This is a genomic window from Haloarcula amylolytica, from assembly GCF_049705545.1.
GTDB lineage: Archaea > Halobacteriota > Halobacteria > Halobacteriales > Haloarculaceae > Haloarcula > Haloarcula amylolytica_B.
The window spans coordinates 109425-220359 of sequence record NZ_JBNAMU010000001.1 but is presented as its reverse complement, the minus strand read 5'-3'; the positions used below and the strand labels follow the sequence as shown (position 1 = coordinate 220359).

Genomic DNA, 110935 nt, shown 5'->3' with positions numbered 1-110935 from the left:
GGTGAAGGGAAAGCTCGCCCGGTCGACGCCGGAACTCATCGTCGAGAAGCTCGCCGACGACGGTGCCGACGATGCCGATGGGTTCTACGGCGACTTACTCGGGAAGTTCGAGTAGCCGAGACGCCGCGTACCTGTCACTCTGGACGAAGCTGTGGCAAATGGTTAAGTGCGCCGCGAAGCTCGGTGAAAGTGATGAGCGACGACCCCGAGGACCGGATGCTCGGCTGGGACGAGTCCGTCTTTCGGGACGAACACGTCTTCGAAATCGACTGGCTCCCGGAGACGTTCAAACACCGGGACACCCAGATGGAGACGCTGAAGTACGCGCTCCGGCCGGCCGTCCGCGGGTCGCGCCCGCTCAACGTCATCGCCCGCGGACCGCCCGGAACGGGGAAGACGACGGCTGTCCAGATCCTGTTCGACGAACTGACCGCCCAGACGGACGTGAAAACCGTGCGGGTGAACTGCCAGATGGACTCGACGCGCTATGCCGTCTTCTCGCGCCTGTTCGCCGAGATATTCGACTACGAGCCGCCGTCCTCGGGCATCTCCTTCAAGAAGCTGTTCTCACAGATCACCGACAAACTGGTCGAGGAAGACGAGGTGCTCGTCGTCGCCCTCGACGACGTGAACTACCTGTTCTACGAGAGCGAGGCCAGCGACACACTGTACTCGCTGTTGCGCGCCCACGAGGCCCACTCCGGCGCGAAAATCGGCGTTATCTGTGTCTCCTCGGACCTCGAACTGGACGTCATCGACGCCCTCGATACCCGCGTCCAGTCCGTGTTCCGCCCGGAGGAGGTGTATTTCAACCCCTACGGACAGGCCGAAATCGCGGACATCCTGGGCGAGCGCGCCGAGCGAGGGTTCAACGAGGGTGTCGTCGGGCCCACGGTGCTCGACCGCGTCGCCGAACTGACCGAGGAACAGGGCGGTGACCTCCGGGTCGGTATCGACCTTCTGCGCCGGGCCGGCATGAACGCCGAGATGCGCGCCTCCCGCTCCGTCGAAACCGAGGACGTCGAGGAAGCCTACGACAAGTCCAAATACGTCCACCTCTCCCGCCGGTTGCGGGAACTGTCGGACTCGGAAACCGCGCTCGTGGAGGTCATCGCCGCCCACGACGGCCAGCAGGCCGGCGACATCTACGACGCCTTCTCCGAGCAGACGGACCTGGGCTACACGCGATACTCCGAGATCATCAATAAGCTCGACCAGCTCGACATCATCGATGCCGACTACACAAATGTCGAGGGCCGGGGCCGCTCGCGGGAGCTGACACTCAACTACGACGCCGACGCGGTGCTGGAACGGCTGTAGTACAACGTACTAAACCGTATCCTGCCGAACCACTGTAACGGAGCAGGCTTACTCCAGCTTCTCGAAGGTCGTCTCGGCCCACTGGACGGCGTAGTCGGCCCCGTACTCGAGATAGGCGTCGGTGTCGAGCGCGGCAAACGGTGCGGGCAGATCGAGTCCGTGCTTGACACCGCTACAGGCCAGTTCGGCGGCCGCAGCGAATTCCGTCTGCCCCTGTGCGATCTCGCTGGGGAGGTCTTCGAGGCGGGGCTGGAGGCGCTCGCCGGCATCCTCCCATGCCGCGTACAGCTCGGGGTAGTCGTCGGCCCAGTCGGCGAACTCTGACCGGGTCTGAAGGCCCAGATATGCCGTGTATACCGCCGCTGCGAGCTGGTACCGGGCGTTCGCATCGAGGTGGTCCTCGGTGGCGGTCGCGAACTCCGGGTAGTGCTCTCGGAAGAAGCCCAGAAAATGCTCAGGCTCGTCGAGGCTGACCTCGACCAGCGCCTCGGCGATGAGAAACGAGACGAAGTCGTCCGGTGAAGTCTCCAGCCGCGGCTTGACGAACACGCAGGGGGGGTCCGTCTGGTGAGTCCAGGCGACGCCGCCGTCGCCCGGCATCCCGATAGTGAGGGTACCGCCGATATACTCCTGTAGTACTTCCGGGGCTGTGGTCGGCAGCCACGCGCCGTCGTAGGAAATCTGATCGAGACTGTCAGTCACCAACAGGAGTTCCTCGGCGACTGCGGGGTCCAGCGTTTCGAAGTCACGGTCGCAGTTCAGTACGAGCGTCTCCGGGGCGTAGGCCTCACGTACTGCCGGCAGATCGCCGGTCAGTGAACGCTCGGTGAACATCTACGCCGAGAACAGGACGAGGTTGATGACGATGCCGATGGATAGCAGTGCTGACACGCCGATTGTTCCGAGGACGATTTTCGTGGCCTTGCTCATGCCAATGGGTATCTCGGGCCGGACATTAAAACTTGAGAAACGATTTTCCGGGTCTCCAACGTCCATCGGGTATGCGCCGTGAACGCACTTTGACGGGCACCGACTGGGAACAGCAGGTCGGCTACTCGCGGGCGATACGCGCTGGTGACACCGTCCGCGTCGCCGGCACCATCGCCACCGACGACGACGGCGAGGTCGTCGCGCCGGGTGATCCGTACGAACAGACGAAACACGCTTTCGGTATCGTCGCGGACGCGCTCGCTTCTCTCGACGCCGCTATCGAGGACGTGGTCCAGACCCGGATGTACGTCACCGACATCGACGACCAGGAGCGGGTCGGCGAGGCCCACAGCGAGTTCTTCGCCGACGTGCGTCCCGTGGCGACGATGGTCGAAGTGAGCGGGCTGGCGACGCCGGAGGCCGTCGTCGAGGTGGAAGCCGTCGCGCAGGTCGAGTGAAGCGGCCGGCAGCGGGCCGGTGTGGACGATAGCGCCCGGCGTCAGTCGTCAGTCGCACCGACGCCCGCCCGTCTGGCAACGTCGCGCCACCCGCCGGACCAGAACCGTCCCGCGTTGACCGCGGCCTTCAGATAGAAGTCACCGACAAGCGCGGCGAAGATGGCCGGGAGGCCGAGCCCGAGCCCCGGCGAGACGGCGACGCCGACGAGTGGGACCGTCACGACGAACGACGAGGGGAGCGCGAGGGCGGCCACCGGGAGCCGGTAGCAGTAGCCGCCCAGAACAGTCCCGTACAGCGGCCAGCGGGTGTCGCCGGCACCCCGCAGGCTGCCCCGCATCGTTCGGGAGATGGAGAAGCCGGCGACGAGCAGGCCGAACACGCGAACGAACGCCGCCGCCAGGTCGGGGTAGGCCGTCCCGAACAAGGCGACGATGGGGCGGGCGAACACGACCAAGAGGACCGCTGCGACGAGCTGGACGGCGAGTGCCACCCGGAGCGTCTGCCAGCCGTAGGCGGTCGCTTCCCGTTCGTCTCCCGCTCCCAGCGACTGCCCGACCAGCGTCGACGCGGCGGTGGCGTACCCCCACGCCGGCATCAGCGCGAGCAGCATGACCCGGCGGCCGATGGCGTAGGCCGCGAGCGTCGGCGTCCCCAGCACGCCCAGGATGAACAGGAACGGGAAGCGGGCGAACGTCTGGAGCAGCCGCATCCCGGTCAGCGGCAGGGCGACGCGGACGATTTCGCGCATGAGGTCGGCACTGAACTGTGTCCCGCCGGGCCGGAGCGTGACGACGTAGCGCCCGGACAGCAACAGTCCGAGGAAAATCACCGCCGCGAGCGTGTTCGCGATGGCCGTCCCCCACGCCGCACCGGCGATACCGAGTTCGGGGAACGGGCCCACCCCGAAGATGAGGACGGCGTTGAGCGCGACGTTCGTCGGCAGCGTGAGCAGGCGGACGTACATCGGCGTCTTCGTGTCGGCGCTGCCGGCCAGCGCGCGGGCGGCGACCATGCTCCAGAACCGCGGGGCCAGCGACAGCATCACGATAGCCAGATACGTCGCGCCGAACCGGATGGTCGCCGGATCGTCGGTGAGAACCCCCACCAGAAGATCCGGATAGCGCCAGCAGAGCGCCGACAGCGGGATGGAGATGAGCAACGCGATCCACAGCGACTGCTTGACAGCGAGGTTCGCGCGCTCGGGCTGGTCGGCTCCCTGCAGCCGTGAGACGACGCTTATCGTCCCGGAGGAGACCGCCAGCGAGAGCCCGAACCCGACGAAGTAGTACTGGAAGCCGAGTTCGAGGCCGGCAATAGCCGCGTCACCGAGCGCCAGGCCGACCATCAGGAAGTCGGCGAGGCGCAGCAGGATCCGGAGCCCGCCGGTGACCATCACCGGCGCGGCGAGATCCGTCGCGGCAGTCGCCTTCTCTCGGTCGACGAGCCCTGCACTGGCCAGCAATGCGGGGAACGCAGTCAGAAGACGGCGGAGGGGACCACCAGTCGACATCGCCCTGACTTGAGGGGCCCAACCCCCTGTTGGTTTCGGGACGAGGCCGTAGATTTTTCTCCCGTAGCGCCGACAGCCCAGCACATGCCTCCCGTCGAAATCGGCGAGACGCTCACCGAGACGCGGACGTTCCGGCCCGAAGACGTGGATCAGTTCGCCGCCCTCTCCGGCGACGACCAGGCCCGGCACACCGAGCCTGACGGGGACGGTCGGCGGATGGTCCAGGGCTTGCTCACCGCGTCACTGCTGACCAGCATCGGCGGCGACCTGGAAGTGCTCGCCTCGCGGATGGAACTACAGTTCCAGCGCCCGGTGTACACCGGTGAGACGCTGGTCTGTGAACTGACCGTGGCGAGCGTCGATCCCCGTGCCGACGGCGGCGTCGCTCTCGTGGGCGACGTGACTGTCCGGCGCGTCAGTCGCGGCAACGAAACCGAGCAGGCCGACACAGCAGCCGCGAACTCGGCAGGTGGTGCTACCGCCGGAACCGTGGTGCTTGAAGCAACCGTCGAAGGAATAATCAGGGAATGAGCTGTTCGCCGTCCTCGTCGTAAATCGTGATGGCGTCGACCGGGCAGGACCGGGCGGCGAACTTCGCGTCCAGTTCGGCGTCATCCGGGACCTCCCGCACAAACACGTCCGACTCGGTTTCCTCGCTGTCCGCCAGCACCGCTTTGCCGGCGTCCTCGTCGCGCTCGAAGGCGTCCCACTCCGCGACACACTGGAACATCCCGATACAGGTGTCGTAGTCGTACTCGACTCGCATACCTCGTGTTGGCCGTTCGCGGGCAAAGGCGTTCCCCTCGGCGCTCGATGCGCCAGCGAGTCGATGCGGTTGTAGTGCGACAGTTTAAATCGGGACAGGACCCAAGCGGGGTGTAATGGACGTTGCGGACCTGCCGGGCGTGCCCGAGTGGCTCCCGGACCACCTGCGCGACGACGGCATCGAGGAGCTGTATCCGCCCCAGGCCGAGGCTGTCGAGGCCGGCGTCACCGAGGGGGAGAACCTGGTCGCGTCGATTCCGACGGCGAGCGGGAAGACGCTCATCGCCGAGCTAGCGATGCTCTCCTCGGTCGCTCGCGGCGGGAAGGCGCTGTATATCGTTCCGTTGCGGGCGCTGGCAAGCGAAAAACAGGCCGACTTCGAGGAGTTCGAGCAGTACGGCCTCGACATCGGCGTTTCGACGGGCAACTACGAGTCGGAAGGTGGATGGCTCGCGGACAAGGACATCGTCGTCGCCACCAGCGAGAAGGTGGATTCGCTGGTCCGCAACGACGCCCCCTGGATCGAGGACCTCACCTGCGTCGTCACCGACGAGGTCCACCTCGTCGACGACGGCGAGCGGGGCCCGACCCTGGAGGTGACGCTGGCGAAGCTCCGGCGGCTCAACCCCGACCTGCAGACCGTCGCGCTGTCGGCGACCATCGGCAACGCCGAGGCGCTGGCGACGTGGCTCGACGCGGGGCTCGTCGACTCGGACTGGCGGCCCATCGACCTCCAGAAGGGTGTCCACTACGGGCAGGCACTCCATCTCGAAGACGGGAGCCAGCAGCGGCTCTCGGTACAGAACAACGAGAAGCAGACGGCGGCAATCGTCCGCGATACGCTGGAAGACGACGGGTCGACGCTGGTGTTCGTCAACTCCCGGCGCAACGCCGAGGCGGCGGCGGGCCGACTGGCGAACACCGTCCGGCCCCACCTTACCGCGGAGGAGCGGGACCAGTTGGCCGACATCGCCGAGGAGATCCGCGACGTGAGCGACACGGAGACGAGCGACGACCTCGCGGACGCCGTCGCGGACGGGGCGGCGTTCCACCACGCCGGCCTCTCGCGCGGCCACCGCGAACTCGTCGAGGACGCCTTCCGGGACCGGCTGGTGAAGGTCGTCTGTGCGACGCCGACGCTCGCGGCCGGCGTCAACACGCCCTCGCGGCGTGTCGTCGTCCGCGACTGGCGGCGCTACGACGGGTCGGCCGGCGGAATGGCCCCGCTCTCGGTGCTCGAAGTGCATCAGATGATGGGGCGGGCAGGCCGCCCGGGACTCGACCCCTACGGCGAGGCGGTCCTCATCGCGTCCAGCCACGACGAAGTGGACGAGCTGTTCGAGCGCTACGTCTGGGCGGACCCGGAGCCGGTCCGGTCGAAACTCGCGGCCGAACCGGCGCTGCGGACCCACATCCTCGCGACCGTCGCCTCCGGCTTCGCCCGCTCGCGGTCGGGCCTGCTCGAGTTCCTCGAACAGACGCTGTACGCCAGCCAGACCGACGACAGCGGCCAGCTCGAACGGGTGGTCGACGACGTGCTCACCTACCTGCAGCGCAACGACTTTCTGGAAATCGAAGCCGGGGAGCTCGATGCCACCTCGCTTGGCCACACCGTCTCGCGGCTCTACCTGGACCCGATGAGCGCCGCCGAGATCGTCGACGGCCTCCGGGACTGGGAGCGGGGCGCCAGCGACAGCACGTCGGCGAGTGGGTCGCCGGCCGACGCGCCCGCGGAACCACCGGCAGACAGCGGCTTCACCACCGCCAGCGAACTGGCCGAGGATGCCGATGGGAGCGACGACGCCGACGCGGACCCGGACGACATCTCCGCGCTGGGCCTGTACCACCTCGTCTCGCGCACGCCGGACATGTACCAGCTGTACCTCCGCTCGGGCGACCGCGAAGAGTACGAGATGGAACTGTTCGAACGGGAGGACGAGCTGCTCGGCCCTACGCCGTCGGAGTTCGAGGAGGGACGCTTCGAGGACTGGCTCTCGGCGCTGAAGACCGCCCGGCTGCTCGAAGACTGGGCCACCGAGGTCGACGAGGCGACCATCACGGAGCGGTACGGCGTCGGCCCGGGCGACATCCGCGGGAAGGTCGAAACCGCCCAGTGGCTGCTCGGGGCCGCCGAATCGCTGGCCAGCGAGGTCGACCTGGACGCCGCACGCGCCATCAGCGAGGCCCGCATCCGCGTCGAACACGGCGTCCGGGAGGAGCTGGTCGACCTGGCCGGCGTCCGCGGCGTCGGCCGCAAGCGCGCCCGGCGGCTGTTCCAGGCCGGCATCACCGACCGCGCACAACTCCGGGACGCGGACAAAGCCGTCGTGCTGGCGGCGCTCCGGGGCCGCCGGAAGACGGCCGAGAACATCCTCGAAAACGCCGGCCACCGGGACCCGTCGATGGAGGGCGTCGAGCCCGCACCCGACGTCTCTGTCGACCTCGACGACGGCTCAGACGGGGGCACGAACGCCGAATCGACAGCCACCGACGACCAGTCCAGTCTGGGTGATTTCTGATGCGGGTCGTCGAAGGCACTGCTGACATCGACGACGTGGGCGCGTTCGTGGAGACGCTCGGTGCAATCGGCGACCGCCACGGTGTCACGGTACAGGCGTTCGACGCCCGCTACGTCGTGGACCGGGCCCACCTCGAACTGGCCGTCGAACTTGCGACGCGGGCCCACGACCGGGGCGAAGGCATCGCCGAGGACTTCGGCGTGGAGATCCTGCTGTACGCGGCCGGTCGCCGCCAGATCAACCGCGCGCTGACGATGGGCGTCAGCAAGGGGACCTGTCCCGTCGTCGTGGCCGTCGTCGACCCCGACTCTGGAGATACCCACGAAGGAAATGGGGGCGATGACGCTATCACGGCAGCTGTGGACGAGGTCCGTGACCACCTCACGCCCCGGTCGACGCTTGGCGCGTACGACGAAGACCGCGTCCGGTCGTTCTTCGACGTGACGGACACCGAGCTCGCAGCGACGGCGGGCGGGCTTCCCGACGCCGTCCGAGAGCGCGTCGCGCTGTTGCCGGTCGAGAAGTAGCGACAGTATTTTTGACAACGACCGTGTTATATTCACACATGGATCCACAGCGGACGGCACGGCAGCGGGCCAGCGAGCGCGCCCGCCGGGTCGAGGCGACGGTCGACCGCACCACCGGTGGGGCCGCGTACCCGGTCCGCGTGGAGGAACTGGCAGACGAGTACGGCAGCGCCGACCCGCCCTCCGAGGAACTCTCGGCCGCGCTCGCGGGCAGTACCGACGGCGAGTTCGACTCGCCGACGGAGGTCCGGGCGGCCATCCAGCAGGTGACACCACAGGGGGGCAGCCGTACCGAGGCGACGTTCGACGAGCGCGAGCAGTCGTGACCGACCTGGAGACGCCGCTGCGGATCGGTGGCGTCGAGGTCCCGAATCGGCTGTACCGCGCACCGGTACTGGAGTGTGCCGGCAACGGCGAGGCCGCCGTCGACACGCTCGTCGACGAACTCGAACCGACAGCAGCATCCGGTGTCGGCCTCCTCTTCCAGGGAGCGAGCATCGTCACCGACCGCGGCGGCTGCGCCGCGCCGAACATGACGCGGGTCCACGACCCGGCCTTCGTCGAACGTCTGGAACGACTCACCGGGGCTATCCACGACCACGGCGGTCGTATCTTTCTGCAACTGGCCCACGGCGGCCTCCGGAGCATGGCGACGTGGCACGCCGAGTACCGCCGACAGCACCCGGACCAGCGCCAGCTCGCCGTCAGCCGCCCGCCCTGGCAGCTCCGGGCGCTCGACCGGGCCGGGCTGATTTCGCTGCAACCGGACGTGCTCTCGACGAGTGAGGTGTGGGACCTCGCCGAGCAGTTCGGCCGCTGTGCCGGCTACGCCGCAGACGCGGGCTACGACGGCATCCACCTCTCGGCGGCGAACATGGGCCTGATTCAGCAGTTCCTCTCGCCGTTCTACAACCGCCGCGACGACGAGTTCGGCGACGGCATTCGGTTCCTCGAAGCGATTCACGATGCCGTCCGTGAGCACGCCGGCGACCTGCCGCTGGTCACGAAGGTCCCGGCCGAGACCGCCGCGCCCGGGTTCGTTCGAAGGTATCTCTCCCGGGCGGACGGCGTGGGTATCGCCGAACGGGCGGCGGACATCGGCTACGACGGGCTCGTCCCGGTCGAGGTGTCGCCGTTCTGGGACATGAGCATCGTCCGCGGCGCGTTCCCCGACCGGGCCTGGGACGCGAGCGATCTGCAAGACGACTACGCGGCTGTCTTCGGCGGCCGGCTGCGAGCGCGCGCCGTCCGGCTGCTCAATCGACTGCAGGCCCGCCGCTTCGGCCACGATCCGGGCTGGAACGCCGACTTCTGTCGGGCAATCCGCGAGCGCGTGGACGTGCCAGTACTGCTGGAGGGCGGGCTGCGAACGCGCGACGACTGTGACCGGTTTCTCGGAGCGACTGGAGACGCCCCTGCCGCTGACGCCGTCGGGATGGCTCGCCCCTTCTACGCGGAGCCGCGGCTCGGCGCTCGCCTGCTCGAGGGCGCGGACGCGCTGTGTGAGAGCTGTAACAACTGCACCGTTCCGCAGGTCACCGGCGAACCGGGACGGTGCCGGACGCCGGCTATCGTCCGGGAACAGGCACGGCTCCAGCGCGACGGCGCGTACGACGACTCCGAGTGAGCTGTCTCGGGTATTCCCGCCGTCCTAACTGAGCGGATACAAAGCCTCATACGCGTTCGGTCCCGAGCGGACGCCGATGACTACAGGGATTACGTCCGAACGCGTCGAACTGTCCGTCGACGGCGAGGACGTTGACATCCACTACCGGACAGGCGGCGAGGGGCCGCCTTTGGTGTTTCTCCATGGCATCGGGCTGGACGCCGCGACCGTCTCGTGGCGGCACGCGCTCCCCGCGCTCGCGCCGGAGCGGACGGTGTACGCACTCGACCTGCCGGGCCACGGCGACAGCGACAAGCCCGACCGCGCGTACACGACCGACTACTACCTGGAGACCCTCGCCGAGTTCATCGACGCGCTCGGTATCGAGGAACCCGCGCTGGCTGGGCTTTCAATGGGCGGCGCAATCGCGCTCGGCCACACGCTCGACGGCGGTCCGGTCGAACGGCTGGTATTAGTCGACAGCTACGGACTGGGAGCCGACGCCTACTGGCGAACGGCGGCCAGTAGCGTCTTGCAGACGCCGATACTCGGCAATATGCTGTGGCAGGGCGTCGGTTCGTCCCAGCCGGCGATCCGGAACAGTCTCCGAAGCATGGGTCCCGGCGAGCCACCCCAGCAACTGGTCGAGGATGTCGACAGCGCCGTCGACCGGCAGACGGTCCGGGCGATGCGGCGCTGGCAGCGCAGCGAGTTCCAGTGGTGTGGCTTCCGGACCGACTACTCCGACCGGTTAGAGGAGATAGACGTGCCAACGATGTTGATTCACGGGGACGTCGACCCGCTGCTCCCCCGTCGGTGGTCCGAGCAGGCGGCTGGTACAGTCACTGATAGCACGCTGAAAATCTTCGACGGCTGCGGGCACTGTCCGCCGCGGGAACACCCCGACCGCTTCAACCGAGCCGTTCGAGCGTTCTGCTGAGTTATTCCGGCAGGTCGTCGATGAGGACGACCGCTTCGCCGTCGATGACGACTTCGTCGTCTGCGAGGACGCGCGTGGTCAGACGGTACTGTTCGTCGCCGAGGTCCTCGACGATCTCACATTCGGCGGTGAGACGGTCACCGATGCGGACCGGATTGTGGAACTCCAGGTCCTGTGAGAGGTAGATCGTCAGTCCCGGCAGGCGTGCGAGTGCCGCGCTGATGAGGCTGCCGACGAGCGTCCCGTGGGCGATGCGGCCCCGGAAGCGCGTCTGCTCCGCGAACTCGTCGTCCAGGTGGAGCGGGTTCGTGTCACCGCTCGCGGCGGCGAACTGACGAACGTCGTTCTCCGAGATCGTCTTCGTGAAATCGACGTGGTCGCCGACGCCGAGGCGACCCGGGTGGTCTTCGGAGATCGAGACGTGCCATTCCGGGAGGTCTTCGTCCGGTTCGATACGGTCTGCGGGCGTTACGCCGTTCTCGTCCTCTTGCTGAACGCCAAACGCGGCGAACGCTGCCCGGTTAGCTGCGACGACGCTGTTGAACATATGCGACGATGTCTCAGTCCATGTGTTTAACAGCGGGTTTCGGGGCGATTCAGAACTCATCTGTTCTGGTAGTTTATTGGTCGGAGTATTAAACCTTGGTGTTGGTTTCGCCTCAGCTGTCGGTAAACGCCGTCTAACGGGCGTCAGACGCGTATTTGGGGTTGCGGTTACCGGTGCTGCAGGGCGCAGCACTCCCCTCGACGCCGCTTAACCTCTAATACCATCCTCTACCATTCAATGGTAATCAATGGTTTTCAGCGGAAGTTTTATATTGTTGAGGAGTGTACATGTAGTTGACCGATGGCCGACGAGGATGATGGCCTGATGTGGCCTCCGATGTTCAAGGGGATGCAACAGGCGAGCGAGAACGCGATGGAACAGCAACAGCAGCTGATGAAACAGATGTTCGCCAACGGTGGCATGCCGAGTTTCGATATGAATCAGCTCGGTGCCATGAGCCAGATGGCGACGTTCAAGACCCGCGTGCAAAGCGGGGGTCGGATCAGCATCCCCGATGCGGAGCGAGAGGCGCTGGGCATCGACGAAGGTGATATCGTTCAAACCGTCGTCCTCCCGGTCACTAACAACAACAGCGAGTAATCCAACAATGGTAGACTACACAACCCCCGTCACGACAGCGTTCGAGATGCAGCGCGCCACGATTGAGCAGAGCCAGAAGGCGCTCGAACAGAGCGTTTCCTTCCAGAAGAACGTCAACAGCGCGGTCATCGACAGCCTCGACACACAGGAGTCGGCCCAGCGCCGCGGTGTCGAGCTCCAGCAGACCGCGTTCCACAGCTATCTCGACGCGATGGCGTCGACGATGCCCGGCATGACCGAGACTGTCGAGCAGATCCGCGAGACCGTCGACGAGCAGTTCGACTTCCTGCTCGAGAACCACGCCGAAGTCTTCGACAACATGGAAACGGAGCTCGAAGAGGGCGTCGACACGTACGACGAGATGACCGACGAGTACGTCACGGCTGTTAACGAGCAAGTCGACATGCTCGTCGAGGCCCACGAGGAACTCGAAGCGCAGTCCGTCGAGGCTGCCGAACAGTTCGGCGAGCAGCTCGAAGAAGTGCAGGAGCAGGTCGAGGAGATTCAGGAGCAGGTCGAGGAAGTGCAGGCCGAAGCCGCCGACGCAGTTGACGTCGAAGCGTAACACCGACAGCCGGTTTTTTTGTGCGCCCGCCGCCGAGACACTATTATGAGTAACACAAACGACATCCAGGACGAATGGACGGAGATGGTTGAGGAGATGAACAACGCGGTCGCTGACTCGATGGAGCAGAACATGAAGGCTCAGGCGGCCTTCGTGGAGTCGTGGGCCGATGCCGTCGAGGATACGATTCCCGAGGAAGAGGACCTTGCCGAAGGGATGGACGGCTACAACCGCGCCTACGAGGAGTGGATCAACGCCGCCGAGCAGATGGTCGAACGCTCGACCGACGCCGCGCAGGGCGAGGATGTCGATCCCGCCGAGTTCCGTGATATCTGGCTGCAGTCCGCCAACGAGGCGTTCAAGCACGTCATGGGAACCTCGGCCTTCGCGGCCGCCAACGGGCAACTCGTCGAGTCGATGATGGAGATGCAACAGGAGGCCGACGAACTGAGCCAGGATACCCTGGAACAGCTCGGCTTCCCGACGCGCAACGACGTCGACGAGATCGGCGAGCGGCTCATCGAACTGGAACGCCGCCAGCACGCGGTCGAACAGAAGCTTGACCGCGTCCTCGAACACCTGGAAAAGTAAATCATGTCCAGCAACCCCTTCAATCCGTTCGAGGCCGCGCTCAACTGGCAGCGCAAGACGCTGGAGAACATGACCGACGCCGCCGAGACCAGTCAGATCGCCGACGAGCGACTGGAGCTGATGGAGTCCGTCGAAGTCGGTCAGACGCCCAGCAACGTCGTCTACGAGGAGAACAAGCGCGAACTCCTCCACTACGACGCCGAGGCTGCCGGTATCGAGGTGCCGGACGAGGAGAAGGAGGAGGTTCCGATACTCATCGTCTACGCGCTCATCAACCGGCCGTACATCCTCGACCTGCAGGAGGAGCGGTCAGTCGTCCGACGCCTGCTTGAGGCGGGCCACGACGTGTATCTCATCGACTGGAACGAGCCCTCGCGGCTCGACCAGCACCTGACGCTCGATGACTACGTCAACCGCTACATGGACAACTGCGTCGACGTGGTCCGCGAGCGCTCCGGCCAGGACGCCATCAACATCCTCGGCTACTGTATGGGCGGCACGATGTCGGTGATGTACACCGCGCTCCACAAGGAGAAAGTCAACACCCTGGGGCTGATGGCCGCTGGGCTGTGTTTCGACCACACCGGTGGCGTCCTCGAAGAGTGGGGCTCCGAGGAGTACTACTCTCCGCGGGACGTCGTCGATACGTTCGGCAACGTCCCCGCGGACATGCTCGACATCGGCTTCGCGCTGATGGACCCCGTCGAAAACTACGTCACGAAGTACATCCGGTTCGCGGAGAACATGGAGAACGAGGGCTTCGTCGAGAACTTCGGCCGCATGGAGCAGTGGCTCGGTGACGGCATCGACGTGGCCGGCGAGGCCTACGTCCAGTTCCTCGAAGACGTGTACCAGGACAACAAGCTCTACAAGAACGAACTGGAACTCGACGGCAAGCACGTCGACCTGGACAACATCGACATGCCTGTCCTCCAGCTCATGGGTGAGTACGACCACCTCATCCCGCCGGAGGCCTCCAAGCCGTTCAACGATGTCATCGCCAGCGACGACACGCGAACCATCGAGTTCTCGACGGGCCACATCGGTCTCTCCGTCTCGTCGTCGACCCACGCTGACCTCTGGCCCGAGGTCGCCGAGTGGTACTCCGAGCGCAGCAAGGGGAGCGAGGAAGTCGATATCGAGGTCGAGTCCCCCGAAGCGGCCGAAGACGACGCGGTAGACCAGTCGGAACTCACCGACATCGACGTTGACGCGACCGACGATGTCGATGCCGACGCTACCGAAGACGATGCGACCGACGAACCCGCTGACGTGGATAGCGTCTCCGGTATCGGCCCGACCTACGCCGAACGGCTGCACGACGCCGGAATTCACAGCGTCGCGGACCTGGCCGAGTACGACGCGGCCGACCTGGCCGACATCGCCGAAACCACCGAGTCCCGCGCGCAAGACTGGCTCGACCAACTGTAATCCGGCGGCGTTTTTCTGTTTCCCGTTGCACGACCAGCTATGCGCGTCTCGGTCATCGGCGGCTCGACAGTTACCGACGAACAGTACCAACAGGCACGCGAGGTCGGGAAACTACTCGGTGAGTAGGCCACGACGTCGTCTGTGGTGGTCTCACCGGCGTGATGGAGGCAGTCTGTGCCGGCGCGAGCGAGGCCGGCGGTCACACTATCGGTATCCTCCCCGGCGAGCGCCGGGCCGACGCGAACGACTACGTCCAGACAGCTATTGCGACGGGGCTGGGCAACGCCCGCAACGTCCTCGTCGTGATGAACGGTGCGGCCGTCATCGCCGTCGACGGCGGCACCGGAACGCTCTCGGAACTCGGCCACGCCCTCGACATAGACCGTCCGGTCGCCGGGCTCGGAACACACCGTCTCGCCGGCGGCGACGCCATCGAACACGTCGACACTCCCGCTGAAGCCGTCGAATACGTCGAGTCCGCCGTGCAGTAACTCTCTTTTCAGTCGAGTATCCGCTTCAGTCTCACCGCGATTGCGAGAAACGCGACGCCGAGCAGCCTGACCCGGCGATGGGCCCCCTTCTGCGGCGTGAACTCCACCGCTAGCACCCAGCGATAGCTCAGCCGCGCCATCGACAGTAACAGTCCCGGAACGAGCAGATGGAGCACGCCCGCCAGCGCCGTTCCGGTCCACAGCAGCCGCCGTTCGGTCCGTGTCAGGTCCATGCTGAATCATTGTCCTGCGGCGATTTGACCGTGGCGTCTGCTTGCGAAGTGCGTACTGCCCGAACCAGCGTCGTCACTGATCCAGACTGAAAATAAAAATATAGAACCGCAACGATTCTTCGCGAGGTCGACGGGCGAGGCAGGCATCCGCGGCCGAAGGCCGCAGTTCTCGGAATCGCCGCAAAGCGGCGATTCCGCCTTTTTCGCCAATGTGGCTTGCCTCGCGGGTCACTTCGTTCCCCGCTCGGCGTGCCGAGGTTTCTTCGAAACCTCGCTTACATCATGCCGCCCATACCGCCGCCCATGCCGCCCATGCCGCCGCCCATGCCGCCGGGCGCGCCGCCTGGGCCGCCGGGTCCGCCTTCGTCCTCGTCGTCGTCGCCCTGGCCACCCTTGAGGTCGCCAGCAGCGATGACGTCGTCGATGCGGAGGATCATGACGGCTGCTTCGGTTGCGCTTTCGACGGCCTGGGTCTTGACACGGAGGGGCTCGACGACGCCGTCCTCTTCCATGTCGACGACCTCACCGGTGTACGCGTCAAGCCCGGAGGTGACTGCGCCACCGTCGTGCTTGCTGCGGAGGTCGACCAGCGAGTCGATCGGGTCGAGACCGGCGTTCTCCGCGAGGGTGCGCGGAATGACGTCGATGGCGTCGGCGAAGGCTTCGACGGCGAGCTGCTCGCGACCACCGACGGAGTCGGCGTGGTCTCGGAGACCGAGGGCGAGCTGCGTTTCGGGGGCACCGCCGCCGGGCAGGACCTTACCGTCTTCCAGCGTGGCGGCGACGACGCCGAGCGAGTCCTCGATGGCGCGCTCGACTTCGTCGACGACGTGTTCGGTGCCGCCGCGGAGAATCATGGTAACAGCGCGGGCGTCCTCGACGTCCTCGACGAAGATGCGCTCGTCGCCAGCGATGTCCTTCTGGGCGACGGAGCCGGCGAAGCCGAGATCGTCGGCTTCGATGTCGTCGATGTTCGAGATGATGCGCGCGCCGGTCGAGCGCGAGAGGGCCTCGATGTCGGACTTCTTGGCGCGGCGCACGGCCAGGATGCCTTCCTGGGCGAGGTAGTGCTGGGCCATGTCGTCGATGCCCTTCTGGCAGAAGACGACGTCAGCGCCGGCTTCTTTGAGCTTGTCGACCATTTCCTTGAGCTGTTCCTCTTCCTGGTCGAGGAACTGCTGGAGTTGGTCGGGGTCGGTGACGTTAACTTCGGTGTCGAGTTCCGTTTCGGGAACTTCGATGGCCGTGTCCAGCAGGGCGACGTCGGCGTCCTCGACGGCGAACGGCATGTTGTCGTGGACGCGTTCCTTGTCGACGATGACGCCTTCGACGAGTTCGGACTCGTCGGTTGCGCCGCCGACGACGGTTTCGATCTGGATGTTGTCGGTGTCGACGCTACCGTCGTCGTCGACGACGGACTGTGCGGCGCGGACGACGAGTTCGGCGAGGATGTCCTTGGAGGACTCCGCGCCCTTGCCGGTCATCGCGGTCGCGGCGACCTTTTCGAGGGTCTCCGTGTCCTCGGGGTCGACGTCGATGGCGTTGTCTTCGAGAATCTCCTTGGCTTTCTCGGCGGCCTGGCGGTACCCCTGGGCCAGGATGCTGGCGTGGATGTCCTGGTCGAGGAGTTCCTCGGCCTTCGAGAGAAGTTCGCCGGCCATGACGACCGCCGTGGTCGTGCCGTCGCCCACTTCGTCTTCCTGGGTCTGGGCGACCTCGACGATCATGTTGGCGGCGGGGTGCTCGATGTCCATCTCATCGAGGATGGTGACGCCGTCGTTCGTGACGACGACCGAGCCCGAGTTGTCGACGAGCATCTTGTCCATGCCCTTCGGACCCAGTGTCGTCCGAACGGCCTCGGCGACGGCCGTCCCGGCCGTGATGTTCATCGACTGCGCGTCCTTTCCGGATGTCCGCTGGGACTCCTCGGAAAGTACAATCATGGGCTGGTTGCCCATCTGCTGTTGAGCCATAGTCAAACGATGATTGAATGTGATTCTATATAAAAGCTACGGTGGCCGCCAGTGTATCGCCCTATTGCACGCCACACTCGACGGTGTGATACCGTATAACGTGGGTGGTTTATATACCTGTTCAGGGCCGCTCAGCGGCCCATTCCGAACCGACGGTGGCGCAACTCCGGCGTAATCTGGATGCGAGAGATGTCCTGCCCGGTCCGGTACCAGACGAACGCCGCCCTGGTGAACAGTTCTCGACACTCGATACGGACATCGCGGGGGTTGCCCCCGGTCCGCTCGTGAATATCCTCAATCGCAGCCCGGGTGAACAGGTCCGGGGTCTGTCCCTCGTAGGGTTCGTCCCGGAAGTACGCCAGTGAGCGAGCCGCGTACTCAGCCACGTCGTCCGGCGAGAACGGGTCAATGCCCTCGTAGTAGCGAAGCCGTGAGTCTAGCGTCCCACGAATCTCTGCGACCCGGCGTTTCCCCTCCGGTGTCCCCGTGAGAAACAGCCGAACGCCAGCGTCGCCGGCCACCTGCAGTGGCGACAGCAGGTCCGCCTCCAGCACCTCGATCTCGTCGACGACCAGCAAGAGCGTCTTACCGTCGTCGCGCACGCGACGGACGATCTCGTGGACGGCGTCTTTCGCTTCCGCCGTCGCCCACGGAATCCCGTCGCGGACCTGCGAGTAGTTTCGCTGGTCGATGGAGTAGCCCGCGGCGTAGGCGGCGGTCAGCACCGTCTGGTACAGCTTCCGGGGCGTCGTCTCGCGTGGGTTGTCCAGATGCGTGATGACAAAGCCCTCGTGTTTCGAGAGGTCACGCAGGACGATTTCCCGGAAGGCTGTCTTTCCGGTGCCGTAGGGACTCACTAGCCCGATGTGCTGGTCCTGAAGGAGCCAGGAGGTAACCTGGTTCAGCATCTCGGTGTCGTGGCGGACGTACAGCGGTTCGGGCATGTGGTCTAGCCCGGCTTCTTCGGTGAACGGGAGGTCGGTCACTGTGTCGGCGGTCCCGCCCAGCGCCTCGCCGAAGGCCAGCAGCCGCTGTTCGACTTCCTGCAACTGGTCCAGTAACACGCCGGCGGTGGCGCTCTCGGAACGTTCTTCCTCCTCGGACCGGAGCGATTCGAGCCGGTCCATGACCTCAGAGACCGACTGCCCCGCGCCGCTGGTCTCCGGTTGCTCTGTGTCGTCCACCACGGCTATCTCTCTCAGTGTTGCTGGTCAGGCGCGTTATATGTTACGCCCCGAATTTCGGGGAAGATAACGCGACCTACCGTCAGTTCCGAACTGACTACAACGGGAGCGGGAACGGAACTGACCCGTAGGCGTACCCTTCCATGCTGCCGTCCGGGCGGGCGCGGAAGACGATGGTCGGCGAGTAGCCAACATCGGGCTGTTCGCCGAAGACCCGCCGCCAGTCGTCGTCCGGGAAGGAACTGCAGTCGACCACGAGGACGGCTCCCGGGTGGGCCGCTAGCTGGTCGCGGGTCTTGGCGTCACCGGATGCTTTGACCGCGGCGATACCGGTGTTGACCTGCCGTCGGGACGGCGGCCGTGGGCGGGTGACCTCGACGAGCGTGTCCTCGACCCGGAAGTCGACGGAGTGGCCCGAATCCAGTTCGACCTCGGGTCTGATGTCGTTGCCCGCGTCGACGAGCAACTTGGCGACGTTGAACTCGCCCATCGTCGCCCGCATCCGCGAGAGGTCAAAGCCCTCGCTGGTCCCGAGTTTGCTCGCCATCGTGTAGCGGTAGTCGTCGAGTTCGCCGGTCGCGAGGAAGTCGTCGTAAAACGCCAGCCCGTCCGCCCGGTCGGCGTCCGGGAAGCCGCCGGCGTGATCTCGGAAGAACGTGCGGGTCGACTCCCGACCGTCCTTCGAGAGAAACACGGGCAGGAAGAAGTGAGCCAGCGTTTCGTACTCGGTGAGCCACGGGTCCTCGACCTCTAACTGGGCGAACAGTTCGCGCTGGACCCATTCGCTGATCTCGTCGGGCACCTCGTCGAACGTGTACTTCTCCGTCCGCCACAGCGTCTCCGGGGTCTCCGTGTTCCCGACCCAGTACGCGCGCTGGCCGTTCCAGCAAAACAGCGCGAGGTCGCCGTTATCCATCTCCAGTCGGCGCGCGGCCCACCCTTCCGGCGGGGCGAACCACGGACCGCTCATCGTCGCACCGAAGGTGTTCTGCAGCGGTGTCAGCAGATCCGTCCGCACCCGCTTCTCGCTCCATCGCTCGTTCGACTGTCGCAGACGTAAGGGACCAGCCACGGGTGCGTGTAGACGGTCAGCGGTCTTGGGCGTTCCGCCCTGTCAAAACGCCCCTGTTCGGACCGCTCGCCCGCTCTGTCAACCGTGTGGTACGGTTTCGGGGACCACCGTTACATTGATAGTCACTAACAGCCAAGTTTCACCGTGGTAACCTATGTCGATGGGAGCGTACGACGACGACGAACACGAACGCCGTGAACGCAAGAACAGCGAGGTCGATCTGTCGGAAGACGACGACCGGAGCACGTACCACGGGAGTGTCGACTACGACGGTGACGAGTCGACAGAAGAGTTGCTCGATCAGTTCAAGCAGATCAACTCTGACTGACGGCGGCCGTTCTCGACCGGTAGCGCAACAGCCCGACAGAGACGGCCGTCACGGCTGTGACGGCTATCACGTGGCCGACCAGCGCCGCGAGCAGCACCGGCTGGTTGAGCACAAACGGAACGAGCACGAGCTGGAGGACGCCAAAGCCCCATATCTCCAGATCGGCCCGGATGAACACCCGCGCCGTCTCGGGGTCGAACCGGTAGCGTGCCGACCGCCAGAGCCCGGTGACGCTGGCCCACCAGCCCGTGCCGATGCGGTAGCTCACATCCCAGAGGATGAGCAGCGTTAGATACACGACCAGCACCGGCGGTTCCGACCCGAACAGTTGGTCCAGCAGCGGCATCGAACTGACCTGCGGGTCGAAGACGAACAGGTGGGTGAGCAACGCCACGTACGCGAGGACGGACAACACGACCTCGACGTTCGAGGCGAACAACAGCGCGCGATAGGTCGGCGGCACGTCGATGCGGCGGATGAGCGTGCTGATACGGAGCATCTCCGCGCTCCCGATGGTGGCGACGAGCACGACGACCGTCCCGGCGATCGCGGCGCTCCAGACCCCGTAGTACCACGACAGGGCGACGATGGCGACCTCGAAGATGAGGAGCTGAATCGCCATCGCTGCCCACGTCGGCAGCCGAATCCCTGGCAGCGCGCCGATGATGCTCTCGTACACCCACGTCTCACCGTATTCGGGACGGGCGCTGTCGCCGCTCATCTGCCCGCACCACCCGTGGCCGCGGCCGCCTCTGCCGCTTCGCGACTCCGCGGCTCGCTGAGGGCCAGCTTGACCGCGTCTGCGAACGGCGTCAGGTCGACCGTGAACTGTGCCTGAGCGGCATCGGTGTCCGCGACCACTGGCGTCTTCAGTCCGTGGATGAGCGGTCGGGCGACGCTCGATGGCACGTCGGTCATGAGCGCGACCCAGTACGCCGATAGCTCCGGCGTCAACACCGGTATCGGCACGATCTTGGGCTCGCCGGTACCCATGACCCGGCCCGTTCGCTTCAGAATCTCCGCGTAGGTCAGCACTTCTGGCCCGCCGATTTCGTACGTCTCACAGGCTGTTTCGGGTGTGTCGAGCACATCGACCAGGTACGCGATGACGTCGTCGATAGCGATGGGATGACAGTCCGTGCGCACCCAACGCGGCGTGACCAGCACCGGCAGCCGCGTCGTTAGCTCGCGTATCATCCGAAAGCTGGCCGAGCCCGCGCCGATGATGATGGCCGCCCGGAACGTCGTCAGGTCGTACGCTCCATCCCGAAGAATAAATTCGACCTCCCGACGCGACCGGAGGTGCGCCGACAGCGTCTCGTCGTCCTCGCCGAGGCCACCGAGGTAGACGACCCTGTCGACGCCGGCCTCGTCGGCCGCCCGACGGAAGTTCCGCGCCGCGCGCCGGTCCCGCTCGGCGTAGTCGTCGCCCGCGCGCATCGAATGGACGAGGTAGTACGCGACGTCGACTCCGGCGAGGGCGGCGTCGAAACTGCCCGCGTCGAGCAGGTCACCCGCCGCTACGTCGACGCCGTCGGGCGGGGCGTACTCGCTCGGGTCGCGAACGAGTACGCGGACGCTGTGGCCGGCCGCGAGGAGCGCCGGGACGAGATGACCCCCGACGAACCCCGTCGCACCGGTCACGAGCACATGCATACCCTTCCTGCAGGACGGGACGGGGTTAAAACCGTGGCCTGTTCGTGTCGCACGTCAGGACTGTCGAACGAGCGGCTCGTACCAGTCGCGGTTGTCGCGGTACCAGTCGATGAACTTCGCGACGCCCTCCCGGATGGTGTGGTCCGGGTCGTAGCCGAGCAATTCCTCGGCGCGGTCGGTCGCGGCGTGGGTGTGTTCGGCGTCGGCGTCGTGGCGTTCCTCGTAGACCAGGTCGAGGTCCGGGTCGATCTGGTCGCGGATTTCCGTCGCGAGCGTCTTGATCTCGATGTTGTCCGTCGACCCGATGTTCACCGCTTTGCCGTCGGCGGCGTCCTCGTGCAGCAGCGTCATGTTCGCGTCGATGACGTCCTCGATGTAGGTGAAATCGCGCGTCTGCGTGCCGTCGCCGTAGATGACCGGCGGCTCGCCGTTGTGACACCGGGAGACGAAATTCGAGATCGCCATGTTCGGGCGCATCCGCGGGCCGTAGACGGTGAAATAGCGCAGCGCAACGGCGGGGAGGTCGTACACCTCGCTGTAGGCGCAGGCGTAGCGCTCGGCGGCCAGTTTCGACGCGCCGTAGGGCGAGACGGGCGTCGTGGGGTGTTGCTCGTCGTAGGGCAGGTACTGCGGCACGCCGTAGACGGAGGAGGAGGAGGCCATCACGAACCGCTCGATGCCCTCGTCGCGGCAGGCGTCGAGGAGGTTCAGCGTCCCGTCGACGTTGACCTCGTCGTACTTGCGGGGGTTCTTGACGCTCGGGCGGACGCCGGCCTGGGCGGCCTGGTGGTAGACGTAGTCGGCGTCGGCGACGAGGTCCGTCACCAGCTCCGCATCACGCACGTCGCCCTCGATGAACTCGTAGCTCCCGTCGCTGTTCCGGGCGGCCGCCTGTCCCGCTTCGACGTTGTGTTCCTTGATGTCCAGATCGTAGAACGGGTCGCGGTTGTCCAGCACGACCACGTCGTGGCTGTCGGCGGCGAACCGCTCTGCCAGGTGACCGCCGATGAACCCAGCGCCCCCTGTGACCAGTATTTGCATTATTTGGACGGTACCCATCGGACGACAAAAGTATGTCGAGAGTTAACCACGCTGAACTATTCGAAGGGGCCAGCTACCTTGAAGTGTATACAGTGCATAAAACTGGATAGTGGCCTCAAGAGCCTGCGACGGGTGCGATACGAACGTTTCGATAGCCGGCGGTATCGCCAACATCTGGTCGCAGGAATCCAGACCGACCGAGGGCATCGTCCTCGAACTCGGCGACGACACGGAGCATTTCCTCTGTTATGACTGCATCGACCGGTTGCCCGACGACCGGGACGTGACTGCGGCGGACGTGGCCGCGCTGTCCGCACAGGCCGACGACTGATCGTCGTTTCTTGCCTGGGTTACTGAGAACCGGACGCTGTCGCTTTTCGAGTAGTCTGATAAAACAAAGTGTCAGATGTGGTCGCCCGAAGGCGACCGGAAATCTGCCTTAGTTGCGGACGACGTTCGTCGCGCGGGGGCCTTTGTCGGCCTGTTCGATGTCGAATTCGATCTCCTCGCCTTCTTCGAGGTCAGGGCCGCCAACGTCTTCCATGTGGAAGAAAACGTCATCGTCCGCGTCCTCAGTCGAGATGAAACCGTAACCGCCTGTGTCGTTGAAGAAATCAACCTTACCGTTTGCCATTGCAAATATACGTACAGGGGGTATATGTATAAGAGTTCCGAGAGTATCAGTACCACGACCGTGTGCCTGTGAACACGACCCACTCCCCGTCATCTCGGCTAGCCGCCGACGCTCATCCAACGACAAGAAAGGTTTAGGCCGCCTCGTCCGTTGCTTTCTCGCGTGTACCCCGCGCGGATTACCGACGAGTTCCCGGCCCCCTCCTACCGGGGCAACCAGAAGCAGGCCCTCGCTGACATCCGTGCGGCCTTTGAGAGCGGCAAGGACGTGGTCCTCGTTCGCGCGCCGACCGGGAGCGGGAAGTCCCTGCTCGCTCGGGCTATCGCCGGCTGTGCCCGGACCGCGGGTGAGGCCGCCCCGGAACAGGTCGTCGACGCCTACTACACGACACCGCAGGTCTCCCAGCTGGACGACGTGGCCGAGGACGCCCTGCTCGAGGACCTCTGTGTCATCCGCGGGAAGAACAACTACGACTGCATCCTCCCCGGCGAGACGGACACGCCGGTGAACCAGGCCCCGTGCGTGCGCGAACGGAAGTTCGACTGCCAGGTCAAACACCGCTGTCCGTACTTCTCGGACCGCGCCATCGCCTCGAACCGCCGCATCGCCGCGATGACGCTGGCATACTTCATGCAGACCGCCGGCAGCGACGTGTTCGGGAAACGCGACGTGGTCGTCATCGACGAGGCCCACGGCCTGGGTGAGTGGGCCGAGATGTACGCCACCATCGACCTCTCGCCCGAGACCATCCCGATGTGGAACGACATCGACGTGCCCGACATCGGCGGGCTGGACGAGGCCGTCACCTTCACTGAACGGGTCGAACACCTCGCCGAGCGCCGGGTGAAGGAACTGCGGAACAAGGCGGAACTCACCGGCGACGAGGTGGCCGAACGTGACTCGCTGAACACGCTCCGGCAGGACCTCGGGTGGTTCCGCGAGGACTACACGGACACCGAGAGCGCGACGACGTGGGTCGTCGACCAGGCCGACGGCGAAAATGCCCCGGTGACAATCAAGCCGATGAACCCCGAGCGCTACCTCAAACACACCGTCTGGGACCGTGGCAACCGCTTCGCCCTGCTGTCGGCGACCATCCTCAACAAGGAGGCGTTCTGCGCGAACGTCGGTCTCGACCCCGGGAACGTCGCGCTCGTCGAAGTGGGCCACACCTTCCCCGTCGAGAACCGGCCGCTGTACGACGTGGCCCAGGGGAAGATGACCTTCGAGCACCGCGACGACACGCTACCGGACATCGCCCGCACCATCGTGCGCATCATGGCTCACCACCCCGACGAGAAGGGGCTGGTCCACTGCCACTCCTATGCTATCCAGGAGCAACTGAAGGAACTCCTCGACGACTTCGGGGTCGGCGCACGCGTCCGCACCCACGACAAGGAGGGCCGGGACGGGGCGCTCGCGGCGTGGAAGCGCAGCGACAACCCCGACGTGTTCCTCTCGGTGAAGATGGAGGAAGCCCTCGACCTGGAGGGCGACCTCTGTCGGTGGCAGGTGCTGTGCAAGGCCCCCTATCCAAACACCCGCGATTCCCGCGTCGCCCGACGCCTCGAAGACGACCAGTGGGGCTGGTACTACCGGACGGCACTGCGGACGGTCATCCAGGCCTGTGGCCGCGTCGTCCGCGCTCCTGACGACTATGGCGCGACCTATCTCGCGGACTCGTCACTGCTGGACCTCTTCGAGCGGGCCGACCACGACATGCCCGACTGGTTCCGCGCCCAGGTCGACCGCCTCTCCCAACCCGACCTGCCGCGGTTCGCGCCGGACCGGGCGCTTTCGGCGCTCAGTTCGGGGACCAAACGCCGGCACGACCGCTCGCGCTCGCGGTCCGGGGACGGCAACCACCCGCTGTCAGACGTGTGGGACTAGAAGAAGGCGAAGGCTAACCCGTAGACCACCGACGACCCGACCATCAGCCCGACCAGTATGATGGCGATAATCTGCTGTCTGTTCATGCCGTCCCCTTGACTACTCGCCTAATTAGGCGTTACGACCGTCTCTTCGGGGTGTGCTACTCGCTCTCCGACGTGGACTGCGTGCGTGAAGACGACCTACTCCACCCGAGCGTCGATAACGACGTGGGCGACACCCTCGCTGTACTCCTTGACGCGCCGGGTGTCCAGAATCTCGACGGCCCGGTCGGCTTCGCCGGCGGCCGCCTCCAGTCGCTCGACGGGGCGGTCGAACACGAGCGCGTCCGGCGTGGCCTCGTGCATGTGGAGGACGCCGCCGGGCGCGAGCGCGTCGAGCGCGCTGTCGAGGTACTCGTGGGAAGCGTCGGGCGGAGCCCGACTGTCCTCCGCGCGCGGCGCGGAGGCCTCGTAGTAGCCCATCACCACTCGGTCGGCCCGTCCCTCACTGACAAAGCCTGGCACAACGTCCCGACAATCAGCCCGATACGGGTGGACCCGCTCGTCCACATCGTTCAGCATGACGTTCTCGACCAGAAAGCGAAAGGCCGTGGGATTGCGCTCGACGGCGGTGACCTGCGCGCCGGCACGGGCCATCGGGAGCGTGAAGTAGCCGATGCCGGCGAACATGTCCAGCACCCGCTCGTCTGCCGCGACGATGTCGCCCATCCGCGCCCGCTCGGCCTTGTTGCCGGGCGAGAACATAACCTCGGCGAGGTCCATCGCGTAGCGCGTGCCGTGTTCGGTGTGGACCGTCTCAGTGTCGCCGTCGCCGGCGATGACTTCGACGCTGGGTTCGCGGTGCTCGCCGGAGATGCCGTGGCGGGCCAGCACCGTTTCGGCCTCGCCGTGGAGCGCCAGCAGCGCCTCGCCGACTTCCGCCGGCCGAGGGCTGTCGCCGATGTCGACCAGCACGACGGAGCCGAGGACGGCCCAGGAACTCGGCGCGGCAGCGATTTCTTCGTCGCTCCAGCCGCGCTCCAGGAGGTGGTCATCGAGCGTTCGGAGGCGGCGCTCGCCGACCTGCCGGACGATCTCCCGGAACTGCGTCTCCTGTGGCGGGGCAGTTACCGGGATGGCGACGCTGTCCTCGGTCCACTCGCTGACGCTTCTGGTATCGTCGTAGACGCCCTCGGCCCGTAAAGATTCGATAGCGACTTGCGAGCGAGGTTTGGCGACGACAGCGGCTAGCTGCTGGTCGTCCGTCTCGCCCGACTCGCGTCCGGCACCATCCTCACTCATCGGTATCCGTGTCGGCTCCCTCGGACGGGAGAATGTGCAACCCCGCGTGGCTCTTCAGCACCGGCACTTCGTTGGCGTCGGTGTCGAGGTAGTCCGGCCGCGGGACGGTCTTGCTCTCGAAGGTTTCGGGGTCTAACACCTGGACGGCGTTGTCGTCCTCGACGGCGACGAGAGTGGTCGTCTGGGCGTCTTCGCGGAATCCCAGCCGCCGGGCGTCGGGCGCTTCGCCGGCCTCGAAACTGGCCTCGTAGTCGTCGCCGGTCGCTAGCCGAACCCCTTTGAGGTTCCCCTGAACCGACCGGACCAGCACCGGCCCGTCGCCGTCCTCCGGATCGATTATCTCGCCCTGTCGGTACCTGGGCAGGCGGACAGCGTAGGTCATCCGGTACAGCTCCTGGCCGTCCTCGTCCTCGGAGATGAGTCGCCGCGAATCGGAGTAGGAGCCACCCAACTGGGCGGTGATGCGCTTGGCGATGCCCAGTCCCATCTGGTTGGTCGAGATCTTCATGTTCAACCCGTCGTCGACGGACTTCGTCTCGGTGATGAAGGCGTTGCGGTCGCCCGTCTCCTCGCGGGCGGCGATGTACTCTTCTGCGATCTCCTCGGCGCGCTCGCGTTCTTCGTCGGTCGGGTCGCGGCCATCGGCCCGTACCTGAACGATGCTGGCGAAGGAGCCGCCAGCGATTTTCCCGCAGCGCTTGCAGGTCTGCCGGGAGATGCGGACGGGGACGGTGACTTCCTCGGTGACCGGCGTCCCGCGGATGACGCCGGAGAACTCCGCGTGCATCCGGATGTTGTTCTTGTCGAGTTGCTCGGGGGCGACCTGCCAGGCGACCGACTGGGCGTCGACGTGGATACCGAGCGCCTCGCTGACCTGTTCGACGGCGATGTCGGTGTAGTCCTCCGCGCCGATGTCGACCCAGCGGTTTCCCTTGTGGACCGCGCCGCACCGCGAACAGACCCGAACCTGGATGGTGTCGGGGGCGTCCACCAGGTCGAACTCCTCGAAGTAGCAGGCGTCACAGAGGACGTGCTCGGAGTTGCGCTGGCCGCCGGCTCCAGCCAGCTCCGGGCGCTCGTCGGTGCCCTCCGGTATCTCGTCACCGCAGCGTGGACAGAACTCTCCCGACCGGCTCATTACCGGTCTTACTGTACTGAACTGTTTAAGCCGTGTGTTCCGCCGCCGCGGCAGGACGCCGTCGGCAGGTCCAGCACTGCTCCCAAGCGCTCACTCACCCGTGAGGGTCGGCGCTGCAATGTCGGCGTCGACGGCCTCACGCCAGTCGTATTCCGGCTCCCAGTCCAACAGGCCCTGCGCTTTCGCAGTTGAGAGCGCCGACTGGTCGTCGTCCAGTTCACACTCTGCGGGAAGCTCACCCCACTGCTCTTCCACGAGGTCAGCCGTCGGCCGGCCGACGTAGTTCTCGGCGGCGGCGACGTTGAACGCTTCGTGACCGCCGATGTCGGCATCGAGCGCCGCCGCGACAGCTGTCGCCACGTCGCGTACATCGACATACGACCAGCAGTTACCGGTGCCGCCGGCGAGGTCCCCCGTGGCCACGTCCCGGCAGTTGTACTCGCCGGGGTACTGAATCCACGACGGCCGTATCGACGCCACGTCAACGCCGTCGCGCCGGGCGACCATCTTCGCCACCTCTTCGCCGGCGACCTTCGACGTGCCGTACGGGTCCTCCGGCGCAGTCGGATGTGCCTCGTCTATCGGGAGATACGCCGGGAGCGGCGTCTCCTCGGCGAAGGCCAGTCCGTAGGCGCTCTCCGAGGACGCCCAGACGACGTCCGCGCCGGCCCGACCCGCCGCGTCGACGACGTTGTACGTCGCGGAAACGTTGGTGTCGAACACTCGCGTGCCCGCGTGGCGCTCCGGCGCCGGCAACGCGGCCCAGTGGACGACGGCGTCCGGCTCGATCTCGCTGAACAGGTCACGGACCTCGACGCCCTCAGTCACGTCGACGGCTTTGAAATCGATGTGCTCCCGCGTCGGGATTTCCCAGCCCGGGTGGTCCAGGTCCACGCAGACGACGTGGTACTCGCCGGCGAGGTGGTCACAGATCCAGCGCCCGGAACGTCCGCGCCCGCCAGTGACGACGACAGTGTCGGTCATGCATCCGGTTGTTGCCCCGAGAGTAAATGTGTGTGGACCATTCGCTGACAGTCCCTGGCCCTGCCGTGTGGTGCTTTCGCACGATAGCGAGGTTTTAGAGTGTCGACCGTCTATCACTGGGTATGGAGTGGCAAACAGACTGGGGGCTCCGTGGCCGGATGGTCCTGACGATGTTCCTGCTGTTCGCGCTATACATCGTCTTTCTCGGAGCGCTCACGCTGTATTTCGAGAACCTCGCGCTCATTGTGGTCGTCATGGGACTGTTCCTGGGCGCGCAGTTCTTCTTCAGCGACAAGCTCGCCCTGTACTCGATGGGGGCCCGGACGGTCGAACCGGAAGAGTACCCCGAACTCCACCGAACTGTCGACCGCCTGGCTCAGCAGGCCGACCTTCCGAAGCCGAAGGTCGCCGTCGCCGACTCTCGGGTGCCCAACGCCTTCGCCACCGGCCGGTCGAAAGACAGCTCGGCCGTCTGCGTGACGACCGGCATCATGAACACGCTGGACCAGGATGAACTGGAGGGCGTCATCGCCCACGAACTGGCCCACATCAAGAACCGCGACGTGATGGTGATGACCATCGCGTCGTTCCTCTCGACGATTGCCTTCCTCATCGTCCGATGGGGCTGGCTGTTCAGCGGCGGCCGCGAACGCGGCGGCCAGCAGGTGCCCGTCATCGTCGCCATCCTCATCTCGCTGGTCGTCTGGATCGTCTCGTTCCTCCTGATCCGGACGCTCAGCCGCTACCGCGAGTACGCCGCCGACCGCGGCGGCGCGATGATTACCGGCAAACCCGCCGCCCTCGCGAACGCGCTGATGAAAATCGACGGCCGGATGGACAAAGTTCCTAAAGAGGACATGCGCGACCAGGCGGAGATGAACGCCTTCTTCATCATCCCGATTAACGTCGGGTGGATTGGCCGACTGTTCAGCACCCACCCCTCGACGGAGAAGCGGATCGACCGCCTGCAGGACCTCGAACGCGAACTCGAAGGCCGCTAGTAGCGGTTGATTCTCTCACTGCCGTCTATGAAGTAGTACGTCTTCTCGTGGTCGCTACTGCGCAGAGCCAGAAAGCCCCGAGACGCTGGACTTCTGCGACTCGCTGCGCGCTTCGCTCATTCCATTCGCTCCAGTGCTTACGTCGTCTCGTACGCCCAGCGTCTCGCCCCTTTCAGTCCCACCCGTTTCGGCTGCTCAATCAGCTACAGGTCGGGGCTTTCTGGTTTTTCTACTACCTGTTCCTGAATCTGACTCCTCCCGCTAGAGACACAAACCACCTTGGTCCCCGGCCCGTAGAGGCTCGCATATGGGATTGCTCGACGGACTCAAGAGCGTCCTCGGGGTGAAAGCCGAGGCCGACGCGACACGCGACGCCGACCCCGACGATCTGTTCGGAATGAGTACCGCCTACATCACGATGGAGGCCGATCTGGGGTACGAACCAACCGGTGAGGCGGCGCTGTGTTTCGCTGACGTCGACAGCACGGACTTCCAGGACGCTGTCGACGAGGTGGAATCCATTCTCGACGCCGGGATGGTCGAGACGGGGACGCGGGCGACCTTCGAGACCGACGACCACGGCTACCAGTGGGTCGTGCTGCACGACGACGACTTCGAGGACCTGCTCACGTCGATCCACTTCGCCGCGGACACGCTCGTCGAGCGGCGCTACGGGTCGCGCCTGCTCGCGGCGCTGTTCGCGTTCGAGCACGCGCGCGACGACCAGACCGTCTACTGGGTGTACTCCTTCCGCCGGGGCGCGTACTACCCGTTCGCACCGGACCCCCACGACAGCCACGAGCGGGACACCTCCGCGGAGTTCAAACTGGACAGCAATCTCAGCGACGAGATCACCGTCGAGGACGACAAGGAGTACTGGTATCCGCTGTGGCCGGACCGCCCCGGCTACCACCCCTGGGAGTGAGATGCCCGACGGCGGCGTCGCTATCGGCGACCACATCCGGCCGACCGAGGCCGGCCGCGACAGCCGCGTTCCCGACGGCGTCTACCGCGTCGTCGGCACGAGCGAGGACGCGCTGACGCTGCTACTGGTCGGCGACGCGGCCGGCCGTCGCGTCCACACCGGCGAGGTGGTGACAGTCGCCCGCGGGGACCTCGACGCGTTCGAACCTGCCGAGAACCCGGACGTGAGTCGCCCGCTTGCCACACGCGTCATCTCACAGTTTGACGGCCTCCGGTGGTCGCTGTGGCTGCTCGGGCAATCGGTCCGGTCCAGACCGGTTCCCGGCGCGATTGCCATCGCCCTCCTCCTCGTCGGTGCGTTCGGCGGGGGGATACTGCCGGTGTCCGAGACGGCGCTGACCGGGCTCGTTCTGCTGGGCACGCTTCTGCTCATCTACCTCGCTCGGAAAGGGCCGACCTGACACCCCGTTCCCGCCACGCTCCGCCACCCTTCACTTCTAAAGCTCCCGATTCCGTTTCGAACCACCCCACTTCCGTCCCGCACTTTCACTTTCACTTTGGTGTTAACGAGGCTTTATACCCCCGGACGCACAAGGCACGTCCATGTCCGCAAGTGAGGACCTCGAAGAGCTGCCGGGTGTCGGTCCGGCGACAGCAGAGAAACTCGAAGAGAACGGCTACGACTCCTACCAGGGGATTGCGGTCGCCTCTCCCGGCGAACTGTCGAACACGGCCGACATCGGCGAATCGTCGGCGGCCGACATCATCAACGCCGCCCGCGAAGCGGCCGACATCGGCGGCTTCGAAACCGGGTCGACGGTGCTCGAACGCCGCGAGCAGATCGGCAAGCTTTCCTGGGGCGTCGACGAGGTTGACGATCTGCTAGGCGGCGGCGTCGAGACCCAGTCCATCACCGAGGTGTACGGCGAGTTCGGGGCCGGCAAGTCCCAGGTGACCCACCAGCTATCGGTCAACGTCCAGCTGCCGGCCGAACACGGCGGGCTGGAGGGCAGCGCTATCTTCGTCGACTCCGAGGACACGTTCCGTCCCGAGCGTATCGAACAGATGGTCAAAGGCCTCGACGACGAGGTTCTGGCAGACACGCTGGTCCTCCACGGCATCGTCGAGGACGAGGCCGACGCGGACCCCACCGACGAAGACCTGCTCGATGACCTCGTCGCTTCCGTACTGGAGAAGATCCACGTCGCGAAAGCGTTCAACTCCAACCACCAGATCCTCCTGGCCGAGAAAGCCCAGGAGATCGCCAGCGAGAGCCAGGACGAGGAGTTCCCCGTCCGCTTGCTCGCCGTCGACTCGCTAACCGCCCACTTCCGCGCCGAGTACGTCGGCCGTGGCGAACTCGCCGACCGCCAGCAGAAGCTCAACAAGCACCTCCACGACCTGATGCGGGTTGGCGACCTCAACAACACCGCCGTCGTCGTCACGAACCAGGTCGCCTCTAACCCCGACTCCTTCTTCGGCGACCCGACCCAGCCCATCGGTGGCAACATCCTCGGCCACACGTCGACGTTCCGAATGTACCTCCGCAAGTCCAAGGGGAACAAGCGCATCGTCAAACTCGTCGACGCGCCGAACCTCCCGGACGGTGAGGGCGTCATGCGCGTCGAAGAGGACGGCCTGCTGAACGAGTAGTCTGAATTCGCCGGGGCGGCCGTCGCCCACTGTCTTTTGCGTCGGTTCCTGCTATCGCGCTCCAATTTGTCCCGACTACAATGTGAATTGCTCCCGCAACACGACCCCTCTGTTTCACCTCGAACCCGCTCCCGTCCGGCGTCTTGCGGCCGTCTGACGGACCGGAGTGAATGTGAAACTTCACCAGCCTAACCGCCCGACGGCGATACATCTCCTATCGAAACGGAGGGGTAGCGGCCGAGAACTGGCAGACGGCTGTCTGGTTGTCGATGCTTTTTGAGGGGCAGTTGCCGACTGGAGATTTCGAGTCTATCCGTCGGCGCTCGAACGCTGACGATTACGCCGTACTAGAACGCAAAACGCAGTTCGCTGTGGCGGAATCAGTCGCCCGCCGACTTCATGCCCGTCTCTTCGAGGTCCGCACCGCCGACCGACGAGCGCAGGGCGTCCATCCCGTCGTCGCGGTCGATGCCGAAGTTGTCCCGGTACAGTTCCTGTACGCGGTCGTACTCCTCGTCGCTGAGCGGCGGCGTGTCGGGCGCGCCGGCCCACTCGTCGATGTCGGCGTTCGTCCGGAACGTCGGGGTGACCGACGCCACTTCGTCGTTGTAGAGGAGCCACTGGATGGCAGCCTGCCCCATCGTCCGTGCCCCATCACGCTCGAGGAACCGGATCTCCTCGACCTTCTCCCAGCCGGTCTCGTACCACTCGCTCGGCCGGTGGGAGCGGTGATCGCCCTTGCCGAGTTCCGTCTCGGGGGTCACCTGCTCGTTCAGCAGCCCCGAGGAGTGAGGGACGCGAGCCAGAATCGACGTGTCGGCGTTTTGCTCGCGGATGGTGTCGATGAAGTGCTGACCGGGGGTCTGCTCGAAGAGGTTGAAGACGGTCTGGAGCGCGTCGAACTCGTTGGCGACCGCGGCGTCGCCCTCGGCGAGCCAGCCGATAGAGGGGCCGAGCGCCCAGCCGATAGCGTCGACTTTGCCTTCCTCGCGGAGTTCGTCCAGCGCCTCCAGCACGTCCTCGTCGACCTCGTCGACGTTGGCGTTGTGGAGCATCAGCAGTTCGACGTGGTCCATGCCGAGGCGGTCGAGCGAGCGGTCAAAGGCAGTGTGAACCCACTCGGGCGTGACTTTCTTCGGGAGTTCGCCGTGACCGGCCTGTGGGTTGTTGTAGAAGTCGTAGCCGATCTTCGTCGAGACGGTGACCTCGTCGCGGTGTTCCGCCAGCGCCTCACCGATGATCTCCTCGCTGTCGCCGTGGCCGTACACGTCGCCGGTGTCGAAGAACGTCACGTCCTGGTCGAGCGCGTGCTGGACCATGTCGACGGCGTCCTCGCGAGTGCGGTCGCCCCACCAGTCCGTGCCGACGACCCAGGCACCGAACCCGACTTCCGAGACCTCGACGCCGGAGTTTCCGAGTGTCGCGTATTCCATATCCGCCATAGCGGCGCTGTCCACTTAGCCGTCTTGGTTTGCGGTGTCGGACCGCGTCCGAATCCGGAGCTCGGGGATGGCGATGTCATCAAGCAGTTCGACCGTGCCGTACTCGCGGCGGACCCACCAGTACAGCGCGGCCCCGCCGGCGCCGAGCAACGGGAGGGCGATGAGGCCCCCTTCGGGGCCGAACTCTCCGCCGGTGACCAGTGCGGGGCCGGTCGTGTCAGTCGAGAGCAGGGCGACGCCCATCCGGAGGCCACTGACGGGGAAGCCAAACAGCGCGAGCGTGTAGTTCCAGGCGACGTGGAAGCCGCTGGCGAGTCCGAGTCGTCCGGTCAGAACGTAACACGCGCCGAGCAGGAGGCCGTAGAGGGTGATGTTGGCCACGCTGAGCAGCGACGCGCCGGGGTTCGTCCAGTGGAGGAAGCCGAACAGCGCGCCCGTCAGTGCCGTTGCGGCGATGACCGCGCGCCGCTTGCCGACCCAACCGGCGAGACCCTCGGCCGCGTTCGTCAGGAGATAGCCGCGGACGAGCACCTCTTCGGCGGTCGCCTGCACGAGGAAGAACGCCCCCAGAACGAGGACGGCAACTGGCGGTCCGAACGCGGTCAGAGGAAGCACCCCGCTGTCGACAGTCGCGAGCGCGATACTGACCTCCACGAACCCCGCGGCCAGTTCGACGAGCAGAACCAGTGCCGGGAGCCCGATGCCAAGCACAAGGCCGAAGACGGCATCGCGCCACCACTGCCGGTCGAACCCCAGTCCGTAGTCACCGAGCGTCCGTCGGTCCAGCAGATAGCCGATACCGACTGCGACGGCCGTTGCGGCGGCGAAGACGCTGACTTGCCGACCGACGACGAACGCCGGCCCGGAGAGGTTCGCCACCTCCTGCAGTAGTCCCACAAGCCCAGCGACGACGATGAGGCCGAACCCGGTGAGGAACACCCAGACCGTGACCCGCCACGGCGCTCGCAGCCGGCGCTCCGCGGGATTGACAATGTAGCGCCGTATCTCCATGATGAAGTCCGACCTGACCATGTCATCGCCTGGAACGGCGGCGTCTTAACTGTGGCTTGCTCGCCGAACTCAGTGTCACACGGTGTCGTGACACGGGTGTTACTGGGTGGGTTTCACGTAACGGAAACCCCTATCTGCCCGCGAAGCTACGTACTCGACATGACGAAGCGTCACGTGTCGCTGCCACCGCTCGCCGAAGAGGGGCTCAGGGCGTTTATCGACGAGGTCGACGAACGCCTCTCCGGTGACGAGGACACCTGCGACGTTGTCACTGACGTGCTGGTCGACCTCCACGGCGACCGGGACGCCTACGAGCGCTGGCAGGACGGCGCGGATATCTCCCCGGCTGAGCGGGTCCGACTTCAGGGCTATGACCCCTGTAACACGACCCTCGAAAGCGAGTACTACGCCGAGAAAGACGAGGAGCGGTTCAAACGCTCGAAACACCTCCAGTGGCTCTGGCGGCAGTTCGACGCGACGCCGATGGCGGACAACGTCGAGTTCGCGCTCCGGTTCCGTCGGATGCTCGCCGACCACCTCTTCGAGTCCTGCGGCGAGGGCTGTCGCTTCTTCAAGGGCATCAGTTTCACCTACGGCCACAACATCGAGGTCGGCGACAACGTCGTCGTCCACGACGACGTCCACCTGGATGACCGCGGGAAACTCACTATTGGCGACCGCGTCTCCATCTCCGACGACACCCACATCTACAGCCACGACCACGACGCCGTCGACCAGACCCACGTCGACAACTACCACACCATCATCGAGGACGACGTGCGCCTGACCTACGACTCGATGGTCCGGGCCGGCGTCAAGATAGGGGAAAACGCCATCCTCGGCGCGAAATCCATCGCCGGCAAGGACATCCCCGCCCATCACATCGCCGCCGGCACACCGGCGAAGTCCCTGACGGTCAAGGACGGCTGGGAGTCCGTCGCGGACCCGATCGAGGGGGCGAACGTCGACCGCCGTGCCGAGCGGCAACTGTCCGTTGACCTGCCTGATAATCTGGAACAGTTCGACGAGTTCCAGCGCGACCTTTCACCGCCGGACCGCGAGTAGTCGCAGCGCCGCGTCGTCACTCCTTTTGTTGCGCCCGCCGACGATCACGTATGCAAAGCGTCGCGATCAACGTCGGAGCGAACACGAACGAGCCCGGCTTTCGCGGTCCGTTGTTTCCCGACGGCTCCTTCGAGTACATCCCGATTCCCGAGTCGAAACCGACCAGCGAGCCCGTGCCGACCTACGGCGACCTCGACCTGGGGACCGACGTTTCCGGGGTGGCCGATCAGCCGGTCCACTTCGACCCGGAGTTCCCGGAGGCTGGCGGCGAACGCTACACGTACGGGGACGAACACGGCGTGAAAGCGGGCCCGCTCTCGGACCTGTCGGCCGGTGACTACCTGTTTTTCTACGCGACGCTGTCGATGGCCGACGAGTGCCCGGCCTGGGCGTCACCGGAGTGGGGTGCCCACGTCATCGGTCACTTCCGACTTGCCCGCGACGCGGTGTCCGGTGAGGCGTACCGCAACCTCCCGTCCGAGGAACAGGCCCAGTTTGCCTCGAACGCCCACGTGAAACGCGACCCCTTCGACGCTCGCGTTCTCATTCGCGGCAACGCCGCCGGATCGCAACTGTACGACACAGTCGTCCCGCTGTCGGCACCGAGCGGCGGCACGGACGCGAACGAACTGGTCACCGACCTGTCGTCCGACTCGGGGAAGGGACCGTGGTGGCGACGGCCGATGCGGTTCGACGAAGTCGGTACAGAGCGGCTGCTCGAACTGGCTGATAGCCACCCCAGCGCCCTCGAACACTGACGCAGCCGAATGAGTTATCACCGGTGAAAATAGAAGGTGAAAGCATATGTCCAGACGGACTCAGGTAGCTGATATGCGTCTCTCTAGCGGGGTCCCCGGTTTCGACGAACTCATTGAGGGGGGGCTGCTCCCGAATCGGCTCTACGTGGTCAGTGGCCCGCCGGGCAGCGGGAAGACCACGTTCTGTTCACAGTTCATTACGCAAGGCGTCAAGGAGGGCGAGACGTGCCTGTACGTGACGATGCACGAGACCAAGTCGGAGCTCATGCAGGACATGGCCGGCTACGAGTTCGGCTTCGACCGGGCCATGCAGTCTGACGCCATCCAGTTCCTCAATCTCGTCACCGAGAGCGGGAAACGAACGATCACGCAGTTCGGCAGCGAGGGCGGCCTGACGAACCGGCTCGTCGCCTACATCAGACAGAATGACATCCAGCGGGTCGTCATCGACTCGACGATGCTGTTGCAGCACTTCATGAACGACGTCGAAGACGAGATCACGGGCTTCCTCTCCGCGCTGAAACAGACGGACGCGACGACGTTGCTCATCTCTGAGATGACCGACCCGTCCTCCTACAGCGACGAACACTACCTCGCCCACGGCGTCGTCTTCTTCCACAACTTCCTCGAAAACGGGAGCATGACCCGCGGCGTCCAGGTCATCAAGATGCGGGGCACCGCCATCGACTGTGACATCCGGGAAATCTCCTTCTCTGACGCCGGACTGCAGGTCCACGCTGATCGGAAAGTGGAGACATGAGCCGCTACGAGCGCGAGTTCGGGACCGATTGGGAAACCCTCGACAAGGACGAGGCGACCGACCGGGCCTACGCCATCGGTGTCGCCGAGCGCCTCGGGGAGTACAACCGCGAGGAGCTGGAAGCCATCTACGCCGAGATGAACTCGGCGTACCACAAGAGCATGGTCGAACTCGCGTACGACGAAGGGCGCAACGAAGCGAAGGAAGCGGCGGAGACGACCAGCGCCGACCGGGACGCCCTCTGGGCCGACCTGATCAACGGCGAGAAGACGTACATCGACGAAGACGACGTACCGACCGGCGGCCGCGACGGTCTGCCGTCGGCGCTCGACTCCTCGGAACTGCTGGACAGGCAGTCAGTCGACAGTACTGATGCCGTCGACAAGCCGGACTTTCTCGATAGGTAGCCGCTCCGGTGCGTATGTATTCATCGTCCCCGACAGCGCTGTCGCTCGTCTGTGTAAAAAACGAAGGGAGACGGGAAACCCGTCCAGAGCTGGGTGACCGTGTGCGGGGCGCGGTCAGCCGAAAGTGGCCGACAGGGCCGTTAGAAGGAGACTTCGTCAGGCCCGTCTTCGCCCATGCAGATCGGGTCGCGGTCGGAGTAGCCCTTCCGGCCGATGGCCTTGCTCGAGACGCCCGAGAACGCCGCGAACTCGGCGTCTTCCGCGCTCTCGAAGGTTTCCGGGGCCGACCGGCTCAGCGCGTCGCCCAGCCGTTCGGTGCCGTTTGGCAGTTCGAGCTCCATGTCGCCGTCGCCCTCGATGATTTCTTCGGCGGAAACCGGGTAGTCGTACGATTGGAAGGCGTCCGTTGCGTTGCTTAGCATTCGCATATCTCGAGAAAGTTCATGGTCGATAATAAACCTTCACTATAGATAATCATAATATCCCTTAATGCGTATAAGGCACTCACGTGCCGTGTGCCCGCGACACATGCATCCATCAGAAGCGGCTTCCTGCTGGGGGCTGTGGGAGTCATATGGTCGTCGCTGACTTGCACGTACACACGATCCGCTCCGACGGGACGCTCTCCTTCGACGAAGTCCCGGCCGCCGCGAGACGGGCGGGCGTCGAGGTTGTCGCCGTCACGGACCACGACCGCCTCCAGCCGCGGCTCGACGGCCCCGTCACCGAACGGGACGGTGTGACGCTTCTCCACGGTATCGAACTCCGCGTCGAAACCGAGACCCAGCGACTGGACCTGCTGGGCTACGGCGTCGACCCGACCGACGAGCTCCGGGCCGAATGTGAGCGCATCCAGCGCAACCGACGCGAGCGCGGCGCGCGCATCATCGATTGTGTCGAGGACCGTCTGGGCGTCTCGCTGCCCGTCGAACCGCGCGACGGCCTGGGTCGCCCCCACATCGCCCGTGCAGTCGCCGAGGTGTCGGACCACACCTTCCAGTCCGCGTTCGACGAACTCATCGGTGGCGACTGTCCCTGCTACGTCGCCCGGGAGGTCCCGTCCTTCGAGCGCGGCTGTGCAGTCCTCTCGGACGCGTGCGGGCTGGTCGGCCTCGCCCACCCGTTCAGATACCCCGATACGGCGGCCGCACTCTCCCGATGTGGCTCGCTCGATGCCGTCGAACGATGGTACCCGTACGGCCGTACGGTCGACGACAGCCTCGTCGACGACGCTATCGGGCGATACGACCTCGTGCCGACGGGCGGTAGCGACGCTCACGGCGAGACGCTGGGTAGCACCGGCCTGGACGCCGACGCCTGGGACCAGGTCCAAACAGCCCTCAGCGTCTGACAACCGGCAGACGGAACCCGAGGGTTCAATGTCGTCCGGGACTAGCATTCAGGTATGCAGTGTCACTACTGCGACCGTGAAGCTGACATCGCCGTCGAGAACGACGGCGTCAAGGTCGGTGTCTGCAAGACACATTTCCGTGAACAGATGGCGGAACTGGAAGACGCCGACTGGCTCGAAGACCTCGACGAAGAACTCGATATCGACCGACGCGAGTGATCGCCGCTCCGTTTCTCTGCTTCTGCCGTGGCGGAACTCCCAGTGCCACCGCTGTCGCCCGGTCTGACTAACGGTTAAGGACTGGCCGCCTGTATATGGCAACTATGGAAAAAGTCAGTCTCGACGCCGTCGAGTCGCGAATGGGGCCGGCGTCAGTCAAGCGGGCGCTCGCCGGTCCGCTCGGCACCGACGACATCGCGCTGAACTACTACGAACTGGCACCGGGCGAGTCCTTCGGCTTCGGCTACCACCGCCACCCGGACCAGGAGGAGGTGTTTCTCGTCCAGTCGGGCACAGCGACGTTCGAGACGGAGGACGGCGACGTGCGCGTTGGCGCCGGCGAGGCCATCCGCTTTGCCCCAGGGGAGTGGCAACGCGGCCACAACGAGGGCGACGAGCGTGTCGTTGCGCTTGCGCTCGGCGCACCACAGGAGATGGGCGACACGGACATGCTTCGGCACTGCGAGGAGTGTGACGGTCGCACGCACAACTACGTCGAGATGACGGACGACCGGGACGCACTCGTCACACGCTGTGAGGAATGTGACGCCGAGACCGGCCGGTTCACCTGACCGTCAGAAGGTACTTCGACGGCTTAGTCATCGGAAGCAGCGGCGGTGCCGGTCGCGTCACCAGTCTGACGCGCGGCGAACTCGGTGAAGTTGTCGAACAGTCGCTTGGCCTCGCAGGCGGCGCGGTAGTTCTCCTCGGTGACGCCGTCCAGCACCGCCTCGATGCGCTCGTCGGAGAGCTGGTCGTCCTTGCCCTTCGTCACGGTCTCGGCTGTCTCGGGGTCGTACTCGGGGTGGAACTGCACCGAGAAGACGTTCCCCTTCCGGAACCCGTGGACGCCGTAGTCGTTCTCGGCGAACGTGGTCGCGCCCGGCGGCACTTCGGCGACGCGGTCCGAATGCGTCGTGAAGACGGTGAAAGACTCATCGACGCCGGCGAGCAGTTCGTTCTCGCCGTCGTGTTCGACCGTCCGATAGCCGATCTCGTACTCGCCCATCGGCTCGACAGTCCCGCCGAGTGCGTGCGCGAGCAGTTGGTGGCCGAAACAGACGCCCAGGAACGCGATGTCGCGGTCAATTGCGTCCCTGGCCCAGGATTCGAGGTCCCGGATCCAGGGCTCGTCCCAGTAGACGGACGCGCGACTGCCAGTGACCAGACAGCCATCGAACGCGAAGGAGTCGGGCAGTTCGCGCTCGGTCACGTCGTATTCCACGAGGTCGGCGTCGAGTTCCCGCCGGAAGTTCCGGCGGTTGTCATCGCCGTCGTGGGCCGCGTTCAGCAGGGCGATTCGTGGCCTCATTACCAGTACGCAACGGCTCAAATCGTAAAAACATGCGTACCGACGGCAGTGATTGCCGCTCGCAGTGACGGGGACGCCGGCGTCAGTGCGACTGGGGGTTCAGCGGTCGCCGAGAACTATCGGATCTTCAGAACTGTCTCGCTGCGGGCCGTCGACTACGATATGCGCGTTACGTCCGGTCCGCTTCCGGGTTGTTCGTCCGCCGATAGGAGCCGACCATTTTCCACAGCGTGTCGTTGAGGTCGTCGTTGCCGGTTTCGCTCTCGATCTGGCGGTACAGGTTTTCCGAGACTTCGATACGAGGCATCGAGTGTGTATAGAGAGTGGGAGTAAATAAATCTCCGCTGACACGGAATCGAGTAAAAGCTTCAACGCGCCCTTCTAGGGGCCGTATAACCATTTGGCCCCGAAGAAGACGAACCAGGCCATCCAGATGCAGAAGATGACCAGCCACGTCCCGTACTGGACCGTCGGGTCCGGCACCAGGACGTACGCTACGACAAGCAAAGCGGCAATGCTCGCCGCGGCCGTGGCGTCCCAGCGGTCCAGTGCGGGCGGTGTGACCATCGGAGGCTACTGCGAGATGCCGTAGGTGTGATCGTCCCAGTCGTTGACGCCGGTGTCGTAGACCGCCTGCTCGCGGTCGATGGCGTCGATGCGCTCGCGGTCGGCGGCGTCGAGTTCCCAGTCGAACAGTTCGAGGTTCTGCCGGACGTGTTCGGGCGAGGAAGACTTCGGTAGAACCACCACGTCGTTCTCGACCGCCCACTTCAGGATGACCTGGGCCGGCGACTTGTCGTATTTCTCGGCCAGGTCCTGAATGACGTCGTCGGCGAACACCTCGGTCCGACCCAGCGGCGCGGCCGCCTCGACGACGGTGTCGGTGTCGCGGCAGAACTCGACGATCCGGTCCTGGGTGTTCCAGGGGTGGTACTCGATCTGATTGACGGCGATGGGCACGTCGGCGACGTGCTGGGCGGCCCCGAGCTGGTACGCGCTGAAGTTCGAGACGCCGACGTTGCGGACCTTCCCCTGGTCGTGGAGCGTCGCCATCGCGTCCATCGTCTCGCGGATGGAGGTCGCGGGGTTGGGCCAGTGGACGAGATACAGGTCGAGATAGTCGGTTCCGAGGCGGTCGAGGGACCCCTCGCAGGCTTCGATGACGGACTCGTAGTCGAGGTGCTTCGGCAGCACCTTCGACGTGAGGAACACGTCCTCACGGTCGTAATCGGCCAGGGCCTCGCCGATCTCCGCTTCGCTCTTGTAACCCTCGGCGGTGTCGACGTGGGCGTAGCCCGCGTCGAGCCCGGCTCGAACGGACTCCTGAACCGTGTCGCCGTCGATGTCCCACGTCCCGACGCCGACCATCGGTAGTTCGTCGCCACTCGGTAACGTCACTGTTGGGGGTGTCACAGTACGTGCCTCACTCGCCGCAGTCAAAACCGTTTCGCGCTCGTCGTATCACGGCACACGCCCGGTTTGGGTCTCACTCGCGACTGGCGATGCCGACCGGCTCTCCGGTGTCTGCGCTCCGGGCCAGCGCATCCATCGCGCGCATGTTCCCCAGCGTCTCGGTGCGGTCGATGGGCGGCGTTTTTCCGCTCTCAACGGCGTCAGCGAACGCCTCGATCTGCAACTGGTAGTGGTCCACCGGGTCGAACGTCTCGGTGACTTCGCGGCCGTCGACGCTGTAGGTCAGCGAGACGGACTGGTCGTGTTCCGGGCCGAAGCAGTTCGGCGCTTCGAGCCAGCCGTCGTCGGTCTCGACCCGGTAGTAGTCCCGGTCCGGCCCGTCGAACCCACAGGAAACCGAGGCGACGCGCCCGTCGTCGTACGAGAGGACGCCGCTGAGGTTCGTATCCACGCCGCTGTCCCGGGAGTCCCGGATGTGAGCGAACGCGCGGTCCGGCTCGCCGAGGAAACCCCGGGCCGCGCTGACGGCGTAACAGCCCACGTCCATCAGGCTCCCGCCGGCCAGTTCCGGGTCCAGCCGAATGTCGTCGGGGTCAGCGAGCGGGAACTTGAACGACGCCTGGACGGTGTGAATCTCGCCCAGTTCGTTTTCGACGATTTCCCTGGCGCGCCGAGTCCGCGGATGGAACTGGTACATGAACGCTTCCATCAGCGCGACGCCCTGGTCGGCGCAGTAGTCGTAGAGATCCGCCGCCTCGGCGGCGTCGACCGCCAGCGGCTTCTCACAGAGCACGTCGAGGTCGTGGTCGGCCGCTCGCTGGCTCCACTCGGCGTGGAGCGCGTTCGGGAGCGGGTTGTAGACCGCATCGATGTCCGCCTCGGCGAACATCGTCTCGTAGTCGCCGAACGCGCTGTCAATATCGAGGGCATCGGCCACCTCGCTGGCACGGTCCCGGGACCGGGAGCTGATTGCCGTGACCGTGTGATCCGACTTCTGGATGCCCGGAATCACGTCTTCGCGCGCGATTTTCGCTGTTGAGATGACACCAAAGCGCATACCCTTACCCGACTCCCCTCCAATAAACAATTACCGACCGTTCGGCGCTGGCTCGATACTGGCTCCCTGTTCGGATGCGGCGGCCAGTTCACCCGCTGACGGGTCGCGTCTGTCGGGCACGAGTTCGGTTGCCACTTCGCGAGCGCGCTCGAAGTGGGTCTCCGCGTCTTCGCATGCGGTCGCGGGAGCCCCTCGTTCCGACTCGTCGCTGGCTTCGCGTCGCTCCCGCCCCGCCTCGCGGTGCGCGTCGACCAGTTCGACGGCGATGTCCGCGAGCGCTTGCCGGAGCGACGCCCGGTCGCCGTCGAACCGGCGGTCACGACCCCAGTCCAGTTCGTACGCCGTTCGGTATCGGTCGAGAGCGTCTTCCCAATGCCTCGCTCGCTCTGCCGGGTCTGCCGTGGCTCTGGCCGCACTCGCAGCCACCTGCGCCGCGTCGACTGGGGCCGACAGGAGTTCGGTGTACTCCGCTTCGACTGCGTTCCGGGCGTCCGTGATTGCTTCTGTCGACGGCTCCGGTGCCGTCACCGCCAGCGCTCGTTCGTACTCGACGTTGGCCCGCCCGTACGCGTCCGCGGCCCGTTCGTACGCCCGGCTCTCCCATGCGTACCGGGCCGCGTCGCGGTGCTTCTCGGCCGCTTTGACGTGGCGTCGCCGCTGGGCGGTGTCGATCCGTGTCTGCGCTGACTGGAGGCGATCATCGATGGCCGCTGTCGCCCCCTCGCCCAGCGCTTTGACAGAATCCCGTCCGCTGTCGAGCGCTTCCTGTGCGGCCGTGATATGCGTGGCTGCTGTATCGAGGTCTGTCGCCTCCAGGGCCTCCGCTGCGGCCTCGACCTGGGATTCAGCCCGGTCAAGCTCGGTCAGTGTCCGCGTCCAGATCTGTGTGGCCTCGTCGACGAACGCCCGAACCGGCGTCAGGTCGCCTTTACACTCGAACGCCCAGCGGTCTTCGTCGACGGTGACGATTTCGAGCGTCGACGTTCGAAACCCCGACGTGCAGTGTACGGCCACGATGTCTTCGTAGGGGAGCGAGATGGTCCGGTCACCGTCGTCGTCGCCGACGACGAACAGGACTCGAACGGTCGTGGCGAGCAGAAACGCGCGGTAGTCCCCAGCCGGCGTGAGCGACTCGTTGTCACCCCGGGCAGCGACGACGCCGGACCGGTCGTTGTGCGCGAGATACCGTGGCGTCTCTGCCGCCCGTAGGTACTGCCCCAGCGGCCGCTCGAGCCGGCGTGTGCGTCCGAACAGCCCATCGGCGTTCGCTCGGTCGAATATCTCCGGTCGGCCCGAGGAACGTACGTCGATAACGGTCTCCACAGTCCACCCCCGTTCGTGACAGTATATTCAAATTTCTCTTCGGAGAAATAAATCCTTTGGCCGACAACAGCGCTGGGGCTGCTCGATTCGACCCGGGGCTTGCGAACGCTGTCAGTACGGCTGGCTTCGGTCCGTCGGCTGGCGCTGCGGGCTACCGCTCGTCAGGTCGGCGACGCACTGCCGGCAGAACTGGTAGTCCTGCTTGTTCCTCGCCCCGCAGTGGGGACAGTCGATGGATTCAGTGCTGTCGTCGGTGGCGTTGCCACGGCGCCCTTCGGCATCGCCCTGCCCGGTCGCACCGGCGGGGTCACCCCGGTGCCGGTACGCATACAGCATGGTCAGGACGTGGAGCCCCACGAGAAGCGCGATTGCGCCGTAGAGCCACTCGCTCACCATCATATGTTAGTGTACGGTAACGTGCTACTTGAGGGTTGTGCCGAGTTACCAATGGCCCACGATTTCGTGGGGTTTGGTGCCCTATCCGGCGCCTGTGCGGGGATCTGACAGGTGTCGTGTAGGCCAGCGTTCAAATAGGACCACGCAGCCAGGGGCGCTCATGCTCAATGACACGCCCGGTGGTGCCTGATGGGCCGCCGAACGCTCGTGGCTGTCGCCCGCCCCGACGGCCGCTACGACTGCCGCATCGCACACTGGGGCGTTGACGCTGATCCCATCACGCAGTCCCGGCCGCTGGGGAACGACTGGACGGCGTCGGCCGTCCTCGCTGCCATCGATGCTACCTACGACCAGTTGGTCGTGCTCAACGGGCCGGTCCGGACCTACGCCGTCTGCTGGCTCGACCCGACGCTGTCGGATCTCGACGATATCGTCCTGGCCCGCACTGACGACCCGGATGCGCTCCGGACGTGGTGGGTCGACCGCAAGGACGAGGCCTGTCGCGCCCTCGACAGCGAAGGCTGCGACCCGGCAATCGTCCGACGCGTCCTGCTCGCGTCCCTCCGAAACCGCGCTTCGTCCGTCCACTGCTGCGACGACGCGTCATTTTTACGCGGGGACCGCTAACCGCCATCCGTGACCGCCGTCGAGACGCTGACTTACCCTGACCCCGTCGATGCGCTGGACCTCGCGTCGCGTAACGCCGACCGCGGCGCGCTGGTGACGCTCGTGGGTACCTGTACGGTCGAGTACGAAGGCCGAGCGGCCAGTTCGCTGGGGCTCGGCGACCGCCACGTCATGCTCAAGCCCGACGGGGCCGCGCTGGTCCACACCGACGAGGGCCAACAGCCGGTGAACTGGCAGCCGCCGGGGTGTGAGCACAGCATCAGCGTCGACGACGGCTCGCTGATCGTCCGCTCCACGCGGTCGACCCCCGAGGAATCGCTGGAGGTCGTCTTCGAGACAGTCGCCCACGCCGCCGCCTTCGACGTGACTGACGCTAAAGATCTCGCGCTCACCGGCACGGAGGCCGATCTGAAAGACCGCATCCTCGACGAACCGGCGCTGGTCGAGTCGGGCTTTACGCCGCTTGCGACCGAACGCGAGACCCCCGCCGGCGCGGTCGACATCTACGGCGAGGACGCCGACGGCCGGACGACGATACTCGAACTCAAGCGCCGGCGCGTGGGTCCAGATGCTGTCGGCCAACTGGGGCGGTACGTCGATGCCCTGGAACGCGACCTGCACGCCGACACCGAGGTCCGGGGTATCCTCGTCGCTCCGTCGGTAACGGATCGAGCACGTCAGTTGCTCGCAGAGAAAGGACTGGAGTTCGTCTCGCTGGAGCCACCGTAACCGTCATATTGCCACTTTTACACCGAACGTGTCCGTGTTGCGCCTGTTCTGACCGTCGCACAGCCAGGTGATGCAGCTACCCGTCTACGGTGACTGTTCCATCGGTGTCGACGACCACGCGGTGGCCGCTGTAGTCGAACGCGACGTGGCCATCAGTGTTCGAATCGGCGATGCACGCCGTCAGTGCATCCGGATTGATACTGTCGGCCAGCGGCGGCAGAGTTCTGGTCGATCGTTCCTCCGCGACCGCTACGGCGCGAACGACTGCGGTGACGATGGACTGGTCGGTGCCGTGGGCTTCTACAACGGATGGTGATGTTCCAGACACAGTTCTCTGTTCCTCATGCTGGATTTATCGTGTAGGCGTAAAGTTCAATGTGGCTAGGATAGTGAACGATAAAACACGCTGCATGCCAACACTCTTCACGGAGTGTCGACTACTATTATATATGTCCCAACAGCCTGGTAACGGCCGGGCAGTTACTCGTGTAGAGTTTGATCTCTCTGATGGATCGTATCCTTTCGTATCGGTGTCTGCGTCCGAATCGTGCTCAGTCGTTCTTGAAAAGTGTCTTCCACAGTCGGACGACACGTATGCGGAGTTCTTCTCGGTGGAGGGTGCTCGTCCCAACCGTCTTGTTGAGCGCGCCGAGGACGACAACGGCGGTGAGGCGCGGGTACTCGACCGAACCAGCGACGGCGGGCTCGTCGAGATAGACGTGCAGAACAACTGTCCAATCGTCTCGCTTGCGGATGCTGGAGCGGTGCCACAGACCGCCCGGAGCGTCGATGGGCAGGGGACTATCGTGGCTGATGTTCCGAGTCAAACCGAGACGGCTGCGGTTATCGATTCGTTCCTGACGGCCCATTCGGAAGCCGAACTCGCGGCGAAGAAACAGCGTGAGTCCATCGTGCCGCTGTTCGGGTTCCAGAACTACGCGTCCCATACCGATTCGCTGACCGACCGCCAGCGGGAGGTCCTCACGACGGCCCACGAAGCGGGGTACTACAACTGGCCCCGGGGGGCGACGGCCGCGGATCTGGCTGAACTTCTCGACATCTCGGAGCCGACGCTCCACAAGCACTTGCGGGCAGCCGAACAGAAACTCGTCGCGACCATGTTCGCCTGCCCACACGACGAACTGGCCGCTGACGGCGATAGCTGACCGCCGCCGTTATTCGAGTCGGTCCTGCAAGTCCGCGAGCGCGTTCATCGCCTCTATCGGCGTCATCGTCGCTACATCGAGCGAGGCTAACTGTTGTGCCACTGACTCCGGCAACTCTCCCTCGACGGCGGCCCCGTTCGTCCGAAGCGTCTCCTGTGTGTGGCCGTCCGACGTAGCCTCACCGTCCGAAGCCGCCGCTGTTCCGTTCTCTGTCGGCACAGTCGTCTCCGTCACGGTGGAATCCGCATCGGAGTCAGTCGTCGCCTCGGTCTCGGATTCGCCGGCGGCTTCCGACTTTCCCGCTTCTTCAACGTCGGTGTCGGCCGTCTCGGCATCCGCCAGGAGGTCCCGCGACCGCGCGACGACGGACTCGGGCACGCCGGCCATGCTCGCCACCTCGACGCCGTAGGAGGCCGCTGCGGGACCGGGCGCGAGCTCGTGGTCGAAGCGAACGTCGCCGTCCTCGCGGCTGGTCTCGAAGTGGCGGTTGGTCGCGCCGGGCAGCGCCGCGGCGACGGCCGTCAGGTCGTGGTGGTGGGTCGCGAACAGCGTGTACGCGCCCACCTCGTCGTGGAGATGCTCGGTGACGGCGCGGGCGATAGCCAGCCCGTCGGCCGTCGACGTGCCGCGACCGACCTCGTCCAGCAGGACCAGCGAGTCGGCGGTCGCCGCGTCGAGAATCGTCGCCAGTTCGGTCATCTCGATCATGAACGTCGAGCGGCCGCCGGCGATGTCGTCGCTGGCCCCGACGCGGGTGAACACCCGGTCGAGTATCGGGAGGTCGGCGGCCTTCGCAGGGACGAATCCCCCCGCCTGTGCGAGCAAGCAGATGAGCGCGACCTGGCGCATGTACGTCGACTTCCCGCTCATGTTCGGCCCCGTGACGACAGCGAGGAACGGGTCTTGCGCGGGGGCGTCCTCGCCCTCACGCTGCCCGTCGATTGCCGTGTCACCCTCGCTCGCTCGCTGGTCGTCGCTTTCCCGAAGCGGTCCGCTCCCCAGATGCGTGTCGTTAGGGACGAAGGCGTCCTCGGCACGCTCGACGACAGGGTGGCGGCCGGCAGTGATGTCGATGCCGTCGCCGCCGACGGTCGGCCGGCAGTAGTCGTACTGCGCCGCGACCTCGGCGAAGGAGACCAGCACGTCCAGGCGGGCGAGGCGGTCGGCCAGGGCCTGCACGCGCTCGGCCTCGTCGGCCACCTCGTCCCGGACCGCACAGAACAGGTCGTACTCTATGTCATCCGCCGCACTTTCAGCCCGCAGAATCTCGTCCTCGCGCTCCTTGAGTTCCGGCGTGTAGTAGCGCTCGCTGTTTTTCAGCGTCTGGCGGCGCTGGTAGTCCTCGGGGACGGAATCGAGATTGGCGTTCGTCACCTCGATGTAGTAGCCGTGCACCGAGTTGTGCCCGACCTTCAGCGAGTCGATGCCGGTGCGCTCGCGCTCGCTCGCTTCGAGGTCGTCGATCCACTGCTTGCCCGACTGTTCGGTCGAGCGCAGTCGGTCCAGTTCATCGTCGTAGCCCTCGCGGATGACGCCGCCTTCGGTCACCTGCTGTGGCGGGTCCGGGCGGATCGCCGCCTCGATTTCCTCGCGAGTCTCGGCCAGCGGGTCCAGCGTGGCGTGCAGGTCCGCGAGCAGCCGAGCGTCGGCGTCCGCGAGCTGGTCCCGGATGTCCGGTACGACTGACAGCGTGGCGGCCAGCGACCGGAGGTCACGGGCGTTCGCCCGACCGCGCGAGACGCGCGAGATGAGCCGTTCGAGGTCGTACACCTCCGCGAGCAGGCCAGAAAGCGCCTCTCTGGTCGCGGGGTCGCGCTGGAGTTCCGCGACCGCGCCGTGGCGGGCCTCGATGCGGTCCGCATCGAGCAGCGGCCGGCGGAGCCAGTCGGTCAGTTTCCGCCGCCCCAGGGCACACGCCGTCTCGTCGACCGTATCGACGAGCGTACGGTTCTCGTGGCCCCGGACCGAGCGCCGTTCGAACAGTTCGAGGCTCTCGACGGCGACGGCGTCCAGCAGCATGTACTCCCGCGGATCGTACCGCGTGAGGTGATTGAGGTAGTCGAGCGTGCCGGCTGGGTCCACGTCCGGGTCGACCGGTTCGCCGTCGGGGCCGACTGCCCCGCTGCTGCCCCGAGTGTACTCTGCGTAGGCCAGCAGGCCGCCGCAGGCCCGGATTTCCGCGTCGCCGGCGAGGAGGCGCTCCGGCGGGCCGAAGTACTGCCCCACGCGGTCCTCGGCGCGCTCCCGGGCAAAGGCGTCCGCGTCGTAGCGCGTGACCAGACAGGCCGGACCGAAAACGGCGTCCCGGTCCACGTCGACGTCGGGACCGACGATGGCCTCGGCGGGGCCGAACCGGCTGAGTTCGTCCGCAACAGCGCTCTCCGAACCGACGCTCGTGGCGTAGCAGTCGCCGGTCGAGACGTCGAGCAGCGCCAGCCCGTACCGCTCGCCGGCAGTCAGGGCCGCGACGTAGTTGTTGTCCGCCCCGCCCAGCAGTTCGCTCTCCGTGAGCGTCCCCGGCGTGACGATTCGCGTCACCGCTCGTTCGACCACGCCGCTGACCTCGTCGGGGTCCTCGACCTGGTCGGCGATAGCGACCCGGTAGCCCGCGTCTAGCAGCGTTTCGACGTACGACTCGGCGTTGTCGATGGGGATGCCGGCCATCGGGTACTCGCCGGTCGAGTCCTCCCGCTGGGTCAGCGTAATCTCACACAGCCGGGCGACCCGCTGTGCGGCCTCGCAGAAGGCCTCGTAGAAGTCCCCGACCTGAAAGAGGACCAGGGCGTCGTCGTACTGCCGGCACAGCTCGTAGTACTGTGCCATCATCGGCGTCAGGTCCTCCTCGAGCTCGGCCATCTTCTCGGGCGGGCCAAGCGCAGCGTCCATACCGGTGGGCAACAGCCGACCACTCATAGGCGCTCCGCTCTTGTCTGTGGCGTGACCGCTCGGCAGCGCATGGCCGGCCACTGATTTTTATACCGTCCGGGAGAGGTAGCTCGTATGTCACGTCGCGCCAACTACGCACTCTGTCAGTTCCAGCAGCATCTCGGCCCGTCGGCGGACTCGCTCGATGTCCCGTGGGCCGAATACACCGGCGATTCGACCGACCCGGTTTCCTTCGACCTCCCGACCTCGTCGCCGGCGGACCCGTACGTCCAGATGCAGGTGTTCGACGTCGAGGATTTCGACCACGAAATCGTAGTCAACGGCGAGCCGCTGTCGGGGTTCGATATCGCACCCGGTGAGGGGTGGCAGCTCTGGATGGATACGATTGCGCCCGAGCGACTGCATCTCGGCGAGAACACGATTCGGTTCCGCCGAAACCCCGACACGAAGGACGCCTTCGTCGTCGGGTCGGTCACGGTACACTGGACTGAACCCGTCGAGTGAATATATAAACAGGCCGCCGCCGTTCTGATGGGGCGTGCCAACAGCTACCACTGTTGACGGACAGTACTCCCTCTGTCTGGTGGTTTCTCCTGTTCTGGCTGCCTCAGCAGGTGACCGACGAGCGCCCTATAACCCCTACTTTTATATAGAACCACATGCAATCTTCGCTTGATTATGAGCCAACGCCAGATGCAGGGCCAGCCGATGATCATCCTGGGAGAGGACTCCCAGCGGATGAAGGACAAGTCTGCACAGGAACACAACATCTCGGCCGCTCGCGCGGTCGCCGAGTCAGTACGGTCGACGCTCGGCCCGAAGGGGATGGACAAGATGCTCGTCTCCTCGATGGGTGACGTCACCGTCACGAACGACGGCGTCACCATTCTCACGGAGATGGACATCGACAACCCGACAGCCTCGATGATCGTCGAGGTTGCCGAGACACAGGAAGACGAGGCCGGTGACGGCACAACCTCCGCCGTCGCCATCGCAGGCGAACTCCTCAAGAACGCCGAGGACCTCCTCGAACAGGATATCCACCCGACGGCGATCATCAAGGGGTTCAACATGGCCGCGGCGCAGGCCAAGGACGAACTCGACGACATCGCCACCGAAGTCGACCCCGATGACGAGGAACTCCTGAAGAAGGTTGCCGAGACCTCGATGACGGGCAAGGGCGCGGAGCTCAACAAGGAACTGCTCGCCCAGCTCATCGTCGATGCGGTCAACGCCGTCACCGTCGAGGCCGAGGACGGCTCCGTCATCGCTGACCTCGAATACCTCAACCTCGAGACCCAGACCGGCAGCTCCGCCGGCAACTCCGAGCTCCTCGAAGGCGCGGTCATCGACAAGGATCCGGTCCACGAGGAGATGCCGACCGAGGCAGACGACGCCGACATCATGCTCGTCGACACCGCCATCGAACTCGACGAGACCGAAGTCGACGCCCAGCTTTCCGTCGACGACCCGAGCCAACTCCAGAACTTCCTCGACAAGGAAGAACAGCAGCTCAAGCAGATGGTCGACCAGATCGCGGACACCGGTGCCGACGTCGTCTTCTGCCAGAAAGGCATCGACGACATGGCCCAGCACTACCTCGCCGAGAAGGGTATTCTGGCCGTCCGCCGCGCCAAGAAGTCCGACATCGAGTTCCTCAAAGAGGTTCTGGGCGCCCGTATCGTCTCCGACCTCGACTCCGCGACTGCGGACGACCTCGGCCGTGGCTCCATCTCCCGCGACGAGGCCGAAGGGCTGTTCTACGTCGAGGGCAGCGGTGACGAGGCCCACGGCGTTACCCTCCTGCTCCGTGGCTCGACCGACCACGTCGTCGACGAACTCGAACGCGGCGTTCAGGACGCTCTCGATGTCGTCGCGTCGACGGTCGCCAACGGCAGCGTCCTCGGTGGCGGCGGCGCACCCGAAGTCGAAGTCGCTCGCCGGCTCCGTGACTACGCCGACAGCGTCGAAGGCCGCGAACAGCTCGCTATCGAGTCCTTCGCCGACGCGCTGGAGATCATCCCGCGCACGCTCGCCGAGAACGCTGGTCTCGACAGCATCGACACGCTGGTCGACCTGCGCGCCGCCCACGAAGACGGCGACGTCAGCGCCGGCCTGAACGTCTTCTCCGGTGACGTCGAGAACACGCTCGATACCGGCGTCGTCGAGCCGGCACACGCCAAGCGACAGGCGATCTCCTCGGCTGCAGAGGCCGCGAACCTGGTCCTCAAGATCGACGACATCATCGCTGCCGGCGAGCTCTCGACCTCCGGCGGCGACGAAGGCGGCCCCGGCGGCCCCGGTGGCGCCCCTGGCGGCATGGGCGGCATGGGCGGCGGTATGGGCGGCATGATGTAAGCGAGGTTTCGAAGAAACCTCGAATCGCGAGCGGGAGCGCAGCGACACGCGAACAGGGAGGTCGACCGGAGGGTGGCCTCCGAACGAACCCCGAAGCAGCCCCGTCAGACGTGCTCCGGCGCGTCAACGACTTGCAGACGATATTTCGCCGGTTCCGTTTAGTTTCCCGCGACCGCCGACACGCCGTGACACCGACGATATCGAACCGTGAAACCGGAGAAACAGTTAGGTGCGTCTCTGCGAAGTATCGACTGTCCCGGTCCGTTTGGTGGGACGGACTGGTGACAGCGGGTGGGGGCCTCTCTCCGTTTTAGGGCTGCTTCTACGATCTCTAGTCGCCGCTCGCTTCAGTCAGGGCGTGCTGTTCGGTTCCGATGGCGCTCGGTTCGCCGTTGGTCTTTGAACACCACGTCCGTCGTCCCCAGATCGCTGTAGCGGAGAATCTCGGTCACTCGGTGGGTATCAGTCCCGTTGACGACCGTGTACTGGAGGGCGTAGCTCCGGACGACGCCGTTGGGCGTCACGGTCGCCGAGAGGGAGACGTTGGTCACACGGTCGACGGGGCGGGTGGCGATTGCACTGTCGTCGGTCGCTCCGGTTCCCTTGATGCGATACAGCGAGACCCCGTACAGTTGCTTGATGACTTCATCGCCGGGCCGGATGGACGTGATGTTGGTGACCGAAAACAGCGCTATGAGACGCCCGTTGAACGTGGGTTCGAAGAACAGCGCGGCCCGAGGGGAGCGTGGCGGGCCACCGATACCACGGCTGTCCGCGGCCACTTCCGCCGACGTCGACCCGTTGACGGTCGTCCGCCTGAGCGCACGGCCGTCCCGCCAGGTGCTGTCAACCTCGCGCGCTGTCACGCCCTGGCCGGCGACCGTTCGGGTGGCCGTGTACGACTGGTAGCCCGCGGTGATGCTGGCACGGGTCCGGACGCGCTTGTGCAGCTCACTGCCGTTCATGACGGTCCTGGTGTGTTGGACCCGATAGGATGTGTTCGAGAGCTGGGCCACGTGGGCGCGGCCGAGCGCGGTGGCGTTGACGACACGCTCGCCGACGATTCCTGGGGCGGGTTGTTCGGGGCTCGTCGGCGCGTCTGCGGTCGGGACTGGGGCTGGTGTCACCGTCTCCCTGGCGGCCGTGTCGTCCCCGAACAGGCCGGCACACCCGGCGCTCAGGAGACAGAGACAGACCGCGGCAATCGCCGCCCCGCGACGCATACCCGTGACTGGTCGTGTGGCGATATAACCCCTGTGACGGCGGAGGTATAAGTGCTATCGAATGCCACTGTTTCATATGCAGACGCTGCTTCTCGGCGCGGATGCGGTCGAGGACCACGCGGCGATGCCGGCAGTCATCGACGCGGTTGCCGCGGCCTTCGCCGCCGATGCCAGGGAGAACACCATCATGCCGGCCAAGTCCTACGTCGACCTGCCGCAGTACAACGGCGACTTCAGGTCGATGCCGGCCTATGTCAACACGGAGACGTGGGACGCCGCCGCGGTCAAGTGGGTCAACGTCCATCTGGACAACCCTCGCGACCACGACCTGCCGACCGTGCTCGGGACGCTCATCTACTCGGACCCCGAGACCGCGTTCCCGCTGGCCGTGATGGACGGCACAGTCTTGACGCGCCTGCGGACCGGTGCGGCGGCCGCCGTCGCCACCGACCACCTCGCCGTCGCCGACGCGGATTCGCTCGGACTGGTCGGAGCCGGGACGCAGGCCTACACGCAACTGGAGGCCATCTCGTCGGTCCGGGACATCGAGACGGTGGTCGTCGCCGACCGGGACTCGGAGAAACAGCAAGCGTTCGTCGACGCCTTCGCCGACCGGTTCGACGTGCGGGCGGGCACTATCGAGGACGCCGCGGGCTGTGACGTGCTGTCGACGATTACGCCCGTCGAGTCGCCCATCGTCAAGCGGGAGTGGCTCGGCGAGCGCACGCACGTCAACGCCATCGGGGCCGACGCCGCCGGCAAGCAGGAACACGACGAACGCACGTTGCTGGACGCGAAGCTCGTCATCGACAACTACGAGCAGTGCACCCACTCCGGCGAGATCAACGTCCCGTGGGGCGAGGGCGTCCTGACCGACACCGACCTCCACGGGGAACTCGGCGACATCGTCGCGGGCACGCTCTCGGGGCGATCCGACGACGACGGCATCACGCTCTTCGACTCGACGGGACTGGCTATCCAGGACGTCGCGGCCGCACACGTGGTTTACGAGAACGCAAGCGCCGACGGCGACGGGACGGCGTTCTCGCTCGTCGACACCGACACGACCTGATCACGACGAGGGCGTGAGCATGTCGGTAACCTTCGAGATGGCCCAGACGATGATGATGAACGGCAGGAGCGGGACCAGCAGGACGAGCAGGCCGGCGAGCATGCCCCAGCCGATCACGTCCATGCCCTCGTTGGGACGGCTACGCGACCCCGGCGTGACCGACCGGAGCGCCGTCGGCAGTCGTCCGCTGTCCCCCGCGTCGTCGTCAGGTGATTCCGCCATACTTTCTCTTGCACTGAGACGTGTATAAGCCTAGGCCCCCGGTGTGCTACATCGCGCCGGCGACGCCGCTGCCGATGGCAGCCCCGCAGTTCCCACAGGCGACGAGGTAGAACCGTTTGGAGGCCGTAAAGAAGCCGGTCGTCGATTCCATGTCGAGGAACTCAACGTCTTCTTGGTCGGTCATCTCTGTGTCGCATTCCGGACAGTGCACCATCAGGCTGCACCTCCGTTCGACTTCGCGCCGGCGACGCCGCTGCCGATAGTCACCCCACAGGCCGCGCAGTTGGCGGTGTAGAACCGCTTCGAGGCTTTGATGAAGCCGGTCGTGGCGTCCACTTCGACGAACTCGATGTCGTCGGCCGTTTCCAGCGAGGTCTGGCAGTCAGGGCAGTGTACCATATCCGGTCGGAAAACCACTCGGCTCCGGCAAGAATCTTGTGTGGGTCTCCGGCGTCTGGTCGGAATACCGGCGATGTATTTGTCTGCCTCGCTGCCCGCCGGCTCGTTATACCGTCCGCTATGACGGCGTTTTATCGTCACTCTCGGCAATATCAGTGATGTCGGTGGACACCGCCAATATCGAATCGAACGTATCCGTCCCATCGGGGTTGATCGGAACCACCTGGAGCTAAACGTCCGTGGCCATCGCTGAACTGACAGTCGTGAGCGGCTTCTGCCCCTCGGAACGGCCGAAACAGTGAGGGTCAACCAACCGAAAGAATACTCTAGCTAGGAACGTACTATGGGCAGCAAATCCGTTCTAGTCGTCACAACTGACGGAGTGGATGCACCCGCTCTCGAATCCGCTCTCACTGAGACGACGGCTTCGATCACGCAATTGAGCGACCTCACGGCCCTCTTTGATACGCTCACCTGTTCGACGTTTCACGCTCTTGTCCTGCCTGCAACAGTTGACGGACAGTCCGGGACCGATATCGCCTACGGGGTCAGGAACCTGTTTCCCGATCTACCGGTGATCATCGCCGGCGAGGACCCGGACGCAGTCCCGGACGGCCTAGACGTGACGGCAGTCGAGCCGTCGACACGTCTCGAAGACAACGTTGCCGAGGCTGTTCGTGACAGTTTCGACGGCGAGCCGCCGACTGTTGCGGGACGCCCGCCATCTCCGATGGAGACGCTGTTACTCTCGCTGTTCAACGAGCTGCCGGATCACCTGTACGCGAAAGACGACCAGGCCCGACACGTCCTGATGGGCCGGGGATTCAACGAGCCGACCGACCGGGTCGGTCTCACTGATGTCGAAGTCCCGGAACTGGCCGATGAACACGCGAAAGCGGCTCTGCGTGATGAAATGGACATCATCGATGCAGAAACAGATCGGATCGAAGTCGAGGAGTTCCTCGATCTTGACGCGGCATACGTCCGCACTCGCAAGATGCCGTGGTACGACTCTGCGGGGGGGATCCAGGGCCTCGTCGGACACACTCAGGATATCACCGAACGAAAGCTCCGTGAGCACGCGTTTCGCCGCCAGCATGAACGGATGGTGAAAGTCGCGCTTGTGGCGTCTCACGAGCTACGAAACGAACTCCAGATCGCCTACGGCCGACTCGAAAACTTGGTTGCCTGTGACGATGCGGCTGCCGATATCGAGGAGTCACTCTCCCAGATTTCTACGATCATCGACACCGTGGTCGAACTCTCAACGAGCGATCCGAACGGGCCGATCCAGCACGACGAGATCGAACAGGTTCCGAAGCAAAAGCACGTGTGGCTCTCCCGTCTCAGTCGGGAAGTATGGGACACGCTTGCCGACAGTCAGGCGTGCCTGACGTTCGAGGGGGACACCCGTATTGTCGCCGACCAGGAGTCTGCCGGGCTGCTGCTCCAGATACTGTTCCAGAACGCGCTTGAACACGCTGGACCATCGGTCACCGTCACCGTCGGCACGACGGCCGACGGCTTCTTTGTCGCCGATGACGGCCCGGGTATCGATGTCGAACCGCCGGAGCGCGTGTTCGACGCGGGCCACACTGCTGTCGAAGAGAACACCGGATTCGGACTCTACGTTGCCCGCCGGGTCGCCACAGACCACGGCTGGACGATCTCCATGTCGGAGAGCGACTCGGGCGGCGCTCGATTCGAGATCGGAAACGTCGATTGTCCTGGATAGCGGGCGGCTGGTCGACCTGCGGCGACGCTACCGCTCTGTAGTAGCCGGTTCCCCGGGCTCCCACCCGTTCGGCCTGTGCGCTCGTGTGGCAGACCCTGATACCCTCCCGAAGGGAAAGGTATAGCACCGTCCCTACCGGATGTTCCGATATCATGACCACGACCGGTGAGGAACGCGAGCGGGGGTTCGATCACACGGAGATCGAACCCCGGTGGCAGCGCACGTGGGACGAGGCCGACGTGTTCCGTATCGACGACGACGAGAGCGACCCGGAGTACGTCCTGGCGATGTTCCCCTACACCTCCGGGAGCCTCCACATGGGCCACGTCCGGAACTACACCATCACGGACGCCTACGCCCGCTTCGAACGGATGCGCGGCGAGAGCGTCCTCCACCCGATGGGCTGGGACTCCTTCGGCCTCCCCGCGGAGAACGCCGCCGAGGAACGCGACACCAACCCGCGGGACTGGACGATGCAGTGTATCGAGTCGATGCGCGAGCAACTCACGGAGATGGGCTTTGGCTACGACTGGGACCGGGAACTCGCGACCTGCGAGCCCGACTACTACCAGTGGAACCAGTGGCTGTTCAAACAGTTCCGCGAGGAAGGGCTGGTCGAGCGCCAGGCCGCCGAACTGAACTGGTGTCCCTCCTGTGAGACAGTGCTGGCGGACGAGCAGGTCGAGGGCGAGGCGGAACTGTGCTGGCGGTGTGACACGCCAATCGAGGCCCGCGAGATGGACCAGTGGTTCTTCACCATCACCGACTACGCCGAGGAACTGCTGGAGTCGCTGGACGACCTCGACGGCTGGCCGAACAACGTCCGGGAGATGCAGCGCAACTGGATCGGCAAGCAGGAGGGCGCGAGCGTCGCCTTCGATATTCCCGGCTACGGCGACGTGGACATCTTCACGACCCGACTCGACACTATCCACGGGGCGACCTTCTTCTCGCTGGCCCCGGGCCACCCCGTCGCCCAGGAAATCGCAGAGGACAACGACGAAGTCGCGGAGTACATCCACGAGACCGAACACGCCGACGAGGACGAACTTGACGTGACCTCGGGCGTGTTCACCGGCGAGTACGCCGTCAATCCCGCCACTGGCGAGGAAATTCCGGTCTACGTCGCCGACTACGTGCTGACCGACGTGGGGACCGGCGCGCTGTACGCCGTGCCGGCCCACGACGAACGTGACCACGAGTTCGCCGAGGCCCACGACATCGACATCGTGCAGGTCGTCGAACCGACCGAGGACGCGGACGCTGACCCCGAGGACATCGACGTGCAGGAGGAAGCCTATCCCGAGGACGGCGTGCTGGTAAACAGCGGCGAGTTCGACGGGTTGGAGAGCGCCGAGGCCCGCGACCGCTTCGTCGAGGAGTTCGACGGTGAGCACAGGACAGAATACAACCTCCGGGACTGGGGAATCTCCCGCCAGCGCTACTGGGGCACCCCGATTCCGATGATTCACTGCGAGGACTGCGGCTACGTCGAGGTCCCCGATGAAGACCTGCCGGTCGAACTGCCGGAGTTCGTCCACACCACCGGGAACCCACTCGACGCGGCCGACGAGTGGAAACACGTCGACTGCCCCGACTGCGGGGCCGACGCGGTGCGGGAGACGGACACGATGGACACCTTCGTCGACTCCTCGTGGTACTTCCTGCGATACACCTCACCGGAGATGGACGACGCCCCCTTCGACGCCGAGCGGGCCAGCGACTGGATGCCGGTCGACCAGTACGTCGGCGGCATCGAACACGCCGTGATGCACCTGCTGTACGCCCGCTTTTTCACGAAAGTGCTGGACGATCTCGATATGGTCGACGGTGTCCGCGAACCCTTCACAAACCTCACGAACCAGGGGATGGTGCTGGGCGAGGACGGCAACAAGATGTCCAAGAGTCTGGGCAACGGCGTCTCGCCACAGCGCATCATCGAGGAATACGGGGCTGATACGGCCCGACTGTTCATCATGGAGGCCGCCCAGCCCGAGAAGGAGTTCGCCTGGAGTCCCGAGGGCGTGCAGTCCGCCCACAGCTTCCTCCAGAACGTGTACACGCTGGTCTCGCAGTACGCAAGCGGCGAAGTTGATACAGATGACGCCAGTGAGATCGCGGCCTACGTCGACCGCGAAATCGATGCCACCGCCGCGAACGCGACGGCGGAGTTCGAGGACTTCCGGTTCAACCACGCGCTCCAGGCCGTGCGGGAACTGGTGTCGCTGCTGCGCCGGTACCAGGAGGCGACTGACCCCGACCCCGACACCTTCGAGCGCGGGCTGACGACGGCGGCGAAACTGCTCGCCCCGGTCGCCCCCCACGCCGCCGAGGAGATGTGGACCGAACTGGGCCACGACGACCTCATCGCGGAGGCCGAGTGGCCGGCCGCTGAGGCCCCCGCCGACTACGAGATGGAGCGCCGGCTGGTCGAGAACACCCGCGAGGACATCCGCGACATCGTCGACACGGTCGGCATCGAGGACCCACAGACCATCACACTCGCGGTCGCACCGGAGTGGAAGCACCGCGTCCTCGACCTCGCCCGGGACGCCGACGGCAACGTCGTCGGGACCGTCATGCAGGACGAGGACCTGCGCGAGCAGGGCGAGGCGGCCGCGGACTTCGCCAAGGAACTGGCCGGCCGCGCGCAGTCACTCGACGAGCAACTGCCGCCCGAGCGCGAACAGGCGGCCCTCGAACGGGCCGCGTGGCTCGTCGAACGCGAGTTCGGCGCTGACGTGGTCGTTCAGGGGCCAGCGGAGACGGACCCCGACCTCGTCGGCAAGGCCGGTCCCGGCCGCCCGGCCATCGACATCGAAGAGTAGCCCGTCGGCGGGCTATCGCTTCCTGAGGCCTACTCGGCCCTGACCAGGCCGGTGTCAATGAGGTCCTCGAAGACGCTCGCCGCGTGGCCGTCGGGGCCAACCCGTTCGTAGACGGCGACGACGCGCTCCCGCGCGATGATGTACGTCGTCCGCTGGCTCCGACCGTCGACGAGCGGCACGTCGAACGCCTCGCATAGCCGCCCCTCAGGGTCGGCCAGCAGGTCGAAGCTGAGGCCGTTCGCCTCGGCGAAGTCGCGGTGGCTCTCCACGCCGTCGGTCGAGACGCCGTACACCGAGATACCGGCCTGCTCGAACCGGTTCGCGTGCTCTTCGAACTGCGTCGCTTCCGTTGTGCAGCCGGCGGTGTCGTCTACCGGATAGAAGTACAGCACTGTCGGCTCCTCGAACCCTGGCTGGATCGCGTCGCCGTGCTGGTTCGTCGCTCTGATCGTCGGCACGTCCGTTCCGGGTTCGAGCACCATCGTCAGTTCACGGGGATGTCCGTCCCGTCGTCATCCTCGCTGTGGACGACCTTCCCTAGCCGCACCGCGAGGACGCCGTTGTCGTAGCTCGCGGTGGTCTCCGCTTCGTCGACGGCCTCGGGGAGGCGGACCGACCGGCTCAGCGACTGCTGGCGGCGCTCGCGCTGGACGTACTGGCCGTCGGTGGATTCCCGCTCCTGGCTCGACGTGGCGCTGATAGTGAGCTTGCGGTCCTCGACGAGCTGGACGTCGATGTCCTCGCTGTCGTAGCCGGGCAGGTCCGCGTGGACAACGAAGGCGTCGCCCTCGTCGACGACATCGACCGGGACAGCGCCCATGTCGACGCCGAACTGCTCTCCCAGCATATCGAACGCGCGCTCGAGCTCGCTGAACGGATCGCGGTCGGACATATGCGGGGGTACGCGGGCCCGGGACTTAACGCTTAGAACGCCACCGCCGGCTCAGTTGACGACCGTCTGCGAGTCGTATGACCCCAGCCGTCGGACCCACCCCTTCTCGGCGATATCCTCGATGTCAGCGAGGGCGTCCTGCGTGCGCTGCTCGTAGAGGCCGGCCGAGATGTCGATGTGGAAGACGTAGTCCCCCAACCGCTCGCCGCTTGGCCGGGACTCGACGCGGGTGAGGTTGATGTCGCGGTCGGCGAAGGGTTCCAGCAGTTCCAGCAGCAGGCCGGGGTAGTCGACGTCGGGGTAGACGATGAAGGAGGTCTTGCCGCCGGCCTCGCTGCGCTCGCCTTTCGGGGCGACGACGACGAAGCGGGTGGCGTTCGAGGATTGGTCCTGGATGTCCTCAGCGAGCACTTCCAGTTCGGTCCCGTTGGTCGCGTTCTCCGGATGGCCGATGGCGGCGATGTCCGCGTCGCCGCGGGCGCGCTCGACGCCGCGGGCCGTCGATGCGACGGCCTCCACGTCGACGCCGGGGTAGTGCTCGTCGAGCCAGCCGCGACACTGGGCCAGCGCCTGGGCGTGGCTGGCCACCAGCGAGAACGACTCGTCCTGTGCGAGCAGGGCGTGGCGGATCGGCGTGATGATTTCCTCGACGACGGCGATGTCGTACTCCGCGAAGGCGTCGAGTGACTCGGTGACGGAGCCCTCGATGCTGTTCTCGACGGGGACGACGCCGCGTTCGGCCTCGCCGTTGGCGACGGCCTCGACGATGGCGGTCACCGACTCGGAGAAGGAGATCTCGTCGTCCGTGACTGCCTGTGCGGCGCGGTGGGAGTAGGTCCCTTCGGGACCCAGCGTGACAGTGGTCATACCCGGGGTACAGCGGTGGGAACCAAAAGAACCGCGGTCATCGGCGGGCGCTGTGCCGGTGTGGTCGCGGTCGTCGCCGGGCACTGTACCGGTACAGTTCCCGTCGCTCAGGACAACTGCGCCAGTTCCTCGTCGCCGAGGTCGATGGCGCTGGCGGCGACGTTCTGTTCGAGGTGGTCGAGGCTGCTGGTACCGGGAATCGGGAGTGTCACGTCCGAGTGTCCCAGAAGCCACGCCAGCGCGATCTGGTAGGGCGTAGCGTCGTGACGCTGGGCGATCTCCTCGATGCCGTCGACGTCGCCGAGGTCCCCAGCGCCCAGCGGGAACCACGGGATGAAGCCGATGTCGTAGCGCTCGCAGGCCGCTAACACGTCCTCGTCGTCGCGGTGGGCCACGTTGTACTGGTTCTGGACCGTCGCGATGTCGACGATGTCGCGGGCGCGGTCGAGTTGCTCGACGGAGACGTTCGAGACGCCGACGTGGCGGATCAGCCCCTCGTCTTTCAGCTCGGCGAGCGCGTGAATCGAGTCCTCGAACGGCGTGTCGGGATCTGGCCGGTGGTACTGGTACAGGTCGATTGGGTCCATCCGCAGCCGGTCCTGCGAGCACAACTGCGCGTTGCGCAGGTAGTCCGGGTCGCCGTGGGCCAGCCAGTCGGCGTCGGTGTTGCGGAGCAGGCCGCCCTTCGTCGCGATGACGAGATCCTCGCGCTCGGTGTCGAGCGCCTCGCCGATGAGCCGCTCTGAGACGCCCGGCCCGTAGGAGTCTGCCGTATCGATGAAGTCGACGCCGAGTTCGACCGCCCGCTCCAGCACTGCACGGGCGTTTTCTTCGTCGTCCGGTTCGCCGATGACGTCCTCGCCGGTGAGCCGCATCGCGCCGAACCCGAGCCGGTGGACCGTGAGTTCCCCGCCGATATCGAAGGTGTCACTCTCGTTTGCGACCATACAAACACGGTCGTCGTCGCGCCTGAAAACAGCCGCGTATGTCACAGCCGTTACCGCAGTCGGTGTCGCTCACGTCGATACCCCGCGCCGCCAGCTTACTCGTCGCTGAGGTGGAACAGCGCGAGGTACACGAAGAGGTATCGCGAGGAGTAATAGACCGCGACGCTGGCGGCGAAGGCGAACAGCGAGACGGCCGCGACCGACACGCCGAACCCGGAGTCGACGAACGGGTTCCGACCCATCGCCGCGATGTACGACGACACCATCTCGCCACCGCCAAGCCCCATAGCGAACAGGCAAAGCGAGAGCACGATTGCCAGGCCGCCGGTTCCGAGGCCGACGTATCGCGCGAAGTCCTCGGCGTTGAGGGCCGCGTGTGCCTGCCGCTCAGTCAGCGGAGCGAGCCGGACCCGGTAGAGGACTGAGCCGACGAGCAGCGTCGCCCCGAACAACTCCAAGAAGCCGCCGAACAGCCCGAGCAACAGCACCTTCGGCGAGGCGACGGCGGGATCAACTTCCGGGAGAAACGCCGCGGTGCTGTCCGGATACAGGCCGTAGATCGGTAGCAACAGCGCTAGCGCGCCGAGCAGGGCGCTCTGGAGCGCGAGCGTCCGTGGGACCGTCTGTCTGAGATATGAGTGGCGTTCGTAGCGGAGTCGCTCGTACGTCGATCCTGAAATGATCGCTTGGGCGATGGTGTCGTCGGGCTGTGAATCAGTAGACATATCTTACCGGTTCCTATCCACCGACAGTTTACTCAATCCGCAATATAACCTTTTTGCACAGCGCAACACTCAGTGCGTCTATCAATAAAAAGTTGTTTTAGAGTCACATTATTGGCGGGATTCACGTGCCGGCGGCGCGTGCAAACCGCCGCGGCAACGTCCTCAGCGCGTGTGAATCGCCTCGCCGCGCGCGGCCGCGGCCGCCTCGTGGACTGCTTCGGAGAGCGTCGGATGCGTGTGAATCGTCCCGGCGATGTCCTCTAGTCGCGCGCCCATCTCGATTCCCAGTCCGAGTTCGGCGATGAGCTCCGATGCGTCCGGGCCGACGATCTGTGCCCCAAGTAGGAACTCCTCATCGGCATCGGCGACGACGCGGGCGAACCCCTCCTTCTCGTCGACGGTGAGCGCGCGGCCGTTGGCCCGCATCGGCATCTGTCCGACGACCGGGTCGAAGCCGGCCGCCTCGGCCTCGGACTCGGTCATGCCGACGGTGGCGATTTCGGGATCGGTGAACACCGCGGCGGGAACCGCCTGGTGGTCGAACGCGGCTGGTTCGCCGGCGGCGGCTTTCGCAGCGACCTCCCCTTCGGCCATTGCCTTGTGGGCCAGCATCGGCTCGCCGGCCACGTCGCCGACGGCGAACACCGACTCGGATTCCGTTCGGCACTGGTCGTCGGTCGGGATGACGCCGTTTTCATCCGTCTCCAGGTCGATATTCTCCAGCGCAAGCGTGTCCGTGACCGGTTCGCGGCCGACCGCGACCAGGCATTTCTCGGCGTTGTACTCGACGATCTCGTCGTCATCGTCGACGGTCTGGACGCGGATGCCCTCGTCCGTCCGCTCCCAGTCGTCGGCCGCCTCACCGAAGCTGAAATCGATACCCAGGTCCTCGGCGCGGTCGCGAACGACCGCCGCGACGTCGTCCTCGTAGCCGGGCAACACGTCGTCGAGCATCTCGACGACCGTGACTTCCGCGCCCAGCTTCGCGAACACCGTCGAGAGCTCCATTCCGATGTAGCCAGCCCCGACGACGAGCAGTTTTTCCGGGACCGATTCCAGCGCCAGCGCGTCCTTCGAGGAGAGGATGTGTTCGCCGTCGAACTCGAAGCCCGGGACCTCCATCGGTCGGCTCCCCGTGGCGACGATGGCGTGTTCGAACGACAGCGATTCGGAGCCCTGCCCCTCGCCACCGTGGGCGACCCGGACGGTCTCGTCGTTGACGAACTCGGCGGTCCCCTCGACCAGATTGACGCCGGCGCTCTTACACAGCGACTCGACGCCCCGTGTCAGCCGTGTGACGACGCCGTCTTTCCACTCGGTCATCCCGGCCATGTCGACGGCCGGGTCCGCGAACACGCCCATCGACTCGGCCTGCCGGGCGTCGTGGGCTATGTCCGAAGCCGAGATGAGTGCTTTCGAGGGGATGCAGCCGTGGTTCAGGCAGGTCCCGCCGTAGGCGTCACGCTCGACGAGCGTCGTGTCCAGTCCCAGTTGTGCGCCCCGGATCGCGGCGACGTAGCCGCCCGGACCGCCGCCGATAACCAGCAGTTCGGTTCCCGTAGTGACATCTCCGACGACCATAGCGGCACCTCGTCCGGACCGGTGAAAAGGTATCGCCCTTCAGCCCGATGTCGCGTCTCGCCTGCGCCGTCGGTACAGGTAGTATCCGATGACCGGCACTGACACCGCAAACGCCGCGAGTAGCGTGGTTCCGACCCCGGCGGTTACTCAAGCAGGAGTCGCGTCGGGTCCGCCAGATACTCCTTGAGCGTGTTGACGAAGCCGGCTGCGTCGGCCCCGTCGATGACGCGGTGGTCGATTGCCAGCGAGAGCGGGAGCGTGGGTTTCGCGACGACTTCGCCGGTGCTCGCGGTGGAACCGCTCGCAGTCCCCGAGGCGCCTTGCACCTCGCTTTCAGCCACCGGCCGCTCTTTCAGCGCCCCGATCCCGAGAATCGCCGTCTCTGGGACGTTGATGATCGGACTGGCGTACTCGCCGCCGATGGCTCCGAAGTTTGTCACGGTGAACGTCCCGCCCTGCATCTCCGATCGCTCGATGTCTCGCTCCCGGGCCCGCCCGACGAGGTCGTTGATCTCGTCGGCGAGTTCCAGCAGCCCCTTCCCGTCCACGTCGTCGACGACCGGGACGACCAGCCCGTGGTCGGTCGCCGTCGCCACGCCGATGTTGTGGGCGTCTCTGTAGACGATCTCCTCGCTTTCGGTGTCCAGGGCCGTGTTGAGTATCGGGTGCTGGTCCAGCGCCGCGGCGACGCATTTCACCACAAAGGGCGTGTACGTCAGGGTGACGCCGCGCTCCTCGGCGAGCGGCTCGAGTCGCTCGCGGGCCTCGACGAGGCCGGACACGACGACCCGGTCGTGGTGGGTGGCGTGGGGCACCTCCCGACGTGAGCGGGCCATCTGCTCGCCGATGGATCGCCGCACGCCGCGGTACGGCTCGCGGCGTTCGCCCTCGCTCGTCTCGACCGCCGTCGGTTCGGCTCCACCACTGCCGGCCGCCGTCGTGCCACCGGTCTCCACAGCCGTTGCACTCGCCGTACCGCCTTCGGCGCTGACGGCTTCGGTGTCGGCCGCCTGCGCGGCCTGCTGGGCCTCCGCGTACGCCCGGACCGCCCCTTCGTCGACGTAGGGCTGGCCGTCCCTCGTCGCGTCGGTCGGAATGGCGTCGATGTCCACGTCAAGTTCGCGGGCGACCTTTCTGGTGGCCGGCGTCGCCAGCGTCTGGTCGCGCCGTTCGACCTGCTGGCCGTCCCCGGAGACGCTTCTAACGGCTGACTTCACAGCGGCCCCGTCGTCTGCGTCACCACCGTCATCGACCTGTGAGGCCACTGCGGTCGACCCGTCACCGTCGTCGGACACCTTCGAAACGACCGACGTGGGGCCGTCGTCGCTGTCGGCCGTCCCGTCGACCGACGCTGTGGCCGCCTCGACATCCGCCTCGGTGACGCGGCCGCCCGGCCCGCTCCCGTCGATGGCCGCGATGTCGACACCCCGCTCGCGGGCGAGTCGGCGGACGCTCGGCGAGGCGAACACGCGGCCGTCAGCCGCGCTTGCGTCCGCCTGCTGCGAGTCGTCGGACCCAGCGGCGGTCGCAGCGCCGTCTGCCTGCTCCGCCCCGACTCCCGACGATTCGGCTCCGTCCGCACCGCCAGCGGCCGCGTCGCTCGCTTCGGCGTCGCCCTCCTCTGCGATAGTGACGAGCACCTCACCGGTCTGGATCATCTCGCCGACTTCGGCGTGCAGTTCCTGCACGACGCCGTCGACCGGCGACGGCACGTCGACGGCGGCCTTGTCGGTTTCCACCTCCGCGAGGACCTGGTCCTCGGTGACGGCGTCGCCCGGCGAGACGTGCCAGGTCAGCACCTCGCCCTCTGCGACCCCTTCCCCGAGGTCCGGCAGCTTGAACTCGAACATGCGTCAGAACTCCACTGCCTCTCTGATACCGTCTTTGATGCGGGCGGGTTCGGGGAGGTAGTAGTCCTCCAGCGCGTACAGCGGGTAGGGCACGTCGAAGCCTGTCACCCGCGTAATGGGGGCTTCCTGGTACAGCAGGACCTCCTCCTGAATGGTGGCGATGATTTCGCCGGCCAGCCCGCCGGTCTTGGGCGCTTCGTGGACGACGGCTGCTCGCCCGGTCTTTTTGAACGACTCGACGATGGCGTCGGTGTCCATCGGCGACAGCGTCCGCAGGTCGACAACCTCGGCGTCGATGCCCTCCTCGGCCAGTTCCTCGGCGGCTTCGAGCGTCGGCCGGGTCATCGCGCCCCAGGTGAACACGGACACGTCGGTCCCCTCGCGGCGGACCTTCGCCTCGCCGAGCTCGACGGTGTAGGGGTCGTCGGGGACCTCCTCGCGGAACGACCGGTAGATGAGCTTCGGTTCGAGGAAGATGACGGGGTCCGGGTCCCGGATAGCCGCCGTCAGCAGCCCCTTCGTCTCCTTCGGCGTCGATGGCACGACTACTTTCAGGCCCGCCTCGTGGACGTAGAACGCCTCCTTGGACTCGGAGTGGTGTTCCGGCGCGCGGATGCCGCCGCCGTAGGGCGCCCGGACGGTGAGCGGGCAGTTGTATCGTCCGCGGCTTCGCGTGCGGAGGCGAGCGGCGTGGCTGACGATCTGGTCGAATGCGGGGTACATGAACCCGGAGAACTGCATCTCCGGCACCGGTCGGAGCCCGTAGGCGGCCATGCCGATGGCCGTCCCCACGATGCCGGACTCCGCAAGCGGGGTGTCGATGACTCGTTCGTCACCGAACTCCTCGTGGAGCCCCTGCGTCGCCCGGAAGACGCCGCCGTTCTTCCCGACGTCTTCGCCCATCACGATCACGTCCTCGTTCCGCTCCATCTCGCCGTAGAGGCCGTCACGGACGGCCTGTACGAGCGTCAAACTCTGTGTCGTTGCGTCCTGTGTACTCATTCCAGTAGCACCTCGTCGCCGTGTCGCTCGCGCAAACCTTCGAGGTAGTCCAGTTGCTGTTCGAGCCGCTGTGGCATCTCCGCGTACACGTCCGCGAACATCTCCTCGGGCCTGGGCCGCTCAGTCGCCTCCGCGGTGTCGATGGCCGCCGCGACCTCCTCCTGAATCGACTCGTCGATGGCGTCGACCCGCTCGTCGTCGAGCAGACCCCGGTCCCGGAGGAACGCCTCCATCCGCGGGATGGGGTCTTTCTGCTTCCAGCGCTCGACCTCGCTGTCGTCGCGGTACACCGACGGGTCGTCTGCCGTCGTGTGCGCGCCGAAGCGGTACTGCACCGCCTCGATCATCGTCGGCCGAAGCCCGTCCTCGGGCGGATCGTGGGCCTTGTCGATGGCTTCGCGGGTCACCTGATACACCGCCAGCGGGTCCATCCCGTCGACCTGGACGCCGTCGAAACCGTAGGCGTTGGCCTTCTGGGCGAGCGTCTCGCTGGCCGTCTGGCGCTCCCGCGGGACCGAAATCGCCCACTGGTTGTTGTTACAGAAAAACACCGCGGGCACGTCGAACACGCCCGCGAAGTTCAGCCCCTCGTGAAAGTCCCCTTCGGAGGTCGCGCCGTCCCCGAAATACACGAGGAAGGCGGTGTCGTCGCCTTTGAGCTTCGACGCCCACGCCGCTCCGGTCGCGTGCGGAATCTGCGTCGCGATCGGGACCGCGAGCGAGAACACCTGTACGTCCTCCGGCGGCGAGTTCCCCCGCTCGGACCCCATCCAGTACAGCAGGTCATCCGCCAGATCCCACCCTCGCACGGACAGGGCGATGTGTTCGCGGTAGCTCGGAAACAGCCAGTCCCCGTCCCGCAGGGCGAAGGCGCTGCCGACCTGGGACGCCTCCTGCCCCGACATGGGGGGGTATGTCCCCATCCGGCCCTGCCGCTGCAGGCTCACCGCCCGCTGGTCGAAGTGACGGCCGAGTTTGAGATGCCGGTACATCTCCACCAGGTCGTCGTCCGAGAGGTCCGGGACCGTCGCGCCGTCGACCACCGTCCCGTCCTCATCGAGAATCTGTACCCGATCTGTGGGGTCGCGCTGGAGGACACTCATAGAACCCGCCTCCCTCGAAGTGGCATACGACAACTGTTCACTCGCGCTACGCTTAGAGCTTTCGCGGCCCTGAAAAATCTATCCGACGTGAGTATTACGGGGAGTATAACCTCAAAAGCGGCTCTGAGACGAACTCAGTTCCGTGCCTCCTCGCCGTGATAACTCGGACGTATCAGCCGTCTGTACGGACCGCGGCCCGCGCCTCGTCTGCACTCTGCCCCTCGCGGAGGACGCTCTCGACGAACAGCTCGCCGGCGCGATAGGACGACCGGACCATCGGCCCCGACGCGCAGTACAGGAAGTCGAACTCCTCCTCGGCGACCCGCTGCCAGGTGTTGAAGGCGTCGGGATGGACATACTCCGAGACCTCCAGATGCGAGCGGGAGGGCTGAAGGTACTGGCCGAAGGTCACCACGTCGACGCCGGCCTGCCGGAGGTCCGACAGCGTCTGGTACACCTCGTGGGCGTACTCGCCGACGCCCAGCATCAGGCTGGTCTTCGTGTAGCAGTCGCCCTCGCGGTCGGCCTGCCGCAACACGGAGAGGGACTGCTCGTAGCCCGCCCGGCGGTCACGGACCGGCCACTGGAGGCGGTCGACCGTCTCGATGTTGTGAGCGAGCACGTCCGGGTCGGCGTCGATGATCTTCCGCACCAGTTCCGGCTCGCCCTGGAAATCGGGAATGAGGCACTCGACCAGAATCGACGGGTCGCGCTCCTTGATCGCGCGAATCGTCTCGGCGAAGTGGCTCGCGCCCTGGTCGGGCAGGTCGTCGCGGTCGACGCTGGTCAGGACCACGTAGTCCAGCCCGATTTCCGCGACGGCGTCGGCCACCTGCTGTGGCTCGTCGGGGTCGAGCGGCTCCATCCCGCCCGTCTCCACGTCACAGAAGTTACAGCCCCGCGAACAGCGGTCGCCCAGCAGCATGAACGTCGCCGTCCCCGGTCCGTCGCGCCCGCTCCAGCACTCCCCGAGATTCGGGCAGTTGGCCTCCTCACAGACCGTGTTGAGGTCCCGGTCCCGGAGCGTCTGCTTGATGTCGGTGAACCGCTCGCCCGACGGTGGCCGCATCTTCAGCCAGTCGGGCTTGCGCGAACGACTCATTACCTGTCCTTGGTGGCTCCGCTCAAAAGAAGTTGGGTTCGGCACTCCGCAGTCGGCCGCGGCCACAGCGACTCGACGCACGCCTGTCGAGAAAGTGCCGTCGTTCGCTAGCAATACCCCTTGTTCGGCGCTATTCCAGTCGCGTGTGGTCCTGTGACTCGCACTCCGGACATTTCATCCAGTACGAGTCGGGGTCTGCGGACGACTCGAACTCATGACCGCAGTCGTTACACTCGTACTGGGGCGTTTCGTCTGCGAGCCCGACCTTCTCTTTGACAGTCTCAAGGACAGACATTGGATGCACTGGACACGTTACGATGCGAGGGTGTTATAACGCCAGACAGCGCTTCAGGTGCTGAAACCCCGATTTCTCTATCCAAGCTTGTACGGTCGCCCTGACTCGAAATCTACCTGCTCGTGGCCCGGACCAGCGGCTACTGGCTTCTCACGTCGTCTTTTCAGTTCGTGAAGCCACCGCTGGCGATCAGGCTTGGGGTGTCCGAAAAATCACGGTTCGCCGTCCGCTCCGGTTTCACCGTCCCGGACTGCGGTGCTCTCCTCGACCAGTTCCCGGTGGAGTTCGATGTCGACCTCGAAGCCACCCCCGTCGAGTTCGAAGCACACTCGCTCCAGCGTCGTCTCGTACACCTTGTAGTGGTTCCCGTCGGCGTCCACGCGGGTGTCTTCCCGGAGCAGATCGTACTCCTGACAGACGTTGACGCGGCGATACACTGTCGGCTCCGAGGCATCGAGACGATCCGAAAGCGTCTGGACGGAGACTGGCTCGACGTTGGCGGCCGCGAGAATCCGCCGGACCTCCTCGCTGCCGATGACTTCGAACACGGTCTCCGGCTCCCAGTCCATGCGTACAGGTCCGATACGGTCAGCCAGACAGATAAGAGCGGCGCGGGTTCACCTGGCGATACTGCGGCTCAGTTGGTCGCTGCTGGCGCTGCCGGCTGCCACGCCTCGCTGTCGTCGAGGTACGCCTCGAACGACGTCGTTTCGATGCCCCATTCGGCGAGGGTGGGGATATCGATGTCGTAACCCACGTCGTTGAACCACTGGAACATGTCTGCCAGTTCGTCGCCGGCCATTTCGCGGTAGTCCTCGACGCCGGCGTGAATCGGCTCGACTTCGTGGCCGAGGTGGTCGCTGAACGCCGCGGCAAATTCTTCGAGCGTCAGGTCGTCGCCGGCAAGCGTGATGACTTCGCCGAGGAACGCGTCGGGGTCGGACAGCGCGGCCACGACGGCCTGGCCGATGTCGGTCGCGTCCACGACGGCCAGGGAGACGCCCTCGCGCAGGGGCATCGTGAGCTGGCCGTCCATGATGTCCTCGCGCATCATGTACGCGAAGTTCTGCATGAAGAACACCGGGCGGATCACCGTCGCGGAGAGTCCGAGTTCCGCGATCTGCTGTTCGACGGCCCACTTGGACTCGAAGTGCGGCAGTCCTGTGTCTGCGTCCGCGCTGCCGACGGAACTGTAGACGAAGTGGTCGACGCCGGCGTCGGCCGCTGCCTCCGCCAGCGTGACGCCCTGTTCGACTTCCACGTCTGTCCCTTGCTCCATGAACATCGTGACGCCGTAGACGGCGTCCATGCCGTCGACCAGTTCCGCCATCCGGTCGGCGTCGGTCAGATCGCCCTCGACGACGGTGACGCCGCGGGCTTCGAGGGCCTCGGCACCGTCGCTCGTGGCGTCGCGTGTCAGTCCGTAGATTTCCCACTGTTCGCTGTCTGCCAGCAGGTGGTCGACGACTGCGCCGCCCTGAGTGCCGGTTGCGCCGGTGACGAGTATGTTTCTCATAACGTATAGATATACGACAGAGATATAGATAAACTAGCAGGGAGGCGTGCTACCACGGCCTTTCGAGGGCCATGTGCTGGGCGAGCAGGGCGGACCGCCCCACCGCACACGCCGCCATAGAAACGCCTTTGCCGTCGCGGAACTGCGACTGTGACGTGTCATCCCGAACCGACAGCGAGCCGACTGTGGCGGTCGCGGAGGTGCTCCCGGAATTCGCTGACGCCTTCCCCTTCGAGGAGTTCAACCGGATGCAGTCGGAGACGCTGCCGGCCCTGCTGAACCGCGACGACAACGTCGTCGTCAGCGCGCCGACGGCCAGCGGGAAGACCGCGCTGGCGGAACTGGCTATCTGCAAGACGCTCGCCGAGGACGGGACCGCGCTCTTTCTCGCGCCGTTGCGTGCGCTCACCAACGAGAAAGAGAGCGAGTGGGAACGGTTCGAGGACCTGGGCTACTCCGTCTACGTCGTCACCGGTGAGCGGGACCTGAACCCCCGTCGCGCCGAGCGGGCCGACATCCTCGTGATGACGCCGGAGAAGGCCGACTCGGCCACCCGGAAACACGAGACCAGCCGTTACTCCTTCATTACAGACGTGGACTGCTGTGTCATCGACGAGGTCCACCTGCTGGATTCGGATCGTCGCGGGGCGGTGCTGGAAGTCACCGTCTCGCGGCTCCGCCGACTCTGTGACCCGCGCGTGGTGGCGCTGTCGGCGACGATGCCGAACATCGACGACGTGGCCGCGTGGCTCGACGCGCCCGAGGAGACCACGTTCGCCTTCGGCGAGGAGTACCGACCCGTGCCGCTGAACGCCGACGTAAAGACCTACTCCCACGGCGAGAACGCCTTCGCCGACAAGTACCGCCGGCTCTACCGGGCGCTCGATCTCGCCGAGCCGCACATCCGCGAGGAGGGCCAGGCGCTCGTGTTCGTCTCTTCGCGTCAGGACACGGTACAGGCAGCGAAGAAGGCCCGCGACGAGATTACCGAGCGCGACATTCCGATGGGTGCACGCGGAGACTACGATTTCCACAACGACGCCGCCGACCTCTCGAACGACACGCTCCGCCAGTCCGTGCTGGACGGTGTGGGCTTTCACCACGCCGGCCTCGCGCGTGAGGACAAGAACAAGGTCGAGCAGTGGTTCAAGGAGGGGAAGATTCAGCTCCTCTTCTCGACCTCGACGCTGGCCTGGGGCGTGAACCTCCCCGCCCGCTGTGTCGTCATCCGCGACACGAAGCTCCACGACCCGCTGGAGGGCGAGGTCGACATGAGCCCGCTCGACGTGCTCCAGATGCTCGGCCGCGCGGGTCGGCCCGGCTACGACGACATGGGCTACGCCTGGGTCGTCTGTGACCGGTCGGACGCCGACAAGTACCGCCGCTTGCTCCGGGACGGCAAGGAGATCGAATCCCGACTCGCGGCGGAACTCGACGCCCACCTGAACGCCGAGATCGCGCTCGGGACCATCGACGACGTGGACGACGTGATGGACTGGCTCGCGACGACCTTCTACTACGCCCGCTCGCAGTCGGCTCCCGACGAGTACGACGCCGGCAGCGACCTCCGAAACCGGGTCAGCGATACCCTCTCTTCGCTCGTCGACGAGGGCTTCGTCGAGCAGGACGGCCTCAACGTCGAGCCGACGCGGCTCGGGCAGTTAGCCTCGAAGTTCTACCTCCGGCTCTCAACCGCGCGCCGGTTCGCGGACGTCGCCGAGCGCTGCCAGGTCGCCGCCGACCCCGACTCCGCTGTCTCCGTGGACGCGGACGACCTGCTGACCGCGGTGGCCGGCGCGACGGAGTTCGACAGCGTCAGCGCCCGCTCCGACGAGGAGGACGCGGTCCACGCAGTGCTGGGGGACAGCGTCGACGACAGCCTCGACGCCGGCCAGCGGAAGGTGCTGGCCATCCTCCGTTCGGGCATGACCGGGACGACGCCGACGGAACTGAAAAGCGACGCGTGGGTCATCCGCCAGAACGCCCTCCGCCTGCTCGCGGCGATGCGGGAGTTCGTCGACACGCTGGGGCCGGCCCGCTACGCGAACCTGGCCTGTCGGGTCGAGGCCCGCGTCGAACACGGCATCAGCGCCGACGCAGTGGGGCTGACGGCCATCGACGGCGTCGGCAGTGGCCGCGCGGGCAAACTCGCCGCTGCGGGGCTCACGTCGCCCGCTGACGTGGTCGAAGCTGGCGAAGACGGCCTCGTCCGTGCCGGACTCTCCGAAGGCGTCGCCGAGCAGGTGCTGGCGAACGCGCGGGACCTCCCCGTCGTCACGGTCGACTGGGGCGATTTCCCCGAGACAATCGCGCCCGGTGACAACGATATGCGCGAGGTAACTGTGGAAAACACCGGCGGCAGCGCCCGCGCGGGCCTGCGGGTCACGGTTAACGGGCGTGAGATGACCGCAAAGCCGTCGTATCTCGGCGAGGCCACGCTTCCGGTGGCCGTCTTCGGCGCGGACGCGGACGAACTCACGTTCACTGTCGAGGTCGCGTTCCCCGCGCTGCCGCTCCCGACGATTACCGAAACTCGATCCGTGCTGGTCCGGTAATCGCCGTTTCAGCCGTCTCTCTGAAACGACCTCAATGGGCGCGATAAAATTTATAAAGAACTCTAAAAGCGTTATACGCTTCCGTGAAACATCGCTGAAAGGTGCTGAAATCCGGTTAACATTCCGAAAAGAGCACGAATTATCCCCAAGGGTCTGGCGTTTATATGGGGGTATGGGTTCTTACGAAGAACTGAGGAAGCCCACAATGTCCAGTGCATCGCCCTTCCGTTCCCCGATGGAAGCCGCCCCCAGCAGCGTCGACCGTCAGTCACTCACTCGTCCCCTGCAATTCATCGCGTTCTGGCTGGCCATCGTCACGCCACTGGCATATCCGCCGCTGCTACTGGGCGGGCTGGACAGTCAGAGCTTCCTCATCTTCGTGGGTGTCGTTGCCCTCAACGTCTTCGGCCTCCTCGCGGGCCGAGGATACGGTGATCCCGCCTGACCTGGCCGGGACTCCCTCCCCTCCACGCTGGCATTTCTGGCACGCAGCTTTCCGGTTATACCTCTCGAACTCTTGTCCGCTATACTGGCGTCCGTCCAGTATCTTCTCGGTCTTCGGACCAGCTCCGTACCGTACAGCGGTCTCACCGCTTCTGATTCTGGCCCATCTACTATATCCGTCAAAGACTGCATACTCGACTGTTACACACTGCCTAACAGCACCTGTCGCAGCGACGCGGCGTCGTCGGCGGTTTCGTGGACCATCGACAGGTCCGTCTCGTCGCCGTCGCCGCGGAACCCGACGGTCGTCATCCCGGCGGCGACGGCGGCGCGTGCGCCCGCGGTGGAGTCCTCGACGGCCCAGCAGTCCTCGGGCGCGACGCCCAGCTCCGCCGCGCCGCGCTCGTAGATATCCGCCTCCGGCTTGCCGGGGCCGTCGATGTCACCGGCGCTGATGGCGACGTCGAACTTCGAGAGGTGGTCGAACCGCTCGTCAGCCACGTCGATCCAGGCCCATGGCGCGGACGTCGTCAGCGCCAGCGCCACGCCGGCGTCCCGAAGGTCGTCAAGCAGTTCGTGCGCCCCGTCCAGAAAGGTCGCCTTTTCGCCGTAAATCCGTTCGCCGTGCTCCTCGAACAGTTCTTCGAACGCCTCGCGGCTGATTTCGAGGGTGTACTCTGCGTCAAGGTCCGGATAGACCTCCCGGTAGTTCCGACCGGTAATCGCGGAGACAGGGATGTCGTCGTTCGGTGCGGCCGTCGGAAGAATATCCTCGCGCTGGGCTCGGACCCAGTGCTCTTCGGACCGGACGAGCACGCCGTCCATATCGAAACAGACCGCCGCCGGTGGTTCGCTCATTGCCTTCCTGTCGCTCGGCGACGGCTTTGGCTGTTGCGACTCCGGCAGCGATACGCCGGCATCGTCGCCGTCAGCACCTGCCTATTGTGACCCCGTCCGCGGTGACATCGTGTTCGCGCGTCAGTCAATCGTCCACGGCGGCCGGGCTGGTTCCGTCGATATCTGTCGAGTCCCACTCGTCCGTGTCCGTGTCGTCACTGACCTCGAACTCGTCGACCAGGTCCTCCAGGTCGTCCGCGAGGCCGGCGACCGACTGGACGTTCTCGGAGACGCTGGTGAGTGAACTGGACTGTTCCTCGGAGGCGGCCGAGACGTTGCTGGCCTCCGCGGCCGTCTCCTCGCTGACGCTGCTGACCTCGTCGACCATCGCCACGACCTCCTCGGTGGTGGCGGCCTGCTCGTCCGTGGCGTCGCTTATCTCCGTGACGCCACTCTCGGCGTCGTCGACGACCTCGGCGATCTCGTCGAACAGATCGATGGCGTTCTCTGTCGTCTCGACGCCGCTCTCGACCTGGTCCCGCATCGCTTCGATGTCGTCGACCGTCTCGTCCGTCGAGTCCTGAATCTCGGTAATGAGCGACTCGACTTCCTCGCTGGCCTCGCCGGCTTCCGACGCGAGGGACTTGATCTCGTCTGCGACGACGGCGAAGCCTTCGCCAGCCTCGCCGGCCCGTGCGGCCTCGATGGAGGCATTCAGGGCGAGCATGTTCGTCTGCTCGGCGATGTCGGTGATCATGGCGACGATCTCGCTGATCTCCTCCATCTCCGCCTGGAGGTCCGAGACCTGGTCGACCGCGTCGTCGGCCCCGTCCTCGATCTCCTTGATCTCGGCGGACGCCTCGGCGGCCTGTTCGCTTCCCATCTGCGCCCGCTCGGCTGCTTCCTGTGCCGTGTCGGCCACGTCGACCGACGAGGATGCTATCTCCTCGATGGTCGCCGACATGTCGTTCATCTCGTTGGCGACCTCCTGGAGGTTGCCGGACTGGGTATCGGCCCCGCTCGATATCTCCTGGACCGACTCGGCGACCTCCTGGCTCGCCTCCTCGATCTCGGTCGTACTCGCGGCGACTTCCTGGCTCGCCTCGTTCACGTCCTGTGCGATTGACTGGACCTTTGCGATACTTTCGTCGACTGCGTCGAGGCCCTCGTCGATGTTCTCGAGGACGTCGCCGTAGGCACCGGGCAGGTCGGTGTCGAGATCCTGGTCGAGGTGACCCTCCCGGAGATCCGCGCTCACGGCCTCGAGCTGTTCGAAGCTCTCCGAGAGCTGCGTGAGGCCGGAGTTGAGTTCGCGCATGACCTCGCCGTAGTCGCCGGGGAGATCGGTATCGAGGTCCTGGTCTAGCTCCCCGGCACGGATGTTCCGGCTCGCCCGGCTGATCTCGGTGAAGCTCGCCCCGAGCTGGGTCATTCCGTCTTCGAGCCCTATCATTATTTCCCCGAACTTCCCGGGCATGTCAGTCTGTATCTCGTCGTCGAGATCACCCTCCCTGAGTGAGTCACTGACGGATTCGATCTGGTCGACCTGCCGGTTCAAGTTCGCCTGCATATCCTCGAAGGCCGTCACCATCTCGCCGATCTCGTCGTCGCCGGTCGAGATGTCGTCCGTCTGGTCGAACTGCCCCTTGGACAGTGCCATCGCTCGGTCGCGGACCTGTTCGATCGGCTTCGAGATGTACCTAGCCGCTGCGTATCCCATCACCGAAACCACGATAGCCGCGAGACCGAACAGTCCGATGACGAGGTTCTGTGCGGAGTCCGTCGTGCTCTGGAGCGTCGCGCCGAGCGCGGCAATCGGTTCGTTGATGTCCTGTTCGGGGACGGTCGCGACGAGGGTGAACTGCTTGTCACCGAGTTCGAGCGGCGCGAAGCCGGCGTACTTCGTGACGTTCCCCTCGCCCTCGACTTGCTTCGTGTGGGTCGTCATTCCCGACTCGCCGGCGAGCATCTGGTTCTGTGCGATCGTCCCGAGTTCAGCACCGTACTCCCCGTCTGCGACGTTCGTCCGCTGTTCGATCATGGCCCGGTCCGGATGGCTGACGATCTCGCCGTGGTCGTTGAGGATGTAGAGGTAGCCGCTCTCACCGACCGTCACGCGGTTCGTCGTATCGGTGATGAGTGAGTAGTTGAACTGGGTCGCGACGACGCCGCGGAACTCGCCGTCCCTGTACACCGGCGTGGAGATGTACATCGTCTCGTGGCCGTCCGAAGTCCGGACCTCGTCGAAGTAGGCCTCGCCCTCGCTGCCGGACGCGGCACTGGTGAACCACTCCGCATCGGCGTATGATTGCGAGCTGTCCGAGCCGGTCGTCACCTCCTGACCCGTCCGGTCTGCGTGGATGATTTCGTCCCCGTTCGGACCCGCGAACGTGATCTGTTCGTAGGCCAGGTGTTCCTCGTCACCGACGGTGACCGTCCGCGTCAGGAGGTACCGCTCGAAGGAATCCGCCATTTCGGTTTCCGCATCGGTGACTGCGGTCTCCTGGAGCTCGTAGTAGTAGACGCTCGGCGCGATGACCCAGTCGAAGGGCTCGTAGTAGGTATAGGCGATGAACTTCGTCATCTTGGGGTTGCCCTCCTGGGTCGTGTCTTCCCACTCGTACTCGGCGATGCCCCATTCCTCGCCGTTGCGGATCGCCTGGTCGGACTCGATGGTGGCTTTGATGTCGTCGAACACGACCAGCGTCCCGCCGCTGTCTTCCTTGAGGTTGTGGCCGTCGTCGAGGCTGTGGTGGACGACAATGTTTGAGTCGCTGTCGGTGATGTAGGCGTATCCCGTATCACCAAAGTAGCCGGGCTGGAACGAGTCGTACATGGTCCCGGCCGGGCGCGTCTGGTCCCCGGCCGTACCGCCGATCATCGACTCGACTTCCTGCTTGACTTGCTCCTGTTCCGAGGGCGAGAGGTCCTCCCAGTCCCGGCCGTCGTACTGCTTTTCCAGCACCATCTGCATCGCGTTGTCGATGCTGGTACGCATCTGGAGGGACGTGTACCCGAGCTGGCGCTGACTCGACTCCTGAACGAGCTCCATCTCGCCGTCCTGCGCGGCCAGGTAGTTCTCCATCGTCGAGGAGTCCGACAGCGACCGGACGTCGACCTCGCGCTGGTTCATCTGGTTCTGAATGCCTTCCTGTCGCGCTTCGACGCTGTTGTTCAGCTGGTCGGTCATCGCCCCCCGGAGGTAGTTCCCGCTCTGGGTCTGGGCGTCCTGATTCAGCTGTCCCATACTGTTGGCTGACAGCAATCCGACACCGGCTAGCGGTGCCAGTGAAATTGTAAGGAGTAAGACTATTAGCTTTATCTGCAGGTCCATACCACGGGTCGTCTAATCCGGAAGTTAATCCTTACCGCCGCATTCTTCGAATTGATAATTAATGGCCAAAACGCTAATAAACGTGGATGAACCAGGTTTCAATTCTATATAATTACAACCCAGATGACGGCTCCCCCTCTCGATTTGCTGCCGTCTCCGCTGTCGGTTTTAGCTATCAAGCACACAACCAAATTCGTGTGAACGTTCAAATACCAGCACGGGCCCAGACCGGTCCATGCACGACGGAACCTGTGTGATGGCTGGCGAGTGTACGACTGTTTTCGAGGGAACGCGCGAGCGGGAACAGCGCGGCGACGTGCTCATCGTCGTCAAACCGGACAACACCGTCTTGGTCCACGACGCCGTGGGGTATCAGCCGGTCGCGTGGCTCACGCGCGCCGAAAGCGTCACTATCGACGAGGGGACGGTGACCGCCCGTGACGGCGACGAACTCCTCCGCGTGGTCACCCACGAGGAACACGGCAGCGCCCGCTATCCGGCCTCGAACGCCGGTGTCCCGGTACGCGACTGTCCCGACTGCGGCGGGACGCTTGTACGCGCTCGGAGCGAAGTCACCTGTACCGGCTGTGACGCCTCGTACGGGATTCCGAGCGATGCCGCGGTCACCGGCGGCCGTTGCGGAGACTGCGGACTCCCCACGCTTCGGGTGGAACGCGGGCGGGTGTTCGAACTGTGTCTCGACCGGGACTGTGATTCGCTGGACGACGCTGTCACCGCGGCCTTCGACCGCGAGTGGGACTGTCCCAACTGCGACGGCGACCTGTTGATTCTCCGCCGGGGCGGCCTGCTCGCCGGCTGTGAGCACTATCCCGATTGTGACACCGGCTTCTCGATGCCGTCCGGCGTCGTCGTCGGCGATTGTGACTGTGGCCTGCCACTGTTCGAAACCGCCGGCGGCACGCGCTGTCTGGACAGTTCCTGCTCGGAACTGGTGTGAGTTCTGATACTACACATCCGCGGCCGCTGTAATCAATACACCATCTCTGACGGTTCGGACCCGCAGGGGCTTTGTCGCCGCGGGGGCCACGTCAGAGCATGGAACTGACGCTCGACGATGATGTCGTGCGGGCCGGCTACGAGGCGCGCGAGCGGTTCTACGACTCGCGCGGCTACGGGAAGGTCCGCAACGGCGACATCGACCTGGCCCCGGTGGAGGCCGCACACCTCCTCTACCGCGGGGATATCGAGAGCATCGACGGGATGGACTTCCGCGCCTTCCTGGGGTCGGCGGCCGTCTCCGAGGTCGATTTCGCCGTCTACAAAGACCTGCGGGACCGCGGTTTTTACCTCACGCCCGCCCGCGAAGGATGGGTCGACGACGCCGCGGGCGCGGACTTTGTGGTCTACCCGCGGGGAAAGGGGCCGTGGGACAACGAAGTGGCCTACCGCGTCCGGGTTATCGGCGAGCGTGATACCGTCGACGCGACGGCCCTGGGCGACTGCGTTCTGGCGGTCGTCGACGAGGAGAGCGAGGTCACGTATCTCGACACCGACCGGCGCGACGTTACAGGGACCAGCGACGCCGCCGTCCCGACGACGGAGGGCGAATTGCTCGCCGAGCGGGTGGTGTGCTGGGAACCGCCGGCGGAGCTGTACGATCAGGCATTCTACGGGCAGCAACTCGGCGACGACGGCGCGGTACAGCTCTCGCTCGTGGAGGCCGCGTATCTCGCACAGGAGGGGCTGCTCACGGTCGATGGCGGGGCCGACGCTGTCGTCGGGCGGGGTCGCGAGGTCGAGGGCGACCGCTTCGACCGTCGGCTGGCCGTCTATGCGGCTCTGCGAGCGAGCGGCGTCGCTCCGAAGACTGGCTTCAAATTCGGCGCGGATTTCCGGACCTACGCTAATGTCGAGAGCGCCGAGAACCTCGGGCACTCGGAGCTCCTCGTCCGAGTATTGCCGGCCGACCACCGATTCGAGCCGCGGGACCTCGCGCTGGACGTTCGCCTGGCCCACGGCGTCCGGAAGACGATGGTGTTCGCGCTCACGGCGGACGGCGGCGACGGTAGTGGCGATAGCGGCAACAGCAACGATCTCGAGTGGATCGCCGTCGAGCGGCTGACGCCCTGATTTGGTCGCCACTTCACCGGCCGGTGGTCATTCAGCTGTCCCCTGATACGCCGCTCTGTGTGGCGCACCGAAACGAACCCTTTTTGCGCCGACCGGGACCAAAGCACCTGTAACGTGGCTCACCGCGAGCCGAGCACATCCATGACGACAGACGATTCCCACCACGACGACGCATCGCCCGACGAGGACCGCCGCCAGTCGGGCGGAGAGTGGCGGGAGTCCGACGCCCGCTCCGGCGGCGAGTCGGTGCTACCGGACGGCGGCACTGAGGCCGAGGGGGCCGACGAGGCGACGCTCGACCCCTGGGGCTCCTCGACTATCGCCGACTACCGCAAACTGTTCGAGCAGTTCGGCATCGAGGAGTTCGACGAGGTGCTCCCCGAAGTCCCCAATCCCCACTACCTGATGCGGCGGGGCGTCATCTTCGGCCACCGGGACTACCGACCGGTCGCCGAGGCGATGCGCAACGACGATCCCTTCGCCGCGCTGTCGGGGTTCATGCCGACCGGCGACCCGCACATCGGCCACAAGCTCGTCTTCGACGAGATCATCTGGCATCAACAGCAGGGCGGGGACGCACACGCGCTCATCGCCGACCTCGAAGCCCACAGCGCCCGCGGGCTCTCGTGGGATGAAATCGACGAGCACGCGACGGACTACGTCCTCTCGCTGCTCGCGCTCGGATTCGACCCCGACGAGGGGACGCTGTATCGCCAGTCGGACAACCGCGAGGTGCAGGACCTCGCGTTCGAACTCGGCGCAGAGGCGAACTTCTCGGAACTGCAGGCCATCTACGACTTCGACGGCGAGACTGACATCTCCCACATGCAGTCGGTCGTCACCCAGATGGCGGACATCCTCTACCCGCAACTGGACGAGCCGAAGCCGACGGTCATCCCCGTCGGCCCGGACCAGGACCCCCACATGCGGCTGGCGCGGGATCTCGCCGCGCGGATGCGGTACTTCGGCGTGACGGAGGCCTTCGCCAGTTTCGAGGCCGACGCCGTCGAACGGACGCTGCTCCGGCAGGCCTACGACGCCCGCGAGGAGTACGCCGAGAACGCCGACCGGCCGCGGTGTGGCGAGGCCGCCGACTGGCTGCGCGACCATCAGCCAGCGCCCGCCGACGCCCGTCAGTCCGTCGTCGCCAAACTCGACGAAGCCGGCAAAGAACCGCTCCGCCCGCGAATCCGGTTCCTCGACCGCAACGCCACCGACGCAGCCTTCGAGGCGCTTATCGAGGCCATCGACGGGGAGAAACGGGTGTACGACGAGCACATCGACACGTTCGACCTGGACCACGCCGAGGCTGAGGAGCTGGCTCGCCAGGTCGAACTCGACAACGGCGGCTACGGCTTCCAGCCGCCCTCGTCCATCTACCACCGGTTCATGACCGGCCTCACCGGCGGCAAGATGTCCTCGTCGATTCCGGCCTCGCACATCTCGCTGCTGGATGACCCGGAGGACGGCTACGACAAAGTGAAATCGGCCACCACCGGTGGTCGCTCCACAGCCGAGGAACAGCGCGAGAAGGGCGGGAAGGCCGACGAGTGCCCGGTGTACGAGCTGTACGCCTATCTGCTCTCGGGCGACGACGACGAGTTCGCCAAGGAGGTGTACGACGAGTGTGTCGGCGGCGAACGGCTCTGTGGCGGCTGCAAGGAGCAGGCCGCCGAACTGATGGCCGAGTTCCTCGAAGACCACCAGGAGAAACGCGAAGAGTGGGAGGACAAGCTCGACGAACTCGATATCGACCTCGACTCCGACCGCGCGCCGACGACCGCGGACTGAGAACCGAGCCGAGACACCCCGTCTCGTGTCGAGACGAGTACACGCGCAACGCTTTTAGGCGCTAATCACAATCGCTCAGATATGGCACCCGAATCCCACCGTGCCGGCGTCGCTCGCCAGCTATCCGACAGTCCGGGGTTCGGCTTCTTCTTCGCTGCCTGATCGTGTGTGGACTCTGACGGCGTCGAGAGGCGTGGTCAGACGAAACCGCGAACAGGAAGTGAGAACCGTTAACTGAGCGACCCGCGGTTATCCCCACAAGACCGAGACACCCGTATGAAACGACCACAGGCACAGGTGGCCGTCCTGCAGGCCGCCGACGCACAGGAAGACAGGCGTATCGACGACGTGGCTGCGGAGGCTGACCTCAAGCCGGAAGCGGCCACCAGAGCGGCGTTCGAACTCGAATCCGACGGGCTGCTCGCCGTCGCCGAGGAGACGCTGGAACACTACGAACTCACCGAGGAGGGCGACCAGTACGTCCGGGAGAGCCTCCCCGAGCAGGACCTCTACGAGGCGGCCGTTGACGCCGGCGCTGCCGACAACCCGGTCCAGATGGGGCAGGCCATCGGCGCGTCCGGCCTCGAAGGCGGCGCGGTCGACATCGCGCTCTCGAACTACGCCCGCAAAGCCTACGGCGGGATCGACAGCGGCGAGATCACGGCCAATCCGGACGCCGACCCCGGGTCCGACCCCGAGATGTTGGCGCTGGAGGCCGTCGCCGATGGACGCGTCGCGGACGCCGACGCGGACGCGCTCGACCAGCTGGAACGGCGCGGCCTCCTTGACGTGCGTGAGGAAACCGTTCGGTCGGTCCGGCTCACCGACGACGGCGTCACCGCGCTGATGGAGGGCGTCGAAGCCGCCGAGACCGTCGACCAGCTTACCCCCGAACTGCTCACCAGCGGCGAGTGGGAAGACGTGGCCTTCACCGAGTACAACGTCGAGGCCGACGCCGAGGACGTGAGCCACGGCAAGGAGCACATCCTCCGCCAGACGGCCAACCGCGTGAAGGACACGCTCGTCGGCATGGGGTTCTCCGAGATGGAAGGCCCCCACGCCGACGCCCAGTTCTGGATCAACGACTGCCTGTTCATGCCCCAGGACCACCCGGCGCGAACGCACTGGGACCAGTTCGCCCTGGAGGAGCCAGAGGAGATCGGCCACCTCCCCCCGGACCTCGTCGAACGGGTCCGCTCGGCCCACAAGGAAGGCGTCGGCCCTGACGGCGAGGGGTACCACTCGCCCTGGACCGAGGACATCGCCCGCGGGATGGACCTGCGCGGGCACACCACCTCGCTCTCGATGCGGTACCTTTCGGGCCATCAGGTCGGCGAACTCGACCCGCCCGAACGCTACTTCAGCGTCGAGAAGGTGTACCGCAACGACACGCTCGACCCGACCCACCTGCTCGAGTTCTTCCAGATTGAAGGCTGGGTGATGGCCGAGGACCTCTCCGTGCGGGACCTGATGGGGACGTTCACGGAGTTCTACGAGCAGTTCGGCATCACCGACCTGGAGTTCAAGCCCCACTACAACCCCTACACGGAGCCGAGCTTCGAACTGTTCGGCACCCACCCCGAGACCGGCGAGGTCGTCGAGGTCGGCAACTCCGGTATCTTCCGCGACGAGGTGCTCACGCCGCTCGGCGTCGACTGCGACGTGATGGCGTGGGGCCTCTCGCTCGAACGACTACTCATGCTTATGTACGGCTTCGAAGACATCCGCGACGTGCACGGGACGCTGTGTGACCTTGAACTACTGCGGGAGACGGAGGTGATTCGCTGATGCCGGTCGTCGACGTTGACCCCGACGAACTGCGATATCTGACCGGCCACAGCGAGAAAGACGACGACGAACTCAAGTCGGACCTGTTCGACCTCGGCCTCGAATTCGAGGGCTGGACCGAGGACGACGAGTTCCAACTGGAGTTCGCGCCGGACCGACTGGACCGCCTCTCCGTCGAGGGGGTCGCCCGGTCGCTGCGGTATCACTACGGCGACGACCGCGGGGTGGAGATTCCCAACACGAACAGCGCCGACTGGACCATCGAGGTCGAGGACCAGCCCGACGAGCGCCCCTACGTCACCGGCGCTATCGTCCGCGGCCTGGACATGGACGACGCCGCGCTGGAGTCCCTCATCCAACTGCAGGAGAAGCTCCATGCGACGATGGGCCGCAAGCGAGCGAAGGGTGCGATTGGGGTTCACGACCTGACGATGTTGAAGGGAGCGGCCGCGACCGACGGTGAGGGCAAGTCCATCACCTACACCAGCGCCGACCCCGACGAGGCGACGTTCGTCCCGCTGGACGCCGACGCGGAGATGACCCCCGGCGAGGTCGTGGCGTCCCACGAGACCGGCCAGACCTACGGCGACCTCGTGGCCGACTTCGACCGCGTGCCGGCCATCTACGACGCCATCGGGCTGTTCTCGTTCCCGCCAGTCATCAACGGCCGCCGGACCGAGGTCAGCGTCGACTCCCGGGACCTGTTCATCGAGATGACCGGGACCGACCAGTGGACCATCGACCACATGTGCAACATCGTCTGCTACGCGCTCGCCGCCCGCGGCGGCCAGGTCGAGAAAGTCGACGTGTCCTACGCCGACGACGCGCCCGGTGAGTACGCCGGCAAGACGCTGGAACGGCCGGACTTCTCGGTACGAACGAAGACGGTCACGCACGACCGTATCGAGTCCATCCTCGGCGTCTCACTGGACAGCCGCGAGGTCGTCGACTACGCCGAGCGCGCCGGCCTCGATGCGACCGAGACGGAATCCGATAACGGCGTGGCTTACGAAGTCGAGGTTCCGCCCTACCGCGTCGACGTCATCCACCCGCTCGACATCATCGACGACATCGGCCGGGCGCTCGGATTCAACAGCCTCGAACCGACGTACCCCGACGTGTCGACGGTCGGCGGCCGCCACGAGCGGTCCAGACTGGAGGACGCCGCCCGCGACGCCCTGGTCGGCCTGGGCTTCGAGGACCTGCTGAACTTCCACATGATAAACGAGGCCGAGAACTTCGAGCGGATGGGGCTGTCGGTCCCGCCGGCCGACGAGCAAACCGCCGAGACCGTCGGTCAAGCCGACCCGGTCACCATCCAGGAACCCTACAGCGAGGACTACACCATCCTCCGGACGTGGGCGCTCCCCTCCATCATGATGGTGCTCGAAAACAACACTCACCGGAGCTACCCACAGGACCTCGCCGAAATCGGGCTGGCTGCCGGCCTCGACGACTCCGAGAACACCGGCGTCGCCGAACACCGGACCGTCGCGGCCGCGCTCGCGCGCACCGACGCCTCCTACGAGGACGCGAAAGCCCGACTGCAGGCGCTTGCCGATGCCTTCGACAAAGACCTCGAAACGCCGCCGACCACGCATCCATCGTTCATCGGCGGCCGCGTTGCCGAAGTGGTTCTCGACGGCGAGCCGGTCGGCGTTATCGGTGAAATCCATCCGAAGGTGCTCGTCGAGCACGATCTGGAACTGCCGGTCGCCGCCTTCGAGTTCCGGCTCGACGCGCTGGAGTAAGTTCGACTACGAGCGAAGCGAGCTGTTTTTTCGCCCACGTTTTTCAAGGAGCGGTATCCGAAGCGAACGGCGTGAGCGAGGCTACCCGACGCAGAAAAAGGTGGTTGCAGCACGATCTGGAACTGCCGGTCGCCGCCTTCGAGTTCCAGCTCGACGCGCTGGAGTAAGTTCGACTACGAGCGAAGCGAGCGGTCGATTTCCCGGCCACCTCCTCGTCGGTCTCGATAACGATGGCTGAGGAGAGCTTGTTGAACAACCGGACTCCGTCTTCCTCGTAGGCCAGCCCACGAGGATGTCTAGGAGTATAGGGGAGCAGGAACGCTTTCCCGAAACTCTCGATGGCTGTCGTCCCGCAGTCGATGGCGTCGCCGCGTTCGTTCGTGACGGCGATGTTCATCACCATCTTCCCGACCGACTGGCCCTGTCGACCTTTGAGGACCGTCCAGTAGATGAACAGGCCGAGGCCGTTCAGGCCGATGGCTGGGGTGGTAACTGAGAGCCCCGGGTCAGCAGTGAGAACACGCCAGCGGCCTCGCCCAGTGCGGAGAGGACGATACCGACGAGCGGGACGTCGAGGAGCCAGGCGAGAAAGCGGTCGTCCCAGGCGGCGATGTGGTGGGTGCGGGGACTGTCGCCCATGCCGGCGGTTCGCTGCAACCGTACTTCAAGATTCGCTGGTTACAGGTCCGCGCCGACGGCGTCCTCGACCGAGTCGAAGCCGTCCTCCGCGAGCAGGTCCAGCAGTCCCTCGTTGATTTCGCGGGCGATGGACGGGCCGCGGTACACCAGGCCGGTGTACAGCTGGACGAGCGAGGCCCCGGCCCGAATCTTCCGGTATGCACCCTCCGCCGTCGAGACGCCGCCGACGCCGACGACGGGCACGTCGACGCGCTCGGCGACGAACCGGACCATCTCGGTCGCCTGGTTCTCGATCGGCTTCCCGGAGAGGCCGCCCGTCTCGACCGCGTTCGGCGAGCGTAGGCTTGCGGGCCGTTCAGTCGTCGTGTTCGTCGCGACGACGCCGTCGAGGCCGAGTTCGGTCACCAGGTCAAGCGCGTCCTCGACTGCCGGCTCGGGAAGGTCCGGCGAGAGCTTCACGAGCAGCGGGGCCGCCCCCGCGTCCTGGAGCTCGCCGAGGATCGCCTCCATCGCGTCGCGGTTCTGGAGCTCCTCGAAGCCCTCCGAGTTGGGACAGGAGACGTTGATGACGAAGAAGTCCCCGCCCTCGGCGACGTGTTCATACGTGGTCCGGTAGTCGTCGGGGGCCTCATCCGTCCCGACGTGTTCCGTCTTGGCGATGTTGACCCCGACTGGGAACGGTGCGTCGACGTGCTTCAGCCGCTCGCCAATAACGATGGCGCCGTCGTTGTTCAGCCCCATCCGGTTGATGATGGCCTCGTCCTCTTTGAGACGGAACATTCGCGGGCGGGCGTTCCCGGTCTGTGGCTCGGCCGTGACGCCGCCGACCTCGGCGAAACCGAACCCGAGCGACGCCAGCGTTCCGGGAATGGTGGCGTTCTTGTCGAACCCGGCGGCGACCCCGACTGGGTTGTCGAAGGTGTGGCCGAACGCCTCCACGCCGAGTCGGTCGTCAGCGACGGTGTAGTGGTCGGCCATCACGTCGGCGACCCGCGTTCCGTCGACTGCCTCTAACAGTCGGTGGACGCTCCGGTTGGCGGTTTCTGCTGGCAGAGAAAACAGGAGTGGTTTCGCGATATCGTACGGTCTCATTGTGTTGGTATTCGGGTTGGTTCGAAGAACGGCGGTGAACGACCGATTTCGGGCGTCGGCCCCAACAGCTCCGCCCAGTGGCACTGTGTCACCGTCGATGGGACCTCAAAAGTCGTGTTCGACCTCTTCGGGGTCGGCCTTCTGGATGATAATCTTGTTATCCCGGACGCGAACGAACACCTCGTCGCCGATCTCCATCCCGGCGACGGCTAGCTCGTCCTCGTGAATGTTGATATGTACGTTGTGGTACTCGCCGTCCTCATCTTTGGCGCCACTCGGGCTGAGCTTCTTCTTTCGCACCATCGCGCTATCCTACTCCGCACTTCACCGCAGGATACACTTAAGTCTACCGTGCCGCCGGCCGCTGGCTGGTGGTTTTGTGGACGCGCGTGACGATTTCGACCCCAATATTCGGCTTGAACCGGCCGGTTTGCAGGTTTGAAGCGGTACGCGGTGGCTTCAGTGTATAAAAGTACCCCCCGACGGAGGGCGGATTGGGGGGTATATTTATGTTCTGGCATGTGCTGAATTGGCATGGAGCGGTGAAATCCATGGCACCCGACAGTGACAAGCGCAACTTCGCACTGCGCGAAGACGGTGACGAATCGAGCGTCTTCTCGGGCGGAACACCTCGACAGGCTGCGCTGAAGGCAGCACGTCGACTCGAACCGGCCGACGGTGAAGATCAGGCTGACCCTGAGGAGATACGACTACGGGAGAAAGGGACCCACAAGGTCCACATCTACGAGGCGTGGGCATGGGTCGAGGAGGCACCGGACGACAAACCCGACTGGATGCCCGGCGACATCACGAAAGGGAACGTCTCGAAGCAGGGCGTTGAACACCTAGACGAGATCTAGGTCGCATTCCCGATATTTTCGGTGGCCTTCTGACGTGTGTACTCGGCCGCGCGCTCACGTGCGCGCGAGTGGACTACTCGTCTTCCGGCCATCGCTGTGCTGTGACCCGTACTCTCTGTTTGTACACGTGTGGGACACTTACACCCGTGTAATCTCGTCCCGCAGGCGACTTCCTTCGACGGGGTTAAGTGTGGCTCACCCATCGGAATGAAATGCGAACGCGGTCAGGGGGCGACGCCCCCCGAACGAACGCACTCGTTCCGACGCCCTTAAGTGTAACAGGGTGTTCGGGATGAACGCGAAGGTCGCTCGCGTCGTGCGGTTCGACGCGAGCCCGATCCGATTCCCTTAAGTGTAACAGGGCATTCGGAATGAACGCGAACGACGTTCGGTCGGGGCATCGGACCCCTGCCGACACGGACCAGGCGGGACCGACTCGCCAACGAAACTCGAAGCCTTTATGGTGGCTTCGAGACAACAATCAGGTCCGAAGAAATGAGGATTCCACCCCTGCGGTCCGCCGTCAAGATGGGATCTGATGTTAGCCCTGATAGTTCGGTGACACTCGGTCGACGGGTGTCCTCGAACACCCTTCGATAGCGACCACACCCATTATATGGGTGTGATCCCGCCTAACCCCCCGGCCTTGTGCCGGGATACATTCCGGTTGATCCTGCCGGAGGCCATTGCTATCGGAGTCCGATTTAGCCATGCTAGTCGCACGAGTTTAGACTCGTGGCATATAGCTCAGTAACACGTGGCCAAACTACCCTACAGACCGCGATAACCTCGGGAAACTGAGGCCAATAGCGGATATAACTCTCATGCTGGAGTGCCGAGAGTTGGAAATGTTCCGGCGCTGTAGGATGTGGCTGCGGCCGATTAGGTAGATGGTGGGGTAACGGCCCACCATGCCGATAATCGGTACGGGTTGTGAGAGCAAGAACCCGGAGACGGTATCTGAGACAAGATACCGGGCCCTACGGGGCGCAGCAGGCGCGAAACCTTTACACTGCACGACAGTGCGATAGGGGGACTCCGAGTGCGAGGGCATATAGCCCTCGCTTTTCTGTACCGTAAGGTGGTACAGGAACAAGGACTGGGCAAGACCGGTGCCAGCCGCCGCGGTAATACCGGCAGTCCAAGTGATGGCCGATATTATTGGGCCTAAAGCGTCCGTAGCCGGCCGGACAAGTCCGTTGGGAAATCGACGCGCTCAACGCGTCGGCGTCCAGCGGAAACTGTCCGGCTTGGGGCCGGAAGACCTGAGGGGTACGTCCGGGGTAGGAGTGAAATCCTGTAATCCTGGACGGACCACCAATGGGGAAACCACCTCAGGAAGACGGACCCGACGGTGAGGGACGAAAGCTAGGGTCTCGAACCGGATTAGATACCCGGGTAGTCCTAGCTGTAAACGATGCTCGCTAGGTGTGCCGTAGGCTACGAGCCTGCGCTGCGCCCTAGGGAAGCCGAGAAGCGAGCCGCCTGGGAAGTACGTCTGCAAGGATGAAACTTAAAGGAATTGGCGGGGGAGCACCACAACCGGAGGAGCCTGCGGTTTAATTGGACTCAACGCCGGACATCTCACCGGTCCCGACAGTAGTAATGACAGTCAGGTTGACGACCTTACCCGACGCTACTGAGAGGAGGTGCATGGCCGCCGTCAGCTCGTACCGTGAGGCGTCCTGTTAAGTCAGGCAACGAGCGAGACCCGCACTTCTAGTTGCCAGCAATACCCTTGAGGTAGTTGGGTACACTAGGAGGACTGCCGCTGCTAAAGCGGAGGAAGGAACGGGCAACGGTAGGTCAGTATGCCCCGAATGGACCGGGCAACACGCGGGCTACAATGGCTCTGACAGTGGGATGCAACGCCGAGAGGCGACGCTAATCTCCAAACGGAGTCGTAGTTCGGATTGCGGGCTGAAACCCGCCCGCATGAAGCTGGATTCGGTAGTAATCGCGTGTCAGAAGCGCGCGGTGAATACGTCCCTGCTCCTTGCACACACCGCCCGTCAAAGCACCCGAGTGGGGTCCGGATGAGGCCATCATGCGATGGTCGAATCTGGGCTCCGCAAGGGGGCTTAAGTCGTAACAAGGTAGCCGTAGAGGAATCTGTGGCTGGATCACCTCCTACTGATCGGGATCAGGCCTCTGGCCTGACCCACCTTTCGGTGTTCGAGAACTCCGTCGACCGGGCACCTATGAACTATCAGGGCTAACAACCGTGCGGATCTGCCGGGCCCATAGCTCAGCGGGAGAGCGCCGCCTTTGCAAGGCGGAGGCCCTGGGTTCAAATCCCAGTGGGTCCATACGACGTGCCAGCCCCGAACCGTGCCCCTTAAGTGTGGGACGGCGATGGGATATGGTACGACGACAGATGCACCAGGTCGGGTGAAACCGCGCCTGGGAAGGGTCGATTCGCCCACCATCTCCACCTTGGGGGCGAATATGAAACCGTGTGTACGTGCGATCCAGGCGTCCACTGGACTCGTTCAGTTGAACGAGTCACAACGACGTTGGCTACTATGCCAGCTGGTGGATTGCTCGGCTCAGGCGCTGATGAAGGACGTGCCAAGCTGCGATAAGCCATGGGGAGCCGCACGGAGGCGAAGAACCATGGATTTCCGAATGAGAATCTCTCTAACAATTGCTTCGCGCAATGAGGAACCCCGAGAACTGAAACATCTCAGTATCGGGAGGAAAAGAAAACGCAATGTGATGTCGTCAGTAACCGCGAGTGAACGCGATACAGCCCAAACCGAAGCCCTCACGGGCAATGTGGTGTCAGGGCTACCTCTCATCAGCCGACCATTTCGACGAAGTCTCTTGGAACAGAGCGTGATACAGGGTGACAACCCCGTAGTCGAAATCAGTACGCTGTGCGGTAGTGCCAGAGTAGCGGGGGTTGGATATCTCTCGCGAATAACGCAGGCATCGACTGCGAAGGCTAAACACAACCTGAGACCGATAGTGAACAAGTAGTGTGAACGAACGCTGCAAAGTACCCTCAGAAGGGAGGCGAAATAGAGCATGAAATCAGTTGGCGATCGAGCGACAGGGCATACAAGGTCCTGTAACGAATGACCGACGCGCGAGCGTCCAGTAAGACTTACAGGAAGCCGATGTTCTGTCGTACGTTTTGAAAAACGAGCCAGGGAGTGTGTCTGTATGGCAAGTCTAACCGGAGTATCCGGGGAGGCACAGGGAAACCGACATGGCCGCAGGGCTTTGCCCGAGGGCCGCCGTGTTCAAGCGCGGGGAGCCATACGAACACGACCCGAATCCGGACGATCTACGCATGGACAAGATGAAGCGTGCCGAAAGGCACGTGGAAGTCTGTTAGAGTTGGTGTCCTACAATACCCTCTCGTGATCTATGTGTAGGGGTGAAAGGCCCATCGAGTCCGGCAACAGCTGGTTCCAATCGAAACATGTCGAAGCATGACCTCCGCCGAGGTAGTCTGTGGGGTAGAGCGACCGATTGGTGTGTCCGCCTCCGAGAGGAGTCGGCACACCTGTCAAACTCCAAACCTACAGACGCTGTTTGACGCGGGGATTCCGGTGCGCGGGGTAAGCCTGTGTACCAGGAGGGGAACAACCCAGAGATAGGTTAAGGTCCCCAAGTGTGGATTAAGTGTAATCCTCTGAAGGTGGTCTCGAGCCCTAGACAGCCGGGAGGTGAGCTTAGAAGCAGCTACCCTCTAAGAAAAGCGTAACAGCTTACCGGCCGAGGTTTGAGGCGCCCAAAATGATCGGGACTCAAATCCACCACCGAGACCTGTCCGTACCACTCATACTGGTAATCGAGTAGATTGGCGCTCTATTTGGGTGGAAGCAGGGATGAGAATTCCTGTGGACCGAATAGTGACGAAAATCCTGGCCATAGTAGCAGCGATAGTCGGGTGAGAACCCCGACGGCCTAATGGATAAGGGTTCCTCAGCACTGCTGATCAGCTGAGGGTTAGCCGGTCCTAAGTCATACCGCAACTCGACTATGACGAAATGGGAAACAGGTTAATATTCCTGTGCCACTATGCAGTGAAAGTTGACGCCCTGGGGTCGATCACGCCGGGCATTCGCCCGGTCGAACCGTCCAACTCCGTGGAAGCCGTAATGGCACGAAGCGGACGAACGGCGGTATAGGGAAACGTGATTCAACCTGGGGCCCATGAAAAGACGAGCATAGTGTCCGTACCGAGAACCGACACAGGTGTCCATGGCGGCGAAAGCCAAGGCCTGTCGGGAGCAACCAACGTTAGGGAATTCGGCAAGTTAGTCCCGTACCTTCGGAAGAAGGGATGCCTGCTCCGGAACGGAGCAGGTCGCAGTGACTCGGAAGCTCGGACTGTCTAGTAACAACATAGGTGACCGCAAATCCGCAAGGACTCGTACGGTCACTGAATCCTGCCCAGTGCAGGTATCTGAACACCTCGTACAAGAGGACGAAGGACCTGTCAACGGCGGGGGTAACTATGACCCTCTTAAGGTAGCGTAGTACCTTGCCGCATCAGTAGCGGCTTGCATGAATGGATTAACCAGAGCTTCACTGTCCCAACGTTGGGCCCGGTGAACTGTACATTCCAGTGCGGAGTCTGGAGACACCCAGGGGGAAGCGAAGACCCTATGGAGCTTTACTGCAGGCTGTCGCTGAGACGTGGTCGCCGATGTGCAGCATAGGTAGGAGACGTTACACAGGTACCCGCGCTAGCGGGCCACCGAGTCAACAGTGAAATACTACCCGTCGGTGACTGCGACTCTCACTCCGGGAGGAGGACACCGATAGCCGGGCAGTTTGACTGGGGCGGTACGCGCTCGAAAAGATATCGAGCGCGCCCTATGGCTATCTCAGCCGGGACAGAGACCCGGCGAAGAGTGCAAGAGCAAAAGATAGCTTGACAGTGTTCTTCCCAACGAGGAACGCTGACGCGAAAGCGTGGTCTAGCGAACCAATTAGCCTGCTTGATGCGGGCAATTGATGACAGAAAAGCTACCCTAGGGATAACAGAGTCGTCACTCGCAAGAGCACATATCGACCGAGTGGCTTGCTACCTCGATGTCGGTTCCCTCCATCCTGCCCGTGCAGAAGCGGGCAAGGGTGAGGTTGTTCGCCTATTAAAGGAGGTCGTGAGCTGGGTTTAGACCGTCGTGAGACAGGTCGGCTGCTATCTACTGGGTGTGTAATGGTGTCTGACAAGAACGACCGTATAGTACGAGAGGAACTACGGTTGGTGGCCACTGGTGTACCGGTTGTTCGAGAGAGCACGTGCCGGGTAGCCACGCCGCACGGGGTAAGAGCTGAACGCATCTAAGCTCGAAACCCACTTGGAAAAGAGACACCGCTGAGGTCCCGCGTACAAGACGCGGTTGATAGACTTGGGGTGTGCGCGTCGAGGTAACGAGACGTTAAGCCCACGAGCACTAACAGACCAAAGCCATCATTCATACGCACTGTGACTCATTCACCGACGATTTACTCGTCGCTGAACGAGTCCAGGCGCAAACTGGATCGCACGGACAGACGGTGGACCCGATCGAGACTGGTACTCTCGCGGTTCGATTCCGCGACTCGACGTTAGGCGGCCACAGCGGTGGGGTTGCCTCCCGTACCCATCCCGAACACGGAAGATAAGCCCACCAGCGTTCCGGGGAGTACTGGAGTGCGCGAGCCTCTGGGAAACGCGGTTCGCCGCCACCATTCATATCTTATAGCCCACTCGGGAGAGACATCTCTCCCGAGTGGGCTTTCTGTATTTATAAGCAGTGCGTAACTACATGATTGAGTCGAGAGTCGGCAGTATGACTCGCGAAGTCAAACTGAACGAACTTACGGAACTTCTCGAAACGGCGACGTACCCGCTGTCGGTCGAAACCGCCCGAGCGGAGTTCGACGACGTACAGCTCGTCTACGCGGACGGGTCCGAATCGTTGGCTGCGCTACTGGCTCGAGTGAACGACGAGCAGTTCGACTCGCCAGACGAGGCACAATCATCGATTTACAGCACTATCCCAGTTGAAGGGGTCGGTGAACCGGGCCAGTCAGAGGGCGAGGGCTAATCGAATTCGCTACGCTTAAACGACCGAGTTGATTACCTCTATTCGCGCCAAGGTGGCAGAGTCTGGCCTAACGCAGCGGCCTGCAGAGCCGCCCATCGCCGGTTCAAATCCGGCCCTTGGCTTTTTGTTTATACATCCTGATTGATTCCGGACGATAACCGGTTCCTGTCGTTTTGCGTGAGGCAACGTCCCAGAAACTGCTCGAAACCAACTGTGCATGGGCTTCATCGAAAAATACAGTACGGGCACGTCGTGTGCGTCGTTCATTATCGGCGAGACAGACGACGGATGTTGCCGGGCGAACTAACCGTGCGGTCGGAGGCTGGCTCCCAGCTATCCTCACAGGCGCGAATCCAGGCTGCGTAGCTGCGTTTTAGTAATATAAGATGTCATGAATCCCAGCGCATAGCCGAGGAAGTGCTCGTAGAGGTTGAGCACGCCGTTGTCGACTTGCGGATTCGCGGGAAACGCGATGATTGGAACAACGAAAAGCAGCAAAACCGTGAGCAATATCAGGTCGGTGTCCCCGGTCGCACGCATTGCAGACTTGATCTTCGTTCGTGCGTTGTTGGTCTGTTCGTACACCGAGAGGCTATACAACACTGTACTGAGTACTGTAGCCAGGACCAGGCCAGCAGTGCCAAGCAGCACTGTCGGGTTCGTTAGTAGCACGGACTGGAGACTCAACACGGAAATAAGCCCCAGGCTTGCAAAGAACAGGGCTGGCGCGACTACGTTGCCCGGACCGATATCGAAGTTTGTGTCGAGGTAATCGCTCAGTGCCAGTGGGAGGTAGCCGACGAAAACCATAATAACTCCGGACGCACCGAACGTCACGGAGGACCTGGCGATTGCGAGATTCAGATACGAAAGGACGGGGGGAAACGCGAGAAGGGCGGTAAAAACAAAAACCCGGAACTGCTGTTGACGGCCGCTCAGCACACTCAGGAGATATAGTAGCGGGACTACAAGGACATACAATCCGACGTTCGTCATCAGGTGACCGAACTCGAAATGAATGAACGCTGAGGTAAATGCCGCGAGCAGAGTCGGGCTTGTATAATTGAACACGAGCGACTCACGGACTCCCAGCGGAAGGCCGTATCCGAGCCACAGAAGCAGTGGAAAAGTGAGAACAAGTATCACATCGAATAGACGAAACTGCTCATAGAACGTCTGCCGTGCCGATTTCGCTCGCCGTCGCTCGGTGTCTACGTCAATATGAGCTTATATCCGTTTAGCTTAAATAAGCCCTCGGCCACGGATATCAGACTTGATTTTGCAGCGTGACACTGGGACGTTCGAATGCTTGAATCAGCGGATATAGGGGTGGAATTCGTCGTGTACACAGGGAGGTTGACTGTTCTGGTATGTCCCTCCGTCGGGATCCGGGGGCGGTACTACTGCGGTCCACAGTGGCGCTGCGACCGGGAATTGTTCGGGTTGTTCTTATTACTCTTCGGTGCGGCCGTCCGTTGCTTGGAGATCGGGAACTGCGCCGAGTTCCGGGACCAGTCGGTACCCGGTTACCGTCCCAACTGCAGCAGAGAACACAAGCGCCGTGATCAACTGCGCGACTGGACCGAAGCCAGCGCTCGAAGCCGCTGACACGACAAGCACTGTGAGCACGATTCCGGCGAGGCCGATCGCCGCTTCGCGGACGACGACGCGGCGGAACCGATGGCGACGGTCGCTTGGTTGCGTCTGGAGAACAGGAAGGACATCGTGATACCGCGTCTGTACGAGGTAATTCGTCGCTACAGCGAGTAAACCGGCGATGAGCGTCCACGGTCCCCAGCCGATGCCAAACACCGGATCGAGGTCGAGCGCGAACCCGCTCGGCTCGGTTGACTGCTGGCCTTCGGGTGTCGATGGCGCAGGTTCGGCCCCACCGCCGGCCACGGTTTCCTCTTCGCTGTCGGTGGCTGTCTCAGTCGGTTCGTCGGTCGATGTCTCGTCGCCAGTACCACTGCCACTGCTTCCTTCGCCAGCGGGTGTTTCAGTCGGCTCGCCAGTCGGCGTCACAGTCTCGGGACTGTCTCCGCTCCCGTTGTCAGTGCCATTCCCATCGCTTGCATTGGTGTCGTCGCCGTCACCGTTGCCTGCATCTGTCTCATTACCATCGCCCGTGTTGGTGTCACCGCCATCGCTGCCGCCTGCATCAGTGTCACCGCCATCGCTGCCGCCTGCATCAGTGTCGTCGCCGCTATCGCCACCGCTTCCACCGCCCACACTACCGCCACCTCCTCCACCGCCGCCACCGCCGCCAGCACTTGACTCAGCATCCGGAATCTCCATCGTGTAGGTCACTGTCTCAGAGCGGGACGACGGGCTATCAGCCGCTGTCGTCACAGTGAACCCGAGCGTTGCTTGCTCGCCTGGATCAAGCGTAAGCGTGTTACTCGCTTCATCGACCGACTCACGTGTGTCTGAATCTACATTCCTGTAGATGTCCAGCCACTCACTATCGTGTTTGATCTGGATCGTTGCCGCCTCGTCGCTACCCGTGACACCCGCAAAACCGACAACAAATACGTCGTCGAATACGGTCTTGGTGCTGGAAATAACGTCAACAGAGATGACAAGCTCGCCGTTGCTGTCGAACGACGCGTAGCGGTCGCCGTTGGGCGTGTCAGCCGGGGTCAGTGCGACCCCGGTGTCCTCTGCTGGGGAGAGTTCATCAACCGGTTCGGAGAGCGGGACTGCGGCCGTAGACATGACTGTCCCACAGACGATGAACGCGAGCCCGAGGGCGAAGTACCACTTCATGTCGTAGCCTAACGGTATTCAGTCAGAGCGTTGTCGAGTTGGTGATATTCTGTCCCAGTGCGGGGCCTACCATCGGAGCGATTATACGTTGTAATCCTTCTGCCGGGCCGCGAAAACGACCTCGCTAACGTTGTCTATGTTTTCGTCAGCGTTGTCCTGCAGATTGATGACGATCGTGAGCGTGATGCTGGGATTGTTTTCCCCAGAAGGAAGGTCCGCGGCGTATCCCCGCGCAGAGTCTCCGTTACCGACGATAGAACTTCCATCGTGCCGTATATCCAGCAACTTTCCATCTCCAATGAGGCTCGTATTGTCCGTATCGTCCACTGAGACACCGATGTCCTTATCGCCCCTGTTGACCACCTTCAGGGCGTCGTTAAATTTGGTTGTCGCGTTCTGATTGAGGTCTTTCTGTTGGAGCTTGATTACAGAATCACCGCCATCAGTTGCCGTGTCATCAGACGTGTCCTCCGTGTCGATTATGTTGTTCGGCTCTCCGTTCGATGTGTTGGGCTCAAAACCCAGAAGCGCATTCGAATCGTTGGAAGTATTGAGTTCAACCGTCCGCGTCGCTTCAACTGAGGAGAACGCACCGGAACCGAACGCGCCGCCAACACTCGCACTGATTGTCCCGAGCCCGAGCAGGACACTTCGTCGATTCAGTCTCATCTGTTATGCAACAAAACGCTATCCTCCCAGTTACTATTGACGTGCCTGAGCGGGGTTAATGACGCCCATTAACGGCTCAAGCACGGCTATAACCCCACTCAAGCAGCCCAATAGTAAGTCCCCGGAAACTGTTGTATGCTGGTACGGCACGGACATAACGTGCTGATTAATTAACCTATGAATCGCAGAAACGTACTTACGGGACTCGGTGGACTGGCAATCAGTGGTGGGGCGCTCTTCGGCTCAGGCGCGTTTACGAGCGTCGAAGCACAGCGGACAGTTGACGTGAACGTCGTCACAGCAGATGAGATTTCTGGCGCCAATGAGGATTCGGATGCAGTTGCAGACAGATACGTTGATGTGAGAGTTGACGTCGGCGGGTCCGATTCGGTATATGTCGATGATGGCGGCACCACCGACCCGACCAGCTTAGCCCCGACGAGCTCTGCAGCAAGAGGCTCTGAGGGCGAAGTGAGTCTCATTGCAAACGACAACCCGAAAATTATCTTCGGGGACTCCAGTAACGGACTCCCGCCGAACTCAACCGTCAATTACAGCGACCTATTCACGATTGACAACTGGGACAACACCACAACCGACAGCTTCGACGTGACGCTTGAGTTGAGTAACGGAGGCTCCGACTTCCTTAACATCGCCGACAGTACCGGCACAATCAACAACGGTGGGTTCCCGAAGACGACAATTAGCAGTCCCTCTACGGAGAGCCTGGACGCAGCCGTGGATACTGCTGGTGACGACGACACTACCACCTTGACCATCAGAATCGAATAACTGTCCGCCAACCAAACGTAGTGTAGCAATCAGCCAGAAGGCAGCTAGAGTACCATATGACTCTGATAGTTAGTAACATGACATCTGGCTGTGGTACATTTTGCTGTCGTCACGACAGCGCATATCGGACCCAATTGGTGAATAGAGACATACATGCGTAGCCACTCAGTAGTGCCGTAGTCGAGATATCTCCGCTATGACTTTCCACGCCAAACCGACATGCTATACCTACATCTAGTAACACCATTTTTGAAGCAACCAACACTGAATCCTGCTCGCTAACTGCCTAATCTACATGCAATTTTGTTACCATTGACATTCCAGAACACTTTTTATATTACGAACTAATTACTATGTGATGGCCGTGGGTGGGAAAGAAAGCAACCAGATAGGGGCTGGTGACGCGATTACACGGGACGAGGTGTTTGAGTTACTCAGTAATCACCGTCGCCGATACGCGCTACACGTAGCGAAGCAGACGGACGGTGACTCGGAATTATCAGATATCGCGGAACAGGTGGCGGCGTGGGAAAACGGGAAAACACAGGGTGAGATTACGTCCAACGAACGCCATCGCGTGTACACGTCGATGCAACAGACGCACTTGCCCGCGATGGACCGTGCGGGCGTGATCGACTACGATAACGGCACGGTCACGCTGACCGAGCAGGCAGCGGACCTCGACGTGTACATGGACGTCGTGCCGGAGGACTCCATCCCGTGGGGACAGTACTACCTCGGCCTGGCGGTTCTGTCAGGTGCGATAGTTGGCGCTGCCGGACTGGGTGTGTTCCCGGACAGTATCCCTGACCTCGCGTGGGCCGGTCTCGTTGTCATGCTGTTTCTCTGCTCCGGGCTGTACCACGTCTGGCAGAGCCAGCAACTCCGTCTGGGAGCCGGCGAGAAGCCCCCGGATGTTGAAACATGAGCAAGAAGTGGACTCGCCGGAGTGCACTCGGGCTGATCGGTAGCGGCGCTGGCCTTCTGACCTGGGGCACCGGTGGGTTCACAGACGTGACTGTTGACCGTCAGGTGAATATCGACACGACGGCTGACGACAGCTCTTCTGATGATCCGCTGCTTGGTATCACTACGCACGATGATCAGTTGGTGTTTGAAACTGAGACCCGTCCACTGGTTACGTTGACAAACAACACCGGGTCAAAACTCGATACGGTTGGAGCGACCGTTCAAAATCCGGTAGAACTAAATTTTGACGTGGAACTCGGAACCTTCCCAAACTCGCTCGATGTTGGCGACTCCGGAGAGGTGACCGCGACGATAACTGGGTCGGGAAACAACCGAATCAAAGAGACGGGACAGATCGAACTGGAAATTTTTGCGTCGTCAACGGCTCCTAATTCGGCTCCTGAGATTACAGCATCACGTAGCGTATCGCTTTCCTGCGTGAACTGTATTAATTTTGAAAATCCTGAAACTGGCACACCGTCGGGTTTCATCCCTGATACCGGGCGCACATTCGGCCTCCGGGACGAGTTCGATTCAAAATCAACGCTCTACTATGGGTGGGAAAGTGAGCAGACTGACACAACCAGAAACCGGGGCGGGAGTCTGAATACTGAAGAGAAGACACTTGCACACTTTACCACTAACAGTCGGATTCCTACCGCATACGACGCCTCTCTTGATCCGTACTGGGAGATCGATCTCCCGGATGGCTGGTATGACGTAACAATATACTGCCAGGACCCGTCCTATTCTGATCAGGAGTACTCGTTTGATGTCGCTGGCGGAGCCGAGACAGTCGAATTGCGAGACACTAACTTCGATGATGAAACTAACCAACGCTCAACACAGGGCAAAAGTTACACTTTTTCTATTGAGGTTGATGATGAAAAATTGAGCATCACCCCGCCGGATGGGACATATAACCCGAAAATCAATTGGCTTCGGTTCGAATCGCGGAACGAGGCTGCCGATCCGGCCAACTTCAATGTCAAAATCACTAGCGATAGCTCGATTACAGTCAATCAAGGAGATATCGCCAGTATCGCCGTTGAAATCGAAAATACCGGAGAACAACCTGGCGTGCAGGAGATAATGGCCACTGTCGAAGATGCAAAAAAAGACAGCCAGACCATTTCACTAACTGCCGGAGAAAAAAAGACGATACAGCTTGATTGGGATACCAGCGATGAAACACCAGGGACGTACGAACTGAAAGCCAACAGTAATGATACGAGCGACACAACTGAAGTAAAGATTAGGGGGGTAGACATCACTGCTACCGGAGCTTCGGATAAACGACAAGAGGGAGACTACTCGGACTACTACTTCAAAATCACACACAATTTCGATGACGGCATTGAACCGACTGGTGTTCGAGTTGACTCGACAACTGCCGATGCGGATAGTCTTTATCGAGATACAGGTTCATATCAGGAAGTCGAGATGGATGTCACTAACGATTGGGGACACGGGACGGATGGGTCTTACTCCGAGTCAGGAGCCGATTACGAAGATGGAGGCTGGTGGTGGACTTGGTACGAGATCGGCGATTACATCGATCTGGACCCGATAGATTACCCTGCAGAGAAGCTACAGAGTAATGGAGACGCCGAAATCGGTCTATTTTCCTTCCGAAGCAGGAAGGGGAATGGGCAGGGGTCAGGGAGTTTCAAATATACTGATATGAATGGTGAAACGGTTGACATTACGCTCTGGTACACGGATCCTAACGGTGACGAACGTAAGACCTCATTTACTACTGACTAGCCTGCAACAACCGTCTGAACTCCATCACTGACCCCGAATATACTCACTCGCCCCTGCCAATGGCCTGAACAGAGTCTCCGAATAGACAGAGGTACAATGCGACCGACGCCCCGAGGGAAGTGCCAATTCAACTGAACCAGGCTGATATACTCTGTGGAGTATACGGTTACGTCAGGTAAGACAATTGGTCAGTATCAGAAGTCAGTCTGATAGTAAAGCAATACTCATTATAGTAGAGTGACATAGTGCAGAAACGCTATAGTTGCCATTACTAGAGTATATGCAAACCAAACCGAAAAAGAACAGAAAACTCTAATGTACAAACCACGACAACGCTAATAGCAGCGTAGTATCACACACAGATGACAGAACACCTCTTTTCGGTCTCCGTTCGCTCCATACTCAACCGATGGCTACTCCCACTCATCCTACTTTCACTCGTGCTAGCGCTTGCTGGCGGATACATTACATACGACAGCCACGTCGACGGCGCGGAAACGGTCGTTGAGCAGCAAACGACTGGGACGTGGACGGTGGAAAGCGAGTTCGAACACGGCGCAACAGTTACGCGTGATACCGAGGTTTTCAGTGCGGGTGAGGAACTCAGCAACCGGTCGCTGTACTTCACGACGGCATCGCCCGAACTCGACGGCACGTACACGGTCTCACACGACAACACCGACGGGAACGCGGCAGTTACCTCGACGAACCTGTCGCTCGTCATCCGCGCGGTCGAGGAGCGAAACGGGAACCAGGTGGTCCACTGGCAGACGCACGACTCGCTCGACACGCTCGATGCTGTCAAGGTCAAAGACGGCGAAACGGCGGCAACCACGGTCAGTGTGGATATTCCGACAATCCTCAACCGTACCGAAACAATACAGAACGACCTCGGGGCTGCCCCCGGACAGACAGAGGTGCTACTCGTCGCCGACACGACCATCGAGTCGTCGGTCGACGGAGAGGCGTTCACCGACACACGAACTGACCGCATCGAGATTGTGCCCGGCCAGCGTGTCTACCGCGTCAGCACTACCACAGCCGGAGCGAGTTCTTACGACGCGACCGAGCAGGTGACCCGGACTATCGAACCGACACGGCTGGAACTGTACGGTGGGCCTGTGCTCTGTGTGATCGGACTGCTTTGTATGGCCTTCCTCGGGACAGCACGCTGGCGCGGCTGGCTGGCAGTCAGCGACCGCGAGCGAGCACGCAACGAGTTCGAGCGCGCGCGTGACGATTTCGACGAGTGGATCTCTACGGCACGGATTCCGGATGCCGACGACCGGACGCCCGTGCCGACGGACTCGCTCGTCGACCTCGTCGACATCGCTATCGACAGCGACAGGCGGGTCCTCGAAGACGGTGATCGGTATGCCGTCCTCGTCGACAGTGAAATCTACACGTACACGGCACCACCGGCTGTCGACCCACTTGCGTCACCCGTGACAGGGGATACCGAGCCCGTCACGGAAGACACAGCGTCGCTTTCTAGCCTGCTTTTCAACGACTCGACCGAGAATGCTGATGCGACACATCCTGATGAAGGCGACACGCCCGATTCGAACGACGGGTAATGCTACCGACTGGTCACGTCCCGTAATTGCTGATCGCCCCGACAGTGTTTGTGCTGTTTCTAGTTTCGCGGCCACGGCAGGGGATAGATATTGACAGCGGGAGCCACCGCTTGCGACTGGCACAGGTAGCGGCCCGGAACGCAGTATTCCGTGATGACAGAGCTCACGTCGCTCTCTTCGACTGAACAACACCGATTTATATTCTGCTGGTCTACATCGCGTAGCGACACGCTGGTATGCTCCGAACGTACGTGGTGAGGGGGCTGACAATCGCCGGATTCGTGTTGGTTCTGACACTCATCGTGGGTGCACTGGTCGGGCAGCCAGTGCTTTTGAGCTTCGTCGTGTCCGGGAGTATGTCGCCAACGATTCAGGAAGGCGATGGCTTCGTTGCGATTCCGGAGCAGGTTGCGGGCGACATCGAGCAGGGCGATGTCATCGTGTTCCAGTCACAGGAGATTCGCGGTGGGGAGCTGACGACACACCGAGTTGTCGGCGAAACTGAGAGCGGATACATCACCCGGGGGGATGCGAACCCGTTCACAGATCAGGACGGGGCTGAACCCCCAGTGACTGAAAGCCAAATCGTCGCGGTCGCCTGGCAACCCGGTGGACAGGTGGTGACGATCCCGAATCTCGGCACGGCCATCCTCGCCGGCCGCGTCGTTGTCACGAACATTCTGACTGCGGTGACCACGGTCCTCGGGGTTGAGCAGGCGGCCGAGTCCTGGCAGGCAGGCTCGGTGATGCTGGTCTCCGGCGTGATACTGTTTGCAATAAGCATCGGCAGTGGGATCGTGAGTGGGTCCTCGCGCGAACGAGAGCGCTCGCGCGGGCAGGATACCTTCGATCCACGATACGCCGCGCTCTTTCTGACCGCAATCATCATTGTGCCAGCCAACATCGCCATGGTGGCCCCGAGTTCGACCCACCAGATCCCGGCCGGTGAGATCGCAACCGGAAACAATATTGCCCCTGGTGACCCGGTCGAAGCCACGCTTGTAGCCAACAACGAAGACGCGCTGGTGACAATGCTCGTCGTGTTTAACGCGTCCGGTCGCACGACAATCGAGAACCGATGGCTCGACGTCCCGGGCGGAGAAACGGACTCAACAGCGTTGTATGCGCCTGCACCACCGCGAGGCGAACAGAAGGTGGTGACCGTCTCCGAGTATCGATACATCGTTTTGCTGCCACCCACTGTTATTATCGCGATGCATGACATTCACCCGCTGGTGGCACTGGGTGTGATTAATGCGGCGCTCACCGTGGCTGTACTGGCATTCGTTATCGGGTTGCTCGGGACAAGCAAGCGACGTGTTCGTGATACCGACCGGGATATCCCGCTGTATCTGCGATTAAAACGTAGACTGCTGTGACAGTGCGATGTGATTGTTCAACGCATAGCGTCCTTGGCGGCACGTCATCTGAACTCGTTGCCAAGGGTGACATGTGCTCGCGGGACACTCGACTGCGCGACGTGCTAGCCCTGATCGGTCGTGCCACTGACTGCCTCGATTACTCTGTATCGACAGGAATCGTGTGGACCTGCCGGAGCGATTCGATGTGGGTTTTCGCCGTCTCGTCCAGTGGAAAGGTCCCGTGGATGTCGGCTGGGACCTGGCCGTGGACGACACGCCCGAACGGCGCGGCGGCGGTGGGATACACCTGCTCGGCCAGTCGGGCGACAGGGGCTGCGACGTCGAGCCCCTCCAGCGCTTCCTTCACGGCCGCTTCGCCGACGTGGACGGACTCCCCCTCAATCAGAATGAACGCGAACGGCGGGTCGTCGAACTGCGCCCGGAGGAACGCCTGAATCGCATCGGATTCCCAAGGGACGGGCGTGATGTCCGTGGCACAACGGGTTACCGTCTCGGCAGCGCGCCGGAACAGGTCGGTACTGCCGTCGTAGACGAGAAGCGACTGAGTCACATCTTTAGTACGGGCTTGGGCCGTTTGAACGTTGTGTAGTGTCACAACGGCTTATGCTCCTGGACCCCGACGCTTCTGTATGGGCGCACGGGACGAACCGATGGCCAAACTCGGCCGGCGACTCGAAACGGCACTGGACAGCGTGCTTGCCGATAACGTGTCGTGGGCGGTCACTACCGACGGTCCAGTCGTCGCTCGACTGCCTGACCGTGAGTTCGCGTTCGAACGGGACGATGGTCCGGACGGACACCGGTGGACAGTCGTGTTACGCGCGGACGGTGCGGTCGTGAGCAAGTTCGGGCGGTTCGAGACGGTCGACGGCGTCGTCGAGAGGGTCGAATCGCTTGTCCACTCCGACGTTCGGTACACGGTTTGCTGTGACGGCTAACTGTGCCGCGGAGAACACAGTACCAAGTGAGTTCAGTGGCCACGCTTCAGCCAGCTACACGCCGCTCGTGGGAAATCTCTATACGAATCCCACACCAACGAATAGGCATATGAGTTTGCTCAAGAGCAAGCACCTCCTCAACGGGATCGTCTCACTGGTAGTCAGTGTTGCTATCACGGTCTGGCTGGCCGACGATGAAGACGCGCCGTGGAGTCTGACTGAGATGGCCCTGGCCGTCGCTGTTTCGTCGTTCCTGTCTGGCTTTTTCACCAGCTATTTCGCTGACTGACGGACGAGCGATTCGGCGTCACGGGGGAACACCGATGCCGTTCCGGTCCGTCATACTGGTATGGACGAACCAGAACCGGTCGAGGACTGGCCCCACCGTCCGCTCTCGCCGGCGGAAGCCAGTGCCTTGCTGGATGACATCGACGACGCTGTCGCGGTCTGGGTGATGCACCACGACAACGACGTTCGGTCGGCCGTCATTCTCGATGACGCTCCCGAAGACGCGGTCATCGACATTGTCGTCGAGACTGACACTGGTTTTGAGATGTACAGTTACACGAGCGGCGTGTGGATGGACTACGGCACGCAGCGGAAAGACGATCCGGATGCCCCGTCGATGGCAGGGACGCTCGATAGCTACGACGTTCTCGCGGGGGAGTCCGACACAGCCTGACCGGTGCGATGCATCGACACTTCCGTCGCCGCGCCGAGACGCCCCTGCCACCCGCCTATCAATACACTCGAAAAGTAATCATTAAACGGCGCGGCGACTGACCCTCCTGATATGCAACGACGAGCCGCGGCGGCGTACTTCGCGTTCTTCCTCGTTATCAGTGTTGCTGCGTACGCCTACATCGGCGTCGCGGAGAGTCAGCGGCCGGCGGTGTCGCTTGACGCTGACGCCGAACTGACGAACGAGAGTACGTTCACTGTCGACGGAACGGAATACACAGCCACGAACATCCACATGTCCGGCGGCGGTGGCGGCCACGGCGGCGGTGGCGGTGGCAGTATGGCAGCTGACCTCTCGTGGACGAACGAATCGTCACGGTATACGGCGACATTAGAGCACAACGCCACGACGACCTACCAGAACGACACCTACCGCGTGTACACAGACGGCAACCAGAGCACAGTCACGCTCGAAAAAGAGCTCAACGTCAGCGCACTCCTCGTCGAAGACTCCTCGGTCCAGAACACGCTGGCGACCCAGAACGGGACCGAGTACGTTGTCTACCGGTCGAACAACACGCAAGTCCCGCTGAGCGAGTGGCTGCCCGAGCCGGAGACGGTGTCGTTCACCACCGGCGATACGTACCCGCACTCGACCGATAGCGGCACCCAGGAAACCACTATCTCCGAGGTGACCGACGACGGCGCGACGCTCGAATGGTTCGCCCCGCGGGAAAATACAGTCGAACTGTCCGAAGGTGGGAACGTCACGCTGAACGAGCAGCGGTTCTTCACGCACTTCCCCGACCACAGCACCGTCCAGATCGTCCCGATTCAGCAGTACGACCAGTATCAGGAGACACTCGACCAGCAGGACTACTTCCACGAGCGCAAGAACGGCATCTGGGGTGTCTCGATACTCTCGGGCATCGCGGCCGTGCTGATGCTGGGGATGGCGTACATGCCCGTCCGCGGATAACACCAACGCCTGTTTTCGGCTCCGTTCTCGGCGACTGACTTACGCGTCGGCTGCCCAGCTGATGTACGCCAGTCCCACACCGATCACACCCATTATGACCGCTGCGACCAGTTGTACAATTACCGCGCCCATCGACGTGTACGTCTGCCACGGCGTGCTGGCAATCGCAGCGAGCGTGGCGACGACGAGCAGTACGCCGACAGTCACGCCTAACGGGCGTAGCGGTTGCGCGAGCACGCGCTGAATTGTACCGGTATTTCCGTCCATACTGGTGACATCCGCTGTCTCGGTGGTAAATGAACCGGTCTCGGACGATTCACCAACGTGCCGCTTCTTCTCCCTACGAACAGCGGGACAGGAGGGAGACGACCCACCTCCACTTCGCTCACTGCGTTCGCTCGTGGCGTAATTCAACTCCTCCGTAGTGTTGCCACTATTTACTGTCGTTCATAGGGGAACGGGCCGGGAGGGAGTTGAACCGGAGGAAGACATGCTCGCTCACGTTCGTTCGCTGTGCGTGCCTTCCAGGGTTCAACACCCACCTATCGTTGTCACTGCTCACTATCGTTCGCAGGACAACGGGCCGGGAGGGAGTTGAACCCCCGACCATCTGGTTAAAAGCCAGACGCTCTGCCTAACTGAGCTACCGGCCCTCGCTATTCGCTCGGGGGAGTGGCGATTAAGACCTTACGGTCCGTCGTCGAAGTACGACTCGATAGCCTCACTGATGACCTCCCCGGGTGAGGCCCCATCGAGTGCAGCCTGCCGGCGGAGTCGACAGTAGGCGTCCCGGTCGAGTTGTGTCCGCAACTCGCCCAGCGCGTACCCCTTTCTGGCGAGCGCCGCGTCCACGGACGCGCCGTCGTTGACACTGCTGGCGACCGACCGGATCTGGCGGACGGTGAGATCGTGGTCCAGGGCGGCCCACGCCAGCAGGAGGCGGGACTCGCCGGAGACCCTGGCGATGTGTTTGGCCGCCGTCGGCGCGATTTCTCCCTTGGCGACGTGAATGCGGACGGACCGCGGGAGGTCGTGCACGCGGGACCATTTCCGGATGAACGAGACCGAGGCTTCGCCACCGGCCCGTTCCGTAGCGGCCTTGTAGGACCCTTCACCGCGAACCAGGGCTGCACACGCGGCCGCGCCACGCAGAATGAACACGTTGTCGTCTGCTCCGGCGGTGTTCTCGGAGAATTTCTTGACTGTTCTGGCGGCGAGTTCGAGGCTCTCGGGGTCGTCGGGATCGAACTCGATGGCCTCCTCGGGTCGCTGTCCAGTGAGTGCTGGGTCCCCGCGGATGACCGGTTTGCCGACCGGTGACTCACGGTCGGTCGATGGAACGTAGTTGTCGGGCCCCTCAGGCATCGATACGTGCTTGGGGAGCGCCGCACAAAAGTATCCCGTACAGGGGTGTCAGTCGTCGGATGCGCTCTCGCTGTCGCGCTCTTCGCTCATGTGCTCCCAGATCTCTGTGCAGCCACAGCCGTCCTCGACATTGTCGAGGTGGTCTGTCGTTGGCTCTTCGCGCTCGGCATCGTCGTCGTGGGTTTGGTGTGCGTTCGTCATCGTTTCTCTCACAGCGACGACCAGGGGTGGCCGCCACGGAATGTCGTACTCCTCTGTAATAGCCCCACTATCTTAAGGACGGACTCTGATGTAAGCTTGGCCCGCACTGCGGCTTACAGGCAACATATGTGCATATCTTGTACGGCGCTCGAATGGTAGTGTGCTATGATAACGGGACACAGGCACCGCACGATGGCGTGGGCTTTTCCTCGGCTCCGGTGATACTTGCGACCGCCGATGCCCTCAGGTGTCTCGGGAATCTAATGAGATGTAATGACGACCGACGTTCACCAGCTCGACGACGGGGCCTGGATTTCCGTCAACGACTCGCGGGAAGTGAACGTCTCGGACCTGTGGCTGTTGGCTCGAAGCGACTTCTGTGGGTGTGAGACGACGGATTTCCTCGCGGAGGGGTTCGTGAAAGTGGGCGTCGATTATCCGGATATTCAGGCGCGAATAGCCGGACAGTGTATCACCTGCGGTGAAAGCGGCGTTACCGACTGGCTGACGGTCGGCCGCGTCGTAGACCCCGATTCCGGCGAGTTCCACGGTGTTGTCCACGAGAGCGTCCATTTCCCGGAGAAGCGAACCCGGCTTGCCCGCCCCGAAGAGTAGGCAATAATCTCTTGTTTCGGGGAGTGGGGGAGACGGTTGACGGCAAAGTGTGGTGTATAAGTCTGTGAGACTTGTGGGAGAATACATTAGCTATGCCCAGTAAAGTCGAGAAATGGAAGGACGAGGTTTACGGTAACGAGATCCGGGAGCATCTGATGGAGTTCGCAGAGAAGGGCTGGGACGCCATCCCGGAGGACGAACACGACGCCTGGTTCGAGCGCTTCAAATGGTGGGGCCTGTACCACCAGCGCTCCGGCCAGGAGTCCTATTTCATGATGCGTATCGGGACGCCGAACGGCGTCATCAAGCCCGGTCAGCTCGAAGTCATCGGCGAAGTCGCGAAGGAGTACGCGACCGGTCCCGTCGACAACCCCGAGTTCGGTGAGGCCTACTGTGACTGGACGACCCGCCAGAGCATCCAGCTCCACTGGATCAAGCTGGAGGACATCCCGGAGATCTTCGAGAAACTCGAAGCCGTCGGCCTGGGCACCCAGCAGGCCTGTGGTGACTCCTGGCGGAACATCGTCGGCTGTCCCGTCGCCGGCAAGGACAAGCACGAGCACGTCGACGCCTGGCCCGTCGCCGAGGACCTCCACGAGACGTTCAAGGGCAACGACGACTACGCAAACCTCCCCCGCAAGTGGAAAGTCGCCATCGCCGGCTGTGACGAAGGCTGTGGCCAGGGTGACATCAACGACCTCGCCTTCGAACCCGCCGAGAAGGATGGCGAACTCGGCTTCAACGTCCGTATCGGCGGCGGCCTCTCTCGCAAGGAACCGCGCCTCGCCCGCGATATCGACGTGTGGGTGCCGCCGGAGCAGGCCGCCGACGTGGCCCACGGCATGTCCGCGCTCTTCCGCGAGTACGGCGACCGCGAGGACCGCTTCAACGCCCGCATCAAGTTCCTCATGGACGAATGGGGCCCCGAGAAGATGCGCTCGGTCCTGCAGGAGGAGTTCGTCGACTTCGAACTGCCGACCGCCGGCGAGGACATGCGCGACCAGTACAGCTACAACACCGGGTCCCAGGACGGGCACAACGACCACGTCGGGATTCACGAGCAGAAAGACGGCAACTACTACGTCGGCCTGAACGTCCTGGTCGGCCGCATGGGCGCCGACGACGTGCTCGAACTCGCGGAACTCGCCGACGAGTACGGTTCCGGCGAGGTCCGCTTGACCCAGCGCCAGAACATCATCGTCACCGACGTCCCCGAGGAGAACCTCGACGAGTTCACCAGCGAACCCCTCCTTGAGAACTACTCCCCGGACCCGTCGCCGTTCATGCGCGGTTCTATCGCCTGCACGGGCACGGAGTACTGCTCGCTCTCTATCGTCGAGACGAAGAACCGGCAGGTCCGCTACGCCCGCTGGCTCAAGGACAACGTCGAACTGCCGGAGGACCACAAGGACTTCCACATCCACCTCTCTGGCTGTACGGCCTCCTGTGCCCAGCCTCAGATCGCCGACGTGTCCCTGCGCGGTATGAAGACCCGCAAGGACGGCGAACCGGTCGAGGCGCTCGACATCGGTCTCGGCGGCGGCCTCGGCGACGACCCGCGC

The 110935-nt window shown here is 63.9% G+C and carries 111 protein-coding genes, 3 tRNA genes, 3 rRNA genes and 2 pseudogenes (2 of these 119 only partly in view); 61 read left to right on the top strand and 58 right to left on the bottom strand.

Annotation, left to right across the window (positions count from 1 at the left end; all coding sequences use genetic code 11):
- Positions 1 to 115, top strand: partial view of a helix-hairpin-helix domain-containing protein gene (locus tag ACOZ4H_RS01165; RefSeq protein ID WP_424327593.1) — the 3' portion only. 1946 nt of this gene lie to the left of the window's left edge; the window shows 115 of its 2061 coding nt (coding positions 1947-2061); its start codon lies off the left edge, out of view; its stop codon occupies positions 113 to 115.
- A 77-nt stretch (positions 116 to 192) separates the two neighbouring features.
- The gene (locus ACOZ4H_RS01160) at positions 193 to 1320 is read left to right on the top strand and encodes an ORC1-type DNA replication protein (RefSeq protein WP_151144759.1); all 1128 of its coding nucleotides are present in this window, start codon (positions 193 to 195) and stop codon (positions 1318 to 1320) included.
- Between the two features lie 48 nt (positions 1321 to 1368).
- Here ACOZ4H_RS01160 and ACOZ4H_RS01155 read toward each other — a convergent pair whose 3' ends face one another.
- Positions 1369 to 2154: a DUF7089 family protein gene (locus ACOZ4H_RS01155; RefSeq protein ID WP_424327592.1), complete on the bottom strand. Its 786-nt coding sequence runs from the start codon at positions 2152 to 2154 to the stop codon at positions 1369 to 1371.
- A complete protein-coding gene (locus tag ACOZ4H_RS01150) occupies positions 2155 to 2250 on the bottom strand; it encodes a hypothetical protein (RefSeq protein WP_008306998.1) in 96 nt (31 codons plus the stop codon).
- Positions 2251 to 2321: 71 nt separating this feature from the next.
- Here ACOZ4H_RS01150 and ACOZ4H_RS01145 point away from each other — a divergent pair, with 71 nt between their 5' ends.
- Positions 2322 to 2708 carry a Rid family hydrolase gene (locus ACOZ4H_RS01145; RefSeq protein ID WP_424327591.1) on the top strand — a complete coding sequence of 129 codons (387 nt, stop codon included), beginning with the start codon at positions 2322 to 2324 and terminating at the stop codon, positions 2706 to 2708.
- Between the two features lie 41 nt (positions 2709 to 2749).
- On the opposite strand, the gene ACOZ4H_RS01140 is transcribed toward ACOZ4H_RS01145, so the two are convergent.
- Positions 2750 to 4219, bottom strand: coding sequence for an MATE family efflux transporter (locus tag ACOZ4H_RS01140; protein WP_424327590.1), 1470 nt, complete (start codon positions 4217 to 4219; stop codon positions 2750 to 2752).
- An 84-nt stretch (positions 4220 to 4303) separates the two neighbouring features.
- Between ACOZ4H_RS01140 and ACOZ4H_RS01135 the strand changes: the two genes are divergently transcribed.
- Positions 4304 to 4750 carry a MaoC/PaaZ C-terminal domain-containing protein gene (locus ACOZ4H_RS01135; RefSeq protein ID WP_424327589.1) on the top strand — a complete coding sequence of 149 codons (447 nt, stop codon included), beginning with the start codon at positions 4304 to 4306 and terminating at the stop codon, positions 4748 to 4750.
- Here the strand turns inward: ACOZ4H_RS01135 and ACOZ4H_RS01130 are convergent.
- Complete coding sequence (locus tag ACOZ4H_RS01130; RefSeq protein WP_424327588.1) at positions 4740 to 4985, bottom strand: ferredoxin; 246 nt, start codon at positions 4983 to 4985, stop codon at positions 4740 to 4742. The genes ACOZ4H_RS01135 and ACOZ4H_RS01130 overlap by 11 nt on opposite strands.
- A gap of 115 nt (positions 4986 to 5100) precedes the next feature.
- Here ACOZ4H_RS01130 and ACOZ4H_RS01125 point away from each other — a divergent pair, with 115 nt between their 5' ends.
- The 5 genes from ACOZ4H_RS01125 to ACOZ4H_RS01105 all read left to right on the top strand — a co-directional run bounded on the left by ACOZ4H_RS01125 (position 5101) and on the right by ACOZ4H_RS01105 (position 10576).
- Entirely contained in the window at positions 5101 to 7503 is a 2403-nt protein-coding gene (locus ACOZ4H_RS01125) for an ATP-dependent DNA helicase (RefSeq protein ID WP_424327587.1), read from the top strand.
- On the top strand, positions 7503 to 8030 hold the full coding sequence (cgi121, locus tag ACOZ4H_RS01120; protein WP_424327586.1) for a KEOPS complex subunit Cgi121: 528 nt from the start codon (positions 7503 to 7505) through the stop codon (positions 8028 to 8030). The genes ACOZ4H_RS01125 and cgi121 overlap by 1 nt, the downstream gene beginning before the upstream one ends.
- Positions 8031 to 8068: 38 nt before the next feature.
- Entirely contained in the window at positions 8069 to 8356 is a 288-nt protein-coding gene (locus ACOZ4H_RS01115; RefSeq protein WP_424327585.1) for a hypothetical protein, read from the top strand.
- The gene (locus ACOZ4H_RS01110; protein ID WP_424327584.1) at positions 8353 to 9657 is read left to right on the top strand and encodes an NADH:flavin oxidoreductase; all 1305 of its coding nucleotides are present in this window, start codon (positions 8353 to 8355) and stop codon (positions 9655 to 9657) included. Before ACOZ4H_RS01115 ends, ACOZ4H_RS01110 begins: the two co-directional genes overlap by 4 nt.
- Before the next feature lie 76 nt (positions 9658 to 9733).
- Complete coding sequence (locus ACOZ4H_RS01105; RefSeq protein WP_424327583.1) at positions 9734 to 10576, top strand: alpha/beta fold hydrolase; 843 nt, start codon at positions 9734 to 9736, stop codon at positions 10574 to 10576.
- A 1-nt stretch (position 10577) separates the two neighbouring features.
- On the opposite strand, the gene ACOZ4H_RS01100 is transcribed toward ACOZ4H_RS01105, so the two are convergent.
- Positions 10578 to 11123: a MaoC family dehydratase gene (locus tag ACOZ4H_RS01100; RefSeq protein WP_424327582.1), complete on the bottom strand. Its 546-nt coding sequence runs from the start codon at positions 11121 to 11123 to the stop codon at positions 10578 to 10580.
- Between the two features lie 300 nt (positions 11124 to 11423).
- Here ACOZ4H_RS01100 and ACOZ4H_RS01095 point away from each other — a divergent pair, with 300 nt between their 5' ends.
- The 5 genes and pseudogenes from ACOZ4H_RS01095 (at position 11424) to ACOZ4H_RS01075 (ending at position 14801) form a co-directional block, all read left to right on the top strand.
- Positions 11424 to 11723: an AbrB/MazE/SpoVT family DNA-binding domain-containing protein gene (locus ACOZ4H_RS01095; RefSeq protein WP_424327581.1), complete on the top strand. Its 300-nt coding sequence runs from the start codon at positions 11424 to 11426 to the stop codon at positions 11721 to 11723.
- A 7-nt stretch (positions 11724 to 11730) separates the two neighbouring features.
- Positions 11731 to 12288, top strand: coding sequence for a hypothetical protein (locus tag ACOZ4H_RS01090; protein WP_424327580.1), 558 nt, complete (start codon positions 11731 to 11733; stop codon positions 12286 to 12288).
- Positions 12289 to 12333: 45 nt separating this feature from the next.
- Positions 12334 to 12879: a poly(R)-hydroxyalkanoic acid synthase subunit PhaE gene (locus ACOZ4H_RS01085; RefSeq protein WP_424327579.1), complete on the top strand. Its 546-nt coding sequence runs from the start codon at positions 12334 to 12336 to the stop codon at positions 12877 to 12879.
- Positions 12880 to 12882: 3 nt separating this feature from the next.
- Complete coding sequence (gene phaC, locus ACOZ4H_RS01080) at positions 12883 to 14310, top strand: poly(3-hydroxyalkanoate) polymerase subunit PhaC (RefSeq protein ID WP_424327578.1); 1428 nt, start codon at positions 12883 to 12885, stop codon at positions 14308 to 14310.
- Between the two features lie 39 nt (positions 14311 to 14349).
- Positions 14350 to 14801, top strand: a pseudogene (locus tag ACOZ4H_RS01075) (TIGR00725 family protein).
- Positions 14802 to 14809: 8 nt separating this feature from the next.
- On the opposite strand, the gene ACOZ4H_RS01070 reads toward ACOZ4H_RS01075, so the two are convergent.
- From ACOZ4H_RS01070 to ACOZ4H_RS01055, 4 genes are all read right to left on the bottom strand, one after another.
- Positions 14810 to 15034, bottom strand: a complete 225-nt coding sequence (locus ACOZ4H_RS01070) for a hypothetical protein (protein WP_424327577.1) — start codon at positions 15032 to 15034, stop codon at positions 14810 to 14812.
- A 275-nt stretch (positions 15035 to 15309) separates the two neighbouring features.
- On the bottom strand, positions 15310 to 16992 hold the full coding sequence (gene thsA / locus ACOZ4H_RS01065) for a thermosome subunit alpha (RefSeq protein WP_424330320.1): 1683 nt from the start codon (positions 16990 to 16992) through the stop codon (positions 15310 to 15312).
- Between the two features lie 146 nt (positions 16993 to 17138).
- On the bottom strand, positions 17139 to 18134 hold the full coding sequence (locus ACOZ4H_RS01060) for an AAA family ATPase (RefSeq protein WP_424330319.1): 996 nt from the start codon (positions 18132 to 18134) through the stop codon (positions 17139 to 17141).
- A 154-nt stretch (positions 18135 to 18288) separates the two neighbouring features.
- The gene (locus ACOZ4H_RS01055; protein ID WP_424327576.1) at positions 18289 to 19263 is read right to left on the bottom strand and encodes a DUF5784 family protein; all 975 of its coding nucleotides are present in this window, start codon (positions 19261 to 19263) and stop codon (positions 18289 to 18291) included.
- Between the two features lie 154 nt (positions 19264 to 19417).
- On the opposite strand from ACOZ4H_RS01055, the gene ACOZ4H_RS01050 reads away from it, so the two are divergent.
- Positions 19418 to 19591, top strand: coding sequence for a DUF5786 family protein (locus ACOZ4H_RS01050; RefSeq protein ID WP_004516474.1), 174 nt, complete (start codon positions 19418 to 19420; stop codon positions 19589 to 19591).
- On the opposite strand, the gene ACOZ4H_RS01045 is transcribed toward ACOZ4H_RS01050, so the two are convergent.
- Genes ACOZ4H_RS01045 through ACOZ4H_RS01035 form a run of 3 tightly spaced genes read right to left on the bottom strand, consistent with a single transcriptional unit; the run spans position 19578 to position 22288 of the window.
- On the bottom strand, positions 19578 to 20312 hold the full coding sequence (locus tag ACOZ4H_RS01045) for a DUF7530 family protein (RefSeq protein ID WP_424327575.1): 735 nt from the start codon (positions 20310 to 20312) through the stop codon (positions 19578 to 19580). The genes ACOZ4H_RS01050 and ACOZ4H_RS01045 overlap by 14 nt on opposite strands.
- The gene (locus tag ACOZ4H_RS01040) at positions 20309 to 21247 is read right to left on the bottom strand and encodes an NAD(P)H-binding protein (protein WP_424327574.1); all 939 of its coding nucleotides are present in this window, start codon (positions 21245 to 21247) and stop codon (positions 20309 to 20311) included. The genes ACOZ4H_RS01045 and ACOZ4H_RS01040 overlap by 4 nt, the downstream gene beginning before the upstream one ends.
- 54 nt (positions 21248 to 21301) lie before the next feature.
- Positions 21302 to 22288 (bottom strand): SDR family oxidoreductase, encoded by a 987-nt coding sequence (locus ACOZ4H_RS01035; protein ID WP_424327573.1) that lies wholly within the window; start codon positions 22286 to 22288, stop codon positions 21302 to 21304.
- Positions 22289 to 22397: 109 nt separating this feature from the next.
- On the opposite strand from ACOZ4H_RS01035, the gene ACOZ4H_RS01030 reads away from it, so the two are divergent.
- Entirely contained in the window at positions 22398 to 22619 is a 222-nt protein-coding gene (locus ACOZ4H_RS01030; RefSeq protein WP_165897349.1) for a DUF7561 family protein, read from the top strand.
- A gap of 108 nt (positions 22620 to 22727) precedes the next feature.
- Here ACOZ4H_RS01030 and ACOZ4H_RS01025 read toward each other — a convergent pair whose 3' ends face one another.
- Positions 22728 to 22922, bottom strand: coding sequence for a cold-shock protein (locus tag ACOZ4H_RS01025; protein ID WP_004516469.1), 195 nt, complete (start codon positions 22920 to 22922; stop codon positions 22728 to 22730).
- A gap of 162 nt (positions 22923 to 23084) precedes the next feature.
- Between ACOZ4H_RS01025 and ACOZ4H_RS01020 the strand changes: the two genes are divergently transcribed.
- Positions 23085 to 24812: a helicase C-terminal domain-containing protein gene (locus ACOZ4H_RS01020; RefSeq protein WP_424327572.1), complete on the top strand. Its 1728-nt coding sequence runs from the start codon at positions 23085 to 23087 to the stop codon at positions 24810 to 24812.
- 182 nt (positions 24813 to 24994) lie between these two features.
- Here the strand turns inward: ACOZ4H_RS01020 and ACOZ4H_RS01015 are convergent, their stop codons facing one another.
- The 3 genes from ACOZ4H_RS01015 to ACOZ4H_RS01005 all read right to left on the bottom strand — a co-directional run bounded on the left by ACOZ4H_RS01015 (position 24995) and on the right by ACOZ4H_RS01005 (position 28217).
- Positions 24995 to 26095, bottom strand: coding sequence for a class I SAM-dependent methyltransferase (locus ACOZ4H_RS01015; protein ID WP_424327571.1), 1101 nt, complete (start codon positions 26093 to 26095; stop codon positions 24995 to 24997).
- Positions 26088 to 27233, bottom strand: coding sequence for a 60S ribosomal export protein NMD3 (locus ACOZ4H_RS01010; protein ID WP_424327570.1), 1146 nt, complete (start codon positions 27231 to 27233; stop codon positions 26088 to 26090). The genes ACOZ4H_RS01015 and ACOZ4H_RS01010 overlap by 8 nt, the downstream gene beginning before the upstream one ends.
- Positions 27234 to 27323: 90 nt before the next feature.
- Positions 27324 to 28217, bottom strand: coding sequence for an NAD-dependent epimerase/dehydratase family protein (locus ACOZ4H_RS01005; RefSeq protein WP_424327569.1), 894 nt, complete (start codon positions 28215 to 28217; stop codon positions 27324 to 27326).
- A gap of 122 nt (positions 28218 to 28339) precedes the next feature.
- Here ACOZ4H_RS01005 and htpX point away from each other — a divergent pair, with 122 nt between their 5' ends.
- The 4 genes from htpX to radA all read left to right on the top strand — a co-directional run bounded on the left by htpX (position 28340) and on the right by radA (position 31795).
- A complete protein-coding gene (gene htpX / locus ACOZ4H_RS01000; RefSeq protein WP_424327568.1) occupies positions 28340 to 29218 on the top strand; it encodes a zinc metalloprotease HtpX in 879 nt (292 codons plus the stop codon).
- 307 nt (positions 29219 to 29525) lie between these two features.
- The gene (gene pspAB / locus ACOZ4H_RS00995) at positions 29526 to 30143 is read left to right on the top strand and encodes a PspA-associated protein PspAB (protein ID WP_424327567.1); all 618 of its coding nucleotides are present in this window, start codon (positions 29526 to 29528) and stop codon (positions 30141 to 30143) included.
- 1 nt (position 30144) lies between these two features.
- Positions 30145 to 30603: a hypothetical protein gene (locus ACOZ4H_RS00990; RefSeq protein ID WP_424327566.1), complete on the top strand. Its 459-nt coding sequence runs from the start codon at positions 30145 to 30147 to the stop codon at positions 30601 to 30603.
- A 142-nt stretch (positions 30604 to 30745) separates the two neighbouring features.
- Positions 30746 to 31795: a DNA repair and recombination protein RadA gene (radA, locus tag ACOZ4H_RS00985; protein ID WP_424327565.1), complete on the top strand. Its 1050-nt coding sequence runs from the start codon at positions 30746 to 30748 to the stop codon at positions 31793 to 31795.
- A gap of 380 nt (positions 31796 to 32175) precedes the next feature.
- On the opposite strand, the gene ACOZ4H_RS00980 is transcribed toward radA, so the two are convergent.
- Together ACOZ4H_RS00980 and ACOZ4H_RS00975 are read right to left on the bottom strand one after the other, a co-directional pair.
- Positions 32176 to 33228, bottom strand: a complete 1053-nt coding sequence (locus tag ACOZ4H_RS00980; protein ID WP_424327564.1) for an aldo/keto reductase — start codon at positions 33226 to 33228, stop codon at positions 32176 to 32178.
- Between the two features lie 24 nt (positions 33229 to 33252).
- Complete coding sequence (locus tag ACOZ4H_RS00975) at positions 33253 to 34269, bottom strand: lysostaphin resistance A-like protein (protein WP_424327563.1); 1017 nt, start codon at positions 34267 to 34269, stop codon at positions 33253 to 33255.
- A gap of 138 nt (positions 34270 to 34407) precedes the next feature.
- Here ACOZ4H_RS00975 and ACOZ4H_RS00970 point away from each other — a divergent pair, with 138 nt between their 5' ends.
- From ACOZ4H_RS00970 to ACOZ4H_RS00955, 4 genes are all read left to right on the top strand, one after another.
- Positions 34408 to 35313 carry an acyltransferase gene (locus ACOZ4H_RS00970; protein WP_424327562.1) on the top strand — a complete coding sequence of 302 codons (906 nt, stop codon included), beginning with the start codon at positions 34408 to 34410 and terminating at the stop codon, positions 35311 to 35313.
- Between the two features lie 50 nt (positions 35314 to 35363).
- Positions 35364 to 36071: a hypothetical protein gene (locus tag ACOZ4H_RS00965; protein ID WP_424327561.1), complete on the top strand. Its 708-nt coding sequence runs from the start codon at positions 35364 to 35366 to the stop codon at positions 36069 to 36071.
- A gap of 73 nt (positions 36072 to 36144) precedes the next feature.
- Positions 36145 to 36831 (top strand): RAD55 family ATPase, encoded by a 687-nt coding sequence (locus ACOZ4H_RS00960; RefSeq protein ID WP_424327560.1) that lies wholly within the window; start codon positions 36145 to 36147, stop codon positions 36829 to 36831.
- Entirely contained in the window at positions 36828 to 37238 is a 411-nt protein-coding gene (locus tag ACOZ4H_RS00955; protein WP_424327559.1) for a hypothetical protein, read from the top strand. The genes ACOZ4H_RS00960 and ACOZ4H_RS00955 overlap by 4 nt, the downstream gene beginning before the upstream one ends.
- 140 nt (positions 37239 to 37378) lie before the next feature.
- Here the strand turns inward: ACOZ4H_RS00955 and ACOZ4H_RS00950 are convergent, their stop codons facing one another.
- Positions 37379 to 37666 carry a DUF5789 family protein gene (locus tag ACOZ4H_RS00950; protein ID WP_004590034.1) on the bottom strand — a complete coding sequence of 96 codons (288 nt, stop codon included), beginning with the start codon at positions 37664 to 37666 and terminating at the stop codon, positions 37379 to 37381.
- Between the two features lie 146 nt (positions 37667 to 37812).
- Here ACOZ4H_RS00950 and ACOZ4H_RS00945 point away from each other — a divergent pair, with 146 nt between their 5' ends.
- From ACOZ4H_RS00945 to ACOZ4H_RS00935, 3 genes are all read left to right on the top strand, one after another.
- The gene (locus ACOZ4H_RS00945) at positions 37813 to 38589 is read left to right on the top strand and encodes a PHP domain-containing protein (protein ID WP_424327558.1); all 777 of its coding nucleotides are present in this window, start codon (positions 37813 to 37815) and stop codon (positions 38587 to 38589) included.
- A gap of 54 nt (positions 38590 to 38643) precedes the next feature.
- Positions 38644 to 38808 carry a DUF6757 family protein gene (locus tag ACOZ4H_RS00940; protein ID WP_004516452.1) on the top strand — a complete coding sequence of 55 codons (165 nt, stop codon included), beginning with the start codon at positions 38644 to 38646 and terminating at the stop codon, positions 38806 to 38808.
- A gap of 104 nt (positions 38809 to 38912) precedes the next feature.
- A complete protein-coding gene (locus ACOZ4H_RS00935) occupies positions 38913 to 39380 on the top strand; it encodes a cupin domain-containing protein (RefSeq protein ID WP_424327557.1) in 468 nt (155 codons plus the stop codon).
- Positions 39381 to 39403: 23 nt separating this feature from the next.
- Here the strand turns inward: ACOZ4H_RS00935 and ACOZ4H_RS00930 are convergent, their stop codons facing one another.
- The 7 genes from ACOZ4H_RS00930 to ACOZ4H_RS00900 all read right to left on the bottom strand — a co-directional run bounded on the left by ACOZ4H_RS00930 (position 39404) and on the right by ACOZ4H_RS00900 (position 44312).
- On the bottom strand, positions 39404 to 40120 hold the full coding sequence (locus ACOZ4H_RS00930; RefSeq protein ID WP_424327556.1) for a type 1 glutamine amidotransferase: 717 nt from the start codon (positions 40118 to 40120) through the stop codon (positions 39404 to 39406).
- A 169-nt stretch (positions 40121 to 40289) separates the two neighbouring features.
- Positions 40290 to 40427, bottom strand: a complete 138-nt coding sequence (locus ACOZ4H_RS00925; RefSeq protein WP_424327555.1) for a hypothetical protein — start codon at positions 40425 to 40427, stop codon at positions 40290 to 40292.
- Between the two features lie 74 nt (positions 40428 to 40501).
- The gene (locus ACOZ4H_RS00920) at positions 40502 to 40687 is read right to left on the bottom strand and encodes a hypothetical protein (protein ID WP_424327554.1); all 186 of its coding nucleotides are present in this window, start codon (positions 40685 to 40687) and stop codon (positions 40502 to 40504) included.
- A gap of 6 nt (positions 40688 to 40693) precedes the next feature.
- The gene (locus ACOZ4H_RS00915) at positions 40694 to 41488 is read right to left on the bottom strand and encodes an aldo/keto reductase (RefSeq protein ID WP_424330318.1); all 795 of its coding nucleotides are present in this window, start codon (positions 41486 to 41488) and stop codon (positions 40694 to 40696) included.
- 118 nt (positions 41489 to 41606) lie between these two features.
- Positions 41607 to 42590, bottom strand: coding sequence for a Gfo/Idh/MocA family protein (locus ACOZ4H_RS00910; protein ID WP_424327553.1), 984 nt, complete (start codon positions 42588 to 42590; stop codon positions 41607 to 41609).
- 30 nt (positions 42591 to 42620) lie between these two features.
- Positions 42621 to 43913, bottom strand: coding sequence for a hypothetical protein (locus ACOZ4H_RS00905; protein WP_424327552.1), 1293 nt, complete (start codon positions 43911 to 43913; stop codon positions 42621 to 42623).
- A gap of 111 nt (positions 43914 to 44024) precedes the next feature.
- The gene (locus tag ACOZ4H_RS00900; RefSeq protein ID WP_424327551.1) at positions 44025 to 44312 is read right to left on the bottom strand and encodes a zinc ribbon domain-containing protein; all 288 of its coding nucleotides are present in this window, start codon (positions 44310 to 44312) and stop codon (positions 44025 to 44027) included.
- Positions 44313 to 44498: 186 nt separating this feature from the next.
- Between ACOZ4H_RS00900 and ACOZ4H_RS00895 the strand changes: the two genes are divergently transcribed.
- Positions 44499 to 44936 carry a DUF6735 family protein gene (locus ACOZ4H_RS00895; protein WP_424327550.1) on the top strand — a complete coding sequence of 146 codons (438 nt, stop codon included), beginning with the start codon at positions 44499 to 44501 and terminating at the stop codon, positions 44934 to 44936.
- 9 nt (positions 44937 to 44945) lie between these two features.
- Positions 44946 to 45665 carry an endonuclease NucS gene (nucS, locus tag ACOZ4H_RS00890; RefSeq protein WP_424327549.1) on the top strand — a complete coding sequence of 240 codons (720 nt, stop codon included), beginning with the start codon at positions 44946 to 44948 and terminating at the stop codon, positions 45663 to 45665.
- Positions 45666 to 45741: 76 nt separating this feature from the next.
- On the opposite strand, the gene ACOZ4H_RS00885 is transcribed toward nucS, so the two are convergent.
- Entirely contained in the window at positions 45742 to 45993 is a 252-nt protein-coding gene (locus ACOZ4H_RS00885; protein ID WP_424327548.1) for a HalOD1 output domain-containing protein, read from the bottom strand.
- A gap of 121 nt (positions 45994 to 46114) precedes the next feature.
- Here ACOZ4H_RS00885 and ACOZ4H_RS00880 point away from each other — a divergent pair, with 121 nt between their 5' ends.
- Positions 46115 to 46831 carry a bacterio-opsin activator domain-containing protein gene (locus ACOZ4H_RS00880; RefSeq protein WP_424327547.1) on the top strand — a complete coding sequence of 239 codons (717 nt, stop codon included), beginning with the start codon at positions 46115 to 46117 and terminating at the stop codon, positions 46829 to 46831.
- A 9-nt stretch (positions 46832 to 46840) separates the two neighbouring features.
- Here ACOZ4H_RS00880 and mutS read toward each other — a convergent pair whose 3' ends face one another.
- On the bottom strand, positions 46841 to 49717 hold the full coding sequence (gene mutS, locus ACOZ4H_RS00875) for a DNA mismatch repair protein MutS (RefSeq protein WP_424327546.1): 2877 nt from the start codon (positions 49715 to 49717) through the stop codon (positions 46841 to 46843).
- Between the two features lie 114 nt (positions 49718 to 49831).
- Here mutS and ACOZ4H_RS00870 point away from each other — a divergent pair, with 114 nt between their 5' ends.
- Both ACOZ4H_RS00870 and thsB read left to right on the top strand, forming a co-directional pair.
- Positions 49832 to 50221, top strand: coding sequence for a DUF7383 domain-containing protein (locus ACOZ4H_RS00870; protein ID WP_424327545.1), 390 nt, complete (start codon positions 49832 to 49834; stop codon positions 50219 to 50221).
- A gap of 174 nt (positions 50222 to 50395) precedes the next feature.
- Positions 50396 to 52075 carry a thermosome subunit beta gene (gene thsB, locus ACOZ4H_RS00865; protein ID WP_424327544.1) on the top strand — a complete coding sequence of 560 codons (1680 nt, stop codon included), beginning with the start codon at positions 50396 to 50398 and terminating at the stop codon, positions 52073 to 52075.
- 347 nt (positions 52076 to 52422) lie between these two features.
- Here the strand turns inward: thsB and ACOZ4H_RS00860 are convergent, their stop codons facing one another.
- Positions 52423 to 53298 carry a hypothetical protein gene (locus tag ACOZ4H_RS00860; RefSeq protein ID WP_424327543.1) on the bottom strand — a complete coding sequence of 292 codons (876 nt, stop codon included), beginning with the start codon at positions 53296 to 53298 and terminating at the stop codon, positions 52423 to 52425.
- 76 nt (positions 53299 to 53374) lie between these two features.
- Here ACOZ4H_RS00860 and ACOZ4H_RS00855 point away from each other — a divergent pair, with 76 nt between their 5' ends.
- Positions 53375 to 54370: an ornithine cyclodeaminase family protein gene (locus tag ACOZ4H_RS00855; protein WP_424327542.1), complete on the top strand. Its 996-nt coding sequence runs from the start codon at positions 53375 to 53377 to the stop codon at positions 54368 to 54370.
- Here the strand turns inward: ACOZ4H_RS00855 and ACOZ4H_RS00850 are convergent, their stop codons facing one another.
- The 3 genes from ACOZ4H_RS00850 to ACOZ4H_RS00840 are packed head-to-tail and all read right to left on the bottom strand — an operon-like array spanning position 54371 to position 54991.
- A complete protein-coding gene (locus ACOZ4H_RS00850; protein ID WP_424327541.1) occupies positions 54371 to 54592 on the bottom strand; it encodes a DUF7535 family protein in 222 nt (73 codons plus the stop codon).
- A gap of 46 nt (positions 54593 to 54638) precedes the next feature.
- Positions 54639 to 54806 carry a hypothetical protein gene (locus ACOZ4H_RS00845; protein WP_424327540.1) on the bottom strand — a complete coding sequence of 56 codons (168 nt, stop codon included), beginning with the start codon at positions 54804 to 54806 and terminating at the stop codon, positions 54639 to 54641.
- Positions 54806 to 54991: a hypothetical protein gene (locus ACOZ4H_RS00840; RefSeq protein ID WP_424327539.1), complete on the bottom strand. Its 186-nt coding sequence runs from the start codon at positions 54989 to 54991 to the stop codon at positions 54806 to 54808. Before ACOZ4H_RS00840 ends, ACOZ4H_RS00845 begins: the two co-directional genes overlap by 1 nt.
- A 343-nt stretch (positions 54992 to 55334) precedes the next feature.
- Between ACOZ4H_RS00840 and ACOZ4H_RS00835 the strand changes: the two genes are divergently transcribed.
- The gene (locus ACOZ4H_RS00835) at positions 55335 to 56726 is read left to right on the top strand and encodes a sensor histidine kinase (RefSeq protein WP_424327538.1); all 1392 of its coding nucleotides are present in this window, start codon (positions 55335 to 55337) and stop codon (positions 56724 to 56726) included.
- A gap of 152 nt (positions 56727 to 56878) precedes the next feature.
- Positions 56879 to 59554, top strand: a complete 2676-nt coding sequence (gene leuS, locus ACOZ4H_RS00830; protein WP_424327537.1) for a leucine--tRNA ligase — start codon at positions 56879 to 56881, stop codon at positions 59552 to 59554.
- Between the two features lie 29 nt (positions 59555 to 59583).
- Here the strand turns inward: leuS and ACOZ4H_RS00825 are convergent, their stop codons facing one another.
- The 13 genes from ACOZ4H_RS00825 to ACOZ4H_RS00765 form a co-directional block, all read right to left on the bottom strand.
- The gene (locus tag ACOZ4H_RS00825) at positions 59584 to 60036 is read right to left on the bottom strand and encodes a peroxiredoxin (protein ID WP_424327536.1); all 453 of its coding nucleotides are present in this window, start codon (positions 60034 to 60036) and stop codon (positions 59584 to 59586) included.
- A gap of 2 nt (positions 60037 to 60038) precedes the next feature.
- Positions 60039 to 60446, bottom strand: coding sequence for an Hsp20/alpha crystallin family protein (locus ACOZ4H_RS00820; RefSeq protein ID WP_424327535.1), 408 nt, complete (start codon positions 60444 to 60446; stop codon positions 60039 to 60041).
- Between the two features lie 51 nt (positions 60447 to 60497).
- Complete coding sequence (gene pheA, locus ACOZ4H_RS00815; RefSeq protein ID WP_424327534.1) at positions 60498 to 61313, bottom strand: prephenate dehydratase; 816 nt, start codon at positions 61311 to 61313, stop codon at positions 60498 to 60500.
- A gap of 107 nt (positions 61314 to 61420) precedes the next feature.
- Positions 61421 to 62260 carry an aldo/keto reductase gene (locus ACOZ4H_RS00810; RefSeq protein ID WP_424327533.1) on the bottom strand — a complete coding sequence of 280 codons (840 nt, stop codon included), beginning with the start codon at positions 62258 to 62260 and terminating at the stop codon, positions 61421 to 61423.
- Between the two features lie 95 nt (positions 62261 to 62355).
- A complete protein-coding gene (locus ACOZ4H_RS00805; RefSeq protein WP_424327532.1) occupies positions 62356 to 62985 on the bottom strand; it encodes a hypothetical protein in 630 nt (209 codons plus the stop codon).
- A gap of 162 nt (positions 62986 to 63147) precedes the next feature.
- A complete protein-coding gene (lpdA, locus tag ACOZ4H_RS00800; RefSeq protein WP_424327531.1) occupies positions 63148 to 64566 on the bottom strand; it encodes a dihydrolipoyl dehydrogenase in 1419 nt (472 codons plus the stop codon).
- Positions 64567 to 64709: 143 nt separating this feature from the next.
- A complete protein-coding gene (locus ACOZ4H_RS00795; protein WP_424327530.1) occupies positions 64710 to 66416 on the bottom strand; it encodes a dihydrolipoamide acetyltransferase family protein in 1707 nt (568 codons plus the stop codon).
- Positions 66417 to 66419: 3 nt separating this feature from the next.
- Positions 66420 to 67418 (bottom strand): alpha-ketoacid dehydrogenase subunit beta, encoded by a 999-nt coding sequence (locus ACOZ4H_RS00790; RefSeq protein WP_424327529.1) that lies wholly within the window; start codon positions 67416 to 67418, stop codon positions 66420 to 66422.
- Positions 67415 to 68521: a pyruvate dehydrogenase (acetyl-transferring) E1 component subunit alpha gene (pdhA, locus tag ACOZ4H_RS00785; RefSeq protein WP_424327528.1), complete on the bottom strand. Its 1107-nt coding sequence runs from the start codon at positions 68519 to 68521 to the stop codon at positions 67415 to 67417. Before pdhA ends, ACOZ4H_RS00790 begins: the two co-directional genes overlap by 4 nt.
- Positions 68522 to 68693: 172 nt before the next feature.
- On the bottom strand, positions 68694 to 69668 hold the full coding sequence (lipA, locus tag ACOZ4H_RS00780) for a lipoyl synthase (RefSeq protein WP_424330317.1): 975 nt from the start codon (positions 69666 to 69668) through the stop codon (positions 68694 to 68696).
- A gap of 85 nt (positions 69669 to 69753) precedes the next feature.
- Positions 69754 to 69918, bottom strand: coding sequence for a hypothetical protein (locus ACOZ4H_RS00775; protein WP_424327527.1), 165 nt, complete (start codon positions 69916 to 69918; stop codon positions 69754 to 69756).
- Between the two features lie 212 nt (positions 69919 to 70130).
- The gene (locus ACOZ4H_RS00770; RefSeq protein WP_424327526.1) at positions 70131 to 70487 is read right to left on the bottom strand and encodes a hypothetical protein; all 357 of its coding nucleotides are present in this window, start codon (positions 70485 to 70487) and stop codon (positions 70131 to 70133) included.
- Positions 70488 to 70555: 68 nt separating this feature from the next.
- Entirely contained in the window at positions 70556 to 71434 is an 879-nt protein-coding gene (locus ACOZ4H_RS00765) for an NmrA/HSCARG family protein (RefSeq protein ID WP_424327525.1), read from the bottom strand.
- A gap of 185 nt (positions 71435 to 71619) precedes the next feature.
- On the opposite strand from ACOZ4H_RS00765, the gene ACOZ4H_RS00760 reads away from it, so the two are divergent.
- Positions 71620 to 73989: a DEAD/DEAH box helicase gene (locus tag ACOZ4H_RS00760; protein ID WP_424330316.1), complete on the top strand. Its 2370-nt coding sequence runs from the start codon at positions 71620 to 71622 to the stop codon at positions 73987 to 73989.
- A gap of 205 nt (positions 73990 to 74194) precedes the next feature.
- On the top strand, positions 74195 to 74434 hold the full coding sequence (locus ACOZ4H_RS00755; protein ID WP_424327524.1) for a hypothetical protein: 240 nt from the start codon (positions 74195 to 74197) through the stop codon (positions 74432 to 74434).
- Between the two features lie 200 nt (positions 74435 to 74634).
- Here the strand turns inward: ACOZ4H_RS00755 and ACOZ4H_RS00750 are convergent, their stop codons facing one another.
- Positions 74635 to 75291: an HAD family hydrolase gene (locus ACOZ4H_RS00750; protein WP_424327523.1), complete on the bottom strand. Its 657-nt coding sequence runs from the start codon at positions 75289 to 75291 to the stop codon at positions 74635 to 74637.
- 124 nt (positions 75292 to 75415) lie between these two features.
- On the bottom strand, positions 75416 to 78517 hold the full coding sequence (locus tag ACOZ4H_RS00745; protein WP_424327522.1) for a methyl-accepting chemotaxis protein: 3102 nt from the start codon (positions 78515 to 78517) through the stop codon (positions 75416 to 75418).
- A 322-nt stretch (positions 78518 to 78839) separates the two neighbouring features.
- Between ACOZ4H_RS00745 and ACOZ4H_RS00740 the strand changes: the two genes are divergently transcribed.
- From ACOZ4H_RS00740 to pheT, 5 genes are all read left to right on the top strand, one after another.
- Positions 78840 to 79562: a DUF91 domain-containing protein gene (locus tag ACOZ4H_RS00740; protein ID WP_424327521.1), complete on the top strand. Its 723-nt coding sequence runs from the start codon at positions 78840 to 78842 to the stop codon at positions 79560 to 79562.
- A gap of 98 nt (positions 79563 to 79660) precedes the next feature.
- The gene (endA, locus tag ACOZ4H_RS00735; RefSeq protein WP_424327520.1) at positions 79661 to 80695 is read left to right on the top strand and encodes a tRNA-intron lyase; all 1035 of its coding nucleotides are present in this window, start codon (positions 79661 to 79663) and stop codon (positions 80693 to 80695) included.
- A 141-nt stretch (positions 80696 to 80836) separates the two neighbouring features.
- Positions 80837 to 82486, top strand: coding sequence for a tryptophan--tRNA ligase (locus ACOZ4H_RS00730; RefSeq protein ID WP_424327519.1), 1650 nt, complete (start codon positions 80837 to 80839; stop codon positions 82484 to 82486).
- Between the two features lie 276 nt (positions 82487 to 82762).
- Positions 82763 to 84274, top strand: coding sequence for a phenylalanine--tRNA ligase subunit alpha (locus ACOZ4H_RS00725; RefSeq protein ID WP_424327518.1), 1512 nt, complete (start codon positions 82763 to 82765; stop codon positions 84272 to 84274).
- Positions 84274 to 86025 carry a phenylalanine--tRNA ligase subunit beta gene (gene pheT, locus ACOZ4H_RS00720; protein ID WP_424327517.1) on the top strand — a complete coding sequence of 584 codons (1752 nt, stop codon included), beginning with the start codon at positions 84274 to 84276 and terminating at the stop codon, positions 86023 to 86025. Before ACOZ4H_RS00725 ends, pheT begins: the two co-directional genes overlap by 1 nt.
- A 196-nt stretch (positions 86026 to 86221) precedes the next feature.
- Here the strand turns inward: pheT and ACOZ4H_RS00715 are convergent.
- From ACOZ4H_RS00715 to ACOZ4H_RS00705, 3 genes and pseudogenes are all read right to left on the bottom strand, one after another.
- Positions 86222 to 86664 (bottom strand): annotated as a pseudogene (locus tag ACOZ4H_RS00715) (RDD family protein); the annotation flags it as partial.
- A gap of 39 nt (positions 86665 to 86703) precedes the next feature.
- Positions 86704 to 87756 (bottom strand): quinone-dependent dihydroorotate dehydrogenase, encoded by a 1053-nt coding sequence (locus ACOZ4H_RS00710; protein WP_424327516.1) that lies wholly within the window; start codon positions 87754 to 87756, stop codon positions 86704 to 86706.
- Between the two features lie 105 nt (positions 87757 to 87861).
- Positions 87862 to 88059: a hypothetical protein gene (locus ACOZ4H_RS00705; RefSeq protein WP_004516407.1), complete on the bottom strand. Its 198-nt coding sequence runs from the start codon at positions 88057 to 88059 to the stop codon at positions 87862 to 87864.
- Between the two features lie 248 nt (positions 88060 to 88307).
- Between ACOZ4H_RS00705 and ACOZ4H_RS00700 the strand changes: the two genes are divergently transcribed.
- The 7 genes from ACOZ4H_RS00700 (at position 88308) to ACOZ4H_RS00670 (ending at position 94791) form a co-directional block, all read left to right on the top strand.
- Positions 88308 to 88616 carry a non-histone chromosomal MC1 family protein gene (locus ACOZ4H_RS00700; RefSeq protein WP_004516406.1) on the top strand — a complete coding sequence of 103 codons (309 nt, stop codon included), beginning with the start codon at positions 88308 to 88310 and terminating at the stop codon, positions 88614 to 88616.
- A 660-nt stretch (positions 88617 to 89276) separates the two neighbouring features.
- Positions 89277 to 90748, top strand: a 16S ribosomal RNA gene (locus ACOZ4H_RS00695).
- A gap of 105 nt (positions 90749 to 90853) precedes the next feature.
- Positions 90854 to 90925, top strand: a tRNA-Ala gene (locus ACOZ4H_RS00690).
- Between the two features lie 201 nt (positions 90926 to 91126).
- Positions 91127 to 94057 (top strand): 23S ribosomal RNA (locus ACOZ4H_RS00685).
- A 130-nt stretch (positions 94058 to 94187) separates the two neighbouring features.
- Positions 94188 to 94310: ribosomal RNA gene (gene rrf, locus ACOZ4H_RS00680) — 5S ribosomal RNA — on the top strand.
- Together the 16S, 23S and 5S rRNA genes with 1 tRNA gene alongside form the textbook arrangement of a ribosomal RNA operon.
- Before the next feature lie 101 nt (positions 94311 to 94411).
- On the top strand, positions 94412 to 94669 hold the full coding sequence (locus ACOZ4H_RS00675; RefSeq protein ID WP_424327515.1) for a DUF5789 family protein: 258 nt from the start codon (positions 94412 to 94414) through the stop codon (positions 94667 to 94669).
- A 46-nt stretch (positions 94670 to 94715) separates the two neighbouring features.
- Positions 94716 to 94791 (top strand) — tRNA-Cys (locus tag ACOZ4H_RS00670).
- A 217-nt stretch (positions 94792 to 95008) separates the two neighbouring features.
- Here ACOZ4H_RS00670 and ACOZ4H_RS00665 read toward each other — a convergent pair.
- From ACOZ4H_RS00665 to ACOZ4H_RS00655, 3 genes are all read right to left on the bottom strand, one after another.
- Positions 95009 to 95815 carry a hypothetical protein gene (locus ACOZ4H_RS00665; RefSeq protein WP_424327514.1) on the bottom strand — a complete coding sequence of 269 codons (807 nt, stop codon included), beginning with the start codon at positions 95813 to 95815 and terminating at the stop codon, positions 95009 to 95011.
- Positions 95816 to 96121: 306 nt separating this feature from the next.
- Positions 96122 to 97438, bottom strand: a complete 1317-nt coding sequence (locus ACOZ4H_RS00660) for a hypothetical protein (protein WP_424327513.1) — start codon at positions 97436 to 97438, stop codon at positions 96122 to 96124.
- A gap of 81 nt (positions 97439 to 97519) precedes the next feature.
- Positions 97520 to 98107 carry a hypothetical protein gene (locus ACOZ4H_RS00655; RefSeq protein ID WP_424327512.1) on the bottom strand — a complete coding sequence of 196 codons (588 nt, stop codon included), beginning with the start codon at positions 98105 to 98107 and terminating at the stop codon, positions 97520 to 97522.
- A 177-nt stretch (positions 98108 to 98284) separates the two neighbouring features.
- On the opposite strand from ACOZ4H_RS00655, the gene ACOZ4H_RS00650 reads away from it, so the two are divergent.
- From ACOZ4H_RS00650 to ACOZ4H_RS00630, 5 genes are all read left to right on the top strand, one after another.
- Positions 98285 to 98899 (top strand): hypothetical protein, encoded by a 615-nt coding sequence (locus ACOZ4H_RS00650; protein WP_424327511.1) that lies wholly within the window; start codon positions 98285 to 98287, stop codon positions 98897 to 98899.
- A gap of 358 nt (positions 98900 to 99257) precedes the next feature.
- Positions 99258 to 99827: a DUF7344 domain-containing protein gene (locus ACOZ4H_RS00645; protein ID WP_424327510.1), complete on the top strand. Its 570-nt coding sequence runs from the start codon at positions 99258 to 99260 to the stop codon at positions 99825 to 99827.
- Positions 99824 to 101635 (top strand): hypothetical protein, encoded by a 1812-nt coding sequence (locus tag ACOZ4H_RS00640; RefSeq protein ID WP_424327509.1) that lies wholly within the window; start codon positions 99824 to 99826, stop codon positions 101633 to 101635. Before ACOZ4H_RS00645 ends, ACOZ4H_RS00640 begins: the two co-directional genes overlap by 4 nt.
- Before the next feature lie 362 nt (positions 101636 to 101997).
- On the top strand, positions 101998 to 103212 hold the full coding sequence (locus ACOZ4H_RS00635) for a DUF5305 domain-containing protein (protein WP_424327508.1): 1215 nt from the start codon (positions 101998 to 102000) through the stop codon (positions 103210 to 103212).
- Positions 103213 to 103448: 236 nt separating this feature from the next.
- Complete coding sequence (locus tag ACOZ4H_RS00630) at positions 103449 to 104591, top strand: signal peptidase I (RefSeq protein WP_424327507.1); 1143 nt, start codon at positions 103449 to 103451, stop codon at positions 104589 to 104591.
- Positions 104592 to 104730: 139 nt separating this feature from the next.
- On the opposite strand, the gene ACOZ4H_RS00625 is transcribed toward ACOZ4H_RS00630, so the two are convergent.
- Positions 104731 to 105144 (bottom strand): hypothetical protein, encoded by a 414-nt coding sequence (locus ACOZ4H_RS00625; protein WP_424327506.1) that lies wholly within the window; start codon positions 105142 to 105144, stop codon positions 104731 to 104733.
- A 79-nt stretch (positions 105145 to 105223) separates the two neighbouring features.
- Between ACOZ4H_RS00625 and ACOZ4H_RS00620 the strand changes: the two genes are divergently transcribed.
- The 4 genes from ACOZ4H_RS00620 to ACOZ4H_RS00605 all read left to right on the top strand — a co-directional run bounded on the left by ACOZ4H_RS00620 (position 105224) and on the right by ACOZ4H_RS00605 (position 107192).
- The gene (locus tag ACOZ4H_RS00620) at positions 105224 to 105532 is read left to right on the top strand and encodes a hypothetical protein (RefSeq protein ID WP_424327505.1); all 309 of its coding nucleotides are present in this window, start codon (positions 105224 to 105226) and stop codon (positions 105530 to 105532) included.
- 109 nt (positions 105533 to 105641) lie between these two features.
- On the top strand, positions 105642 to 105821 hold the full coding sequence (locus tag ACOZ4H_RS00615; RefSeq protein ID WP_424327504.1) for a hypothetical protein: 180 nt from the start codon (positions 105642 to 105644) through the stop codon (positions 105819 to 105821).
- A gap of 60 nt (positions 105822 to 105881) precedes the next feature.
- Complete coding sequence (locus ACOZ4H_RS00610) at positions 105882 to 106214, top strand: hypothetical protein (RefSeq protein WP_424327503.1); 333 nt, start codon at positions 105882 to 105884, stop codon at positions 106212 to 106214.
- 111 nt (positions 106215 to 106325) lie between these two features.
- Positions 106326 to 107192 (top strand): hypothetical protein, encoded by an 867-nt coding sequence (locus ACOZ4H_RS00605; RefSeq protein WP_424327502.1) that lies wholly within the window; start codon positions 106326 to 106328, stop codon positions 107190 to 107192.
- Between the two features lie 39 nt (positions 107193 to 107231).
- On the opposite strand, the gene ACOZ4H_RS00600 is transcribed toward ACOZ4H_RS00605, so the two are convergent.
- The 4 genes from ACOZ4H_RS00600 to ACOZ4H_RS00585 all read right to left on the bottom strand — a co-directional run bounded on the left by ACOZ4H_RS00600 (position 107232) and on the right by ACOZ4H_RS00585 (position 108758).
- A complete protein-coding gene (locus ACOZ4H_RS00600) occupies positions 107232 to 107459 on the bottom strand; it encodes a hypothetical protein (protein ID WP_424327501.1) in 228 nt (75 codons plus the stop codon).
- Positions 107460 to 107771: 312 nt separating this feature from the next.
- Positions 107772 to 107845: transfer RNA gene (locus tag ACOZ4H_RS00595), tRNA-Lys, on the bottom strand.
- 34 nt (positions 107846 to 107879) lie between these two features.
- Positions 107880 to 108557, bottom strand: coding sequence for a DUF7119 family protein (locus ACOZ4H_RS00590; RefSeq protein ID WP_424327500.1), 678 nt, complete (start codon positions 108555 to 108557; stop codon positions 107880 to 107882).
- Between the two features lie 48 nt (positions 108558 to 108605).
- Positions 108606 to 108758 (bottom strand): hypothetical protein, encoded by a 153-nt coding sequence (locus tag ACOZ4H_RS00585; protein WP_424327499.1) that lies wholly within the window; start codon positions 108756 to 108758, stop codon positions 108606 to 108608.
- Positions 108759 to 109031: 273 nt separating this feature from the next.
- Here ACOZ4H_RS00585 and ACOZ4H_RS00580 point away from each other — a divergent pair, with 273 nt between their 5' ends.
- Both ACOZ4H_RS00580 and ACOZ4H_RS00575 read left to right on the top strand, forming a co-directional pair.
- A complete protein-coding gene (locus ACOZ4H_RS00580; protein ID WP_424327498.1) occupies positions 109032 to 109373 on the top strand; it encodes a hypothetical protein in 342 nt (113 codons plus the stop codon).
- Between the two features lie 92 nt (positions 109374 to 109465).
- On the top strand, positions 109466 to 110935 hold the 5' portion of the coding sequence (locus ACOZ4H_RS00575; protein WP_424327497.1) for a nitrite/sulfite reductase. Its footprint extends 294 nt past the window's final position; only the first 1470 of its 1764 coding nucleotides appear in the window; its start codon is at positions 109466 to 109468; the stop codon falls past the right edge of the window.

Bases quoted from the DNA above. Each gene is read 5' to 3' on its own strand.
- ACOZ4H_RS00820 (WP_424327535.1), bottom strand. From the start codon at position 60,446: ATGTCCGACCGCGATCCGTTCAGCGAGCTCGAGCGCGCGTTCGATATG.
- endA (WP_424327520.1), top strand. From the start codon at position 79,661: ATGGAACTGACGCTCGACGATGATGTCGTGCGGGCCGGCTACGAGGCG.
- ACOZ4H_RS00910 (WP_424327553.1), bottom strand. From the start codon at position 42,590: ATGCGCTTTGGTGTCATCTCAACAGCGAAAATCGCGCGCGAAGACGTG.
- pheT (WP_424327517.1), top strand. From the start codon at position 84,274: ATGCCGGTCGTCGACGTTGACCCCGACGAACTGCGATATCTGACCGGC.
- ACOZ4H_RS00825 (WP_424327536.1), bottom strand. From the start codon at position 60,036: ATGGTGCTCGAACCCGGAACGGACGTGCCGACGATCAGAGCGACGAAC.
- ACOZ4H_RS00765 (WP_424327525.1), bottom strand. From the start codon at position 71,434: ATGAGAAACATACTCGTCACCGGCGCAACCGGCACTCAGGGCGGCGCA.
- ACOZ4H_RS01070 (WP_424327577.1), bottom strand. From the start codon at position 15,034: ATGGACCTGACACGGACCGAACGGCGGCTGCTGTGGACCGGAACGGCG.
- ACOZ4H_RS01155 (WP_424327592.1), bottom strand. From the start codon at position 2,154: ATGTTCACCGAGCGTTCACTGACCGGCGATCTGCCGGCAGTACGTGAG.
- ACOZ4H_RS00620 (WP_424327505.1), top strand. From the start codon at position 105,224: ATGGGCGCACGGGACGAACCGATGGCCAAACTCGGCCGGCGACTCGAA.
- ACOZ4H_RS00990 (WP_424327566.1), top strand. From the start codon at position 30,145: ATGCCCGACGGCGGCGTCGCTATCGGCGACCACATCCGGCCGACCGAG.
- ACOZ4H_RS01100 (WP_424327582.1), bottom strand. From the start codon at position 11,123: ATGTTCAACAGCGTCGTCGCAGCTAACCGGGCAGCGTTCGCCGCGTTT.
- ACOZ4H_RS00585 (WP_424327499.1), bottom strand. From the start codon at position 108,758: ATGACGAACGCACACCAAACCCACGACGACGATGCCGAGCGCGAAGAG.
- ACOZ4H_RS00770 (WP_424327526.1), bottom strand. From the start codon at position 70,487: ATGGACTGGGAGCCGGAGACCGTGTTCGAAGTCATCGGCAGCGAGGAG.
- ACOZ4H_RS00805 (WP_424327532.1), bottom strand. From the start codon at position 62,985: ATGTCTACTGATTCACAGCCCGACGACACCATCGCCCAAGCGATCATT.
- ACOZ4H_RS01045 (WP_424327575.1), bottom strand. From the start codon at position 20,312: ATGAGCGGCGACAGCGCCCGTCCCGAATACGGTGAGACGTGGGTGTAC.
- leuS (WP_424327537.1), top strand. From the start codon at position 56,879: ATGACCACGACCGGTGAGGAACGCGAGCGGGGGTTCGATCACACGGAG.
- ACOZ4H_RS00795 (WP_424327530.1), bottom strand. From the start codon at position 66,416: ATGTTCGAGTTCAAGCTGCCGGACCTCGGGGAAGGGGTCGCAGAGGGC.
- ACOZ4H_RS00945 (WP_424327558.1), top strand. From the start codon at position 37,813: ATGGTCGTCGCTGACTTGCACGTACACACGATCCGCTCCGACGGGACG.
- ACOZ4H_RS00700 (WP_004516406.1), top strand. From the start codon at position 88,308: ATGGCACCCGACAGTGACAAGCGCAACTTCGCACTGCGCGAAGACGGT.
- ACOZ4H_RS00920 (WP_424327554.1), bottom strand. From the start codon at position 40,687: ATGGTCACACCGCCCGCACTGGACCGCTGGGACGCCACGGCCGCGGCG.
- ACOZ4H_RS00725 (WP_424327518.1), top strand. From the start codon at position 82,763: ATGAAACGACCACAGGCACAGGTGGCCGTCCTGCAGGCCGCCGACGCA.
- ACOZ4H_RS00610 (WP_424327503.1), top strand. From the start codon at position 105,882: ATGGACGAACCAGAACCGGTCGAGGACTGGCCCCACCGTCCGCTCTCG.
- mutS (WP_424327546.1), bottom strand. From the start codon at position 49,717: ATGGACGCTGCGCTTGGCCCGCCCGAGAAGATGGCCGAGCTCGAGGAG.
- lpdA (WP_424327531.1), bottom strand. From the start codon at position 64,566: ATGGTCGTCGGAGATGTCACTACGGGAACCGAACTGCTGGTTATCGGC.
- ACOZ4H_RS00630 (WP_424327507.1), top strand. From the start codon at position 103,449: ATGCTCCGAACGTACGTGGTGAGGGGGCTGACAATCGCCGGATTCGTG.
- ACOZ4H_RS00835 (WP_424327538.1), top strand. From the start codon at position 55,335: ATGGGCAGCAAATCCGTTCTAGTCGTCACAACTGACGGAGTGGATGCA.
- ACOZ4H_RS01035 (WP_424327573.1), bottom strand. From the start codon at position 22,288: ATGCAAATACTGGTCACAGGGGGCGCTGGGTTCATCGGCGGTCACCTG.
- ACOZ4H_RS00840 (WP_424327539.1), bottom strand. From the start codon at position 54,991: ATGGTACACTGCCCTGACTGCCAGACCTCGCTGGAAACGGCCGACGAC.
- ACOZ4H_RS00650 (WP_424327511.1), top strand. From the start codon at position 98,285: ATGAATCGCAGAAACGTACTTACGGGACTCGGTGGACTGGCAATCAGT.
- ACOZ4H_RS00635 (WP_424327508.1), top strand. From the start codon at position 101,998: ATGACAGAACACCTCTTTTCGGTCTCCGTTCGCTCCATACTCAACCGA.
- radA (WP_424327565.1), top strand. From the start codon at position 30,746: ATGTCCGCAAGTGAGGACCTCGAAGAGCTGCCGGGTGTCGGTCCGGCG.
- ACOZ4H_RS00605 (WP_424327502.1), top strand. From the start codon at position 106,326: ATGCAACGACGAGCCGCGGCGGCGTACTTCGCGTTCTTCCTCGTTATC.
- ACOZ4H_RS00960 (WP_424327560.1), top strand. From the start codon at position 36,145: ATGCGTCTCTCTAGCGGGGTCCCCGGTTTCGACGAACTCATTGAGGGG.
- ACOZ4H_RS00855 (WP_424327542.1), top strand. From the start codon at position 53,375: ATGCAGACGCTGCTTCTCGGCGCGGATGCGGTCGAGGACCACGCGGCG.
- ACOZ4H_RS01010 (WP_424327570.1), bottom strand. From the start codon at position 27,233: ATGAGCCGGTCGGGAGAGTTCTGTCCACGCTGCGGTGACGAGATACCG.
- ACOZ4H_RS00645 (WP_424327510.1), top strand. From the start codon at position 99,258: ATGGCCGTGGGTGGGAAAGAAAGCAACCAGATAGGGGCTGGTGACGCG.
- ACOZ4H_RS00750 (WP_424327523.1), bottom strand. From the start codon at position 75,291: ATGAGCGAACCACCGGCGGCGGTCTGTTTCGATATGGACGGCGTGCTC.
- ACOZ4H_RS00755 (WP_424327524.1), top strand. From the start codon at position 74,195: ATGTCCAGTGCATCGCCCTTCCGTTCCCCGATGGAAGCCGCCCCCAGC.
- thsA (WP_424330320.1), bottom strand. From the start codon at position 16,992: ATGGGCAACCAGCCCATGATTGTACTTTCCGAGGAGTCCCAGCGGACA.
- ACOZ4H_RS00775 (WP_424327527.1), bottom strand. From the start codon at position 69,918: ATGTCTGTCCTTGAGACTGTCAAAGAGAAGGTCGGGCTCGCAGACGAA.
- ACOZ4H_RS01060 (WP_424330319.1), bottom strand. From the start codon at position 18,134: ATGGACCGGCTCGAATCGCTCCGGTCCGAGGAGGAAGAACGTTCCGAG.
- ACOZ4H_RS00705 (WP_004516407.1), bottom strand. From the start codon at position 88,059: ATGGTGCGAAAGAAGAAGCTCAGCCCGAGTGGCGCCAAAGATGAGGAC.
- ACOZ4H_RS01015 (WP_424327571.1), bottom strand. From the start codon at position 26,095: ATGAGTGAGGATGGTGCCGGACGCGAGTCGGGCGAGACGGACGACCAG.
- ACOZ4H_RS00745 (WP_424327522.1), bottom strand. From the start codon at position 78,517: ATGGGACAGCTGAATCAGGACGCCCAGACCCAGAGCGGGAACTACCTC.
- ACOZ4H_RS00880 (WP_424327547.1), top strand. From the start codon at position 46,115: ATGTCCCAACAGCCTGGTAACGGCCGGGCAGTTACTCGTGTAGAGTTT.
- cgi121 (WP_424327586.1), top strand. From the start codon at position 7,503: ATGCGGGTCGTCGAAGGCACTGCTGACATCGACGACGTGGGCGCGTTC.
- ACOZ4H_RS01150 (WP_008306998.1), bottom strand. From the start codon at position 2,250: ATGAGCAAGGCCACGAAAATCGTCCTCGGAACAATCGGCGTGTCAGCA.
- htpX (WP_424327568.1), top strand. From the start codon at position 28,340: ATGGAGTGGCAAACAGACTGGGGGCTCCGTGGCCGGATGGTCCTGACG.
- ACOZ4H_RS00950 (WP_004590034.1), bottom strand. From the start codon at position 37,666: ATGCGAATGCTAAGCAACGCAACGGACGCCTTCCAATCGTACGACTAC.
- ACOZ4H_RS01145 (WP_424327591.1), top strand. From the start codon at position 2,322: ATGCGCCGTGAACGCACTTTGACGGGCACCGACTGGGAACAGCAGGTC.
- ACOZ4H_RS01040 (WP_424327574.1), bottom strand. From the start codon at position 21,247: ATGCATGTGCTCGTGACCGGTGCGACGGGGTTCGTCGGGGGTCATCTC.
- ACOZ4H_RS00655 (WP_424327512.1), bottom strand. From the start codon at position 98,107: ATGAGACTGAATCGACGAAGTGTCCTGCTCGGGCTCGGGACAATCAGT.
- ACOZ4H_RS01125 (WP_424327587.1), top strand. From the start codon at position 5,101: ATGGACGTTGCGGACCTGCCGGGCGTGCCCGAGTGGCTCCCGGACCAC.
- ACOZ4H_RS00895 (WP_424327550.1), top strand. From the start codon at position 44,499: ATGGGCCGCCGAACGCTCGTGGCTGTCGCCCGCCCCGACGGCCGCTAC.
- ACOZ4H_RS00615 (WP_424327504.1), top strand. From the start codon at position 105,642: ATGAGTTTGCTCAAGAGCAAGCACCTCCTCAACGGGATCGTCTCACTG.
- pspAB (WP_424327567.1), top strand. From the start codon at position 29,526: ATGGGATTGCTCGACGGACTCAAGAGCGTCCTCGGGGTGAAAGCCGAG.
- ACOZ4H_RS01160 (WP_151144759.1), top strand. From the start codon at position 193: ATGAGCGACGACCCCGAGGACCGGATGCTCGGCTGGGACGAGTCCGTC.
- ACOZ4H_RS01135 (WP_424327589.1), top strand. From the start codon at position 4,304: ATGCCTCCCGTCGAAATCGGCGAGACGCTCACCGAGACGCGGACGTTC.
- ACOZ4H_RS00845 (WP_424327540.1), bottom strand. From the start codon at position 54,806: ATGGTGCACTGTCCGGAATGCGACACAGAGATGACCGACCAAGAAGAC.
- ACOZ4H_RS01105 (WP_424327583.1), top strand. From the start codon at position 9,734: ATGACTACAGGGATTACGTCCGAACGCGTCGAACTGTCCGTCGACGGC.
- ACOZ4H_RS00590 (WP_424327500.1), bottom strand. From the start codon at position 108,557: ATGCCTGAGGGGCCCGACAACTACGTTCCATCGACCGACCGTGAGTCA.
- ACOZ4H_RS00810 (WP_424327533.1), bottom strand. From the start codon at position 62,260: ATGGTCGCAAACGAGAGTGACACCTTCGATATCGGCGGGGAACTCACG.
- ACOZ4H_RS00870 (WP_424327545.1), top strand. From the start codon at position 49,832: ATGTCACGTCGCGCCAACTACGCACTCTGTCAGTTCCAGCAGCATCTC.
- ACOZ4H_RS00970 (WP_424327562.1), top strand. From the start codon at position 34,408: ATGACGAAGCGTCACGTGTCGCTGCCACCGCTCGCCGAAGAGGGGCTC.
- ACOZ4H_RS00955 (WP_424327559.1), top strand. From the start codon at position 36,828: ATGAGCCGCTACGAGCGCGAGTTCGGGACCGATTGGGAAACCCTCGAC.
- ACOZ4H_RS00580 (WP_424327498.1), top strand. From the start codon at position 109,032: ATGACGACCGACGTTCACCAGCTCGACGACGGGGCCTGGATTTCCGTC.
- ACOZ4H_RS01090 (WP_424327580.1), top strand. From the start codon at position 11,731: ATGGTAGACTACACAACCCCCGTCACGACAGCGTTCGAGATGCAGCGC.
- ACOZ4H_RS00975 (WP_424327563.1), bottom strand. From the start codon at position 34,269: ATGGTCAGGTCGGACTTCATCATGGAGATACGGCGCTACATTGTCAAT.
- ACOZ4H_RS00860 (WP_424327543.1), bottom strand. From the start codon at position 53,298: ATGCGTCGCGGGGCGGCGATTGCCGCGGTCTGTCTCTGTCTCCTGAGC.
- ACOZ4H_RS01095 (WP_424327581.1), top strand. From the start codon at position 11,424: ATGGCCGACGAGGATGATGGCCTGATGTGGCCTCCGATGTTCAAGGGG.
- thsB (WP_424327544.1), top strand. From the start codon at position 50,396: ATGAGCCAACGCCAGATGCAGGGCCAGCCGATGATCATCCTGGGAGAG.
- ACOZ4H_RS01050 (WP_004516474.1), top strand. From the start codon at position 19,418: ATGTCGATGGGAGCGTACGACGACGACGAACACGAACGCCGTGAACGC.
- ACOZ4H_RS01140 (WP_424327590.1), bottom strand. From the start codon at position 4,219: ATGTCGACTGGTGGTCCCCTCCGCCGTCTTCTGACTGCGTTCCCCGCA.
- ACOZ4H_RS00925 (WP_424327555.1), bottom strand. From the start codon at position 40,427: ATGCCTCGTATCGAAGTCTCGGAAAACCTGTACCGCCAGATCGAGAGC.
- ACOZ4H_RS00730 (WP_424327519.1), top strand. From the start codon at position 80,837: ATGACGACAGACGATTCCCACCACGACGACGCATCGCCCGACGAGGAC.
- ACOZ4H_RS00900 (WP_424327551.1), bottom strand. From the start codon at position 44,312: ATGATGGTGAGCGAGTGGCTCTACGGCGCAATCGCGCTTCTCGTGGGG.
- phaC (WP_424327578.1), top strand. From the start codon at position 12,883: ATGTCCAGCAACCCCTTCAATCCGTTCGAGGCCGCGCTCAACTGGCAG.
- ACOZ4H_RS00980 (WP_424327564.1), bottom strand. From the start codon at position 33,228: ATGGAATACGCGACACTCGGAAACTCCGGCGTCGAGGTCTCGGAAGTC.
- ACOZ4H_RS00640 (WP_424327509.1), top strand. From the start codon at position 99,824: ATGAGCAAGAAGTGGACTCGCCGGAGTGCACTCGGGCTGATCGGTAGC.
- ACOZ4H_RS00675 (WP_424327515.1), top strand. From the start codon at position 94,412: ATGACTCGCGAAGTCAAACTGAACGAACTTACGGAACTTCTCGAAACG.
- ACOZ4H_RS01005 (WP_424327569.1), bottom strand. From the start codon at position 28,217: ATGACCGACACTGTCGTCGTCACTGGCGGGCGCGGACGTTCCGGGCGC.
- ACOZ4H_RS00740 (WP_424327521.1), top strand. From the start codon at position 78,840: ATGCACGACGGAACCTGTGTGATGGCTGGCGAGTGTACGACTGTTTTC.
- ACOZ4H_RS00660 (WP_424327513.1), bottom strand. From the start codon at position 97,438: ATGAAGTGGTACTTCGCCCTCGGGCTCGCGTTCATCGTCTGTGGGACA.
- ACOZ4H_RS00790 (WP_424327529.1), bottom strand. From the start codon at position 67,418: ATGAGTACACAGGACGCAACGACACAGAGTTTGACGCTCGTACAGGCC.
- ACOZ4H_RS00850 (WP_424327541.1), bottom strand. From the start codon at position 54,592: ATGGCGGAATCACCTGACGACGACGCGGGGGACAGCGGACGACTGCCG.
- ACOZ4H_RS01130 (WP_424327588.1), bottom strand. From the start codon at position 4,985: ATGCGAGTCGAGTACGACTACGACACCTGTATCGGGATGTTCCAGTGT.
- ACOZ4H_RS01115 (WP_424327585.1), top strand. From the start codon at position 8,069: ATGGATCCACAGCGGACGGCACGGCAGCGGGCCAGCGAGCGCGCCCGC.
- ACOZ4H_RS00965 (WP_424327561.1), top strand. From the start codon at position 35,364: ATGCAAAGCGTCGCGATCAACGTCGGAGCGAACACGAACGAGCCCGGC.
- ACOZ4H_RS00600 (WP_424327501.1), bottom strand. From the start codon at position 107,459: ATGGACGGAAATACCGGTACAATTCAGCGCGTGCTCGCGCAACCGCTA.
- pdhA (WP_424327528.1), bottom strand. From the start codon at position 68,521: ATGAGTGTCCTCCAGCGCGACCCCACAGATCGGGTACAGATTCTCGAT.
- pheA (WP_424327534.1), bottom strand. From the start codon at position 61,313: ATGACCACTGTCACGCTGGGTCCCGAAGGGACCTACTCCCACCGCGCC.
- ACOZ4H_RS00935 (WP_424327557.1), top strand. From the start codon at position 38,913: ATGGAAAAAGTCAGTCTCGACGCCGTCGAGTCGCGAATGGGGCCGGCG.
- ACOZ4H_RS00710 (WP_424327516.1), bottom strand. From the start codon at position 87,756: ATGAGACCGTACGATATCGCGAAACCACTCCTGTTTTCTCTGCCAGCA.
- ACOZ4H_RS01085 (WP_424327579.1), top strand. From the start codon at position 12,334: ATGAGTAACACAAACGACATCCAGGACGAATGGACGGAGATGGTTGAG.
- ACOZ4H_RS00915 (WP_424330318.1), bottom strand. From the start codon at position 41,488: ATGGTCGGCGTCGGGACGTGGGACATCGACGGCGACACGGTTCAGGAG.
- ACOZ4H_RS00940 (WP_004516452.1), top strand. From the start codon at position 38,644: ATGCAGTGTCACTACTGCGACCGTGAAGCTGACATCGCCGTCGAGAAC.
- ACOZ4H_RS00930 (WP_424327556.1), bottom strand. From the start codon at position 40,120: ATGAGGCCACGAATCGCCCTGCTGAACGCGGCCCACGACGGCGATGAC.
- ACOZ4H_RS01025 (WP_004516469.1), bottom strand. From the start codon at position 22,922: ATGGCAAACGGTAAGGTTGATTTCTTCAACGACACAGGCGGTTACGGT.